98 protein-coding genes, 4 pseudogenes and 1 riboswitch (2 of these 103 cut by a window edge) are annotated in these 115,343 nt (G+C 53.4%); of the genes and pseudogenes, 60 read left to right on the top strand and 42 right to left on the bottom strand.

The window, feature by feature from the left end; translation table 11 throughout:
- The 28 genes from ACFO1S_RS23980 to ACFO1S_RS24120 form a co-directional block, all read left to right on the top strand.
- Window positions 1-515 carry the final stretch of an ABC transporter permease gene (locus ACFO1S_RS23980; RefSeq protein ID WP_204602519.1) on the top strand. The gene continues 661 nt to the left of window position 1, outside the view, so the window shows 515 of its 1,176 coding nt (coding positions 662-1,176); its start codon lies beyond the left edge, outside the window; it ends in the stop codon at window positions 513-515.
- A 35-nt stretch (window positions 516-550) separates the two neighbouring features.
- Window positions 551-1,147, top strand: a complete 597-nt coding sequence (locus ACFO1S_RS28740; protein ID WP_465251305.1) for an RNA polymerase sigma factor — start codon at window positions 551-553, stop codon at window positions 1,145-1,147.
- A gap of 46 nt (window positions 1,148-1,193) precedes the next feature.
- Complete coding sequence (locus tag ACFO1S_RS23995; protein WP_204602517.1) at window positions 1,194-1,874, top strand: response regulator transcription factor; 681 nt, start codon at window positions 1,194-1,196, stop codon at window positions 1,872-1,874.
- Window positions 1,871-3,244 carry a sensor histidine kinase gene (locus ACFO1S_RS24000; protein WP_204602516.1) on the top strand — a complete coding sequence of 458 codons (1,374 nt, stop codon included), beginning with the start codon at window positions 1,871-1,873 and terminating at the stop codon, window positions 3,242-3,244. The genes ACFO1S_RS23995 and ACFO1S_RS24000 overlap by 4 nt, the downstream gene beginning before the upstream one ends.
- Before the next feature lie 308 nt (window positions 3,245-3,552).
- Window positions 3,553-6,651, top strand: coding sequence for an efflux RND transporter permease subunit (locus ACFO1S_RS24005; protein ID WP_204602515.1), 3,099 nt, complete (start codon window positions 3,553-3,555; stop codon window positions 6,649-6,651).
- Between the two features lie 26 nt (window positions 6,652-6,677).
- Window positions 6,678-7,871, top strand: a complete 1,194-nt coding sequence (locus ACFO1S_RS24010) for an efflux RND transporter periplasmic adaptor subunit (protein WP_204602514.1) — start codon at window positions 6,678-6,680, stop codon at window positions 7,869-7,871.
- A 35-nt stretch (window positions 7,872-7,906) separates the two neighbouring features.
- The gene (locus tag ACFO1S_RS24015; protein ID WP_204602513.1) at window positions 7,907-8,473 is read left to right on the top strand and encodes an RNA polymerase sigma factor; all 567 of its coding nucleotides are present in this window, start codon (window positions 7,907-7,909) and stop codon (window positions 8,471-8,473) included.
- Between the two features lie 106 nt (window positions 8,474-8,579).
- Window positions 8,580-9,725, top strand: a complete 1,146-nt coding sequence (locus tag ACFO1S_RS24020; protein ID WP_204602512.1) for a metallophosphoesterase — start codon at window positions 8,580-8,582, stop codon at window positions 9,723-9,725.
- A 178-nt stretch (window positions 9,726-9,903) separates the two neighbouring features.
- Entirely contained in the window at window positions 9,904-10,863 is a 960-nt protein-coding gene (glpX, locus tag ACFO1S_RS24025; RefSeq protein ID WP_204602511.1) for a class II fructose-bisphosphatase, read from the top strand.
- A 133-nt stretch (window positions 10,864-10,996) separates the two neighbouring features.
- Window positions 10,997-13,066 (top strand): bifunctional aldolase/short-chain dehydrogenase, encoded by a 2,070-nt coding sequence (locus ACFO1S_RS24030; protein ID WP_204602510.1) that lies wholly within the window; start codon window positions 10,997-10,999, stop codon window positions 13,064-13,066.
- 17 nt (window positions 13,067-13,083) lie between these two features.
- Window positions 13,084-13,455: a sensory rhodopsin transducer gene (locus tag ACFO1S_RS24035; RefSeq protein ID WP_204602509.1), complete on the top strand. Its 372-nt coding sequence runs from the start codon at window positions 13,084-13,086 to the stop codon at window positions 13,453-13,455.
- Window positions 13,456-13,478: 23 nt separating this feature from the next.
- Window positions 13,479-14,741: an L-rhamnose isomerase gene (gene rhaA / locus ACFO1S_RS24040; RefSeq protein ID WP_204602508.1), complete on the top strand. Its 1,263-nt coding sequence runs from the start codon at window positions 13,479-13,481 to the stop codon at window positions 14,739-14,741.
- 22 nt (window positions 14,742-14,763) lie between these two features.
- Window positions 14,764-16,239 carry a rhamnulokinase gene (locus ACFO1S_RS24045; protein ID WP_204602507.1) on the top strand — a complete coding sequence of 492 codons (1,476 nt, stop codon included), beginning with the start codon at window positions 14,764-14,766 and terminating at the stop codon, window positions 16,237-16,239.
- Window positions 16,240-16,266: 27 nt separating this feature from the next.
- Complete coding sequence (locus tag ACFO1S_RS24050) at window positions 16,267-17,031, top strand: DeoR/GlpR family DNA-binding transcription regulator (RefSeq protein WP_204602594.1); 765 nt, start codon at window positions 16,267-16,269, stop codon at window positions 17,029-17,031.
- A 222-nt stretch (window positions 17,032-17,253) separates the two neighbouring features.
- The gene (locus tag ACFO1S_RS24055; protein ID WP_204602506.1) at window positions 17,254-17,982 is read left to right on the top strand and encodes a (Fe-S)-binding protein; all 729 of its coding nucleotides are present in this window, start codon (window positions 17,254-17,256) and stop codon (window positions 17,980-17,982) included.
- On the top strand, window positions 17,979-19,508 hold the full coding sequence (locus ACFO1S_RS24060) for a LutB/LldF family L-lactate oxidation iron-sulfur protein (protein WP_204602505.1): 1,530 nt from the start codon (window positions 17,979-17,981) through the stop codon (window positions 19,506-19,508). Before ACFO1S_RS24055 ends, ACFO1S_RS24060 begins: the two co-directional genes overlap by 4 nt.
- The gene (locus tag ACFO1S_RS24065) at window positions 19,495-20,226 is read left to right on the top strand and encodes a LutC/YkgG family protein (protein ID WP_204602504.1); all 732 of its coding nucleotides are present in this window, start codon (window positions 19,495-19,497) and stop codon (window positions 20,224-20,226) included. Before ACFO1S_RS24060 ends, ACFO1S_RS24065 begins: the two co-directional genes overlap by 14 nt.
- Before the next feature lie 21 nt (window positions 20,227-20,247).
- Complete coding sequence (locus tag ACFO1S_RS24070; RefSeq protein WP_204602503.1) at window positions 20,248-20,955, top strand: FadR/GntR family transcriptional regulator; 708 nt, start codon at window positions 20,248-20,250, stop codon at window positions 20,953-20,955.
- Between the two features lie 179 nt (window positions 20,956-21,134).
- On the top strand, window positions 21,135-23,366 hold the full coding sequence (locus ACFO1S_RS24075; protein ID WP_204602502.1) for a preprotein translocase subunit SecA: 2,232 nt from the start codon (window positions 21,135-21,137) through the stop codon (window positions 23,364-23,366).
- A gap of 27 nt (window positions 23,367-23,393) precedes the next feature.
- A complete protein-coding gene (locus ACFO1S_RS24080) occupies window positions 23,394-24,710 on the top strand; it encodes a deoxyguanosinetriphosphate triphosphohydrolase family protein (protein ID WP_204602501.1) in 1,317 nt (438 codons plus the stop codon).
- A gap of 72 nt (window positions 24,711-24,782) precedes the next feature.
- Window positions 24,783-25,175, top strand: coding sequence for a MerR family transcriptional regulator (locus ACFO1S_RS24085; protein WP_204602500.1), 393 nt, complete (start codon window positions 24,783-24,785; stop codon window positions 25,173-25,175).
- Window positions 25,156-25,491, top strand: a complete 336-nt coding sequence (locus tag ACFO1S_RS24090) for a thioredoxin family protein (protein WP_204602499.1) — start codon at window positions 25,156-25,158, stop codon at window positions 25,489-25,491. Before ACFO1S_RS24085 ends, ACFO1S_RS24090 begins: the two co-directional genes overlap by 20 nt.
- 71 nt (window positions 25,492-25,562) lie before the next feature.
- Complete coding sequence (locus tag ACFO1S_RS24095) at window positions 25,563-26,324, top strand: SDR family NAD(P)-dependent oxidoreductase (protein ID WP_204602498.1); 762 nt, start codon at window positions 25,563-25,565, stop codon at window positions 26,322-26,324.
- Between the two features lie 36 nt (window positions 26,325-26,360).
- A complete protein-coding gene (locus ACFO1S_RS24100; RefSeq protein ID WP_204602497.1) occupies window positions 26,361-27,071 on the top strand; it encodes an alpha/beta fold hydrolase in 711 nt (236 codons plus the stop codon).
- A gap of 137 nt (window positions 27,072-27,208) precedes the next feature.
- Complete coding sequence (locus ACFO1S_RS24105) at window positions 27,209-28,117, top strand: aldo/keto reductase (RefSeq protein WP_378127715.1); 909 nt, start codon at window positions 27,209-27,211, stop codon at window positions 28,115-28,117.
- A gap of 39 nt (window positions 28,118-28,156) precedes the next feature.
- Window positions 28,157-28,798 carry an HAD family hydrolase gene (locus tag ACFO1S_RS24110; RefSeq protein ID WP_204602496.1) on the top strand — a complete coding sequence of 214 codons (642 nt, stop codon included), beginning with the start codon at window positions 28,157-28,159 and terminating at the stop codon, window positions 28,796-28,798.
- Between the two features lie 17 nt (window positions 28,799-28,815).
- The gene (locus tag ACFO1S_RS24115; RefSeq protein ID WP_204602495.1) at window positions 28,816-29,334 is read left to right on the top strand and encodes a GNAT family N-acetyltransferase; all 519 of its coding nucleotides are present in this window, start codon (window positions 28,816-28,818) and stop codon (window positions 29,332-29,334) included.
- 17 nt (window positions 29,335-29,351) lie between these two features.
- Window positions 29,352-29,492, top strand: coding sequence for a hypothetical protein (locus ACFO1S_RS24120; protein ID WP_204602494.1), 141 nt, complete (start codon window positions 29,352-29,354; stop codon window positions 29,490-29,492).
- A gap of 91 nt (window positions 29,493-29,583) precedes the next feature.
- On the opposite strand, the gene ACFO1S_RS24125 is transcribed toward ACFO1S_RS24120, so the two are convergent.
- The 3 genes from ACFO1S_RS24125 to ACFO1S_RS24135 all read right to left on the bottom strand — a co-directional run bounded on the left by ACFO1S_RS24125 (window position 29,584) and on the right by ACFO1S_RS24135 (window position 32,395).
- A complete protein-coding gene (locus ACFO1S_RS24125) occupies window positions 29,584-31,140 on the bottom strand; it encodes an ABC-F family ATP-binding cassette domain-containing protein (RefSeq protein ID WP_204602493.1) in 1,557 nt (518 codons plus the stop codon).
- A 117-nt stretch (window positions 31,141-31,257) separates the two neighbouring features.
- On the bottom strand, window positions 31,258-31,620 hold the full coding sequence (locus ACFO1S_RS24130; protein WP_204602492.1) for a GIY-YIG nuclease family protein: 363 nt from the start codon (window positions 31,618-31,620) through the stop codon (window positions 31,258-31,260).
- Window positions 31,621-31,639: 19 nt separating this feature from the next.
- The gene (locus tag ACFO1S_RS24135) at window positions 31,640-32,395 is read right to left on the bottom strand and encodes a DUF2087 domain-containing protein (protein ID WP_204602491.1); all 756 of its coding nucleotides are present in this window, start codon (window positions 32,393-32,395) and stop codon (window positions 31,640-31,642) included.
- 146 nt (window positions 32,396-32,541) lie between these two features.
- On the opposite strand from ACFO1S_RS24135, the gene hisC reads away from it, so the two are divergent.
- A complete protein-coding gene (hisC, locus tag ACFO1S_RS24140; RefSeq protein ID WP_204602490.1) occupies window positions 32,542-33,606 on the top strand; it encodes a histidinol-phosphate transaminase in 1,065 nt (354 codons plus the stop codon).
- A 69-nt stretch (window positions 33,607-33,675) separates the two neighbouring features.
- Here the strand turns inward: hisC and ACFO1S_RS24145 are convergent, their stop codons facing one another.
- The 6 genes from ACFO1S_RS24145 to ACFO1S_RS24170 form a co-directional block, all read right to left on the bottom strand.
- Window positions 33,676-35,055 carry an EAL domain-containing protein gene (locus ACFO1S_RS24145; protein WP_204602489.1) on the bottom strand — a complete coding sequence of 460 codons (1,380 nt, stop codon included), beginning with the start codon at window positions 35,053-35,055 and terminating at the stop codon, window positions 33,676-33,678.
- Between the two features lie 156 nt (window positions 35,056-35,211).
- Window positions 35,212-35,928, bottom strand: a complete 717-nt coding sequence (locus ACFO1S_RS24150; RefSeq protein ID WP_204602592.1) for a response regulator transcription factor — start codon at window positions 35,926-35,928, stop codon at window positions 35,212-35,214.
- 95 nt (window positions 35,929-36,023) lie between these two features.
- On the bottom strand, window positions 36,024-39,830 hold the full coding sequence (locus ACFO1S_RS24155) for a response regulator (RefSeq protein WP_204602488.1): 3,807 nt from the start codon (window positions 39,828-39,830) through the stop codon (window positions 36,024-36,026).
- Window positions 39,831-40,111: 281 nt separating this feature from the next.
- Window positions 40,112-41,299 (bottom strand): HAMP domain-containing sensor histidine kinase, encoded by a 1,188-nt coding sequence (locus ACFO1S_RS24160; RefSeq protein WP_378127718.1) that lies wholly within the window; start codon window positions 41,297-41,299, stop codon window positions 40,112-40,114.
- Window positions 41,296-41,970, bottom strand: a complete 675-nt coding sequence (locus tag ACFO1S_RS24165) for a response regulator transcription factor (RefSeq protein ID WP_204602487.1) — start codon at window positions 41,968-41,970, stop codon at window positions 41,296-41,298. Before ACFO1S_RS24165 ends, ACFO1S_RS24160 begins: the two co-directional genes overlap by 4 nt.
- A 15-nt stretch (window positions 41,971-41,985) precedes the next feature.
- The gene (locus ACFO1S_RS24170; protein ID WP_204602486.1) at window positions 41,986-43,770 is read right to left on the bottom strand and encodes an ABC transporter ATP-binding protein; all 1,785 of its coding nucleotides are present in this window, start codon (window positions 43,768-43,770) and stop codon (window positions 41,986-41,988) included.
- Window positions 43,771-44,094: 324 nt separating this feature from the next.
- Between ACFO1S_RS24170 and ACFO1S_RS24175 the strand changes: the two are divergent.
- The 5 genes and pseudogenes from ACFO1S_RS24175 to ACFO1S_RS24195 all read left to right on the top strand — a co-directional run.
- Window positions 44,095-44,514 (top strand): annotated as a pseudogene (locus tag ACFO1S_RS24175) (HD domain-containing protein); the annotation flags it as partial.
- Window positions 44,515-44,672: 158 nt separating this feature from the next.
- Window positions 44,673-45,221, top strand: coding sequence for a GNAT family N-acetyltransferase (locus ACFO1S_RS24180; protein WP_204602485.1), 549 nt, complete (start codon window positions 44,673-44,675; stop codon window positions 45,219-45,221).
- Window positions 45,218-46,004 (top strand): annotated as a pseudogene (locus tag ACFO1S_RS24185) (VanW family protein). Before ACFO1S_RS24180 ends, ACFO1S_RS24185 begins: the two are co-directional and overlap by 4 nt.
- 46 nt (window positions 46,005-46,050) lie before the next feature.
- A complete protein-coding gene (locus ACFO1S_RS24190; protein ID WP_204602484.1) occupies window positions 46,051-47,055 on the top strand; it encodes a phosphotransferase in 1,005 nt (334 codons plus the stop codon).
- Window positions 47,056-47,214: 159 nt separating this feature from the next.
- Window positions 47,215-48,345: an NADH:flavin oxidoreductase gene (locus ACFO1S_RS24195; RefSeq protein ID WP_204602483.1), complete on the top strand. Its 1,131-nt coding sequence runs from the start codon at window positions 47,215-47,217 to the stop codon at window positions 48,343-48,345.
- A gap of 76 nt (window positions 48,346-48,421) precedes the next feature.
- Here the strand turns inward: ACFO1S_RS24195 and ACFO1S_RS24200 are convergent, their stop codons facing one another.
- Window positions 48,422-49,801 (bottom strand): MFS transporter, encoded by a 1,380-nt coding sequence (locus tag ACFO1S_RS24200; protein ID WP_204602482.1) that lies wholly within the window; start codon window positions 49,799-49,801, stop codon window positions 48,422-48,424.
- Between the two features lie 125 nt (window positions 49,802-49,926).
- Between ACFO1S_RS24200 and ACFO1S_RS24205 the strand changes: the two genes are divergently transcribed.
- From ACFO1S_RS24205 to ACFO1S_RS24220, 4 genes are all read left to right on the top strand, one after another.
- Window positions 49,927-50,262 (top strand): ArsR/SmtB family transcription factor, encoded by a 336-nt coding sequence (locus ACFO1S_RS24205; protein ID WP_204602481.1) that lies wholly within the window; start codon window positions 49,927-49,929, stop codon window positions 50,260-50,262.
- A 34-nt stretch (window positions 50,263-50,296) separates the two neighbouring features.
- Window positions 50,297-51,010, top strand: coding sequence for a metallophosphoesterase family protein (locus tag ACFO1S_RS24210; RefSeq protein ID WP_204602480.1), 714 nt, complete (start codon window positions 50,297-50,299; stop codon window positions 51,008-51,010).
- Window positions 51,011-51,100: 90 nt separating this feature from the next.
- Window positions 51,101-53,746: a winged helix-turn-helix domain-containing protein gene (locus tag ACFO1S_RS24215; protein ID WP_204602479.1), complete on the top strand. Its 2,646-nt coding sequence runs from the start codon at window positions 51,101-51,103 to the stop codon at window positions 53,744-53,746.
- Window positions 53,747-53,818: 72 nt separating this feature from the next.
- On the top strand, window positions 53,819-56,527 hold the full coding sequence (locus tag ACFO1S_RS24220) for an FG-GAP-like repeat-containing protein (RefSeq protein ID WP_204602478.1): 2,709 nt from the start codon (window positions 53,819-53,821) through the stop codon (window positions 56,525-56,527).
- A gap of 316 nt (window positions 56,528-56,843) precedes the next feature.
- Here the strand turns inward: ACFO1S_RS24220 and fumC are convergent, their stop codons facing one another.
- Both fumC and xerS read right to left on the bottom strand, forming a co-directional pair.
- A complete protein-coding gene (gene fumC / locus ACFO1S_RS24225) occupies window positions 56,844-58,250 on the bottom strand; it encodes a class II fumarate hydratase (RefSeq protein ID WP_204602477.1) in 1,407 nt (468 codons plus the stop codon).
- 314 nt (window positions 58,251-58,564) lie between these two features.
- On the bottom strand, window positions 58,565-59,650 hold the full coding sequence (gene xerS / locus ACFO1S_RS24230) for a tyrosine recombinase XerS (protein WP_204602476.1): 1,086 nt from the start codon (window positions 59,648-59,650) through the stop codon (window positions 58,565-58,567).
- Window positions 59,651-59,813: 163 nt separating this feature from the next.
- Here xerS and ACFO1S_RS24235 point away from each other — a divergent pair, with 163 nt between their 5' ends.
- Window positions 59,814-60,089: a hypothetical protein gene (locus ACFO1S_RS24235; protein WP_204602475.1), complete on the top strand. Its 276-nt coding sequence runs from the start codon at window positions 59,814-59,816 to the stop codon at window positions 60,087-60,089.
- 54 nt (window positions 60,090-60,143) lie between these two features.
- Complete coding sequence (locus ACFO1S_RS24240; RefSeq protein ID WP_204602474.1) at window positions 60,144-61,247, top strand: nitric oxide synthase oxygenase; 1,104 nt, start codon at window positions 60,144-60,146, stop codon at window positions 61,245-61,247.
- 67 nt (window positions 61,248-61,314) lie between these two features.
- Here ACFO1S_RS24240 and ACFO1S_RS24245 read toward each other — a convergent pair whose 3' ends face one another.
- Window positions 61,315-61,863 carry a hypothetical protein gene (locus ACFO1S_RS24245; RefSeq protein ID WP_204602473.1) on the bottom strand — a complete coding sequence of 183 codons (549 nt, stop codon included), beginning with the start codon at window positions 61,861-61,863 and terminating at the stop codon, window positions 61,315-61,317.
- Between the two features lie 168 nt (window positions 61,864-62,031).
- Here ACFO1S_RS24245 and ACFO1S_RS24250 point away from each other — a divergent pair, with 168 nt between their 5' ends.
- The 11 genes from ACFO1S_RS24250 to ACFO1S_RS24300 all read left to right on the top strand — a co-directional run bounded on the left by ACFO1S_RS24250 (window position 62,032) and on the right by ACFO1S_RS24300 (window position 73,969).
- Window positions 62,032-62,739, top strand: coding sequence for a response regulator transcription factor (locus tag ACFO1S_RS24250; protein ID WP_204602589.1), 708 nt, complete (start codon window positions 62,032-62,034; stop codon window positions 62,737-62,739).
- A complete protein-coding gene (locus tag ACFO1S_RS24255) occupies window positions 62,736-63,728 on the top strand; it encodes a sensor histidine kinase (RefSeq protein ID WP_204602472.1) in 993 nt (330 codons plus the stop codon). Before ACFO1S_RS24250 ends, ACFO1S_RS24255 begins: the two co-directional genes overlap by 4 nt.
- Window positions 63,729-63,829: 101 nt before the next feature.
- Window positions 63,830-64,600 carry an ABC transporter ATP-binding protein gene (locus ACFO1S_RS24260; RefSeq protein WP_204602471.1) on the top strand — a complete coding sequence of 257 codons (771 nt, stop codon included), beginning with the start codon at window positions 63,830-63,832 and terminating at the stop codon, window positions 64,598-64,600.
- Window positions 64,575-66,443 (top strand): FtsX-like permease family protein, encoded by a 1,869-nt coding sequence (locus ACFO1S_RS24265; protein ID WP_204602470.1) that lies wholly within the window; start codon window positions 64,575-64,577, stop codon window positions 66,441-66,443. Before ACFO1S_RS24260 ends, ACFO1S_RS24265 begins: the two co-directional genes overlap by 26 nt.
- Window positions 66,444-66,635: 192 nt before the next feature.
- Entirely contained in the window at window positions 66,636-67,646 is a 1,011-nt protein-coding gene (locus tag ACFO1S_RS24270; protein ID WP_204602469.1) for an ABC transporter ATP-binding protein, read from the top strand.
- A gap of 14 nt (window positions 67,647-67,660) precedes the next feature.
- The gene (locus tag ACFO1S_RS24275) at window positions 67,661-68,449 is read left to right on the top strand and encodes an ABC transporter permease (protein ID WP_204602468.1); all 789 of its coding nucleotides are present in this window, start codon (window positions 67,661-67,663) and stop codon (window positions 68,447-68,449) included.
- 21 nt (window positions 68,450-68,470) lie between these two features.
- On the top strand, window positions 68,471-69,265 hold the full coding sequence (locus ACFO1S_RS24280) for an ABC transporter permease (RefSeq protein WP_204602467.1): 795 nt from the start codon (window positions 68,471-68,473) through the stop codon (window positions 69,263-69,265).
- Window positions 69,266-69,591: 326 nt separating this feature from the next.
- Window positions 69,592-70,494 carry a class I SAM-dependent methyltransferase gene (locus tag ACFO1S_RS24285; protein ID WP_204602466.1) on the top strand — a complete coding sequence of 301 codons (903 nt, stop codon included), beginning with the start codon at window positions 69,592-69,594 and terminating at the stop codon, window positions 70,492-70,494.
- A gap of 234 nt (window positions 70,495-70,728) precedes the next feature.
- Window positions 70,729-70,899: riboswitch (cyclic di-AMP (ydaO/yuaA leader) on the top strand.
- A gap of 120 nt (window positions 70,900-71,019) precedes the next feature.
- Window positions 71,020-72,846 carry an APC family permease gene (locus ACFO1S_RS24290; RefSeq protein WP_204602465.1) on the top strand — a complete coding sequence of 609 codons (1,827 nt, stop codon included), beginning with the start codon at window positions 71,020-71,022 and terminating at the stop codon, window positions 72,844-72,846.
- A gap of 158 nt (window positions 72,847-73,004) precedes the next feature.
- Window positions 73,005-73,406, top strand: coding sequence for an Rrf2 family transcriptional regulator (locus tag ACFO1S_RS24295; RefSeq protein ID WP_204602464.1), 402 nt, complete (start codon window positions 73,005-73,007; stop codon window positions 73,404-73,406).
- An 89-nt stretch (window positions 73,407-73,495) separates the two neighbouring features.
- Window positions 73,496-73,969, top strand: coding sequence for a DinB family protein (locus tag ACFO1S_RS24300; protein ID WP_204602463.1), 474 nt, complete (start codon window positions 73,496-73,498; stop codon window positions 73,967-73,969).
- 66 nt (window positions 73,970-74,035) lie between these two features.
- Here ACFO1S_RS24300 and ACFO1S_RS24305 read toward each other — a convergent pair whose 3' ends face one another.
- Window positions 74,036-74,806 carry a TetR family transcriptional regulator gene (locus ACFO1S_RS24305; RefSeq protein WP_378127727.1) on the bottom strand — a complete coding sequence of 257 codons (771 nt, stop codon included), beginning with the start codon at window positions 74,804-74,806 and terminating at the stop codon, window positions 74,036-74,038.
- 67 nt (window positions 74,807-74,873) lie between these two features.
- Between ACFO1S_RS24305 and ACFO1S_RS24310 the strand changes: the two genes are divergently transcribed.
- Entirely contained in the window at window positions 74,874-75,056 is a 183-nt protein-coding gene (locus ACFO1S_RS24310; protein WP_378127728.1) for a hypothetical protein, read from the top strand.
- A gap of 994 nt (window positions 75,057-76,050) precedes the next feature.
- Here ACFO1S_RS24310 and ACFO1S_RS24315 read toward each other — a convergent pair.
- The 10 genes from ACFO1S_RS24315 to ACFO1S_RS24360 all read right to left on the bottom strand — a co-directional run bounded on the left by ACFO1S_RS24315 (window position 76,051) and on the right by ACFO1S_RS24360 (window position 85,127).
- On the bottom strand, window positions 76,051-76,950 hold the full coding sequence (locus ACFO1S_RS24315) for a dihydrodipicolinate synthase family protein (protein ID WP_204602461.1): 900 nt from the start codon (window positions 76,948-76,950) through the stop codon (window positions 76,051-76,053).
- Between the two features lie 127 nt (window positions 76,951-77,077).
- Entirely contained in the window at window positions 77,078-78,292 is a 1,215-nt protein-coding gene (locus ACFO1S_RS24320; RefSeq protein ID WP_204602460.1) for a pyridoxal phosphate-dependent aminotransferase, read from the bottom strand.
- 34 nt (window positions 78,293-78,326) lie between these two features.
- The gene (locus tag ACFO1S_RS24325) at window positions 78,327-79,553 is read right to left on the bottom strand and encodes a M20 family metallopeptidase (RefSeq protein WP_204602459.1); all 1,227 of its coding nucleotides are present in this window, start codon (window positions 79,551-79,553) and stop codon (window positions 78,327-78,329) included.
- Complete coding sequence (locus tag ACFO1S_RS24330; protein WP_204602458.1) at window positions 79,550-80,341, bottom strand: SDR family oxidoreductase; 792 nt, start codon at window positions 80,339-80,341, stop codon at window positions 79,550-79,552. Before ACFO1S_RS24330 ends, ACFO1S_RS24325 begins: the two co-directional genes overlap by 4 nt.
- Entirely contained in the window at window positions 80,338-81,510 is a 1,173-nt protein-coding gene (locus ACFO1S_RS24335; protein ID WP_204602457.1) for a M24 family metallopeptidase, read from the bottom strand. Before ACFO1S_RS24335 ends, ACFO1S_RS24330 begins: the two co-directional genes overlap by 4 nt.
- A gap of 136 nt (window positions 81,511-81,646) precedes the next feature.
- Window positions 81,647-81,967 carry a nitrilase-related carbon-nitrogen hydrolase gene (locus tag ACFO1S_RS24340; RefSeq protein ID WP_204602456.1) on the bottom strand — a complete coding sequence of 107 codons (321 nt, stop codon included), beginning with the start codon at window positions 81,965-81,967 and terminating at the stop codon, window positions 81,647-81,649.
- A 20-nt stretch (window positions 81,968-81,987) separates the two neighbouring features.
- Entirely contained in the window at window positions 81,988-82,704 is a 717-nt protein-coding gene (locus ACFO1S_RS24345) for an amino acid ABC transporter ATP-binding protein (RefSeq protein ID WP_204602455.1), read from the bottom strand.
- Window positions 82,705-82,725: 21 nt separating this feature from the next.
- On the bottom strand, window positions 82,726-83,460 hold the full coding sequence (locus ACFO1S_RS24350; protein WP_204602454.1) for an amino acid ABC transporter permease: 735 nt from the start codon (window positions 83,458-83,460) through the stop codon (window positions 82,726-82,728).
- 92 nt (window positions 83,461-83,552) lie between these two features.
- Window positions 83,553-84,440, bottom strand: a complete 888-nt coding sequence (locus ACFO1S_RS24355; RefSeq protein WP_204602453.1) for an ABC transporter substrate-binding protein — start codon at window positions 84,438-84,440, stop codon at window positions 83,553-83,555.
- Between the two features lie 15 nt (window positions 84,441-84,455).
- A complete protein-coding gene (locus ACFO1S_RS24360; protein WP_204602452.1) occupies window positions 84,456-85,127 on the bottom strand; it encodes a GntR family transcriptional regulator in 672 nt (223 codons plus the stop codon).
- A 320-nt stretch (window positions 85,128-85,447) separates the two neighbouring features.
- Between ACFO1S_RS24360 and ACFO1S_RS24365 the strand changes: the two genes are divergently transcribed.
- Both ACFO1S_RS24365 and ACFO1S_RS24370 read left to right on the top strand, forming a co-directional pair.
- On the top strand, window positions 85,448-86,590 hold the full coding sequence (locus ACFO1S_RS24365; protein ID WP_204602451.1) for a mandelate racemase/muconate lactonizing enzyme family protein: 1,143 nt from the start codon (window positions 85,448-85,450) through the stop codon (window positions 86,588-86,590).
- Between the two features lie 19 nt (window positions 86,591-86,609).
- Window positions 86,610-87,428, top strand: coding sequence for a carbon-nitrogen hydrolase family protein (locus ACFO1S_RS24370; protein WP_204602450.1), 819 nt, complete (start codon window positions 86,610-86,612; stop codon window positions 87,426-87,428).
- Between the two features lie 1,180 nt (window positions 87,429-88,608).
- Here ACFO1S_RS24370 and ACFO1S_RS24375 read toward each other — a convergent pair.
- Window positions 88,609-88,869: a dihydrofolate reductase family protein gene (locus tag ACFO1S_RS24375; protein ID WP_204602449.1), complete on the bottom strand. Its 261-nt coding sequence runs from the start codon at window positions 88,867-88,869 to the stop codon at window positions 88,609-88,611.
- 232 nt (window positions 88,870-89,101) lie between these two features.
- Here ACFO1S_RS24375 and yjcZ point away from each other — a divergent pair, with 232 nt between their 5' ends.
- From yjcZ to ACFO1S_RS24390, 3 genes and pseudogenes are all read left to right on the top strand, one after another.
- Window positions 89,102-89,206: a sporulation protein YjcZ gene (gene yjcZ / locus ACFO1S_RS24380; RefSeq protein ID WP_204602448.1), complete on the top strand. Its 105-nt coding sequence runs from the start codon at window positions 89,102-89,104 to the stop codon at window positions 89,204-89,206.
- Between the two features lie 1,380 nt (window positions 89,207-90,586).
- Window positions 90,587-90,967, top strand: a complete 381-nt coding sequence (locus ACFO1S_RS24385; protein ID WP_204602447.1) for a LysM peptidoglycan-binding domain-containing protein — start codon at window positions 90,587-90,589, stop codon at window positions 90,965-90,967.
- A 461-nt stretch (window positions 90,968-91,428) separates the two neighbouring features.
- A pseudogene (locus tag ACFO1S_RS24390) lies at window positions 91,429-91,668 on the top strand (arsenate reductase/protein-tyrosine-phosphatase family protein); the annotation flags it as partial.
- Between the two features lie 43 nt (window positions 91,669-91,711).
- Here ACFO1S_RS24390 and serS read toward each other — a convergent pair.
- From serS to ACFO1S_RS24425, 7 genes are all read right to left on the bottom strand, one after another.
- Entirely contained in the window at window positions 91,712-92,992 is a 1,281-nt protein-coding gene (serS, locus tag ACFO1S_RS24395) for a serine--tRNA ligase (protein ID WP_204602588.1), read from the bottom strand.
- Window positions 92,993-93,340: 348 nt separating this feature from the next.
- A complete protein-coding gene (cydC, locus tag ACFO1S_RS24400; protein ID WP_204602445.1) occupies window positions 93,341-95,083 on the bottom strand; it encodes a thiol reductant ABC exporter subunit CydC in 1,743 nt (580 codons plus the stop codon).
- The gene (gene cydD, locus ACFO1S_RS24405; protein ID WP_204602444.1) at window positions 95,080-96,846 is read right to left on the bottom strand and encodes a thiol reductant ABC exporter subunit CydD; all 1,767 of its coding nucleotides are present in this window, start codon (window positions 96,844-96,846) and stop codon (window positions 95,080-95,082) included. The genes cydC and cydD overlap by 4 nt, the downstream gene beginning before the upstream one ends.
- The gene (locus ACFO1S_RS24410; RefSeq protein ID WP_204602443.1) at window positions 96,843-97,862 is read right to left on the bottom strand and encodes a cytochrome d ubiquinol oxidase subunit II; all 1,020 of its coding nucleotides are present in this window, start codon (window positions 97,860-97,862) and stop codon (window positions 96,843-96,845) included. The genes cydD and ACFO1S_RS24410 overlap by 4 nt, the downstream gene beginning before the upstream one ends.
- A complete protein-coding gene (locus tag ACFO1S_RS24415) occupies window positions 97,859-99,169 on the bottom strand; it encodes a cytochrome ubiquinol oxidase subunit I (protein WP_204602442.1) in 1,311 nt (436 codons plus the stop codon). The genes ACFO1S_RS24410 and ACFO1S_RS24415 overlap by 4 nt, the downstream gene beginning before the upstream one ends.
- 677 nt (window positions 99,170-99,846) lie before the next feature.
- The gene (locus ACFO1S_RS24420) at window positions 99,847-100,152 is read right to left on the bottom strand and encodes an NIPSNAP family protein (RefSeq protein ID WP_378127736.1); all 306 of its coding nucleotides are present in this window, start codon (window positions 100,150-100,152) and stop codon (window positions 99,847-99,849) included.
- A 178-nt stretch (window positions 100,153-100,330) separates the two neighbouring features.
- Window positions 100,331-105,079, bottom strand: a complete 4,749-nt coding sequence (locus tag ACFO1S_RS24425; RefSeq protein ID WP_378127737.1) for a LamG-like jellyroll fold domain-containing protein — start codon at window positions 105,077-105,079, stop codon at window positions 100,331-100,333.
- A 1,595-nt stretch (window positions 105,080-106,674) separates the two neighbouring features.
- On the opposite strand from ACFO1S_RS24425, the gene ACFO1S_RS24430 reads away from it, so the two are divergent.
- A complete protein-coding gene (locus ACFO1S_RS24430; protein WP_204602440.1) occupies window positions 106,675-107,091 on the top strand; it encodes a VOC family protein in 417 nt (138 codons plus the stop codon).
- Between the two features lie 173 nt (window positions 107,092-107,264).
- Here ACFO1S_RS24430 and tatA read toward each other — a convergent pair whose 3' ends face one another.
- The 5 genes and pseudogenes from tatA to ACFO1S_RS24455 all read right to left on the bottom strand — a co-directional run.
- Entirely contained in the window at window positions 107,265-107,453 is a 189-nt protein-coding gene (tatA, locus tag ACFO1S_RS24435) for a twin-arginine translocase TatA/TatE family subunit (protein WP_204602439.1), read from the bottom strand.
- A 24-nt stretch (window positions 107,454-107,477) separates the two neighbouring features.
- A complete protein-coding gene (locus ACFO1S_RS24440; protein ID WP_378127738.1) occupies window positions 107,478-108,599 on the bottom strand; it encodes a ZIP family metal transporter in 1,122 nt (373 codons plus the stop codon).
- A gap of 86 nt (window positions 108,600-108,685) precedes the next feature.
- Entirely contained in the window at window positions 108,686-109,732 is a 1,047-nt protein-coding gene (locus tag ACFO1S_RS24445) for a multicopper oxidase domain-containing protein (protein WP_204602437.1), read from the bottom strand.
- 226 nt (window positions 109,733-109,958) lie between these two features.
- A complete protein-coding gene (locus ACFO1S_RS24450; RefSeq protein WP_204602436.1) occupies window positions 109,959-111,026 on the bottom strand; it encodes a flavin-containing monooxygenase in 1,068 nt (355 codons plus the stop codon).
- A 106-nt stretch (window positions 111,027-111,132) separates the two neighbouring features.
- Window positions 111,133-111,355, bottom strand: a pseudogene (locus tag ACFO1S_RS24455) (ArsR/SmtB family transcription factor); the annotation flags it as partial.
- Window positions 111,356-111,689: 334 nt separating this feature from the next.
- Between ACFO1S_RS24455 and ACFO1S_RS24460 the strand changes: the two are divergent.
- Window positions 111,690-112,301, top strand: a complete 612-nt coding sequence (locus tag ACFO1S_RS24460) for a DUF2239 family protein (protein ID WP_204602435.1) — start codon at window positions 111,690-111,692, stop codon at window positions 112,299-112,301.
- A 55-nt stretch (window positions 112,302-112,356) separates the two neighbouring features.
- Window positions 112,357-112,797 carry a DUF1330 domain-containing protein gene (locus ACFO1S_RS24465; protein ID WP_204602434.1) on the top strand — a complete coding sequence of 147 codons (441 nt, stop codon included), beginning with the start codon at window positions 112,357-112,359 and terminating at the stop codon, window positions 112,795-112,797.
- A gap of 386 nt (window positions 112,798-113,183) precedes the next feature.
- Here ACFO1S_RS24465 and ACFO1S_RS24470 read toward each other — a convergent pair whose 3' ends face one another.
- The 5 genes from ACFO1S_RS24470 to ACFO1S_RS24490 all read right to left on the bottom strand — a co-directional run.
- Window positions 113,184-113,540 (bottom strand): DUF4190 domain-containing protein, encoded by a 357-nt coding sequence (locus ACFO1S_RS24470; protein WP_204602433.1) that lies wholly within the window; start codon window positions 113,538-113,540, stop codon window positions 113,184-113,186.
- Window positions 113,541-113,794: 254 nt separating this feature from the next.
- Complete coding sequence (locus tag ACFO1S_RS24475) at window positions 113,795-114,325, bottom strand: dihydrofolate reductase family protein (protein ID WP_204602432.1); 531 nt, start codon at window positions 114,323-114,325, stop codon at window positions 113,795-113,797.
- A gap of 89 nt (window positions 114,326-114,414) precedes the next feature.
- Window positions 114,415-114,663, bottom strand: a complete 249-nt coding sequence (locus ACFO1S_RS24480) for a hypothetical protein (protein WP_204602431.1) — start codon at window positions 114,661-114,663, stop codon at window positions 114,415-114,417.
- 53 nt (window positions 114,664-114,716) lie between these two features.
- Entirely contained in the window at window positions 114,717-115,157 is a 441-nt protein-coding gene (locus ACFO1S_RS24485; protein ID WP_204602430.1) for a hypothetical protein, read from the bottom strand.
- A 128-nt stretch (window positions 115,158-115,285) separates the two neighbouring features.
- Window positions 115,286-115,343 carry the 3' end of an ankyrin repeat domain-containing protein gene (locus ACFO1S_RS24490; RefSeq protein WP_378127740.1) on the bottom strand. 764 nt of this gene lie beyond the right edge of the window, so only the last 58 of its 822 coding nucleotides appear in the window; its start codon lies beyond the right edge, outside the window — the gene reads right to left on this strand; it ends in the stop codon at window positions 115,286-115,288.

Here is a 115,343-nt window from a genome sequence, read left to right on the forward strand (position 1 = left end):
CGGACTTGATCGATTCGGTGGCAGCGGGCCTGGAAACGACCTTAGGCGGACACTTCAGAGGCAGCACGGACAGCTACCGCGTCTTTAACCAAAGCGATGCCTTGTCCGCACTGTCCTCGGTATCCGACACGCTAACGCTCGCGCTTGCCGGCATTGCCGGAATCTCGCTGCTGGTCGGCGGGATCGGGATTATGAATATTATGCTTGTTTCCGTGACGGAGAGAACGCGGGAAATCGGCATCCGCAAAGCGATCGGCGCCAAGAAAAGGGACATTCTGATCCAGTTTCTAATCGAATCGATGGCGCTGAGCGGATTGGGCGGACTGCTGGGCATTGCCATCGGGGTTGGCGCGGCCAAGGGAGCTTCCACCGCGTTCGACATGGAGATTGTTTTCTCGGCGAACGTGATCGTCATCGCATTCGTATTTTCCGTGGCGATCGGCGTCGTGTTCGGGATGTTCCCGGCTAACAAAGCGGCCAAGCTTAAGCCGATCGAAGCGCTGCGGTTCGAATAATGCCGCCGGTGACGGCAGGGAAGGAGAGGAAGCGGATGGCGGCGTTTCCCGGCTATGAGGAACTGATGGCGCCTCATCTGGACGAGCTCAGAAAATACTGCTATTACTTGACACGGTCCAAGTGGGATGCCGAGGACTTGCTGCAGGAAACGCTGCTGAAGTCGCTGCTCTTCTTCCTTCACGAGGGGATGGCTTGTCCGGACTTAAAGCCGTTCATGGTCCGCGTAGCAAGAAATCTCTGGATTGACGATTGCCGCAAAAAGCAAAGAAGAAGCAAGGCGATTGAGCGCTGGCAGAAGGAAGCCAAATGGGAGGATTGCGACTATGCGGAGGTTCTGGGGAGCGATCGAATGGCTGGCCGAGCGGTTTCCTGGACGGAACATCAACGCATGGCTTCTCTTTCATTACTTCGGGTATTCGATGCAGGATATAGCCGAGCAAACGAACTGTACCGTATCCGCCGTCAAATCTCTGCTTCACCGAACGAGGGAAATGCTGCGCAACCGGAGTGCGCTGTCTCGCCGCAACAAGCATATCCGCTACGATGTGGAACGATGGTCCCGCGCCGTCATGCACGATTGTCCGAAGCGGCTGATATCCGACAGATGATGTCGGGAACCGATAGCCGGTGAATTCCGTATTAAGAAGAGGAATTCGCATACGGGAGGATCATCGGATATGGCAGCTAACATCCTGATCGTCGACGACGACCCGGATATCGTGGAACTCATTCGGTTTTATTTGCAAAGGGAAGGTCTGTCCGTCATTGCCGCAAGCAACGGGATTGAGGCCTTGGAAGCGGCTGGGGACGGCAAGTCCGATCTTGCGATCGTCGATGTGATGATGCCGCGGATGGACGGATGGGAGCTGTGCCAGAGCTTCAAGGAAGACTACCCGGACATGCCCGTGCTTATGGTGACGGCCAAGGGAGAAACAAACAACAAGCTGAAGGGCTTTCATCTGGGCGCGGACGACTATTTGGTGAAGCCGTTCGACCCGCTGGAGCTGGTTGCCCGCGTGAAATCGCTGCTGAGACGCTATCGCATCCAGTCTCTAATGAAGGTTCAGGTCGGCAACGCGATGCTCGACAAGCATCGCTACGAGGCGGTCGTCGATGCTTCGCCCATTCAGCTGCCGCTGCGGGAATTCGATCTCTTGTTCAAGCTGGCGAGCTTTCCCGGTCAAATCTTTACGAGGAACGACCTGATCGAGCAAGTGTGGGGAACGGATTTCGAAGGGGACGATCGCACGGTAGACGTACATATCAAAAGAATCCGGGATCGGTTCGCAGAGGTGGATTGCGGATTCTCGATCGAAACGAAGCGCGGGCTTGGCTATAAGCTTGAGGTGCTGGAATGATCAAATCTCTTTATGTGCGGGTCGTTCTGTCCTATATGCTCGCGGTCATCATCGGCTTGATCAGCACCTACTACCTGACGATATTCTTGCTGTCGTCCATCGGGGACAAGATAGCGGACAGGCTGCAGAACGAATTGCTCCAAGACGTCACGACGATCCAGACGTTGTTCAACGACAACGGGATTGTCAAGGCAAAGGAAGAAATGAAGGAGCGGAGTCTGCTGGACGATTACGACATTCGCCTGTACGACGCTTCCGGCAAGCTGACGGGAGAAGGCGACGAGCAGCCCTCCGACATCTACATCATTACGGATCAGGTTGTCCGCTCCGTATTGAACGGGGAAACGTACCGCGGCCTGGAGGTGTCCCCGACGGAGCTTGTCGTCGGGATTCCCTATGAGGAATCGGGCGAGCGGTATGCGCTGTTCATTCAAATCTCGCAGGACAAGGTGACAGCCTTTACCTCGCGTTTGATTATTGTCGCGCTCGCGATCAACCTTCTGGTCGGCGGTCTGATCATTCTGGTCGCTGCGAGGTATATCGTGAAGCCGCTGCTCGGAATGAAAGCAGCCGCGGTCAGGATGGCTAAGGGAGAATTCGATATCGAGCTGAAATGGGCGAAGCGCAAGGACGAGCTGGGACGGCTGGCTCAGAGCATCAACGATATGGCGAGCCAGCTTGGACAATTGGAGACGATGCGGCAAAACTTCGTGTCGAATGTCTCTCACGAAATTCAATCTCCGCTGACCTCCATCTCCGGCTTCTCCAAGGCTCTTCAGCAGAACGGGCTATCGGAGGAGGAGCGGATCCGCTATCTGTCCATCATTCAGAACGAAAGCGAACGATTGTCCCGTCTGAGCGACAATCTGCTTAAGCTGGCCTCGCTGGACAGTCAGCACCACCCGTTCGTTCCGCAGGTTTTCGATCTGGATGAGCAGCTTCGCAAGGCCGTCGTCGCCAGCGAGCCCCAATGGTCGGCCAAATCCTTGGAATGGAGCCTAGTGCTGCCCAAGACGAAAATCAGCGCAGACGAGGATCAGCTTAATCAGGTATGGGTCAATCTGATCGGCAACGCGATCAAGTTTACACCGGAGAACGGCCGGCTCGGAATTCGAATCGAGAAGCATACCGATCTTATTGAAGTCATTCTGTCGGACACGGGGGTCGGAATCCCGATCGAGGAACGGAACAAGGTGTTCGAGAGATTCTACAAGGTAGATCCCTCGCATAACAAAATGAAAGCCGGCAGCGGTCTCGGGCTCGCCATTGTCCAAAAAATCGTGATGCGCCATCGAGGCTCGATTCTCTTGAAGGGCAACTCGGATGGCGGAACCACTGTTGTGGTTACGCTGCCGCATCGGAATAGCTGATTCGGCCGTCCGAGGCATCGGAGGCCGAATCGAGGCGCTTCGCAGACACTGCGCGGCAGTCGGCGTCCCTCTCGGGCATCGCGATAGCGGCCGTCTTTCTTTTGCACCCGAAAGGGTGTTTTTTTATGCAGATACTGAAGCTGACGGATAACTTCTCCTGAGAGGGGCGGCTCGCCAAGATGGACGAACCGCGACTTGCCCGTCATGTCATAGTTTGTTCATATTGGCGAAGTAAAGTAGGATCAGGCCAGGAAGCTTTCCCAAGGCTGCGACATAGAAGCAATTCGATATCACGGGAGGTAAACCTGTTGAAAGGACTTATCAGCTTTTCTATGAACAAGGTGGCGGCGATGCTGATCCTGATCGCAATCGTGTTCGGGGCGGGCAGCTTCGCGGGCAGCTCGCTCAAGGTGGAGAATATGCCGGACGTTTCGTTCCCCGTCCTGATCATTTCGACGGCATATCAGGCATCGCCTCAGGATGTCATGAACCTCGTCACCAAACCGATTGAAGACAAGATCGCCAACGTCGAGGACCTGAACATGCTGAGCTCGACCTCAAGCGACGGCTCGTCGATGATCATCGCGCAATTCAAGGATCGCGTGAACATCGACAAGAAGAAGCAGGAGCTTGAAAGCTTGATTCAAGACGTGAGCGTGCCCCGCGAGGCTACGCGACCGAAAGTATCGACCTTTGGCTACGCTTCGATCCCCGCCTATTATTTGGCGGTATACGCGGACGAATCCATGAGCCAGACGGAGCTTGACCAGCTTTACGAGAAGGAATTTAAGCCGGGCTTCGAATCGATACCGGGCATCGATCATATCGATACGATCGGAGCGCGCACGACATCGCTCGATATCCGGCTCAACGCGAGCTCTCTCGCTACATACGGTATGAGCCCCGTTCAGGTGACCGCCGCCATACAGTCGGCAATGGCGAACGGCTCCGTCGGCGTCGTCAAGTTCGAAGGCAATGCCCAGATTGCCCGGGTGAAGGGCGAATTGAGCAGCCTGTACGAGCTGGAGCATCTGGAAATCGCGGCTCCCGGCGGACAGACGCTGCTGCTGAAGGATCTGGCCGAGATCGTGGCCGTTAACGATTCCAATTTCATCGCAAGAATGGACGGCATGCCCGCCATCGGCATTCATCTGTACAAATCGAGCGGGATGAACGCCGTAGAGTTCTCGAATGCGACCAAGGCGCTTATCGAACGTTGGGAGGCCGACATTCCCGGTATCACGTTCAACAACGTGTACGACAGCGCAGACGAGGTTAGGGAATCGATCAGCGGCTTGCTGCGCGAGGGCATGTTCGGCATCGTGCTGGCCTCTCTGATGATTTTGCTGTTCCTGAAGAACATCAGGATGACGCTGATCGTCATCGTCTCGATTCCGCTGTCCATCCTGATCACGCTGATTTTCATGAATTCGATGAACATCACGCTGAACATCATGTCTCTGGGCGGCATGTTTATCGCGGTCGGGCGTGTCGTGGACGACAGTATCGTCGTCATTGAAAGCATTTATGCCAATCTGCAGAAAGCGCAGAAGAGGAACGAGTCCGTTATTCTGATGGCCGTCAGGCAAGTGGCGATGGCGATTACCTCGTCCACCCTCGTTACGGTAGGCGTATTCCTGCCTATTGCGTTCGTCACTGGCGTCATCGGCGGATTTTTCCGGCCGTTTGCAGTGACGGTCGCGTGCGCCTTGCTTGCTTCCTTGCTCGTCTCGCTGACCGTCATACCGATGATGGCGAAGCTGATGGTGCTAAAGGATAAGAAGGGCGGGCATAGCGAGGAGCACCAGGAAGGCAAAACAATCAAATTGTACGAGAAAATTCTCGTATGGAGCCTGAACAACCGCTTCAAGACGCTGCTGTTCTCCGGGCTGCTCCTGATTATGACGGTCGTCGTCACGGTGCCGAGCTTGCCGAAGACGTTCATGCCTGACGGAGAGCCTGATCCGCAGATGAACTTTACGATCAAGCTGCCCTACGAGACCTCCTTCGATACGACGGATCTTCAGGCCAAGCAGATTGAATCGCTGATGAGGGAAGCAAAGGACGAATCGGGCGAACCGCTCTTTACGTTCGTGGAGGCGTTGGTCGGCTACAATTCGAGCGAGGATCGGTATCCGTACATCGTTGAGATTATAACCGAAGCGAATGCGAATGCCGATTCCGTGGCAGTGAAGGAAAAGTACACGAATCTGATTGCCGCCCAATTGCCGCAAGGCTCCGAAGTGTTCCCGGGCTCGCTCGCGGGCGGAGGCGGATATTCCTCGACGGACTTTACTTATGTGATCTACGGCGAGGACCAGACGACGCTGGAGCAAGCGGCGGCTGCGATCAAGAACAGGCTGAAGGATTTCCCGGAAATGCAGGAAGTGAAGGACAATCTGGGAGATGCGAAAAAAGAGCTGCAAATTACGGTTAATCCCGCCAAAGCCCGGCAGTTCGGACTGGATGTTGCGAGAGTCCAGGAGCTGACGGCGATGTGGATCGCCAAGCAGGAGCTGGGCAATATCCGCTTGGACAATACCGTATACAAGACCGCGATCGAGTTATCGCCGGAAGATAAAGGATCGCTCGTCCAATTGGGCCGGATGCCGATGCAAGCCGCGGACGGCTCCATCGTCTACCTGAACGAGGTGGCCAAGCTGGAGGAAGTGGATGCGCCGACTGCGCTTCAACGGGATTCCCAGAAGCTGATGGTGCAAATAACGGCGAAGATCAACTCGGCGGACAAGGCGACGATCAGCGCCCAGGTGACAGCCGAGCTGGAGAAGCTGGACATGCCTGCGGGCGTCACGACGACGACGCGCGGCGTTTCGGCGGAGATGGACGAAAGCTTCGGCCAGCTGTTCGCGGCAATGGGCGCGGCGATCGCCATCGTGTACTTGATCATGGTGCTGTGCTTCGGCAATGCGGGTACCCCGTTCGCGATTCTGTTCTCGCTGCCGCTCGCGATTATCGGAGGGCTGCTCGGCTTGTGGATTGCGCGGGATTCGATTAACGTGACGTCGTTGATCGGCTTCATGATGCTGATCGGTATCGTCGTGACGAATGCGATTGTCCTGCTCGACCGCACGCAGCAATTGCGCAAGGAAGGCTATCTGGTTCGCCATGCGCTGATCGAATCGGGCAAAGTGCGGTTAAGGCCGATCATCATGACGGCCGGGGCGACCATTGCGGCGATGATTCCGCTCGCACTGGGCTTCTCGCACGGGACGCTAATCTCCAAAGGCTTGGCCGTGGTGGTCATCGGCGGCCTGATCACGTCCACGCTGTTAACGCTTGTCGTCGTGCCGATCGCCTATGAAATGGTGGAATCGTTCAAGTCCAGAATGGGGCGTCTGTTCGGTATTCGCAAGCCTGTCGCGGATAAGCCGGAAATCGGGATATAAAATCGCACAAAAGGAGCAATTTGCACATGAAAACACGATTACAACGGCAAGCCGCTCGCGGAAGAACAATGACGGTTGCTCAACTGCTGCTGTGCGCAGCCCTGATCGCGGGATGCTCGGCAGCCAATACTCAGACAGGCGAGCCTGCGGAGCCGAGCAAGCCAACCCTCAAGATCGAAGAAGTCGGCAAAGCCAGCATGGGCAATCCGCGAGAGCAGATCGCCGAGATCGCCCCATCGATGAAATCAGACATCTATTCGGAATCAGGAGGTATTCTTCTGAAGCTGAACAAGCGCAACGGAGAGCGGGTTCAGGCCGGAGACGTGATCGCGGAATTCGAGAGCAAATCCGCGCGCATCGAACGGGAGCGGGCAGAGGCGACGCTGAAAAGCGCGCAATCTTCCCTTGCGGCCTCGTCGGCGGATTTAACCGCCAGCCGTCTGCAGCTGACGAATACGGTCAAAAAGCTGGAAGCGCAATTAAAGGCGCAAACGATGGAAGGCGCCGAGGAAGAGGCGCTGGAGGAGACCAAGCGCAACCTTCAGGCGGCGACGAAGCAATTAAGCGCGGCGAACGGCAACGCGGGAATCGCTGCGCTCGAAGCCCAGGTGGAAGCCGCGAGATTGTCGCTGGAGCAGGTGAATTCCGCCTGGAACGGAGGCAAGCTGATCGCTCCCGCGAATGGCGTGCTTACGGACGTGAAGGCGACCGAGGGCATGACCATTCAGGCGGGCAGCCCGTTCGGCATCGTGCAAAGCACGGCAAAGGTCAAGCTGAAGGCGTGGCTGTCGGAGACGGCGGTTGAACTGGTTCGCGGAAAGAAGGAGCTTGTATTTACCGCCTCGGACGACGGTGCGGCTCGCAAGGCGAAGGTGCTGCATCTGGCGGAGGTTCCGGACGCAGCCACGAGGCTGTATGCCCTAGAGCTGGAAAGCGACAATGCCGACCGGGCCTTGAAGCCGACCGAACGCGTCCAACTGCAGCTTACGACGAAGGAGGAGGAGAACGTCGTAGCCGTTCCTTCGCTGAGCATCATTCGCGAGGGACGCGCAACGTTCGTCTTCGTCGCGAGCGGAAGCAAAGCGGAGAAACGCGAGGTTAAGCTGGGGAGAGTAAACGGACCGTTCCAGGAAGTGATTCAAGGCGTCAGCGCGGGCGAGCGGTTAATCGTATCCGGCCAGCACTCGCTTGCGGACGGACAGACGATAGAAGCGGGTTGAGATCGTCAATGCCTGCGTGAAAGGGGGACGATCGCATGAATGCGAATGCGGCTTACGAAACATGGATGACGCCCCAATTGCCCGATCTGAAAAAGTACTGCTATTATTTGACGGGATCGAAATGGGATGCGGAGGACCTGCTGCAGGATACGCTGCTGAAATCATTCGTGTTTTTTCTTCAAACAGAACCATACGTGGAGATGAAGCCTTTTTTCTTCCGCATTGCCAAAAATCTGTGGATCGACGATTGCCGCAAGCGCAAGAGAAGGGGGCAAGCGGTCAGTGAAGCCCCTAATGCCACATACCGCGACAAGGATTACGCCGAAATCAGAGGCTCGCTGGAATGGCTGGCCGATCGGCTTCCCAGTCGCAGCATCGAGATCTGGCTGCTCTTCAATTATTTCGGCTACACGATGCAAGAGGTGGCGGATGATCTGGGCTGCACGGTTCCGGCTGTGAAGTCCGTACTCTTCCGTACGCGGGAGCTGTTGCGAGGACGGCGCGAATTGGGTATGAACCGCAGCGTCATTCGACTGGAGGTAGAGCGCTGGACGCGAGCGATCATGCTGGATCGCCCGCAGGCCGCTCTATCGGAAGGCTGAACAGGCGCATTCTTCTTCAGACAAGTCCCGACCGATTTCGGTTCGGGACTTGTTCTATGTTATAATTTTCTCGAATTTGATAGAGAAAGCAGGGAACAGGTCCCACATGAAGATCCAACCGCGTGTCGTCAGTTTTGTCGCTCTGTTGCTGCTCTTGTATACGGCAATCAATTTCTATCTCGGCTGGCGCTTAACCGAATGGCTGGCCGCAGCGGGGATTGGGTATTCGGTTCCGTGGTTCTGGATTTCTTACGCAATAATCGCCTTCGGTTATCTGGGAGGAAGACTTCCGCTGCCCGGAGCGCTGAAGCTGGCAGGACGTTTGCTGAAGGTGATCGGTTCCTATTATGTTTTCCTAATGGAAGCCGGGCTTATTCTGTTCCTGCTGACGGATCTCGTTCGCCTCCTGATCTGGACGACCGGCGGCCGTGTGGCCGATTACATCGTTTATGCAGGCGGCGCTGTGTTAGTTCTGCTGGCGGTGCTGCTGCTTGTCGGGTCCCGCAATGCCTGGAGCCCGGTCGTCAGGGAGCATTCCTTGCCAGTGGACAAGCCCGCGCCGGGGGAGCAGCGGGAATGGACGATTGCCGTCGCCTCGGATATTCATCTCGGCAATCTGGTCGGACGCAAGCATCTGCGTCGACTGGTCGACCGTGTGAATGCGATGAAGCCGGATCTGATTCTGCTTCCGGGCGACGTTATCGACGATTCCCTGGAGCCCTTCCTGCGCAATCGGATGGCGGACCTGCTGGCGGAATTGCGGGCCAAGCACGGCGTATTCGCCGTACTGGGCAATCATGAATACTACGGTGGCCACATCGAGCAATATGTGGCGGAGATGAGCAAGATCGGAATTCGCGTGCTGCGGGACGAATGCGCCGATATCGCTGGTCGGCTCTATGTCGCCGGACGCAAGGACAAGACTGCGGAGGCCGCCGGAGGCAGGCTGAGCGCCAAGCAGCTGACCGAGAATCTAGATCTCGGCAAGCCGGTGGTGCTCATGGATCATCAGCCGACCGGTTTCGCCCAGGCTGCGGAGGCTGGGGTCGACTTGTTGCTCAGCGGACATACTCATCGGGGCCAGTTCTGGCCGAATCACTTGTTCACGAAGCGGCTGTTCGAATTGGACTGGGGATATATGCGCAAAAGCGCGATGCATGTCGTCGTTTCCTCCGGCTTCGGAAGCTGGGGGCCGCCCATCCGCCTCGGGAGCCGCAGCGAGATTATCAAGCTTACCCTTAAGCTGCAATAACAGAATAAGCGAAAGCAAGCCTTGCCCTAATGCCAGAAGGCAGATAGGGCAAGGCTTTTTTGCATCCTCATTCGTTCAATGTAATGCACTATTTGAAAATATTCTCATTATATATTGTGTCATATATATTATTATGTTATACATTATATAAACATTGTCATCTTTTGGAGGGGTCTATATGGAAAGAGAATTGGCGCTGGAAATTGTGCGTGTGACGGAATTGGCCGCATTGGCTTCCGCTCCGTGGATGGGCAGAGGAGACAAAATCAATGCCGACGGCGCTGCGACTTCGGCTATGAGGGCGATGTTCGATTCGATCTCGGTCAAGGGAACGGTTGTGATCGGGGAGGGAGAGATGGATGAAGCTCCGATGCTCTACATCGGGGAGCAGGTCGGGAGCATGAACGGACCAGAGGTGGATGTCGCCGTAGATCCGCTGGAGGGGACCGAGATCGTGGCGAAGGGCTTGAACAACGCCATGTCGGTCATTGCGATTGCGAGCAAAGGCAACCTTCTGCATGCACCGGATATGTATATGGAGAAGCTGGCAGTCGGTCCGCAGCTCGCGGGCAGGCTCCACTTAACGGACCCGATCGGAATTACTCTGAAGAAGGCGGCTGATATTCTGAGCAAGAACGTGTCGGAGCTTACGGTTATGATCTTGGACCGGGTACGTCATGAATCGACGATCAAGACGCTGCGAGAGGTCGGAGTGCGCATCAAGTTCCTGAGCGCAGGAGATGTCGCAGGAGCAATGGCTCCGGCATTCCCGGAGGCGGGCATCGATCTGTATGTCGGCTCCGGCGGGGCGCCGGAAGGCGTGCTGGCGGCGGCCGCGCTTAAGTGCCTAGGAGGGGAAATCCAGGGCCGATTGATGCCGTCGGATGCCAACGAGTATGCGCGCTGCGTCCAAATGGGCATAGAGGACCCTTACAAAGTGCTGTCGATGGACGATATGATCGGGTCGGACGACGTCATTTTCGCCGCTACGGGCGTCACTCCTGGCGAATTTCTGGGAGGCGTTCGTTACCTGCCCGATGATCGTGCGGAAACGCACTCGATTGTCATGCGCGCGAAAACAAAAACGGTCCGGTTTATCAAAGCGCTGCACTATTTGCCTAATAAAAGGTTCATCTAAATGGAAAGGAGGAGCAAGAAACCCGTTTCGCTGGGTTTCTTTTTGTTTGTGTTTGAATTTGGTGTATTCAAACACAAACGGATATGATAATATGAGTTCAAACCTAAACAAACCAATATCCGGAGGTAATCTCATGGTACAAAGCTTGTGGCAAGCATCGAAAGCGGCAGAAATGCAAACCGGTCTGGACCAGCTCGTCTATCGTTCGAACATCATCGGAGCCGATCGTCGCGTCTGCAACTACGGCGGCGGCAACACATCCACGAAAACAACGGTTAAAGACTTCCGCGGACGCGACACCGAAGTCATGTTCGTGAAGGGCAGCGGTTCCGACCTGGCTTCGATGAAAGCCGGCAATTTCACGGGCTTACGCATGGATGACATCCGTCCCTTGTTCGAGAAATCGGAAATGTCCGATGAAGACATGGTGGCTTACCTTGCGAATTGCATGATCGACGCCAAGCATCCTCGGGCATCGATCGAGACGCTGCTTCACGCGTTTCTGCCTTTCAAGCATGTCGATCATACCCACCCGGATTCGATAATCAGCTTGTGCTGCGCCGATAACGGCAAAGCACTCGCACAAGAAATCTTCGGCGACCGCTTCGTATGGGTGCCATACATTCGTCCCGGCTTTACGCTGTCCAAGATGATTGCCGAAGGCGTGCTGAACAACCCGAAGGCGGAGCTCGTTCTGATGGAGAAGCACGGGCTTGTCACTTGGGGCGACACTTCCGAAGCGTGCTACGCCCAGACAATCAAAATTATTTCCGAAGCGGAAGCGTTCATCGAATCCCGCATTGAAGAAGCGAAGGTGTTCGGCGGCGTGAAGCACCCGACGCTGGAAGCTGAAGTGCGCAAGAGCATCGTATCGAAGGTTATGCCTACGATTCGCGGTGCCGTCAGCGATGCGAAGAAAATGATCCTGTCCTTCGACGACGCGGAAGACGTGCTGCAATTCGTAAGCGGTCAAGATTCCGCGAAGCTGTCCCAGGTTGGCGCGGCTTGCCCGGATCACCTCGTGCACACGAAGGTCGTTCCTCTCTTCATCGACTGGACGCCTAACGCAGACGACGTCGAGGGTCTGATCGCGAAGCTGAAGGAAGGCGTTGCCGCGTACAAGGAGATGTACAAAGCTTATTTCGACCGCAACAAGAACGAAGGCGACGTGATGTTCGAAGCGGCTCCGCGCGTCATCCTCATTCCGGGCGTCGGCATGATCAACACCGGCAAGAGCTGGGCGATGTCGCAAGTGAGCGGAGCGTTGTACCACCGCGCAATCGCTGTTATGAGAGGAGCGACCGCGCTCGGCAACTTCGTCTCGTTGTCCGAGAACGAATCCTACAACGTCGAATACTGGCCGCTGGAGCTCTACAAGCTGTCTCTTGCGCCAGCTGAAGCGGAATTCTCCCGCAAGATCGCCTTTATTACAGGCGGAGCTGGCGGCATCGGAAGCGAAACGGCTCGCCGTCTCGTATCCGAAGGCGCGCATGTCGTGCTGGCCGACCTGAATCTTGAAGGCGCGGAGAAGGTTGCGGCAGAAATCAATGCCAAGTGGGGCGAGAATCGCGCGTTGGCCGTGAAAATGGACGTGACGAGCGAGGAAGCGATTCAAGCGGCTTACGCTTTGACCGCTCTCACATACGGCGGCGTGGACATTATCGTCAACAATGCCGGCCTGGCGACTTCCAGCCCATTCGACGAGACGTCCCTGAAGGAATGGAACCTGAATATGAACGTGCTCGGAACGGGCTATTTCCTCGTTGCCCGCGAAGCGTTCAAGCTGATGAAGGCGCAAGCTATCGGCGGCAACATGGTGTTCATCGGCTCGAAGAACTCCGTATACGCCGGCAAGAACGCGTCGGCCTACAGCGCGGTCAAGGCGCTTGAAGCGCATCTGGCCCGCTGCATCGCAGCCGAAGGCGGCGAATTCGGCATTCGCGTGAACACGATTCTGCCGGATGCGATCCTGCAAGGCTCGGCGATCTGGAACGGCAGCTGGAGAAACGAGCGCGCTGCCGCATACGGAATCGAACCGGATCAACTGGAAGAATACTACCGCAAGCGCACGACGCTGCTGGTCAATATCTATCCGAAAGACATTGCCGAAGGCATCGCGTTCTTCGCATCGTCCAAGTCCGATAAGACAACGGGCTGCATGCTGACGATCGACGGCGGAGTTCCGGCTGCATTTACTCGATAATCGGAGGGATCGTTCTTATGCATAGGTCAAGAGGGGAGAAGCTCTGGTACATTCCGGACGGCTACATTCCCGAGAATAGCTCTGGTCAGCTGACAAGCCATGAATCCATCTGCGTGCTCAACACCGCTTCCGAGGACGCGCTGCTCAAAATTACGATCTTCTTCGAGGATCGCGAGCCGCTGGAGGATATTATGGTAGTTGTTGGCGCCAGACGGACGAAGCATATTCGAACGAGCTCGCTGCACAAGGAAGGAGCGCCGATTCCGGTCGGCGTTCCTTACGCGATTGAGGTTGAAAGCGATATCCCGATCATTGTGCAATACAGCAGGCTCGATTCCACGCAAGCTGAGAACGCATTGATGTCAGTTATAGCCTATCCCATTAAATAAGCTCACGAAGAGGAGAATCGCGCATGCAACAACAAGTCGCAAGCAACTACGAGGCCGCCAAGGAGCTGTACGCCAAGCATGGCATCGACGTCGATCAGGTTCTGGAGCGTCTGGCGCAAATTAAAATCTCCATGCATTGCTGGCAAGGAGACGACGTACGCGGATTCATGAACAAGGATCAGGATCTGACGGGAGGCATCTCCGTAACGGGCAATTATCCTGGCGCGGCATCGACTCCGGAAGAGCTGCGCGCCGATCTTGAGAAAGCGTTCTCTCTGATTCCCGGCAAGCACAAGGTGAATCTCCACGCCATCTATGCGGATACGGACGAGAAGGTTGAGCTGGACCAGCTGAAGCCCAAGCATTTTCAGAAGTGGGTGGATTGGGCGAAGGAGAACGGCCTGGGCATGGACTTCAACCCGACCTGCTTTTCGCATGAGAAATCCAAGGACGGCTTTACGTTAAGCCACCCGGATGCGGATATTCGCCGCTTCTGGATCGACCACTGCAAAGCCTCGCGCAAGATCGGCGCATACTTCGGAGAACAGCTCGGCCAAACCTGCGTCACGAACGTATGGGTGCCCGACGGCTTCAAGGACGTGCCTGCCGACCGCTTGGCTCCAAGACAGCGCTTGAAGGATGCGCTTGACGAGGTGTTCGCTGAGGAGCTCAATCCGGCTCATAACCTGGATGCGGTGGAAAGCAAGCTTTTCGGTCTTGGATCGGAAGCATATGTTGTCGGCTCTCACGAGTTCTATATGGGCTACGGCCTTCAGAACAATAAGCTGATCTGCCTGGACGCGGGGCACTTCCATCCGACGGAGGTCATCTCGAACAAGCTGAGCTCGCTGTCGCTGTTCGCCGACGGAATTCTGCTTCACGTCAGCCGTCCGATGCGCTGGGACAGCGACCATGTCGTGACGATGGACGACGAGCTGATCGAGATCGGCAAAGAGCTGGTACGCGGCGATCTGCTCGGCAAGACGCATATCGGCCTCGACTTCTTCGATGCGAGCATCAACCGTGTGGCGGCATGGGTTATCGGTACGCGCAATACGATCAAAGCGCTGCTGCGCGCGATGCTGGACCCGATCGAGGCGTTGAAGAAAGCCGAGCTTGAAGGGGACTACACGACTCGTCTGGCGCTGACGGAAGAGTTCAAATCGTATCCGTTCGGAGCGGTGTGGGACTACTATTGCGCGAAGAATGGCGTGCCTGTCCGCGAGGAATGGCTATCCGACGTGAAGGCTTATGAGAGTGAAGTCCTGCTGAAGCGCGGCGTTTAACCTAATATAAGGGTGATTGTAGATGTCAAACGTTCTCGCGTTCGATCTGGGCGCGAGCAGCGGAAGGGCGCTGCTCGGGCGGTTAACGGACGGCAAGATCGAGGTAGAGGAGCTGCATCGCTTTCCCAACGATCCGGTACAGGTGGGCGACCGTCTGCATTGGGACATTTTGCGGCTCTATCATGAGATCAAGCAAGGCTTGTTGAAGGCCAAGCATCAGGGCATCGAATTGCAAAGCATGGCTATCGATTCCTGGGCGGTCGACTTCGGCTTTATCGGCAAAAACGGGGAACTGGTCGGCAATCCTTATCATTATCGGGATCGCCACACGGAAGGAGCGATGGACAGCCTGTTCGCGCAAATTCCGCCCTCCGTCATCTTTGCCCGCACGGGCATTCAGTTTCTTCCGTTTAATACGATCTATCAGCTGTTTGCCTTGAAGCAGGCGAATTCGCCTTGGCTTCAGGAAGGCAACCGGTTCCTGATGATTCCGGACCTGCTGCGCTACTTCCTGACCGGGGAGATGCACAACGAATTCACGAACGCGACGACGACGCAGCTCTATAACCCGGTCGAAGGAAAATGGGATGCGGAGCTGCTGCGCATGCTTGATCTGCCGGCGTCCTGGTTCGGCAACGTACTGAAGCCGGGCGCCAAGGCCGGGAGCCTGAGCCATTCCGTATGCGAGGAGCTGGGCATTCCGTCCATTCCCGTATACGCCGTCGCCGAGCACGACACGGGCTCCGCCGTCGCCGCTGTTCCGGCAACCGAAAGCTCGTTCGCCTATCTTAGCTGCGGCACCTGGTCCTTGATGGGGACGGAAGTAGATAAGCCCGTGCTCCACGATCTGGCGAGAAAGCTTAATTTCACGAACGAAGGCGGAGTCGCCGATACGTACCGTTTGCTGAAAAACATAATGGGGCTGTGGATTTTGCAGGAGTGCCGCAGGGAATGGGAGCGAGAAGGAAAATCGTACTCCTTCCCCGAATTGGTACAATTGGCTTCGGAAGCGAAGCCGCTGCAAAGCTTCATCGACCCGGACGACGCGAGCTTCCTTCCGCCGGGCGACATGCCTTCGCGCATCGCGGAATATTGCGGACGCACGGGGCAGAAGGCGCCGGAGACGACAGGCGAAATCGCGCGTTGCATTCTGGAAAGTCTTGCTCTGAAGTACCGTTACGTGTTTGAGATGACCGAGAGGCTGTCCGCACAGCGCTTCCAAGGGCTGCATATGGTCGGAGGCGGCATTCAGAATACGCTTCTGTGCCAGTGGACGGCCAATGCGATCGGCAAGCCGGTATGGGCCGGGCCTTCCGAGGGGAGCGCAATCGGCAATCTGGTCGTACAGTGGATCGCGCAGGGCGCCTTCGCCAATATCGGAGAAGCCCGCAAAGCGATTCGGGACTCGTTCCCGGTTGCGGTCTACGAGCCGAGCGAGAGCGAGGCGTGGAGCGGCGCGTACGAACGGTTCCTGAACGTAACGGGATTCGCGGAATAAAATCGGTTGGCGAAAAGAGGGTACACATTGCTGGTTGCGGAGCGTTATGAGATGATCGTAAGCCTGGTCAACGAGAGAGGGAGCATACGGGTATCCGAGCTGAGCGAATTATGCCAAGTGACGGAGGAGACGATCCGCAGAGACCTGGATCGGCTTGAAACCGCCGGGCGCTTGCGCAGGTCCCATGGGGGAGCGGTCAGCGTCAAGGAAACGATGCTGCACCCGGAGATCCCGTATGCCGTTCGGGAGATTACGAACGCGGACGAGAAGAAGCGGATCGCGCTGGAGGCGATCAAGCTCATTGCGCCCAAGGACCGGATATTGCTGGATGCCAGCTCGACAGCTTGGTATATGGCCGCCGACGTGCCCGATATCGCGCTTACCGTGCTTACCAATTCGATTAAAGTCGCTACGGAGCTCAGCAGCAAGGAAAGAATCGAAGTCATCTCGACGGGCGGCATACTCGCGCAACGGTCGTTGTCATTCGTCGGCCCGTTGGCGGAGCGTTCACTGGATGCGTATCATGTCGATAAGGTGTTCCTGTCATGCAAAGGGGTGCATCTGGATCGGGGCATCAGCGAATCCAACGAATTGCAGGCGCGCATCAAAGAGCGGATGATCGGCATGGCGGACGAGGTTATCCTGCTGGCGGATTCCAGCAAGTTCGGCGTTCAAGCCTTTACTCACGTGGCCGATCTGTCCCAGGTGGATGTCATCATCACCGATCGGCGGATGCCCAAATCCACGATAGAAGAGCTGGAAAGCCGGAATATTAAGGTGATTACGGTATAGCATGCAACGCAGGGTTTAATTGTACGCGTGCAAGCGGAAGAAGCGTTCAACTCCCGGCCGCCGGGCAACTTGCATGGAGGAAGCTCCGTTTCGGAAGAAGCGGAGCTTCCGACGCAGGCTGTTCTGGGACGGGGGCCGCGGTGCGGAAGGAACGCTTTTTCCATTGTCAACTTGTCTGATAACCTGATAATATGAACTGAGAAATGAAAGGGGTGCGGCAGCATGAAAGTGTCCTTGTTCATCACGTGCTTAAGCGATGCCATCTATCCGCGAGTGGGAGAAGCCATGGTTCGCCTGCTGGCGAGATACGGCGTGACGCTCGAATTTCCGACCGTGCAAACCTGCTGCGGACAGCCGGCTTTCAACAGCGGCTACTGGAAGGAAGCGCGCGCGACAGCCACTACGATTATTCATGCATTCGAGGACAGCGACTTCGTCATCTCTCCGTCAGGCTCCTGTACGGGAATGATCCATCATTATCCGAAGCTGTTCGAGGACGATCCTGTCATGCTGGAAAAAGCGCTCGCGCTGCAGAGCAAATCCTATGAATTCACGCAATTTCTGGTGAATGTTCTCGGGATTACGGATCTGGGCGCGACGTTCCGTCATAAAGTCACTTACCATCCGTCTTGTCACGGCTCGCGGCTGCTCGGCGTGAAGGATGAGCCGATGGCGCTCATGAGCAAGGTGCGCGGACTTGAGTTCGTGCCGCTTCCGCATGCGGAGGATTGCTGCGGATTCGGGGGAACGTTTGCGGTCAAGATGTCGGACATTTCCGGGGCGATGGTGACCGAGAAGACCGATCACGTCAAGGAAACTGAAGCGGAAGTGCTGGTTGGCCTGGATATGGCTTGCCTGATGAACATTGCGGGCAATCTTCACTACCGGAATGAACCGGTGCGGGTCATGCACCTCGCCGAATTGCTATACGAAGGGGTGAAAGGAGCATGAGCCACGCATCGGCACCCAAGGGCGGAGCGACGGTCAAGGAGCGCGCCGGGCTTGCGCTGAACAACGAGTTTCTGCGCAAAGCGGTGAAATTTACGACGGAGCGGCTGAAAAACGGCAAGCTCAAGGCGATGGAGGAGCACGGCAACTGGGAGGAGTGGCGCGAGCGGGGCCGGCAGATTCGGCTTCACACGATCGCTCACCTGGACTATTACCTGAATCTGTTCGTCAACAATGCGCGGGCGAACGGCGTCCACGTGCATTTTGCCGAGACGGCGCAAGAGGCCGTAGAAATCTCGCTGTCGATCGCCGAGAGGAAGAGCGCCAAATCCGTCGTGAAATCGAAATCGATGGTATCGGAGGAATTGCATCTTAACCATGCGCTGGAGTCCATCGGCGTGGAAGCCATCGAAACCGACCTCGGCGAGTACATTATCCAGTTGGCCGGCGAAGCGCCGTCGCACATCATTATTCCGGCAATCCACAAAAATCGCTTTCAGATCGCCGATCTGCTCTCCGAGGACGCGGGCGAGCCGCTGGAGGCGGATACGAAGGTGCTGGCCGGATACGTTCGCCGCAGGCTGCGCGCCAAATTCCTCGAAGCCGACATCGGCATGACGGGCTGCAACTTCGCGATCGCCGAGACGGGATCGATGGTGCTGTTCGAGAATGAAGGCAACGCCCGCATGGTTACGACGCTGCCGAAGACGCAGATTACGCTGATGGGGATGGAGCGGATCATTCCTTCGTGGGCGGATCTGGAGGTCATGGCGACCTTGCTTCCGAGATCGGCGACCGGACAGAAGCTGACGATGTACATGTCAGGCATTACGGGGCCGCGCCGCGATGCGGATGCGGACGGACCGGACGAAATGCATATCATCATCGTGGACAACGGCCGTTCGCTGCAGCTTGGCGATCCCGAGTTCCAGGAGCTTCTGAATTGCATCCGCTGCGGCGCGTGCCTGAACGCTTGTCCCGTGTACCGTCACATCGGCGGACACGCATACGGCGGCACTTACAGCGGACCGATCGGCGCAGTGCTGACGCCTTCCTTGAAGAAAAATATCGCCGAGTGGGACGATATCGCCAACGCCTCCAGCCTGTGCGGAGCTTGCTACGAGGCTTGTCCGGTCAAAATTCCGCTGCACGAGATGCTGATCTACCTTCGCAGGCGCAAGGTTGAAGCCGGTCACGGCAATGCGATCGAAGGCGTCGGAATGAAGGGCTTCGCCACGCTGATGTCCAAATCGGGACGTTTCAATACCGTCCTGAAGCTGGGCAAGCTGGGACAGCGCTTCGTGACCCGCGACGGCGGAATCCGGCTTAAGGTCGGACCGCTGAAAGGCTGGAATACGTATCGCGTCACGCCGAATCTGCCGAAGAAAACGTTCCGCCAGCAGTGGGGAACCCTCGAAGCCGAGATCCGCGGCGGCTTGCAGGAGATGTCGCCGGACATTAAACAAAGGATGCAACAGGCGGTAGCCAATCGCAAGAAAGGCGGGGGACACGGACATGGACACAGCTAAGACGCACGAGCAGTGGCTTCAGGAGATGGAAGCCAAGTCCCGAGCCAAGCAAACCGGCTTCATCGGCGGCATCTCCGCCAAGCTCAAGCGGCCGATGGTCACCGAAGCGCCGCGCCACCCTTATCGCGGTTCGCCGGACTTCTGGAATGCTTACGAATGGGACGAAGAGGAACGGATAGCCCGATTTACGGAAAACTTCCGCAGTGTAGGCGGACACGTGGAGCGCTTCCCGACGATGGAGGGCGCGCAGCGTTTCATTGCCGACATCGGGAAGGCTCTGAGCGCCAAATACGTCATCCGGCAAAACCAGCCCGAGCTGGCCGCGTTAAAGCTGGAGGAAGAGCTGCCGGAGGCCCGCGTATCCGTATGGAACAGCGATACCGAGGAGAACTGGAAGGCGAGGGCGGCTGAAGCCGATCTCGGAGTCGTCCTGGTCGATCATGCGGCTGCGTATACGAGCTCGATGGTTGTTCTCTCCTCTCCGGACAAGGGGAGATCGGTGAGCCTGCTGCCGACGGTCCTCATGGCGATCTTGCCGGTTGAGCGTCTGCAAACGCGGCTTGGAGAGGTGATGACCCGCTTTGATGCGAGCGGGCGAGAGAACTTGCCGGCGGGGATTCATTTTATCTCCGGTCCAAGCCGTTCCTCGGACATCGAGAACGATCTGACGATCGGCGTACACGGCCCCGGCGTCGTCTATGCGCTGCTCGTCGGCTAAAGGCTGGAGGTCGACAGAACAATGGAAATGACGCGGCTAACGAAGCGCAACCATTACGAGGCAATCAAAGATCAGCTCCTGCAGATGATCCTGGACGGCAAGCTGAAGGTGGGAGACAAGCTTCCTTCGACGAAGGAAATGTCCGAAAGCTTCGGCGTCGGTCGCTCCACGACCCGGGAAGCGCTGAGCGCGCTGAAGGCGATGGGCCTGATCGAAATTCGTCAGGGCGGCGGGTGCCGCGTCATCCACAATACGCCGGCGGAGATTGCCGTTCCGGAGCTGGATTCCCTGCGGATGAACCGCAGCGTGCTGCTTGAGCTTCTGGAAGCGCGGCAATCGCTGGAGGTGTCCAATGCGGCCATCGCCGCCGTGAAGAGCACGGACGCCGATCTTGCGGAGCTTCGGACGCTTATTGAATCGATGGAGCATTCCATCGGGCATGAGGCCGAGGGAGAGCGCACGGACCTGCTGTTTCATCTCGGCTTGGCTAAAGCGACGCATAACTCGATCATGGTTCGCCTGTTCGAGTCCATTATCGGACAGCTTGAAACGGCCATTCGCGAAATTCGCAGGGTGGAGCTGTATTCGAACCAGAAGGTCGCCGAGCGCCTCTATCGCGAGCACTCCGCCATCTACGACGCGGTTCGGCTGCGCAAGCCGGAGCTTGCGGCCCTGACGATGAAGCGGCACCTGGAGCACGTGGAGAATATCTTGACCAAGTATATCTAGTCCGCAACGAGGCTGTCCCTCGGCAGGTGATGACTGCCGGCGGACAGCCTTCCGTTCTTGTCGGACCGTATGCCGCTTAAGGTCCAATCGACGCCTTTCGCGGCCGAAAGCTATGATTTCGGCCGGACAGTCCCTATAATAAGAAAAGAGTCGATTTTCGATGGGAGAGGGATTATTCGATGAATTTCGCCAGCCGGCTTGTTCAGAAGGTCAAGGATCGCTTTGTTCAACATAAGCTTAAAAATTACGCGGACAAGCTAAGAGCCATCGGGCAGTTGGATTTGACGTCTTGGGACGACGTACGGCTGAAGGCCGAGTCGGCGCAGCTTATGAAAAAAGCACGGGCGGGAACGCCGCTGGACGAGCTTGCTATAGAAGCTTATGCGATTGCCGGAGAAGCTGCCAGCCGAGTTCTCGGAATGCGCCCGTTCGACGTGCAATATATGGCCGGAGCCGCGCTGCATGAAGGCCACATGGTGGAGATGCAGACCGGCGAAGGGAAGACGCTTGCCGCCGTTATGCCCGCTTATTTGAACGCGCTTGGCGGCCAAGGCGTGCACGTGCTTACGTTCAACGATTATTTGGCCGGTCGGGACGCCGAGTGGATGGGGCCTGTGTATCGTTTTCTGGGACTCAGCGTGGGCGCGGTACGGGAGAATATGACGACAGAGGAAAGAAGGCTCGCCTATGCCGCCGACATCACCTACGTCACGGCTAAGCAAGCGGGCTTCGACTACTTGCGGGATACGATTGCGATGAAGGCGTCAGATATCGTTCACCGCCCGTTCCACTATGCGATTGTGGACGAGGCCGATTCGCTGCTCATTGACGAAGCTCGGGTGCCGCTTGTCATCGCAGGAGAGGTGGCTTCCTCCGGCAAGGACGGGAGCCGCATGGCGCAGCTTGCGAGAGAGCTGTCGATCGGCGTGGATTACGACTTCGACGAGAACAAGCGCAACGTCTATTTGACCGAGGCCGGTTCGGAGAAGGCGGAGGGCCGGCTTCGGACGGGCAATCTGTATGAGGCGCATAACAGCCATTTGTTAACGGCATTAAATTGCGCGCTGCACGCAGAATCCCTGTTGAGAAGAGACGTCGATTACGTGATCCGCGAGGGCAAGGTCGAGATTATCGATCCGCATACGGGAAGAATCGCCCAGAACCGTCACTGGCCCGATGGCCTGCAAGCGGCCGTCGAGGCGAAGGAAGGGATTGAATCGGCCGCGTCGGGCAAAATTCTGGGTACGATTACGTTGCAGCATTTTCTGAGCCTGTATCGCAGGATCAGCGGCATGACAGCGACGGCTCAGGATTCTGCCGATGAGTTCGAGGAAACCTACGGCTTGCAGGTCGTAGAGATTCCGCCCAACCGTCCGAAAATCCGCATCGATCACGACAGCCGGATCTATACTCATAAGGAAGCGAAGCTGAAGGCGCTCGTGAAGGAGATTGCGTCCGTTCACGCAACGGGCCGTCCGATCCTGATCGGGACAAGCAGCGTAGAGGAGTCCGATGATCTGGCGGAGAAGCTGAAGCAGGCAAACGTGCCTTGTCATGTGCTGAATGCGAAGAACGACGAGAAGGAAGCCGAGATCATTGCCCGCGCGGGCGAGCTGGGAGCGGTTACCGTCTCGACGAATATGGCCGGACGCGGCGTCGACATCCGTCTTGGCGCCGGAGATGCCGACCAGGCCGAAGCCGTTGCCAAGCTGGGCGGATTGTACGTTATTGGCACGCATATGAACGAGAGCGCCCGCATCGACAATCAGCTAAGAGGACGAGCGGGGCGTCAAGGAGACCCGGGCTCATCCCGCTTCTACGTCTGTCTGGAGGACGAGCTGATCCACCGCTTCGGCATCGAGAAGGCGATTCCTGCCGCCCGTCGGCCGGAGAAGCAGGAAGAGGAGCTTTCCGCTTCGCTGTTCAGCAAGAAAATGGAGCATATCCAAAGAGTCGTGATGGGGCAAAACTTCGAGATGCGCCAGACGCTGAACAAGTATTCCGATATGGTCGAGCAGCAGCGTCGAATCCACCAAAGCCAGCGGGAAGCGGTGCTGGAGGACGAGTCGGGCATGAGCGAGGCGGAGAAGCACATACGCCTGTATTTGATGGACCGGGCATGGGCCGATCATCTGGCATATGTGTCCTATATTCGCGAGGGAATTCATCTGGAAAGCTTGGCTAACCGCAATCCGGTGGATGAATTTCATCATCGCATCATTCACGCTTTCGAGCAGCTGCCGGATAAACTGGAGAAGGATACGGCCAAGGCGCTGGCCAAGCTGAACAACGCAGGGTCAGCCGCAGACCTTGACTTGGAGCAGGCGGGCTTCAAAGCGCCTTCGAGGACGTGGACCTACCTCATCCAGGATCAGTTTCTGGAGAAAAAAACAAGCTTGTTCAACTTCTAGGAAGCACGGAAGGAAAGAGGGCGTGTTATGAACGTTAGAAAAATGAGGCTTTACGACACGGAGAACGTGTATTCCGGCGAAGACCGGGACGAATACGAGAAGGATTACGCCCGCTTGATTCAATCGCCCGCATTCCGCAGACTGCAAGGCAAGTCGCAAGTATTCGGCGCGGGCTCCGGCGATTATTACCGGACTAGGCTGACCCACTCGCTGGAGGTCTCCCAGATCGCGCGCGAGGTGGCGAGAAGGCTGGGGAAGCAATGCGCCTTATTGTCCCGCAAAGAGCATCCGGGCCTAATGATCGATCCGGACGTCGTCGAGTGCGCTTCGCTTGCCCACGATCTGGGGCACCCGCCGTTCGGACATAAGGGTGAAGAGGTGCTGAACCAGCTTCTCCAGAAGGAGCACGGTCTCAAGTACGAGGGCAATGCGCAGAACTTTCGCATTCTGATGTTTCTGGAGAAGCGCGCGGGCAGCGACAGCGGGCTTGATCTAACGGCCTCGGTGCTGCTGGCGATCAATAAGTATCCCGCCTGTATCGATGAACCGGGCAAGCAGAAGGGGGTCTACCGCAAGGAATGGGAAGGCATCGACTTCCTGCGGCAAACCTGGGGCATGCCGGAGGGCTGCGCGACGCTTGAAGCCCAGTTGATGGACTTGTGCGACGATATTGCCTATTCCACGCACGATCTGGAGGACGGAATCCGCGCGGGCAAAATCCAGATGGACCGGGCCTTCTTCGAGGACGACCGTTTGGTCGCTCACGTCATTCAGGAAATCACGGAGGACCCGAGCTATTCCGCCGCCAATTGGGACAATATCGATCAGGCGGAGATGGTCAAGCGGGTGCTCATCGAATACTTCGAGCAGTGGGAGACGATCTATGCGGAGTGCGATCGCGAGCCTTCGCGCACACGACGGGAAATGAAAGCCCGCTGGGTAAGAAGGTTCGCCAACGATGTCGGCATTATCGACGATGCGGCGAGGGGCTGGAAGAAGGTTACGCTCGTTCGCGACAATCGGCAAAACTCCGAGCTGCTGCGGACGATGGAAATTTTGAAGAAGCTTGCCTGGGTGACGCTGATCAAGGATTTTCGCGTACAGCGCCTGCACAAGCGGAGCGAGGTCATGATCGAGCGGCTGTGGGGCAGCTTCAAGAATTACGACACGGGCAAGCTGATCATTCCGCCGGACTGGCTGGCCAGCTATGAAGCGCAGAAGGACAGATGGGCATGGGAGCGTCTTGCCGCAGACTATATATCGGGCATGACGGACGCTTATGCAGAGAAGGTATACGCAGAGTTTTTCGCAAGCCGTTCCGGATCGATCTACGAAAGAGATTAAACATTTCTCCTTGACCCTGACAGTGATGTCAGGGTTTATACTGGCTCCATCGATCGGAAAGGAGGAGCAGGCTTGAAAATCGGCGAGTTATCCGCGAAGACCGGCGTCAGCATCCGTTCGCTGCGTTATTACGAGAAGCAGAAGCTGCTAAGCTCGCATCGAGGCGGCAACGGTTATCGGGAGTATTCCCCCTTGGCTGTGGAGCAAGTGGGGACAATCCGGCTGTATTTGGCGCTCGGGTTGTCGACCGTGCAGATTGCCAGCTTCATGCAATGCGTGCTGATGAACAAGGAAGCCTTCTGTGAAGAGGTGCTGCCGATCTATGAGAGCAAGCTGCGGGAGATCGACGAACAGCTTCGCGAGCTTAACCAGATCCGTACGAACTTGCTGGACCGGATCCGATCGATACAGGAGGACAAACAACCGGGTATCGGAGGAGAAAAGAATGAGTCTGACTTTAGTTAATGACGTTAATTTCAGAATGAGCCTGCGCCCGCAAGGGGTCACGCTGGTCGAATTCGGAGCGTCGTGGTGTCCGCCCTGCAAAGTACTGAAGCCTCTGCTTGACGAGCTTGAGGAAAGCTATGGGGAGAGGGTGACGATGCTGGAGGTGGATTGCGACGCCTCGCCGGAGACTGCTTCCGAATTCGGAGTCATGTCCATGCCGACCGTGCTGGTGTTCCGGCATGGAGAACCGGTCGAGAAGCTGGTCGGACTGCGTCCGAAGGCGGTATATTCAAGTTTGCTCGAGAAATATATCGGAATCGAAAAGCCGCGCTGATGCGGCTTTTTGTTGTTTTTAGGTAAAAAGTTGCCTATCATGAAGAGAACAGAGGAAAGGAGTTTATTCGCATGCTTATCGATCTGAAGAATAGAACCGCGTTGGTCACCGGGGCGACAGGCGAGCTTGGGCGCGTCATGGCGAGAACGCTGGCGAAGTGCGGGGCGAATATCGCCATCCATTACCGAAGCAACGAGGCGCAGGCCGTCGCGCTGCAGCAAGAGCTCCAGAGCTTCGGCTCCCGGACGGCTATCATGAAGGCGGATGTCACCCGCCTGGAGTCGATCCTCGACATGAAGACAGTCATCGAGGAGCAGCTTGGCGCCGTCGATATCGTTGTGGCGAACGCGGTTGTTCAATACGAATGGAAAAGCATTCTGGAGCAGCCGATTGAGGATTACGCCAGTCAGTTCGATTCCTGCGTAATGCAGAGCGTTTATCTGGCGAAAGCGTTCGCCCCGGCTATGATCGACCGGAGATGGGGAAGGTTCATCGGGATTAATACGGAGTGCGCGATGCAGAATTTCGTCAACCAATCGGCCTACGTCTCCGGCAAACGGGGCATGGACGGCGTTTATCGCGTTCTCGCCAAGGAAATCGGAGAGCACCAAATTACGGTGAACCAGGTAGCGCCGGGTTGGACGATCAGCGAACGGGACCGCTTGAACAAGACGGAGCGCAGCGAGTCGTACGAGCAATCCGTGCCGCTGAAGCGGAGGGGAACGGATCAAGAGATCGCCAATGCGGTCGCGTTCCTCGCTTCGGATCTGGCGAGCTTTATTACGGGCGCTTATATTCCGGTCAGCGGCGGCAATGTGATGCCGGCCATCTAGCGATAATCGGACAAAGGAACGTCGGGAGGAGAACGGATGATCCGCTCGCATTTCATCAGTCATGACGGAGTTACGATACATTATTTGACCTCGAACGAGGACTCGACATCGGTTCCCCTCCTCATCTGCCCAGGCTTATCCGAAACAGCCGAGGAGTATATTGAACTGATGGAATACCTGGCTCCGAGGAAATGCATCGCGTTGTCCTTCAGAGGGCGGGGACTCAGCGATACGCCGGATCGGGGCTATGGTCTGGACGAGCACGTAGCGGATATCGAAGCCGTAATCGCCGACGCCAAGCCGAGCCGCTTTCATCTGTTCGCCAATTCCCGCGGCGTGTCATACGCGCTTGGATACTGCGACAAGCATCCGTCCAATATCATTCAATCCCTCATCCTGCAAGATTATCCGGCGGAGCATAAGGCGATGCCGGAAGGCTGGGCGGACGAATACATCCACCATTATCTGGTGCCCTTCTCGCGGCAGCGGAATATTCGGCAGGAGGCGGTGCGCGGCATCGCCGAGGAGTCGATCGCCAAGCGCTTCTCCAGAGGAATCCACAAGCGGCTGCTCGTTCTGCGCGGGAAGCTGGAGGGAAGCCTGCTATCCGACGAGGACTGCAGACGTTACGAACGGTTGTGCGTCGAGGCTTCTTTTGCGGCCTTCGAGCATTCCGGCCACGATATCCGCAACACGGAGAAGGATCGCTTATATCGAACGATCTACGAGTTCATTCATCCGGCATGAAGCCTGCGGCTTCTGGCCTTTTGTTCTGCCGACGCGCACGATGGCCACATCATTTGTTTTCCGGGTATGCCAATCGAAATCGTTTTCAAGTACAATGGGATAGGCGGTACATTCAGGTAGGGAGAGGGAGAGAACGGATGTTGAAACAGACAACTTTGGGAAGAACGGGCTTGAAGGTCACCAAGCTAGGTTACGGAGCAATGGAAATCCGCGGCCCTCGGGTATGGAACGGTCGACCGGTGACCGATGCCGAGTCGGAACGGATTCTGAACGCCGTCTTGGACTCCGGCATTAATTTCATCGATACTTCATACGACTACGGCCGGAGCGAGGAATTGATCGGGCGGTACATCAGCCATCGCAGAGCCGAATACGTTCTCGCCACCAAATGCGGCTGTACGCTGGTGGATTGCGGGGATCATGACGAGACGCCGCACGTCTGGACGCGGGACAATCTGCTTCATAACATCGAGACCAGCCTAAGCCGGATGAAGACGGATTACATCGATCTGCTGCAGCTTCACGGACCGACCGTTCAACAGACGGAGGAAGGCGGTCTTGTAGAAGTGCTTAAGGAGATTCAGGCGACCGGCAAGGTCCGCTGGATCGGCATATCGAGCTACCTGCCCCATATTCCTTCCTACATCGAGAACGGGGATTACGACACGTTCCAGATTCCGTATTCCGCACTGGAAAGGGAGCATGAAACGCTTGTGCAGGCTGCCGGAGAGCAAGGCGCGGGCGTCATCATCCGCGGAGGCGTCGGACAGGGAGAGCCTGGAGCCGGACGAGGTCTGGCCGATCGCTGGGCGTACTGGGACAAGGCCAATCTTGACGAGCTGCTGGAGGAAGGCGAAACCCGTACCGGATTTCTGTTAAGGTTCACGCTTTCTCATCCGCAGATGTCCACGACGATTGTAGGGACGAAAAATCCCGTTCATCTGGAGGAAAATTTGCGTTACGCCCGCAAGGGGGAATTGTCTGCCGAGGTGTACGAGGAAGCCAAGCGCCGACTTGACGAGGCAGGCTGTTCTCCGGTCGCTTAGGGCGCCGAATCCAGAAATCGCTGCGGAGGAGCTTACATCATGGCACAAGCTTTCATTTTCGATATGGACGGCGTGATCATCGACAGCGAGCCGCTTCATTTCGAAATCGACATTCATACGATGCGGCACTTCGGCGCCGAGATCACCAAGGAACGGCTGGAGAGGTACGTCGGTATGACGAACCCCGATATGTGGACGTTGATCAAGGACGAGCATGCGCTTGCCCCGCCTGTAGCGGAAATTATCGAATATCAATTGTCGGCCAAAATCCGCACGCTGCGCGAGCAGTCCTACACGCCTATCGAAGGCATTGCAGAGCTGTTGGGCGAATTGAAGGCTCAAGGCATCCCTTGCGGACTCGCTTCTTCATCTCCAAGAGCTTTCATCATGGAAGTGCTGAACAAGTTCGAGATTGCCGACTGCTTCTCTGTCGTGGTCAGCGGCGAAGAAGTAGCCCGGGGGAAGCCGGCTCCCGATGTTTTCCTTGAGGCGGCGAGAATGCTCGGCGCCGATCCCGGTCAGTGCGTCGTTATCGAAGATTCCAGAAACGGAGTCGCAGCCGCCAAAGCGGCGGGAATGCGCTGCTACGGCTATGTCAACGTGAATTCGGGCAACCAGGATTTATCTGCGGCCGATCGGATCGTGCATTCGATCAGAGACATTCGCATCGAAGAGCTGTAAGAGCGGAGGCAATCAGCATGAAGAGAGAAGCGCATCAATACGACATCGTGCATGCCGTCAGAGAAGACCTTGCAGGCATTGTGGACATCTACAATACGACGATCGCCAGCCGTATGGTGACGGCCGATCTGGAGCCGGCTACGCCGGAGAGCCGGATCGGTTGGTTCGAGGAGCATTCGGAGGATCGCAGACCTCTATGGGTAATGAAGAATGAAGGAGAGCTGGTGGCCTGGCTGAGCTTCTCCACCTTCAACAGCAGAGCCGCCTACGACGCCACCGCGGAGATCAGCATCTATATCGCGCCGAAATACCGCTCCAAGGGCATCGGGAGCCTGTTTTTGGAGAAGGCGCTAGAAGCGTGTCCCGGTTTGGGCATCCGCAGCATCGTAGCGCTCGTATTCGGTCACAACGCTCCAAGCCTGACATTGCTCAGGAAGTTCGGCTTCGAGCAATGGGGAAGGCTACCGGGCGTGGCCACGCTGGATGGAATCGATCGTGATCTTGTTCTGATGGGGCGCAAAGTCGAAACGAATTGACGAAAGGGGTGAATTCGGTGACTTTGTTCATTGCGGTCATCCTGATCATCGGGTTTGCGGGCGTTATCGGCAATCAATATTCCGGCTTGCAGCGAATGAGCCAAATGCAGAAGACGCTGGACGATATCCGCAGCGCTTTGCGCGAGCCGACCAAATAAAGCATAAAGCCCCGCTTGGCGCGAAAAGGCGGTCGTTCTCCTTTGCGCCAGGCGGGGCTTTATTATGCTTACACGTCCACGCGCCGGACGACTAGAATACTTTGGTCGTCCAGGATTCGCAATTCCACACCTCGGTGGCGATCTCGCGGTAAAATTCAGGCTCGTGGCTGATGAGCAGAATGCTGCCTTTGTAAGCCTTCAATGCGCGCTTAAGCTCGTCCTTCGCATCGACGTCGAGATGGTTCGTCGGTTCGTCAAGCACGAGAAGATTGGTCTGCTTGTTGATCAGATTGCATAAGCGGACCTTCGCTTTCTCGCCTCCGCTGAGCACGGCGACCTTGCTCTCGATATGCTTTGTCGTCAAGCCGCACTTGGCTAACGCCGCTCGCACTTCGAATTGCGTCATGGCAGGGAAGTTCTTCCATACAGCGTCGATACAGGTCTCATCCGCCGTTTCTTTCACTTCCTGCTCGAAATAACCGGTAAACAGGTTGTCTCCTTGTTTGGCTTCGCCGGAGAGAGGAGGGAGCTGGCCCAGCAGGCTGCGGAGCAAAGTCGTCTTGCCGATGCCGTTGGCGCCGACAATCGCGATCTTCTGGCCGCGCTCCATCAGCAAGTCGATCGGACGGCACAGAGGCTCCTCATATCCGATGACCAGACTTTTCGCCTCGAAGATCATGCGGCCGGATGTCCGCGCCTCCTTGAAGTTGAATTCAGGCTTGGGCTTCTCCCTGGCCAGCTCGATAATGTCCATGTTATCCAGCTTCTTCTGACGGGACATCGCCATATTGCGGGTGGACACGCGCGCCTTGTTGCGGGCGACGAAGTCTTTCAGATCCTCGATTTCTTGCTGCTGGCGCTTGTAGGCGGATTCCAGCTGTTGCTTCTTTGCTTCATGCAGCTGGACGAAATTATCGTAGTCCCCCACGTAGCGGTTCAGTTCTTGATTGCCCATATGATAGATCAGATTGATGACGCTGTTCAGGAAAGGAATATCGTGGGATACGAGAATAAACGCATTCTCGTATTCCTGCAAGTAGCGCTTGAGCCATTCGATATGCTGCTCGTCCAGATAGTTGGTCGGTTCGTCCAAGATCAGAATGTCGGGTTTTTCGAGCAGCAGCTTGGCCAGCAGCACCTTCGTGCGTTGACCGCCGCTAAGATCGTGTACGTCCCGATCAAGTCCGATATCGCCTAGACCCAGTCCGCGCGCGATTTCCTCGACCTTGGCGTCGATCAAATAGAAATCGTTGTTCGTCAGAATATCCTGAATCGTACCGACTTCGTCCAGCAGTTGCTCCAGCTCTTCGGGCGTAACGGAGCCCATCTTCTCGTACATGGCATTCATCTCGGTCTCGAGGTCGACGAGATAGCGGAACGCTCCACGAAGAACGTCCCGAATCGTCATTCCTTTCTGGAGAACCGAGTGCTGATCCAGATATCCGACACGAACCTTCTTCGCCCATTCCACCTTGCCGGCATCGGGCTCCAGATGCCCGGTAATAATATTCATGAAAGTCGATTTGCCTTCGCCGTTCGCGCCGACGAGGCCTACGTGCTCGCCCTTCAGCAAACGGAAGGATACATCGTTGAAGATGGCTCGATCGCCGAAGCCGTGAGATAAATTCGTTACCGTCAAAATACTCATGAGCAGACACCTTTTTCTTTTCCGGTTATAGACACACTAGTGTATATTATAAGCGCTTGAACGCGCAAAACTCAACGCTTTCGCGTTGAGTTTTACAAAGGTTCGGCAGGGAAGAGGTTATTTCAGCACGTGATAGCCTCGATCTCCATAAGGCTGAAGCTTGTTCATCCATTGCTCTTCCAGCTTCTTGAGCTCGTCTTTCACGCTGAAATAAGGGTTGTCGTTCGGCTTTAACACTTCCAATATTTCCATCGCGAACGAATCGGCGCCGAATTCGTTCCATTCTCTCTGCAGCGCGGCATTGCGGTCGCTGCCTAGCTGCAGGCTCGTGCTTCTCCCGTTGAGGGACTTCAAATTCGGGGTGCTGTCCACGAGCAGCTTGCCGTTCACTTTGTTCCTAATCTGATATACGCCAGCCTGGATCGGAATATCCTGGAATTTCTCCACCAGCTGCGCGCGTTTTTCTTTGTCCGGTTTCATCGGGAAATCACTCCAACCTTTAATCTTTCAGCCAATATTGGCTGCCGTCCGGTTGACGGCCCATAAAGCCATATTCAATTAAGTACCTTCTCAAGCTGGCATAATCCTCATACGCCGAAGCGAGAATTTCGTTCACTTCCTTCTCCGTATAGATTCGCTGGGGCTCGAACCGCTTCGCCAGCTCGCGGAGCAGGATCAGCTTCTGCTTTTCCTTCACGTCAAAGGTAGTCATTGGACCCTTCGGGCCTTCAGGGAAATACTTGCTCAGCGTCTTCGCCGTTTCTTCCGCGGTAATATGATAACGCTCGTCGACCATTCTGGCGGTCTTGTGGACGTTGACGATTTCCGGCGCATGCCGATCCCGTTCCTTCAGCAGCTCCATCAGGACGAGAAATACGCGAGATTGCCGTTCCTTCTCCTTAAGCACGAAGCGATGATTGCGTATCGTCGAGGCGCTGCCGATGCCAAGCTCCTTGCGAATGCCGTCATCGGATGTCCCTTCATAGAATAGCCGCAGCAGGCTGTTCTGATGATCGGTCAAGCCGGTCAGCTTCTTGTCCAGCGAGATTAGGTAGTCAAACACGGAGCCGTGCTTGCTCTCGATGTGCTTGCCCATGAACTTCCTCGCATCATAATAACGTCCGTCTTCCGGGTAGATGATTCCTTCCTCTGTGCTTATGCCGCAGAGCAAGCAGATATACCGGTCGGCCTCTTGCACGTAGCCTTGCTTCAATTCCTCCAACGAACAACCCCAGAAAGCATCATTCACATCCAATTATCAAACACACCCTTATTTCGTTTGTTACTATGATAGACAATATACAATATTGTTTGATAATCGTCAACATGAGCACCGGCAGCATAGACCTGAAAGGGGCAGGGGGGTATAATCAAAAGAAAAACTTCCTGGAGGTTCCTCTCTTGAGTCGATTTTGGAGCGAGCTAACTGCATCCCTAGTTCCCTATGTGCCTGGCGAACAACCGAAAGACCAACGTTATATTAAGCTGAATACGAACGAAAATCCTTATCCGCCTTCGCCCAAGGTGATCGAAGCGCTGCGTCATGCAGCTAACGCGGATCTCCGGCTATACCCCGATCCTTCTTGCGATGCCCTCAGGGAAACAGTCGCTTCCTACTATGGTCTGGGCAAGGAGCAAATCTTCGTCGGGAACGGCTCGGACGAAATTCTGGCGTTTGCCTTCCCGGCATTCTTCACCGCGGCTAAACCGATCCTTTTCCCGGATGTTACTTACACTTTCTATCCCGTGTACGCCCAACTGTACGGCTTGAGTTACGAAACCGTACCGACGGATGAACGCTTCGTGATCGATCCACAGCGGTACGGAGCGCATAACGGGGGCGTCGTCCTGCCGAATCCAAATGCGCCTACGGCCAGATTGCTATCTATTCATGGCATTAAACAAATTCTTGACGCCAATTCCGATCAAGTGGTCATTATCGATGAGGCTTATATCGACTTCGGCGGGCAATCCGCAATTCCGCTGATCGCCGACTATCCGAATTTGCTCGTCGTTCAGACGTTGTCGAAGTCACGGTCCTTGGCCGGGCTGCGGGTCGGATTGGCCATGGGCCATCCCGACTTAATCGAAGGACTGAACCGGATCAAAAATTCCTTCAATTCTTACACGCTGGATCGTCTTGCCTTGGCTGGGGCGATCGCCTCGTTCGAGGATCAGGCCTACTTCGAAGAAACGAATCGTAAAATTCAAGCGACGCGGGAGAGAACGACCGAGGCGTTGGCGGGAATAGGCTTTGAGGTGATTGAATCGCAGGCGAACTTCGTCTTTGCGACCTGCCCGAGAAGGTCGGCTCAGGAGCTGTTCGCAGAGCTGAAGAAGAGGGGGATACTCGTTCGATACTTCAACAAGCCTAGAATCGATCAATATCTTCGCATCAGCATCGGCACGGACGAAGAAATGGACGCCCTGCTGGATGCCCTCGGCCAGATTCTGGCTGAAGCATGATCGAGCGGACGCCTCTGTTCGTTGAGAGCGAAGGGAAATTCCTGTCGGAAGACGGGGAGAAATCGCTTGCTATACCGAATGAATGAGAGGGGGAAGCTCCTCGCAGGATAACGGGTGGCTCAGCAGAAAGCCTTGCCCGTAATCGCACTGGCACTTCTTCAAGTACGCAAGCTGCTCGTAGGTTTCCAGCCCCTTGGCGATAATTCCGTATTCATGCTTCTTCATGAAGCGGATCATAGGTCCCCATACCTCGGACTGCTCCTCGTATTGGGTCGCGGGCTTGGCTTTATGATCGATCTTGATGATCTGAAACGGCAGCTTGCGTACATACAGCATGGAGGAGGAGCAAGCGCCGAAGTCGTCCAGCGCCAGACGGACGCCTAATGCGCGCAGCTTCATCAGCTGCTTCTCCGCCGTCTCGATCCGGCCGCTTAAAGCGGCTTCCTTTACCTCAAGCTCCAGCCGCTCGGGGGAGATGCCGGTATCGCGCAGGATCGCTTGCAGCCTCTCGGGAAAGCTCTCATCCATCATCTGCATGCCGGAGATATTCACCGATATCGTCAGACGGGACGGGGAGGGAGCGACCTGAAGCAGCGTACGGCAAGACTGGAGCAGAACCCACTCCCCAAGCTGCGCAACGATGCCCAGTTGTTCGGCAATCGGGATCACCTCAAGCGGCATCACTTTTCCCAATTCGGGGTGATTCCATCGCAGCAGGGCTTCGAAGCCTCTGAGCTTGCCGCTATTCAGCTCATATTGAGGCTGATAGTGCAGCCCAAGCTGATTGTCGGCAAGCGCTGCGCGGAGATCGATTTGAATGCGCTGTTGCCGGAGCATCGCGACCGCTTGTTGGTTCTCTTGCTCCGTATCGTTCTGGACATCGTCTTCGCCTCCATGCTGAAGCGCGGTGCGGGCGTCGGCAATCAATTGATCGATGTCGTGGCGTTTACCTTGGCCGGTGACTCTGCTCGTCCGAAGAGTGACGGGGTATCGCTGACCTTCCACCCGATAAGGCGCGGACAGCTGTTCCTTCATGTCCTCCCACATCGAGGCAGAGGTTGTCCGCTGGCCTGCGGATTCCGGGATGCAAACCAGGAAATGTCGATGGTCCAATTGGCAGAGGAGGCTGTCCTCAGGAGCCCAGTTCGTCAGCCTTCGACTGAATTGCTTGCGCATCTCAAGGGCGGAATGATCCTCGTTCAAGGAACTCATCGGCCTGTATCCGTTTACATACAACAGTGTTAAAGAGAACGGGATGCCTTCTCGGACTTTATGCCGAAGCAGCTTCTTGAAGCGCTTGAGGGAGTGCAGCCCCGGGTCTTGACCGGGCTCGGTTTTAGGGGCGGCAAAACGCCTAAGGTTAAGCCAGTACCGGCGGCCCATGCCCAGACTGACGGCGACGAATGCGGCAAGCAGACCGACAATGGCCGAAAGCTTCCAATCCTGCATTGTAACCCCTCCCCCCGATAATCGTATTCTCAAGTATGGGAAGAAAACGTTTGGAAAGTTACCGGAAAACTATTAGGAAGAAAATGAAAAAGCTCCCCAGGCAGGGAGCTTTTTCGGTTATGTATGTCGTCCCGTGTACAGGGAAGAGGGGATGCATCAAGGATTCATGAATTTATACCCGACCCCCCAGACGGTTTTGATGTACTGGGGCTCCTTCGGATTTTTCTCCAGCTTGCGCCTCAGATTGGTCACATGCACGTCAATCGCTCTGTCGTTAATGAAGGAATCGATTCCCCGGACGGCATTGATCAGTTCTTCCCGGCTGAATACCCGGTTGGGATGATGGAAAAAGAGCTTCATGATCTCGTACTCGGAAAAGGTTGTTTCGATATGCTCTCCGTTCAGCACGATCGTACGCCGCTCCAGATCCAGACTCAGTCCTTGATCGATGTCCGGCATGGCTTCTCCGTGCGCGTGCAGGGCCTTGGCCGGCTTGGCCGCAGGGCTAAGGCTGGTGGCCCGGCGCAAGACGGCCTCCATGCGGACCTTCAGCTCCTGCATGCTGAACGGCTTGACCAGAAAGTCATCGGCTCCGTTGCTGATCGCCTGTATGCGCACGGTTACAGACGGCTTCATGGAGATCACGATAATCGGTACCGCAGTCAGCTGTCTAAATTCGGCGCAAAGCTCGGTTCCGTTAGCATCAGGAAGCATTAAGTCGAGCAACAAAATGTCCGGGTTGTAGATGCCGAGCGCCAGCTTGCCTTCTCGAGCGGTCTCCACGCGCTGCACGTCGAAATTTTCTTCGGTGAGGTACAGGGTGAGCATTTCTCCGATGATGGGATCATCTTCAACAACAAGCACTCTCGTCAACTTCATGTCACACCCTTTGCGATTTGTTAGGATTGCTCATATTTTGCTAACATTTAGCACCGTAAATCTATTATATATTGTCGAATCGTGTTCGTCTAACTCCTTTTTCGGCGAAGTAGAGTCGCAATGGAATCCATGCCTTCCTCTAAATAGTGATAAAATTCCTGCTCGTATTCCTCCACCGGAGCATTGCTTTGAAGCATCTTTTCCATCGTCGCCGCGGCTTCCTGAATGACGACCGCGCCGAGGTGTCCGGCTGCGCCTCGCAAGGAGTGCACGAGCCGGACGGCGTCCATGCGGTCGCCCTGCCTGAGCAGCGCGGCAAGACGCTGCCGGACATCGGAATACTCTTGCGAGAACTTGTACAGCAGCTTAAGGTACAATTCTCCCTTCCCGTTAAGCCTTTGCAGCGCGGCGGCCGGGCGAAGGCCGGGAAGATCGGGCCACAGCTCCGTTTCGACGGGCCGAACAGAAGGGACTGACGGCCTTGAGGGAAGCCATTTGCCGATCACTTCCAGGAGAATGTCGGGCTCAATCGGCTTCGTGATAATGTCGTTCATTCCGGCTTCCTTGCATCGCATATGCATTTCCATCGTCACATCGGCCGTCAGGGCAATGATGGGCAGCTTATCGGAGCTATGCCGTCTGCGGATCAGAGCGGTTGCTTCGATACCGTCCATCTCCGGCATGTGCAAGTCCATGAGAATCAAATCCACTTGCGCTTCGCCTTCCCCGAGCAGCTCGACCGCTTCCCGGCCGCTTTCCAGCAGGTCGGCTGAGTAGCCGTAGGAGCTTAGCAGCTGCTGTACGACCAATCGATTGATGATTTGGTCGTCCACGACCCAGAGACGAACGTTTTCGGTCCTTTCCTTGTCAGCTACGGGCAGGACGGCTGCTGTCTGAGCCTTGTCGATATCGCGAATCGGAAGCCCCTTCATCGATCGGCTGATGACGTGCAGCGCTTGCTGCACGAGCAGGAGGGAGGACGGCTTGACGAGAACCGCATCCGGCTTGTAATCGGCCGGCAATAGCTGCAACGCGTCCCGACCCAGCAACGTCGTGGACGAGATAACCTTGACGCCGCTTTGATTCAGCTTGGACTTCCAATCCATCCACGTTTCTTCCCCGTGCATGTCGCCGGCTTCCATATCTACGATCATCGCGTCCCATCGGGATTGCTGAAGCAGCAGCTCCGCCTCCTGCCAGGACGACAAGGCGACCGCTTCGCAGCCGAAGGAGGAGAGCATGATCCGCCAGTGCTCCGCGACTTGGTTCTGATCCTCCAGCACGATAATCTTCATGCCAGGGAATTGCGCCCTGTCGGTCAAGGTGCGATTGTCGGACAGGGGGAGCGTAAGATCGAAAGCAAAGGTGCTGCCCACGTGATAAGCGCTTTGAACGGATATGGAGCCGCCCATTCTTTCCACGAGCGTATGGGAGATGACAAGTCCCAGCCCGGTTCCGCCGTATTTGCGGCTCGTCTTCTCGTCGGCTTGCACGAAAGGCATGAACAAGCGCTCGCGCTGCTCGTCCGTCATTCCGATACCGCTGTCCTTGACGGTGAACTTAAGATGAACATTCCGCTGCGTAAGCTCGACCGCTTCAATCGAAAGCTCAATAAGCCCATGATTGGTGAATTTAATCGCGTTGCTGCCCAGGTTAAGCAGCACTTGCTCCAGACGGACCGGATCGCCGTCAAGCCAATCCGGTATACGCGGATCGGAATGGATGATAAAATCGACCGGCTTAGGGCCGAGCAGAACGGAGAAGAGGCCGCTAAGCCTTTCAAGCAGCTCCTCCAGACGGAACGGCACGCATTCCAGCGACAGCTTGTCCGCCTCCAGCTTGGAGAAATCCAGAATATCGTTCAGAATTCCCAGCAGATTATAAGAGGAAACCGAAACCTGACGCAGGTAGTCGCTCTGAATATCCGTAAGCTCGGACCGCTGCAGCAAATGGGTCAGTCCGATAATACCGTTCAACGGCGTACGGATTTCGTGGCTCATCCGCGCGAAAAACGAGCTTTTCGCCTCATTAGCCCTGTCCGCCTCTTCCTTGGCTTCCAGCAACTGCCGCTGAACTTCTTTCTGGTCGGAAATGTCCCTTACGATGGTCGAATAGAAGATATCCCGGTCATCCTTTGTCTGGTGGGCGACGACTGTAATCGAAGTGATTTGCGCCGCTCCTCCCGCCGTGATGAACTCGATCTCGCTTTGCCAATAGCCATGCTTGCGAGCTTCGGACAAGCCTTCCGCAAAGCGGACCGTGGTCGGGATCGGCATGTACTGGTTCAAGCGCTGCGTGTGCTCGTTCAGCGTGTCGATGCCGAGGAAGGCGTGTCCGGCTTTGTTCAGGTAAAAGATCTGTCCCCGCATGTCGAAGGAAGCGATCATATCGTGCGCGCTCTCCATAATTTCCAGCAATCGGGTGTTGGTGGCGACCGCTTGCTTAATCTCGCTAATATCTCTGGCGATCAACACGTAGCCTTTGGTCGTGCCGTCAGGATGACGGATGATGCTCGTATTCAAGGAAACGAGCATCCGCATGCCTCTGCGGGAAACCCAGGTCCATTCCCAATTGGGCAGAAAGCCCTTGCGGGATACCAGGAACAGCACGGATTCATCCGGTTGAATGGGGCTTTGCAGCTTGTCCGAATAAAACTTCGCGCGCTCGCGAAGCTGATCCTGATCGTGCCAGAGCAGCAGCGTCTTGCGGCCAAGAACTTCGCGCTCGTCGTAGCCCAGCATTTCTTCGGCGCGCTTGTTGAAAGAGGTGATCACGAACTGGGCATCCGTAACGATCATGGCGTAGTGATTGTGGCGGATAAACGCCTGGAACGGCTCGAACAGCTCCTGCAGATTGTCGATCATCCCGTTGACCGAGGTCGCCAAGATGCCCATCTCGTCCTGGCTTCTGATCTCCAGAGGCTTGGGATAGAAATTGCCGGTAGCCACGTTTCGGGTAACGTTAACGACTTGCATCAATCGGCTAATGATCGAACGTTGGGTTATGAGATACAGCAGAGTGCCCAAGCAAACTTCCGTGATCGCGATCAGGGTCATGTTCATCCATAGCGACTTCCGCAGCGGCGCCTCGAACTCGCTCTTGGCGATCGAATAGACCGCATACCAGTTTCTCTCCGGCATTTTTACGTAAAAGATTTTCACCATGCGTCCGAAGATATGGGCTTCGCCGTGCCCTTCGATGCTGCTTTTCATCTGTTCGAAGATGTTATGGGAGCCCGGCTCGTCCCGGAAATAATTCCGTTTAAGCACAAGCGATTTGTCCGCATGGTAGAGCAGATTCGTGTCCTGATCGATGAGAATCATGAGACTGTCCTCGTAATCGCCGCCAATAGAATCGAGCTGCTTGTCCAGGAGGCGATTCGAGTCGAGCGCGATGCCGATCACGCCGAGCAGCGTGTAATCTATATCGTAGAAGGGGATCATCATCCACATTACGGGATAACCTTCCTCGTCCAGCATCATATTCGAATAATTGTAGTTGCCGGTCAACGCCATCTTGAAGGCGGGCATCTCGGCTACGGATATCGTGCGCCCGTTCGTCAACAGCATGTTGCCCGCGCGATTGGCAATGCCGACGTGACGAGCAGGCAGATTCGTCAGGGGAACGGCCGTCTTTAGGAAATCCAGCCTTTCCTCGGTCGTGCGAAGTCGAACCGGGATCGAATGGCCTATCAGCTCCGCTTCTTTAATTCGCAGGGACAGCATCGTGCTTAAATTCGTGGTCAAGCTTTTCAGGCTCGACAGACTGTACCGCAGAAGCTCCTTGTTCATCTGCCTGTTCGAGGTTTCGTAATTAATGAGGCTCATTGCCACGAAGGAGAGCGTATTGATCACTATGAGCGCCAAGGCAATCTTGAAGCGCAGGGAACGAAACATGCCGACGATCACCCCTTAACCGGATAGAACAAACGTTGCAGATTTGCCGTGATATCCAAAGCATTGACGCGCTGTATAAATCTTCTAAATTTTCTTTCTCTATCATATCGAATCACCGCATAATTCGACAGAGCTAACTTACGCTAATATCGACAATTTTGTTAGGGAAGTTTATCGCCGTTTCAGAATTTAAGCCCGGCTCACAATAAAATAAGCTTCCGACGACAGGGCCGGAAGCTTACGAAGGGGCGGAGAAGCGCAACGCGTGCACCCGAAAGCGATCAGGAGAGGGGGAGCAGAACCGTGAACCGGGCTCCGCCGTGAGAGGCGTTATCCGCGAAGACTTCTCCTCCGTGCATTTCGACAATTTTTTTGACGATCGACAAACCCAGCCCGCTGCCGCCGCTCGATCTGTCCCGTGCGGGATCCGCCTTGAAGAAGCGTTCGAAGACATGGGGGAGTGCTTGCTGCGACAAGCCTGGACCGGAGTCCGTCACAACGAGTCTGACCCTTCCCGCCTCTCCCGCCAGAGCGATTCCGATCGTCCCTCCGGCCGGCGTGAACTTGATGCTGTTATGGAGCAGATTCAACCAAACCTGGCTCATCAGATCCTCGTCGGCTGCAATCGTCACCTCGGATAAGTCCACATCCATTTCGAGCTCCTTGGCTTGCCAGAGAGGCTCGCAGGACAGAATGAGATGACGAAGCTGCCGATCCAGCCGATAGGCTTTCTTGTCGAAAGGATGATGATTGGATTCCAGCGAGGTCAGCTTGAGCAGATTGTCGCTCATGCGGGACAGCCGTTTGCTCTCGGTTTCGATGATTTGCACATACCGCTTGCGCGTCTCCGGGGCCAGATCGTCCTGCTGCAGAGCGCGAGCAAAGCCGCCAATGGAAGTGAGCGGGGATTGAATCTCGTGCGAGACGTTCGAGATGAACTCTTGCCGCATCTCCTCCATCCGGCTTAACTCGGAGGCCATCTCGTTAAAGCTGTCGACGAGCGGGGAGAACTGTCCCATAAACCGGGGATTGGTCTGCAGATTTACGTTAAAATTGCCCCGGGACAATTGCTTCATGGCATTAATCATTTCCAGAAACCAATCCATCTGGCGCCTCACCGGCGCGAAAAAGAGACGGATAAGCTTCATTGCGTAAAAAAGCAAGCTGAAGGTGAGCACGACGACCAAATACTGCCTAAGCGGAGTATGGCCATACTGGGGGAGCCAATAGCGGAACACCAGATCCATAACGGAATAGGCAACCGCCCAGCTGGCAGCGATGCCGATATGGAAGGAGAGGATCAGGAGCGCCAGCACCTTCCTCCGGGGCTTGAACGGCTGGCTGAGCTCCCGCATCCGGCGCCGATGCTCCTTGTTCTCCCGATAGAAATTGCCCCAGCATCGTCGCATTCCGGACGTCGAATTGCCGTGTCGCCGCCGGTGCTGGCGAGGGTGCCCCTCGCGTTTCATCGGGCGACCTCCAGACGGTAGCCCAAGCCCCGGACGGTCGCAATCGAGAAGCCGTACTGTCCGTCCGGAAATTTCTCGCGCAGCCTCTTGATGTGAACGTCCACGGTTCTTTCGTCTCCCTCGTAATCGTAGCCCCAGAGTTGCTCGATCAGCTGCTCGCGGGAGAAGGTCTTGCCGGGATAGCTGGCCAGCTTGAACAGAAGCTCGAACTCCTTAAGCGGAATAGTCAGCGTCTGTCCCGCGGCCTCCAGGGTATAGGTGTGCCGATTGAGCGTGACGCTGCCTACGGTGACATTCTGCGATACGGAAATGCGGTAGCGCTTCAGCAGCGCCTTCACGCGCGCGACGAGCTCGACCGGTTCAAAGGGCTTGACCATATAATCGTCCGTGCCCAATTGGAAGCCTTTTAGCTTCTGGGAGGTATCGCCCTTGGCCGTCAGCATGAGCAAGGGCATGTCGTAATGCTCGCGCAGCTCCCGACACAGCTCCCAGCCGTCCATATAGGGCATCATAATATCCAGCACGACGAGATCGACCCGAGTCGATTCGAGAAGCTTAAGGGCCTCCAGCCCATGCTCGGCCGTCACCACTTGAAAGCCCTCCTGCGCAAGAAACAAAGCGATCAGCTCGCGGATATGCGGATCGTCATCGACAACAAGTATTCCGGACATGGCGTTCGACTCCTTTCAGTTCGCTAGCTGCGGATAGCGCAGCTGCTGCTCTGCGAATTCCCGATACAGATCATGGCTGGCGACCAATTGCTCGTGGGTTCCGATTCCGGTTACCTTGCCCTTCTCCAGAAAGACGATCTGATCCGCATCGACGACGGTGGATAGCCGGTGGGCGATCACCAAGGTCGTGCGACCCCTCATCAGATTGTTAAGCGCCTCCTGAACGACGCGCTCCGAGGTGCTGTCGAGAGCCGACGTGGCTTCGTCCAGCATCAGAATGCGCGGGTTGCGCAGCAGGGCTCTGGCGATGGCAATTCGCTGCCGCTGGCCCCCGGACAGCTTCATGCCGCGTTCCCCGACCTCCGTCTCGAAGCCGTCGGGCAATTCATCGATAAAGCCGTCCGCGTAAGCCATTCGGGAGACGGACCGCAGTTCCTCCTCGGACACTTCCCGATCCAGCCCGTATACGATATTCTCGCGAATCGTGCCGGACATGAGCGGACTTTCCTGCGAGACGTAACCGATCTGACTGCGCCAGGAGGATAGGGAGAATTGTCCGATGTCCCGCTCCCCGTACGCGATATGGCCGGATTGCGGGTCGTAATAGCGTTCGAGCAGGGAGAACAGAGTTGTTTTGCCGCTGCCGCTCGGGCCGACGAGAGCGGTAACGCGGCTGTGCGGTATTGTAAAATTAATGTCGTTAAGGATTACTTCTCCTTGGTCGTAATGAAAGGAGAGATTGCGCAGTTCAATCGCATGATCCACAGCCGGCACGCGTTCGCCGCTGGCGTGATCCTCTTCGACCTCAGCCAGAATGCCGACCATCCGCTCCGTCGCTCCGATGGCCTTCTGCAGCTGCGTGAAGAAGGCGGTGATCTGGCCGAGAGGCATTACGATCTGAATTAAATAAAGAATGAAAGCGACCAGCTCGCCTGCGGTGATCGAACCGTTCGATACGCGCAAGCCGCCGTAGCCGATAATGGCCACCATCAGCATCATGATGACGATTCCCATTAACGGGGCGATGAAGGCCTGAATTTTGCCCTCGCGGACCCCAAGCTCGAACAGCTTTGCAATGCCGGATTTGCCGCGTTTATATTCGATCGGCTCCGCATTCGAGGATTTGACCAATCGGACCTCGGACAGCACCTGGGTCAGCACGGAGGTCAAGCTTGCCGTCTCGTTCTGCATATTGCGGGAGATTCGGTGCATCTTGCGGCCAAGCGGCATCATGATGGCAAGCGTCAGCGGAACGGCCAGCAAGAGAACCATCGTCATCTGCCAATCCATCATCAGCAAAATTACGATGGAACCGACGATAGAAATAATGCCGTTGACGAATCCGGACATATGCTCGGAGACGACCTGCTTGACGACATTCGTATCATTGGTGACCCGGCTGATTAGTCCGCCGGTTTCTTCCCGGTCGTAATGACCGAGAGGCAGATACAGCAGCTTGCGCCACAAAATGTCGCGCAGTCCGGACAGAATCTGCTGTCCGAACTTGTTCAGCAGGAAGATGGATAACCCGCTGGCGAGCATCTGCGCCACGAAGACGCCTGCAAGCAGCAGAATTTGGACTCCGCTTAACGAATCGAAGGAAAATCCGTCGACCAGATTTTTCGTAAACAAAGGGACGAACAAGCCGACGACGGTAGCGACCAGGCTGAAAGAAAGCGCAGCGATCAGCATCGGCTTGGACGGTTTGGCGCTGTTGACCAACGAGAAGAACGTCTTCCAGTTGTTAGCAGGCCTGTCCTTCGCGGGCTGAGTGCTGCCGGAGTTGGGACGATTGCTCATATTCATAGGGAAAGCGATCCTCATTTCCTTAAAGTAATGCCCCGGAGCTTGCCGGGGCTGACCGTGAATGCGCGTAGCTACATTATGCTTGTAACAGCGGGCGAATGCCACTTCCATCGGCCAGAGACAGACGATGAGGAGCGGTTCGCTTCGCGCTGTTCAGTGAGGCTATTCTAGCTCGAATATATGAACTGCATATGAACGATGGACATGTCCATCGGGTGTCTGCCATGTTACAATAGTCGGATACAGGAACGGAGGGAATGCAAGATGAGCAATTCGGCAATGGGCAGCGAGCGGCTGACGGGACAGCTGTCATTCTTGATGGAGATCGATCAGTTGAAGTCGGTGCTGCGCAAAACGTATTTGATCGATGGAAGCCGACTTGAAAATTCCGCAGAACATAGCTGGCACGTCTCGTTGATGGCGATTCTGCTGCTGGAGCATGCGAATGAAACGGCTTTGGACTTGAATCGCATCGTGCGGCTGCTGCTGATCCATGATCTCGTAGAGATCGATGCCGGCGATACGTTCGCATACGATACGCAGGGGTATTCGGATAAGGAAGCACGCGAGCTGGCTGCGGCAGAACGGTTGTTCGGCATGCTGCCTCGGGATCAGCGGGACGAATGGATGAGCCTCTGGCGGGAATTCGAGGACGGGCACACGGCAGAAGCGAAGTATGCGGCCGCGCTCGACCGTCTTCAGCCGGTCATTCATAATCGCCGCACCGGAGGCTTGAGCTGGAAGCAGAACGGCATTACCCGTTCGCAGGTGCTTAAGAGGCTCGAACCAGTGAAGGACGTCTCGGATACGCTTTGGGCGTTCGCGCAGAATATTTTGCAGCAGGCAGTAGAAGAGGGATTATTGAGGGATGACTTTGTGACCAAGGAGGGCTGAAGATGCCGAGAATATTGGGAACGCAAGTGATGCTTCGGGAATACCGCCAAGACGATCTGCCCTGGATGCGTCAGTGGGCGAACGATCCGGAGGTGGTCGTTCACCTGTCGGATATTTTCCTGTACCCGCATACGCTGGAGTCGACAGAGGCTTTTCTCCATATGATGATTGACGGGAGCCCGGACTGCAAGGGGTTCGTCATAGCCGACCGGAACGACGGCGCTTATATCGGTCAGATCAGTCTGGACACCATCGATTGGAAAAATCGCGTCGGACGCATCGGCATCGTTATCGGCTCGGCGGAGCATATGGGCAGAGGCTACGGAACGGAAGCGATGAAGCTGCTTATCGGATTTGCATTCCGCGAGATGAATCTGAATCGGCTGGAGCTTGAGGTGTTCGATTTCAACGATCGGGCGATTCGCTGCTACGCCAGCTGCGGCTTCGTCCAGGAGGGCCGGCTTCGCGAAAGGCAGTACAAGAAGGGCCAATACTGGGACGTGCTGCAGATGGGACTTCTGAAGTCGGAATGGAAGGACGATACGCCATGAATCCGGAGCTGCGCCCGATTCCGCGTTCCTCCTTGCGCATTCAAGCCGGCAAATGGGCATATACCTCCCGTCGCTATGCGGAATGGATGTTCGGCGACGCCAGGTTCGCCCGGAGCCGAAGCTCCGATACGCTTCCTCATACGATAATGGAGCATCGCACACCGCTTCTGCGCAAGCTCGCCAACTCGGAGATGTGGCTGCAGCACAACAAAATCCTGAATTTGCAAGCCGCGCTGCCCCGCTTGAACGGCATCGTGGTGCGCCCCGGCGAAACGCTGTCGTATTGGCGAACGCTCGGCAAGCCGACCCGGCGCAAGGGCTATGTGGACGGGATGGTGCTGTTCTGCGGCGAGGTACGGACCGGCATCGGAGGCGGCCTCTGCCAGCTGTCGAATCTCATCTATTGGATGACGCTCCATACGGAGCTTACCGTGACCGAACGGCATCGGCACAGCTACGACGTGTTTCCCGACGCGAATCGCAGCCAGCCCTTCGGCAGCGGGGCTACCTGCGCTTACAATTATCGGGATTTGCGCATCCTGAATCGTACCCCCGTCGCTTATCAGCTCAAGCTTCGCATGGACGGGGAGTATTTGCTACCACTACGAGGTTAGGGAGAAAGAGCACCGCATAACGCTTGAGCCGTGGGGCGGTTACGTTCGTCACAATTTGCTTTGCCGCGACGTCTATGCTGAGGACGGAGAATGGCTGAAGGAAGAAGAGATTACAGAAAATCATGCGCTTATGATGTATTCGCCGCTTCTGAACGAGCCTTCCAGCTAAAATAACGATCAAGAACGCCATCAGGCAAGAAGAGAGGGAGCCGGGTTTGCCATTCGATACGATTCTAGAGTGCTACTTCCCGGATGGACAATGGGAGATCGAGCAGGGACATACGGGCTGGAACAATACTACCCGATACATAAATGCGGAGGGCAGGAGGTGGGTGCTGCGGATTTACGAGACGCACAAGGACGAGCGGAAAGTCCGCTACGAGCATCTGCTGCTTACGGCATTGAACGAGATGCCCCTGTCTTTTCGCGTGCCCTGTCCTGCAAGACTTCCCGCTGGCGATACCTTCATCCGGCTGACCGACGGCTCGGAGCGGCTGGCTTGTCTGTTCGCTTACATCGAAGGGGTGCGACCGGAAGAGGATGTCTTCAACGTCGTGCAATTGGGAACGGCCGCAGGCGAGCTGATGCAGGCGCTAGCCGGGCTGAGCCTGCCGGAGTCTCCGGTGTATCCGCCCTATTATGAGATGGATTCCGCTTACCCGCTGTGCACCCCGGACAGCCTGGCCGCGTTCTGCGGCGATCCCCCTGCCGAATTGCAAGGGGAGAAACCTGAATTAAAGCTGATCGAAGCGGAAATCCGCAGCTTCCGCACGCTGCTGCCGCGTTTTCGCTCGTTGCCGCATCAGCTGGTCCATGGAGATATTAATGCTTCGAACGCTCTGTCCACCCGCGAAACCGGGGGAAGAATCGCCGCGATTCTGGACTTTGAGTTCTGCACCTGGGACTTGCGGGCGATGGAGGTCGCCGTGCTGCTGTCCGGCTTTCTGAACGGCGAGAGCGCGATGGAGAAGATCGAGAGCTTCCTTCAAGGCGCGGGACAGCGGGTGCGAATGAGTCCCGCCGAGCTGGAAGCGATCCCTGCGCTGATTCGTCTTCGCGCCCTCGATGTCTTTCTTCATTTCCTGAATCGCTATCTGGAGGGGATCGACGGAGCGGCGGTCATTCGGGAGCAAACTCTTTCGGTGGCCGAGGGAATTCGCAAGCTGGATGAGCTGAGAGAACCGTTGGAGCAAGCCGTGCAGAGATATTTAACGTCCTAAATGAATGTCGCGGGAACGCGGGAAGGTCGTAGTTGGAATAATGCGGCGATTTCGAGAAAAATGCAGCAAGCGGTCTTGCCGTAAGCTCTCTGTGGACGTATGATCGGGGTAACGAAGAAGGCATTCGGTTACAGAATATACAGGAGTGGAGGAATTCGCATGAATCCGAAGAAAACCGAGGACCTGCAAGCGAATGTAGAGAACACGCTGTTTAAGCCCTTTGAACTGGGCGGCCTGAAGCTTCCCAATCGTATCGTGATGGCACCGATGACACGAGGCTTCTCCCCGAACGGGGTTCCGGGAGCCGATGTCGCCGCTTATTACAAGCGGCGGGCGGAGAATGGCGTCGGACTGATCGTGACGGAAGGGACCGTGATTGACCATCCCGCCGCTACGGGTGATCCGAACGTACCGAATTTTCACGGGGAGGAAGCGTTGAAGGGCTGGGCGAATGTGGCTGACGCCGTGCATGAGGCGGGCGGCAAAATCGTGCCGCAGCTTTGGCATGTCGGCATGACTAGACGCAACGGCTCGCTGCCTCACCCCGAAGCGTTGTCCGTCGGACCATCGGGACTTGCGCTTAACGGGAAGAAGTTCTCCGAGCCCTTGACAAAAGCCGAGATCGATTCTATCGTGAGTGCCTTCGCCAGCGCCGCAGCTGACGCCAAGCGGATCGGCTTCGACGGAATCGAGCTGCATGGGGCGCACGGCTACTTGATCGACCAGTTTTTCTGGGAACAGACGAATCGGCGCGAAGATGAATATGGGGGAGATATCGTCTCCAGGACGCGGTTCGCCGCCGACATTGTGAGAGCCTGCCGCTTGGCTGTCGGTCCGGATTTTCCTATTATTCTGCGCATCTCGCAATGGAAAGCCGGGCTTTATGATGCGAAGCTGGCGGAAACGCCGGAGCAGCTGGAGCAGTTCCTCGCACCGCTCTCCGAAGCAGGCGTGGACATTTTCCATTGCTCTACGCGACGCTTCTGGGAGCCTGAATTTCCGGGATCGGATCTGAATCTGGCAGGCTGGGTGAAGCGAATCACCGGCAAGCCGACGATTACGGTCGGCTCGGTCGGTTTGGAAGTCGAATTCACAAGCGCATATCGGGATCAGGATTCCAAGGTAGCCGACGTCGGCGAGCTGTTATCTCGACTGGAGAACCAGGAATTCGACCTTGTCGCCGTAGGCCGCGCTCTAATTGCCGATCCTGCCTGGGCCGTCAAGATGCGCGAAGGCCGATACGGGGAATTGCTTCCGTTCCAATCGGACAAATTAAACCAGCTCTTGTAAGCGGGGCCTCCAGGCTCTAGACAAAGAACCTTCAATTCTCGCCGAGAAAGCGAAAATGAAGGTTCTTTTTACGAAGCTATGCAGCGTCTGCTCTCAGTCGGTTCGATCTAAGATAGGCAAAAGCACAAAGGATGGACACGAGTACGACCAGCGCCATTCCCCAATAGATGTTGCTGTAGGCATGTTCTACGGCGAGCTGCTTCTGCCAGCCGAGGGCGCTTGCGGTCAGGGCTACCCCGAAGGCACCGCTGAAAAATTGCAGCAGCTGGAACAAGCCCATGCCGGAGCCGATCTGCGTCGGCTTCAATATTCGGGACATCTCGTTGGAGATGCTGCTCGACAAGAACGTAAATCCGATGCTCAATAGAATGTAGATGAACAAGAGCGCGAGATACCCCGTTCCGACGAACAAGGCGAACAGTATGGCGGATGCCAGCATAAGCAAGGGGACGTAGCGGATAATCGCGTCATTGCCTCGCAGATCGATGACGCTCCCCACCTTCCTGGAGACAAGCATGGAGAGCAACGATCCCGGAAAGATCACAAGGCCTGCCCCGATGGCGCTTAGTCCATAATGGCCTACCAGAATCTGCGGCAGCAGGAACAAGGTTGCAAAGCTGCAAAGGTAAGCCGCGATCCCGACAACGCCCAGCAGAAGATATGTGCGGTTGCGGAACAAGCTCGGTAGCACGAAAGGCTCGGAAGCCGTTCGAATGCGCAAGGCGAACAGCAGCAACGCCGCTGCTCCGGCGAGGAGCGCGATCCAGGATTGGCTTGTCAGGAAGAGCAGCAATCCGGTCGTGCCGAGCCCGGCCAGCAAGGCGCCGAGGCCATCGAAGGACCCTTTGGCGGGGTTCTCCTTCGGAATGAGCGTCGCATAGAACGGAATAAGAGCCAGCATGACGGCCGTAACCAAAAACAAAAAGTGCCAGCCCAAATATTCGACGATTACGCCTCCGATTACAGGACCCAACCCGAGACCAAGCGAAGCCGCCGACATAATCGTGGCCATTGCTCTTCCCCGGCGGGCCATCGGCACGTATCTGGCAATGAGCACCAAGGACAGGGCGGGAATCGAACCTGCGCCTGAGGCTTGCACCAGCCGGACAAGCAGCACGGACAGGAAACTGTTGCTGAAATAGCCGGCTACGGCCGCAACGCTCAGGGAAAGAATCCCGATCAGGAACAGCCGCCGCAGCGGTACAAAGTCGGAAAGCCGGCTATACGTGATGGAAGAAATGGCGAAGACGATGGAGTAGCCCGTCACGATCCATGAGGCTGAGGAAGCCGTCAATCCGAAGGCGGCTGTGACGTCCGGCAATGCCAGATTAAACATCATCGTATTCATGATGACCAGCACCACGGATACGCTAAGGATGAGGGAGACGAGACCTTCTTTCATGACAGAAGCGCCGTCGGGGCTGCCTGGAACTGTTTCTTTGGAATGGACGGTCATCTCGGTTTCCTTCTTTCTTGATTTGTTGCATTTCTAAAGTTCGATTATCTTCGAACATTAGAAATATAGCATGGCGTATGGTAAAATGCAATCATATGCGCATAAGAGGGAGGAGAATAGACGAGATGAAGAGACTTCACCATCCGGACCGCTCCGACATTCATTTATCCTCGGTGCTCTATGCCTTGAGCGATCCGGTTCGCCTATACATCGTTGCGGAAATCCGTAGGAACGGCGAACAGACTTGCGGAGACATTCCGGTGCCCGTCGTCAAATCCACGTTCTCGCACCATGCGAGGACGCTTCGCGAAGCCGGCGTCATTCAGGTGAGGGCGCAGGGAACCCAGCGCTATCTTTCTTTAAGATCGGAAGATCTTGAGGCCAGATTCCCGGGACTGCTGGACTCCATTCTGGAGGCGTACGAAAGCTCGGGGGAACAGAAGGCGTTATTCGCCGAGTGATGGAAGAGCAGCCTGGGAGTGAGGAGTGGAAAAAATGAGCAGAACGTTGATGGTCAGCGATGTTCACGGCTGCTTGGAGCCGTTGGAGCGTCTGTTAATTGAAGTGGACTACGATTCGTCAAGGGATCGGCTAATTCTACTTGGCGATTATGTGGATAAAGGGCCCCGAAGCAAGGAAGTGGTAGAGCGAGTCATGAATCTCGTCGAGCACCATGGAGCCGTAGCGCTGAAGGGAAACCATGATCAAAGGCTAGTGGAGCTTATTCGGACGCCTCATGCAGAGGTCCGGACTAAGTTTGTGGAGCATGGGGGCGTGCAGACGCTGAACAGCTATTTGAATCGCACGGACGAAGAGTTGAGCGGGGATATGCTGCGAGAAGCTATCGCCGTTATCGATGCGACCTATCCGTCACATATTCGTTTTCTTGCAAGCTTGCCCTACTATTATGAGGACGATCGTCAGATTTGCGTGCATGCGGGATTAAATCCGCGATTTGCCGATTGGAAAAGCCAGCCTGCCCACGACTTTATGTACATCAAGAAAGAGTTTCACGAAGCTCCGACAAGGGTAGCCAAGAAAGTCGTATTCGGCCACACAAGGGCGCAGGAGCTGCACGGTTCCTCAGAGATTTGGTTCGGGGGGGATAAGATCGGAATAGACGGCGGCTGCGCTTACGGCCTTCAGCTTAACTGTCTGATCGAGGAATCCGGCTCGTATTCTACGCATGCCGTGCGGAATCCTCTTTAGTCGCCATAAATACGGAGCGGAAACCGCGGTATTTCGAATTAACTTACGGGGTTCGAAACGATAGAGTTAAGGGAGCGGCCAATTATCGTTATGTTTATTCCGACCGGCAAGTTCCATATTCCCCAACCGAATAAGGGAAATCAGGCCCGTCCGCGGTTGATCAAGCTGCTCGACGCCGGTTCCGCATGCCGGTTAACGATCGTCGCGGCTCCTTCCGGATACGGGAAGACGACCGCTGTCGCCGATTGGGCCCGCCAAACCTCGATCCTCGCAAGCTGGTTATCTCTCGATTCGGAGGATAACGACCCGATTCGATTCTGGAACGGAATCGTCGCATCCATTCAGGCCGCGAACGCGTTCCCGGACGACTCGCTCCGGCAGGCGATGAACGCGTTTCCCCATCAACCGATCGAGGTCGGCTTGGATCGGGTTGCGGAACAATTACATCGACTGGAAGGCACACTGTCCGTCGTACTGGACGATTACCATCTGATCCGTAACCCGGACATCCATCTTCAGCTTTCGGCGTGGCTCGACCGGTTGCCTCCGCTCGTTCGCATGCTGATCGTCAGCCGCGCCGAACCCGGGTTTCCGTTGGCTCGGCTGCGCGCGAGCGGTCGGTTGCTCGAACTGGGCATCTCCGATCTGCGTTTCGATGACGATGAAGCGGACAGTTACTTGAATGATGGCCTTGAGCTAGGACTCCTTCCCGCCGATATGACCGGATTGATCGAGAAGACGGAAGGCTGGATCGCGGGAATCAAGCTGATGGCCATGGCGATGGACGTCCGGGGCGACCGCTCGGCGTTCATCGATTCCGTGAACGGCAGCGAGCGTTTCATTATGGACTACTTGACGGAAGAGGTGCTGTCGCGCCAACCGGAACAGGTACAGCATTTTCTGCTGAGCACTTCGGTCTTGGACAGAATGAGCGCTTCCTTATGCAACCAACTAACCGGCCGGACCGATTCGGGAGAAATATTGGCGGGGTTGGAGAAAGCGAATCTATTCATTGTCCCGCTGGATAGTCAAGGAAGCTGGTATAGGTATCATCACCTTTTCGCCGAATTTCTGCGTGACAAGCTTCGCCGGTTGGACGAGAAGCTCGCCTCGGAATTAATCCGGCAGGCGGCGATCTGGCTGCAAGAAAACGCTCGCGCCCGCGAAGCGATTCCGTACTGGCTTGAAGCTGCCGAATATGCGCGAGCAGGGGAATTGATCGGCGAACTTGCCCCTTATCTGCTCAAGGAAGGCTCTTGGAGTCTGCTCAAGAGCTGGCTCGACGCCATGCCGTCCTCCATGACGCACGAATCGGAACGCCTTTCCATCACATATGCTTGGTCGGCCTTGCTGTCCGGTCAAAGCGGCGAAGCCGAGAACGCGCTGCGCAAATCCGGGCGAGCTTTGCTTAAATCCGCTTCCTGGACCGGCTCTCCCGAGGCGCAAAGCGATTGGCTCGGGGAAGCTTCTCTCGTGCGGATGATGGCAGCCTTTTACCGCAACGACCTTCGCTCCGCCCTGATTTATGCCAAAGAATCCGTCGAACGCAAGACCGTCATCAGCGATTTCATCCGGATCGGAATCGACTTCAACGCGCACGAGACCCGGCTGTGCAGAGGCGCGCTCGGCATGAGCGGCCATCTTCGCAAAGCCGCTTCTTACCTTAAACAGATGGAGCCGGACGTCGCGGCCGATCCGGCCGACACGCTGGCTACGGGCTATAGCTACGCCGTATTCGGCGAAATCATGTACGAGTGGAATCGTCTGCCCGCGGCCGAGGAAAATTTGCTCAAGGGCGTGCGAATCGGCGAAACGTCCCGCAATCCCGGGCTTTGGGTTCCCGCCATGAAGGCCCTGATCGGACTTAAGGATTCGCTCGGCCATCGAGGGCAAGCCGACGAGCTTCTAGTCGAGCTGGTCCGCAGTCCGATACCGGCCGCTTCTCCCTTATGGGCCGACGTCGTCGAAGCGTTCCGAATAGTGCGGCGGCTGTCGATTGGCGAGTATGAAGAGGCGGCCGAGTGGCTGGAGCGAACAGGGGCTCATCTGGGCGATAGTACCCTGGTTATCCGCGAGTACGAGCATTTGGTGCGGATTCGCATACTGCGGGCTTTGGGCAAAACGTCGGAAGCGATAGATGGAGCCGAAAGGCTGTGGCTGTCCGCGGAAAAAAAGGGACGGAAGCTCACGCTCGTCGAGCTCGTCAACCTTCAAGCGCTGATCCATCGCGACGAAGGGCGACCGGAACAGGCGACGGCTCGCCTGCGCGACGGACTTCGCATCGCCGAGCGCGAAGGATATGTCCGCTCGTATGCCGACGAAGGCGAACCGATGGCGGAACTGCTGCGGCATACGCTGGACCGGGTCGTATCGGGCGAGCTGCGGAACGTATCGGCAAGATATATCCGCATGCTTTTGTCCGCCTTCGGCTCGCCGAAGGCGAACGACGGCAAAGGACCTCGCCCTCGTAAGTCCGCGGCCGAACCCTTCGCCGAATCGGAAGAGCTGTCCGCCCGGCAATGGGAAATTCTCGATCGCGTTTTGACGGGGGCTACGAACCAGCGAATCGCCGACGACCTGTTCATTAGCGTCGGCACGCTCAAAATCCATTTGAACCGCATTTACAAGAAGCTGAACGTGGACAACCGCGAACAGGCGATCCGTTGGGCCGAGCGAGAGAAGCAACTGCGCGAATCGTCGGTCGGGATCGGCTTTCCGCTAGAATATAACCCCTAATATAACTATTGCGCCGATATGTTGTCCGATATACTTATCCCTATCAAAAATATTAGGAGATGAGCGGAGATCATGTCGAATGGGATTCCTAAACGCCGATGGCGGTCGCTTGCGCTAGTCGTTAGCCTGATGCTGGGTATCGTCGGCCTTCAGGCAGGCGCCTCCGCGGCGGGACTGCTGCGTGAAGCGGAAGATTATCAACTGTCCAGCGTTGCTTACAAAATGACCGCCGGAGACTTCAACCGAGACGGCATTTCCGATTTGGCCGTCAGCGTCTACGGGATGAATACGATACAAATCTGGTTAGGCAACGGAGACGGTACCTTTCGGGTCGGGGAATCGTACGTGGCCACCTTTCCCTCCAATCTCGCAACGGACGATTTCAACGGGGACGGGAACCTAGATCTCGTTACCTTTGATATGGAGTCGAGCATCCCGCTTCAATTCTCATGGTTCCTGTCGGGAAATGGCGACGGGACTTTTGCGCACCCGAGTATGTTGCTGAACGTCAGCACGTTCGGTCCGTACTCCAACCCCGGCTTTATCGTCGGCGATTTTAACGGCGACGGAAAACCCGACCTATCGGTCACGCTCGGCTATGCAGCCGCCGTCGCTCTCGGGGACGGAACCGGCTCATTTCTGCCCTACGTTGAAACGCCGGTCGGATCGCCGATCAAAAAATGTCAGCCGGCGGACTTGGACGGAGACGGCAAGACGGATTTGGGCTGCTTAAACGGCAACGGCATGCTTACGGCCCTATTCAGCGAGGGGGACGGTACTTTCTCCGTCGCTTCGGACATCTGGGTCGGAGGAAGCCCGGTCGCCTTGGATAGCCACGACGTTAACGGAGACGGTCTGTCCGATATCGTCGTCTCCGGCTCCGCCGCGCCTGGAATTTATATCGTGTTCGGCAGTCGGGACAGGCACTTGAATCATTCCGATTCTTTTCTAACCTCCCGCGATGCCTCCGGATTGAACCATGGCGACTATGACGGAGACGGCAGAACCGATATCGCCCTTATCCGAGCGGATCGGATTTCTATTCTGCTCAAAAACGAAGACGGCACCTATTCGCCCGAAGGAGAATACGAGGCGGAACCGGGCCACTATATCTGGTCCGGTTCATCGGTCGGCGGGAAATTTAACGGCGATAACAGAACCGATATTGCCGTCTTGACGGTCTTGAACAATTCAACCGCTCATCTTCTCGTCTTTAATTCGGGCAACCCGGGAACGTTCCGGCTCGCTTCTTCCGCTTATTCCGCATCCGAGGGGGACAGCTCGATAACCGTCGCGGTTTATCGCGACGGAGGCAGCTACGACCAGGAGACGGTAGATTACGCGACGTCGGACGGGACGGCGCGGGCGGGAAGCGACTACGCGGCTACAAGCGGCACGCTGGTCTTCGGTCCCGGAGAAACGTATCGAACAATCTCGATTCCGATTCTCGACGACTCCGAAGACGAGGAGGACGAAACGTTTACGTTCGCGTTATCCAATCCGTCGGGGGGAGCGTCGATCGCTTCGCCTGCTGCAGCCGTGGTGACGATCGTGGACGACGACCCGCCAGGCCCTATACCGGATACCGACGCTCCGACATGGCCAGCAGACGCCTTGCTCGGCGCGACCGCCATTACGCAAACGAGCCTCGTGCTCGATTGGCCGGCCGCATCGGATAACGTTGGCGTCGACGCCTACGAAATCTATGAAGCGAGCGCGCCGGCTCCGATCGCGACGGTCTCCGAGTCCGTTTACTCGTATTCCGTCAAGGGTTTAACGGCGGGAACGGGGTACGCCTTCACCGTCGTCGCCAAGGACGCCGCGAGCAACGAGAGCGCCGGACTAAGCCGCGCTCTCTCGACGGGCGCGATCCCGCCGTCCGTTCCGAAGACTTCGTCGGGCCCGGCTTCTCCCTTGTCCGGCAACGCCAACGTGAAGGAACTGGTCCTGCTCGCGAACGGCTTGAAGCTACAGCTTACACCACGATTCGCAAACGGCATTACGGAGTATACGGCGACGACGGAAGCGGACGAGATCGAAATCCGCATCACGCCCGAAGATGCCTTAGCCGTCGTTACGCAAGGCGAAGAGACTCTAAAAGGCTCGAAAAAATTCCCTCTCCGGATCGGAAAAAATACGATGGTGTTCGCCTTAAAGGCTCAAGACGGCACGGTGAATAAGATCACGATCGCGATCGAGCGAATCCCGCATCGAACGGAGGAGATGGCATGCTCCTTTGCCGACTTGGACGGCCATTGGGCGAGGGCTCAGCTCTGCGAAGCCTTGCAGAACGGCATCGTTCAGGGCGCCTCAGCCGCGTCGTTCGAGCCCGACCGTTCCGTCACGAGGGCGGAATTCGCGGTCATGCTTCTGCGGGCGTTAGGCGCTTCCTCCGACGACGAACCGTCAGGGTATGTCCCGTTCGGCGACGCCGGGGACATACCGGCATGGGCCGTACCCGCGATCCGTTATGCTACGGCGAACGGGATCTTGACGGGTTACCCCGGCGGCGACCTCCGGCCCGGCGCTCCGATCTCGCGGGCCGAGATGGCCGTCATGCTCGGGAGGGCGATGAAGTGGCCTTCGGCATCGACGCCGGCTCGGACGTCTTTCTCGGACGATAGTCTGATTCCGTCGTGGGCACAACCCTATGCCCGCGAGGCGCTCAATCGCGGTCTGATGCAAGGCAAGGGAAGCAACCGATTTGCCCCGGAAGCGGCCGCTTCGCGTGCCGAAAGCGCGGTCGTGGTGCTTCGGATGCTTCAGAACTCGAACGAATAATAAGAAAAGGCTCTCCCGCTAAGTCGATAGACTGAATGGAAAACGAAGGTACAAAACCTAGGAAGCTGGTCTTACCGGAGTAGCAAACCTACCAGTGGGGAAACTCCCGACAGGGCTACTGGCGCACTGTCGGGAGCGTGGTAATGCAACGCTCCATTACAAACGAAAAGCTCGCACAACCAGGGTATTATGACTTCCCTGCACAGTACGAGCAACTTCGTCAATTGAACTTTAACAGTTGAATCGCTTTATACCGAATGGTACATACGGGGTGTCAGAGGTCGGCTACTCAACTTATGGGTAGCGTCCTATTCGATTATTCGGCCTTCTCGGCCGACCGGGGCCTGATCATCAATTCGGGACGAACAATCTCGTCGAATTGCGCTTCGGTGAGCAGCCCGCTATTGAGGGCCGCTTGCTTCAGCGTCAGCCCTTCGCGATGCGCGGTTTTAGCGATCGTCGCAGCATTCTCGTAGCCGATATACGTATTGAGCGCCGTGACGAGCATAAGAGAGCGTTCGAGATGCGAGCGAATGACGGCGTCGTTGGCCTCGATTCCGACCGCGCAGCGATCGTTCCAGGAATGCAGGGCATCCGAGAGCAGCCTTGCCGACTGCAGAAAATTATAAATGATCACCGGCTTGAACACATTGAGCTCAAAATTGCCCTGACTGGCGGCAAAGCCGATGGTAAGGTCATTGCCCATCACCTGGGCGACGACCATCGTCAAGGCCTCGGACTGCGTAGGATTGACCTTGCCCGGCATGATCGAGCTTCCCGGTTCGTTCGCCGGAATCGTAATTTCGCCGATGCCGCTGCGCGGGCCGCTGGCGAGCCATCGGACGTCGTTGGCGATCTTCATCAGATCGGCGGCCAGCGCCTTAAAAGCCCCGTGCACGTAGACCAGCTCGTCGTGACTCGTTAGCGCGTGGAATTTGTTGACCGCCGTGCGAAACGTTTTCCCGGTAAGCTCGCTGATTTTGTTCGCTGTCCTGGCGCCGAACGCCGGGTCGGCATTAATTCCCGTACCCACGGCCGTTCCGCCGATGGCCAGCTCCCGAAGATGCTCCGCGCTGTCCCGAATCATGGCTTCCGTCTTGTCCAGCATTCGGACCCAACCGCTGATTTCTTGCCCGAACGTGAGCGGAGTCGCGTCCTGCAGATGGGTTCTTCCGATCTTGATGACGTCTGCGAATTGCTCGCTCTTTTGCAGCAACGTGGACCTAAGCTTGGCGATTGCCGGAAGCACGTTGTCTTCTACGGCGAGAAGCGCCACAATGTGCATCGCGGCAGGAAACGTGTCGTTGGAGCTTTGCGAACGGTTCACGTCATCGTTCGGATGAATTCGCTCGCTGCTGCCCTTATCGGCCAGTCTTTCATTAGCCAGATGGGCAATGACCTCGTTCAAGTTCATGTTGGTTTGCGTGCCGCTTCCCGTCTGCCAGACGACAAGAGGGAAGTGCTCGTCCTTCAACCCTAGCGCAATGTCGTCCGCGGCGCTCGCAATGGCCTGAGCTTTTTCCTCGGACAGTCCCCCGAGCTCCGCATTGACGAGAGCTGCGCTTTTTTTGAGCAGGGCGAAGGAATGGATGAGCTCTATGGGCATTTTCTCCGTGCCAATGCGGAAGTTGTCCATGCTTCGCTGAGTTTGTGCGCCCCACAGCTTATCCGTAGCTACGCGAACCTCGCCCAGAGAATCCTTTTCTATGCGATAATCCTCCATTACGACACCTCGATTTCATAAGAAGTGATTAGACCTATGCGCGATGCGCAGCAGCATGGAAGGGAAGACGCCATCGCCATTGCCATTCTGAATTCAACTGATATAGCTTACCTAGTTTACTTAAACGTATGCGCGGATGTTGAATAATCGTTATCGCAGTGTCGGGATTATATTTCATGTCATTAAATATAATAAGAGACATAATTATAATTATGTTAACTAATGATCAAAAAAACCGTCGACTGCTCGATAAGACCGAGCTGCCGACGGGTGTCGAATGAGGGAGCTGCTTTTGCACTAAGCTTCGGCTCGGATCAATTGTCTTCCTTGCGGCGATCGATCGCTTCCGCCATCGTCTTGTCCGTAAGATGAGCGTAAATCTGGGTCGTCTCCGGAGACGCATGGCCGAGCTGCTCCTGGGTTTTGTACAGATCGTTGCTTAAGTAGTAGTCCGTTGCAAACGAGTGTCGCAGCTTGTGCACCGAGAGATAAGGCTTGCCGAAGCGTTTGGCGTATTTGATCACCATCTCCTGAATGGCCCGTTTCGTCATTCGGGAGCCTTCCTTTTTCCCGTTGGCAATCGCCAGGAACATCGCTTTCTCTTTCCTCGGCGCCTTGTACCGGGTATCCCGCTGTCCGAAATATTGCTCCAGATCGGGGATGGCGTCCTGACGAAAGTAGACGGGGGTCTTAAACGTGTCGTCGTTTTTCCCTTTGCGATAGACGTATACGAGCCGTTTCTTCAAATCGATATCTTCCAGATTCAGATTCACAAGCTCGGATACCCGCAGGCCCGAATTGAGGATCAGGCTGACGATGCAGCAATCCCGGATGCGGTTGAGCTCATGCGCGTAAATCGCTTGCTTGTTGGCGGCCACATCATGGGCGTAATCTTCTTTAATGTAGTTAATGAATTCGAGAATCTCTTGCTCCTGAAGCAGCTTGCCTTCCAGCTTGGCGGCGGTATCCTTGGGCTTGTGGGTTCGCTTGACGGACACCTTGGCCATCACGTTGCGCTTGAGCAGCGGATAGAAGTGCTCGTCTTCGGCAATCTGGCTTAAGTAGTGAAACAACGATCTCAGCGATGAAAGCTTCCGGGAGATTGTCGTCTTCGTATTGGCATTCTCCTTCTTGGTCGCAAGGAACATTCGAAATTGATCCACGCTGTCCATGTGCAGACGCTCTAAATCCGTAATAGGCACATCGTTCATTCGAGCGGCTTCAGTCAATCCTTCCGCCATTAGCCAGGAAAGGAACGTTTCATAGTCTCTGACGTATTCGAGCAGGGAGGATGGGGAAAGGTCGGGCAATTTATAATGGATGAATTTGTCGATATACCAAGGCATCGTCGGGATGCGTCTGTCGAGTTCTTCGCGATCTTTGCGTTTTTGCAGGTTCATGCGCTCACCTCGTTCGGGATAGCTTTACTGTAATCCGCGAGGCCTGCGAAAACAAGTGCAAACCGATATAAAAAAGTTGCGAGAAGTGTCATTTCGCACGGTTCGAGGTTTCTGATACAATACAGGCAAAGGCGAGAATTTGCCTGGAGAGAGGAGAGAGAACATGCACGGACCGGCATATGTGCTGACTTGGGTCGTGATGCTTCTGCTGCTGGCCTTCGCGATAGGAAAGAGAAGGATCTGGCCGGCCATCATCTATACGATTGGCTGCCTCATCCTGCTCAACGCCGTGCTGAGAGACACGGGAGAATGGGATGACCTGGCCGATTTTGCGACATTGGCGGTCATTGTCGTTCCGATCTACTTAATCGGTTCCGTTATATGGGTTTCCATGCATCTATACGAACGCCGCAAACGCAAGGATCATCCGAGAGACTGAATTCGACAAGTTAACGTAAAATAAATTATGTAAACTACATGGGAGTGCCGCATAATGATTAATGCCATTAACCAAAGTAAGGACGTCGCACAAGCAGCCGAGCAATTCGTACGCCAATTCTATGAGGAAACGGGACGCTCCTTGTCCGAGCTTGAGAAGAGACTGGCCGAGATCGAGCGCGCGATTGCGGAGGAGGGGACGTATGTCCATACGCCGGACGAGCTTAGCTTCGGAGCCAAAGTCGCCTGGCGCAACAATAGCAAGTGTATCGGCAGGCTGTTCTGGGAATCTCTCGAAGTGTTCGACGAGAGAAGCCTCCGAACCGAAGAGGATATTGCGGAGGCGTTGTTTCGCCATATCCGATACGCGACGAACGACGGACGAATCCGTCCCTCGCTTACGGCATTCGCATCGCGTCGTCCGGACGGCGGAGAGATTCGGATCTGGAACCATCAGCTTATCCGCTATGCCGGCTATCGCACATCCGAAGGGATCGTCGGCGATCCCGCTTCTCTGGCGTTCACCGAACAGGCGCTGCGGCTGGGTTGGGAAGGAAAAGGCACGAAATACGATGTGCTGCCTCTGGTTGTCCAGATCGACGGACGCACCCCTAAGTGGTTCCCTATTCCGGAGACTCTGGTCAAGGAGGTTCCTCTCGTCCATCCGAGCATTGAATCGTTCTCCGAGCTGGGGCTTAAATGGTATGCGGTGCCCATTCTGTCGGATCTGGCCCTTGAAATCGGAGGCATCCGGTATACGGCTGCGCCCTTTAACGGCTGGTACATGGGGACGGAGATCGGCGCGCGGAATTTAGCAGATTCGGATCGCTACAACGAGCTGCCCGGCATTGCCGACAAGCTGGGGATCGATAGAACCTCGAATACGACGCTGTGGAAGGATCGGGCGCTGGTAGAGCTCAACGCTTCGGTCATTCATTCTTTCAAGGCGAACGGCGTAAGCATCGTCGATCATCATAGCGCCGCAGAGCAGTTCATGCGGTTCATGAAACGGGAGGAGCAGCAGGGGCGCGAAGTCAATGCCCGCTGGTCGTGGCTGATTCCGCCGATGTCTCCTGCGGCTACGCCGATCTGGCATGAGAGCAAGCTGCAGGAACGAGAGGTCAGCCCCGACTATCGCGCGCAGGAGTGTCCCTATTAGGAAGGCGCATGGAGGGATCGATGCTGCGCATATCGCGACGAAGCCGAAACGTTAGGCGTTCTTCCTATTAAGCAGACAATTCGTTTTGCAGGCTGCATATGTAACCGGACATCGTCCCGCGATAAATCTCGCAATCGCTCAAGCAAAGCGCGAAATCCTCCGGCGTAACGAGATGAGAAGGCTTATCTAGCGGCGGATTGCCCTCTTGCTCCAATACCGACGCGACGAAATGAGAGCAGAAGAAGGCGTTCTCGCGAGGGATTTTCTTTCGGATAAGCACACCGATCAAGCCTAGCAAGTGGTACTTATACCGCTCCGGGCTTGTTTTCATGTCATTCAAGCGACGGCGCATCCGAAGATAGCTGATTTCGCCAACCGGAATGCGGTAGACCGCGCAAGGAGCGGATTGATAGAAGGGGTCCCGAAAGTTCTCCTGGATGAATCCGGCGGAGAACGGGTTGTTCAGCTTTTTTCTCCCGAAGCTATACACTTCCCTAAGTCCTCTGTCGAAGGAAAGAGAAGCGTGGTTTAGCGGCGCTTTCGTAAACCATTTGATCGTCTGGCTGAACCATGTCCCCGTTGCGGTCAATACGACGTACACTTCATCGGATTTCATTGCAGCACGGCTCCTTGCCTTCAAAAAATAGGGATACCTTGATGGTAAGGCATGGAGGAGAATGGAGACACGCCCGCAGGTTGGGTTTGTCGATAAGACGTTAGTCCGTATTTCCCCCGACTTGCGTCGGTGAGTATTCGCCAATCAGGCAGGAAAGGAATGAGCGCTTTGCATCGTATCATGATCTGCGAGGACGATCCGAAGCTTTCGTCGCTCTTGCAGGCCAACATCGAGAAGTACGGCTATGAAACGGGCGTCGTCGAGGATTTCGACCGCGTGCTCGATTTTTTTACGGCTTACGACCCTCATCTGGTGCTGATGGATGTCAATCTGCCGAAGTTCGACGGCTTCTATTGGTGCAGGCAGATTCGCGCGGTGTCCAAATGCCGAATATTGTTTATATCCGCACGTTCGGGAGAAATGGATCAGGTGATGGCGCTTGAATACGGGGGAGACGATTACATTACAAAGCCGTTTCATCTTGAGGTTGTCATGGCCAAAATCCGCAGCCAGCTTCGCCGCGCCTTCGGGGAATACGCCTCCGGGACAGAGGAAAGGATCGTCAAGCTGGGCGGATTGCAGCTGTATCCCGAGCGAATGGAGCTGGAGCTGGACGAGACTGTCAGTCCGTTAACGAAGAAGGAGGCCGCTCTTCTGGAAACGCTCCTGCAGCATTCCCCCCGGGTGGTCAGCCGGGAGCTGCTCCTGGAGAAGCTATGGGACGATCAGGCGTTCGTAGACGAAAATACGCTTAACGTAAATATGACGCGTCTGCGCAAGAAGCTCCAGGAATTCGGAATCGACGGCGGCTTGGAAACGGTAAGGGGAGCTGGCTATCGGCTGGTGCCCGTGTGGGAGGCGGAGAGAGGAATATGAAGCTCTTCCTGCGCGAGCATCTGCCGCTCTTCCTGCTTAGCGTCGTACAATTGTTCGCGGTGCTGCTCGTCTACTGGCTGGACGGCTACCGCAATCTGCTTACCGGCCTCTATTCCGTATTCTTGGGCATTCTATGCCTGGGCGGTTATTTGCTGTATCGCTACTACTCTCATCAATCGCTCTATCAAAGGCTATCCGAACCGTTGAAAACGTTGGATGATTCCCTGCAAGAGGTAGAGAGGACTCCGTTGTCCGCGGCAGTCAGCCATCTGCTTCAGTCTCAATACGGTCACTATCAGAGCCAGCTCAAAGCGGCGGAGAAATCCCGCAATGACCATCTTGCCTTCATCAACCAATGGGTTCATCAGATGAAAACGCCATTGTCAGTCATCCGGCTTACGATGGAAGCCCAGGGCGACAATCGCTCTTCCAGCGTGCTGGAGGAGACGGACCGGATGGAGAAAGGGCTGGATACAGTGCTGTATGCGGCCCGTTTGGAAACGTTCGAACGGGATTTCCAGGTGGAATCCGTCTCGTTGAGGACGGTTGTCGAGAGTGCGATCCATGAGAACAAACGGCTGTTCATCGGAAGCAAGGTGTATCCGGAGCTGCAGGTGGATGCCTCGTTCTATGTGGAAAGCGATGCGAAATGGCTGGGGTTCCTGATCAGCCAGCTGGTCACTAATGCCATTAAATATTCAGCGGATGCCCACCAGAAGGTTACCTTTAACGCCTTTGCCCGCAACGACGAAGCGGTTCTGGAAATTCAAGACCGAGGCATCGGAATTCCGCAAACGGATCGCAAGCGGGTGTTCCAGAGATTCTACACCGGGGATAACGGACGCAAGTACCGGGAGTCGACGGGCATGGGGCTGTACTTCGTGCAGGAGATCGCCAGCCGTCTAGGACATAGGGTAGAACTGGAGTCGGAGGTCGGCGTCGGCACTTGCGTTCGCCTCGTTTTTTCGTCCTACCTTACAAAGATGTAAGGAAGCTGAAAGGCAAATCGATGGGATGCGGCTCGCTCGCTTGTTACACTTGGACTCAGATAGCGGGAATCGTCCCGCAGAGCAAGAGGGGAGAGAGCGGCATGGAGATGCTGAGCGTGCGTCAACTGAACAAAATATACGGAGGAAAGGTGCCTTCGCGAGCCCTGGTCGATATTAACCTGAGTATTGAACAGGGGGAATTCGTAGGGATCATGGGGCCTTCGGGAAGCGGCAAAACGACGCTGCTGAATCTGGTCGCCGCGATCGATTCGCCGACTACCGGCGAGGTATGGATCAATGGCAAAAATCCGCACAAGCTGAATAAGCGGGAGCTTGCCCGCTTTCGCCGGAAGGAGCTAGGCTTCGTCTTCCAGGACTTTAATCTGCTGCCTACGCTTACGGTGGAGGAGAACATTGTTCTGCCGCTGACGCTGGAGGGCGAACGGGTCAAGGTGATGGAAGAGAAGGTCGGCGCGATTGCGGCGAAGCTGGGCATCCAGTCGATTCTGAAGAAGCGCACGTATGAAATCTCCGGCGGACAGGCGCAGAGAACGGCAATCGCGCGGGCGATGATTCACTCGCCGAAGTTTCTATTCGCGGACGAGCCCACCGGCAACCTTGACTCCAAGTCCGCGAAAGACGTGATGGACATCCTTACGGCGATTAATCGTTCCGAAAGAACGGCGATGATGCTGGTCACTCACGACGCAGTCGCAGCTAGCTACTGTCATCGCGTCATCTTCATCAAGGACGGGCAGCTCTTCAACGAGATCCATTGCGGGGAGAGCAGACAAGCATTCTTCCAGAAAATCATCGACGTGCTGTCGCTGCTGGGAGGGAACGCGCATGACCTTTCGACAATTCGCGTTTAACAACGTCCTGCGCAACAAGCGAACCTATGCCGCTTATTTTCTGAGCAGCGCATTCTCGGTCATGGTATTTTTCGTCTACGCCGTGTTCGCCTTTCACCCGGATCTGGCTAACGGAAAAGTAAATAACAACGTCTCTACGGGTATGCATTTCGCCGAAGGGCTGATCTATGTTTTCTCGTTCTTCTTCGTGCTTTTCTCCATGAGCTCCTTCTTGAAAACGCGGAAGAAGGAATTCGGTTTAATGGTGATGCTGGGGATGACCAATACCCAGCTTCGTGCGATGGTGTTTCTGGAGAACGTGCTGATCGGCCTGTTCGCTACGCTAAGCGGCATCGGCATGGGGCTTGTTTTCTCCAAGCTGATGCTGCTGTCGGCGGGCAACCTGCTGGAGCTGGAGGAGACGCTGCCCTTCTATATTCCGGTGAAGGCGCTGTTGCTAACGTTCCTCGCATTCTTGATCCTGTTTGTCGTAATCAGTCTGTTTACCGTGTCTATACTGCGGGGCAACAAGCTGATCGATCTGATTAAAGGCAGCAGTATGCCGAAGCCGGAGCCCAAAGCCTCGACCCTGCTGTCTTTGACCGCCGCCTTACTGATCGGGGCGGGTTACGCGATTGCGTTAGTAGTGAAAGGCATGGCTGTCGTGGCAGCCATGATTCCCGTCACGTTAATGGTTATTGTGGGCACGTATTTCCTGTTTACGCAGCTCAGCGTGTACCTGATTAACAAGAGCCGAAGCAATCGTAGCTTTTTCTGGCGCAAGACGAATCTGCTGTTTCTGTCCGATCTGTCCTATCGGATGAAGGATAATGCAAGAACCTTCTTCATGGTATCCATTCTGTCGACGTTGGCATTCTCGGCGATCGGTTCACTGGTCGGCTTTAAAACAATGGCGACGAATCTGCTGTTCGAACAAAGTCCTTTTGCCATGGAATACGTCTCTGAGCGCGGAATGACCAAGGAAGCCGCAACGGATGTCCGGCTGATCGAAAGCACGCTGACAAATGCCGCCATGTCGTATCGGGCTTATCAGGCGTTCATGTCCGAGCAGCGGCTTGCCGGTTCGGAGGATACGGTTTACGTCGTTAAAGCTTCGGATTTCAACCCGATTGCGGCGGCGGCGGGCGAGAAGACCGTTGAGATCGATAACAATGAAGCGGTTATGATCTACAATGAAAACCTGCAGATCAAGAGGACGCCTCCATCCCAACAAGGAAGCATCTCCCTTCAGGACCTCAAGCTTAATCAGGTAGGAGCTCAGCCTTCCAATACAATGCCTCTATTCCAAGATTATTATATCGTGTCGGATGCCGCGTACGATAAACTGTATCACAAGAAAGGGCGAGCCTTCTATGCCTTCGATTTGAAAAGCTGGAGGGCGACCAAAGACATCAGCCTGGAGCTGGAAGAGAAGCTTGCCGGCGATGGCAAAAGCTTCATGTCTCTCGCCTACGAATATGCCTTGATCAACCAGAGCTTCGGCATCGTTCTCTTCATTGGCTTGTTCATCGGAGCGGTGTTCTTCGTCGCATCCGGCAGCTTCCTTTATTTCCGGTTATATGCCGACATGCCGGAGGATAAGGCGAAATTCAAGTCGATCACAAAGCTGGGCCTAACCGACCGCGAGCTGTCCGGCATCGTGACGAAGCAGTTGATGATTCTCTTTTTTGTCCCGATCGTGGTTGCCTTCATCCATGGCACCGTAGCGCTTATTGCTCTGCAAAACATGTTCGAATACAGCCTGATCCAGACCTCGATGACCGTGCTTGGAACGTTCATGCTCATCCAGCTTATCTACTTCCTGCTCATCCGCGCCAAGTATGTCAAGCAAGTCATGGTCTGATTGCACTTCGCACACGCAGTGCGCAACTGCATTCCCGAATCGGGAGTGCCTGCGCACTGCGTGTTTTTGTATTTGTGCCGAGTTTTTCGCGATGCTGTTGCAGGGGTTCAATAGCGCACCGATTCGTTTTTTTAGGTTGAAAATGGAAGGAGCAACGATATAATAGAAAAAAACAACCAAATGGAGGGCGCCATGTCTATTATCGATGTGGAAGGGGTAACGAAGATCTACCGGCAATACAAGCGCTTTCCCGGCTTTGCGGGAGCTGTCCGAAGCTTGTTCACCAGACAATATACTGAGGAAACGGCTGTCCGCAACATCAGCTTTTCCATCAAGGAGGGCGAAGCCGTCGGCTACCTGGGACCGAACGGCGCGGGAAAGTCGACGATGATCAAGATGATGACGGGCATCCTCGTCCCTACCTCCGGCTCATTGCACGTTTTGGGAAATGTTCCGCATCAGGCAAGAAAGCCGAACGCCCGCCAGCTTGGAGTCGTCTTCGGGCAACGGAGCCAGTTATGGTGGGACTTGCCGGTGATGGACTCTTTCGATCTGCACCAATCGATCTACCGGATTGATGAACGACGGTTTCGCGATAATGTGCAGCTGTGTACGGAGCTGCTCGCGCTCTCCGACTTTCTGGACAAGCCAGTGCGTCAGCTCAGCCTGGGCCAGCGGATGCGCGTGGAGATCGCTATGTCGCTGCTGCATGAGCCGCGAGTGCTGTTCCTCGACGAACCGACGATCGGACTGGACATTGTCGCCAAGGATCATATCCGCGAGTTCCTACGCACAGTGAACCGGGAGAAGAAGGTGACGATCATCCTCACGACTCACGATATGAAGGACATTGAAGCGATCTGTCCGCGCATCCTCGTCGTCAATAAAGGCAATCTAGTCTATGACGGGACCGTGGCCAGCTTGCGCCAGAAACTAGGCAACGAGCAGCGGGTGACCATCGACTTCCGTTACGATCCAGGAGAGGTCGATGTCGAAGGCCTCAGCCTGCTAGAGGATAATGGCCCGCGCAAGACGTTCCTCGCGGCGCGGGGCGGAACCGTCGTCTTCGAGCTGGTGAGCCGGATGGCGAAGCGGTATCCCGTGGAAGACGTATCGCTAGAGGGCGCGGATATCGATAGCGTCATCCGCCGCCTGTATCAACAGTTGGCCGAACAAGACAAGAGCAAGATACAGATCAGTTAACGGGGGAGCTTATCGTGATCGTCTATGCCAAGTTCGGAATGAAAGCCTTCGCTAACCAACTGAGCTATCGAGCCGAAGTGTGGCTGCGGTTGCTCGGCAATCTGGTCGCCATCCTGATCCAGTCCGAGATCTGGCGCGCGGTCCTCTCAGCCGGTCGGATGGACGGCATCTCGTTGGAGCAGATGATCACCTACAGCATTCTCAACACACTGCTTCTGACTCTCATGCTGCACCACATCAGCGGTAAGGTAGACGAAAGCCTCAAGTCGGGAGCCATTGCCTCCGAGCTTATACGTCCGTTATCTTATCCATACTACCTGTTGGCCGATGGCTTGGGCAGAGCCGCTTATCAATTCGTGTTCACCGTTGTGCCGTCGCTGCTGATCGCAGTGCTTTGGTTCGGCTTTCTGCCGCCGGCGACGGCGACGCATTTTCTTGCTTTTCTTTTCTGTTTGCTGCTCGCTGTCATGCTTTCATTTTTACTGGGGTATCTGGTTTCGCTATTGGCCTTCTGGCTGATGAATCATTTCTCGCTCAGCTGGATTCTGGGAGGCTTCAGACTTGTTTTTGCAGGGTCGTTTATTCCGCTTTGGTTTTTTCCGGACGACTGGCGCACACTTGCCGAATGGCTGCCCTTCCAATACCTCGGCTTCATCCCGGCGGCCATGTATCTGGGCGAGATCGCTCCCGCTCAGATCCCGGCCGTGTTGGGGATCGGCGTGGGGTGGGGGGCTGCGCTGATCGTATTAACGGGCTGGCTATGGCATCGCGCCGTTCGACGGCTGGTCGTGCAAGGAGGATAACGCAAGAGAGGCTGAGGTTATATGAGTATTCAATTGTTGGGTACGCTTATGCGGTTGCTGGTGAAGGAGCGGATGATCTATCGGGGCGATTTCTTGCTCGGCGTGATCGCCCAGCTCATCTCCTACGCGGCGGAGTATGTCGTCCTCTGGATCTTCATCAATAAATTCCAATCGCTCGCCGGCTGGTCGTGGCCGGAGGTTGCACTGTTATATAGCTTCGGGCTGTTTACGTACGCGCTCGGCGCTTCCATCTCGTTCTTGCAGATGCAGTCGCTGGAAGCGCAGGTACAAGAGGGGACGCTTGACTCGCTGCTCGTCAAGCCGCTCAACCCATATCTGTATCACATCTGCAGAGGATTCAACCTAGCTTACATTGCCCATCTGCTAATCTCGGGTTCCGTACTCGTATGGGCGCTGTCCGTGCTGCAGCTGTCCTGGACCTGGTGGAGCGTGCTCTACGTGGCACTGGCTGTGCTCGGCGGGGCGATGATCCAGGCGGGTCTGATGTCGGCCATCGGCGCAGCCGCATTCGTCTGGGTACGGACGGGGTTTTTGTTCCAGCTGTTCTTCCGGCTCAAAGAATTCATCTCGTATCCGCTGCCGATCTTTGGCAGCCTCATCCAGATTGTGCTCACGTTTATCATTCCGTTCGCCTTCGTCAACTATTATCCTGCCGCTTACCTGCTGGGCAAAGACAGTCTGCTGATGCCGGTCTGGGGGATGTGGATCGTCCCAGCGGTCGGTCCGCTCGTCTACTGGCTCGGCTATGTCGTCTGGATGCGAGGTGTCAACAAGTACCAGGGAGCCGGGGGATAAGAGCAGCAAGAGGCCTCCCACGACGTGAGGCCTCTTGCGCATGGTTGCAGATAATACGGAGTAAGCTTGCGTGCATTATCAATAAATATTTTCGTTAAAATGCTGATGGGACACCCTTTGTGCTTGAGAAGGGAATTAGTTAATGATATTAATCTTCCGTTATAGTTAACATAATTATACTTATGTTAATTTTGAAAAACGATGGTTGACCAGAAAATAGAATGACGGTTATTATAGATGAATAAAGTCTATGAATCAGTTTAATCCAATTAAGGATATGAGATATCCTTAAAAGCTTTTTATTAGACGAAAAGGAGCGAATAGAAATGACTTCGGAGTTTTTTAATGAGAAGATTTGGGAAGACGCCTGGAGGAATGATCAATCGACCACGATCCACAAGATGAAATTGGCGGGGATCGACAGCACGCATGCTTTCGACGATAAGGCGGAGGCCTTTAATGCCGAGGCGTTCAGCGAAGAGGGACGGCGGAGAGCGAAACGAATCATGAACTGGATAGAAGGACAAGGCGTAGATTTCAAGGATTCGACTATTCTTGATATCGGTGCCGCTTCTGGCGGATTTTCGGTCCCGTTCGCGGAAAGAGGCGCCGCCGTGACTGCCGTAGAGCCTTGCCTTCCTCTGGTCCGACTGCTTGAGAGCAATACGAAAGAGCTTAACAACCGAAGTGTTGATATTGTGCCTGAAGATTTCGAGGACATTGAGATCGAGGCTAAGGGCTGGAAAAACGCTTTCGACCTCGTATTCGTATCCATGTGTCCGGTTATTGCCGACTGGGAGAGCGTAGAGAAGGTGCTGAGCTGCGCTCGTCAATATTGTTACATGAGCTTGTCGGCAGGCTTCAGGGAGAACAGCCTGGCGAACGAGATATTGCCGCTTATCAGCGATCAGCCTCTGCAGACGACCGGGCAGCTGGAAATGGCTTACCTGCTCCACTTGCTGTACATCAAGGGTTATGCTTACGAGTCGCTGATTACCAAGGAAATGAAAACGATGGAGCTTACCAAAGAAGCGGCGACCGCAAATGTGTTGAATTGGTTTAAGCAGCACGGGCTTCCCGCAGATTCGCAGCATCGGGATATTATCGCCGCGTATCTGGATCGGACCTACCCGACGGATAAGGTAACCTTTCAACAGGGAGGGCGCTTCGGCAAGGTGCTGGTGCGCCTGCAAGATCAGAGCATGTATTCCGGAGAACGGCGAACCTAATAAGAACTATTCAGTTGACGAAGAAGAGCCCTTAACGTTAGGGCTCTTCTTCGTATTGCAGCAGGGCGTATGTATCGAAGAAACGCAGAGCGACAATGAAATTCGAATAGAAAACAAGAGACGAGTTCATGTAAGCGTTATTTCGAACTGAATTGTTCATTAAAGCGTTTAATGGCTTCGCTTTTGCCGTTTGGCAATCCGACATGGATGCAGTATGATCATTCCGTAAGTGATATTCACTGTACGCTGAGCTTCCGAAACAGGAAGGCGGGGGAACCAAAGCGACGATCGATCTTGAGCGTCGCAAGGGGTGAATCGGGAAATGCAGGCTGCTTGCATCCCGTAGGGCGACTCTAAACGCCCGAATCCGACAGCTAACCTCGTAAGCGTCGTTAGAGAGGGTGAAAAACTTCGGTGCTTGACGGCCGCGGGGGGATCCTCTGCGGTCTTTTTTTCTATGCACAAAACGCGGCTTGCGCGGATATTGGCCTATCAATTATGACACATTAAGGAACGGTGATTTCTTTGAGATCAAAAGTGAAAAGATGGCTGTTGGGCCGGCCGCTCAAGTCGAATGAACTGGGAGAGCAGCGACTTAGAAAAACGAAAGCATTAGCGATACTTTCATCGGATGCCTTGTCCTCGGTCGCCTATGGTCCGGAACAGATTCTGCTCGTGCTGATGACGGCGGGCGCGGCCGCTTTCTGGTACTCCATCCCGATTGGGATTGGCGTTCTTATTCTGTTGATGGCGCTGATCTTGTCGTATCGTCAAATCATTTTCGCTTATCCCCACGGCGGGGGTGCATATGTCGTCTCCAAGGAAAATCTCGGGATATCCGCCGGTCTAATTGCGGGCGGCTCCTTGTTGGTCGATTACATTCTTACGGTTGCTGTTAGTGTATCTGCAGGAACAGATGCCCTCACCTCGGCGTTCCCAAGCCTTCATGAGCACAAGGTCGCCATTGCGGTGATGTTTGTCATCCTAATTACGTTATTGAACCTGCGAGGGGTGACGGAGTCTGCTTCGCTGATGGCTTATCCGGTTTATTTGTTCGTGCTGGCGCTTTTTATTCTGATCGGGGTGGGCTTGTACAATATCCTCAGCGGTCACGCTTCGCCTGATCTGCACACTTCGATCGGCACGCCGGTAGCCGGAATCAGCCTGTTTCTTCTCCTTCGCGCTTTCGCTTCGGGGAGTTCTGCCTTAACCGGCGTAGAGGCCATATCCAATGCAATTCCGAACTTTAAGACTCCTGCTTCGCATAATGCAGCCAAAACGCTCATGGCTATGGGAGCTCTGCTGGCGCTCTTATTTTCGGGCATCGTGTTGCTGGCTTATTACTACGGGATCGTTCCGAAGGCGGAAGTCACGGTCGTATCGCAAATCGCCGAGCATACGTTCGGTCGCCATTTCATGTACTTCTTCATTCAAGGAACGACGGCTATGATTCTGATTCTCGCGGCGAATACGGGATATTCGGCCTTTCCGCTGCTTGCCGTCAATCTGGCCAAAGACAAATTTATCCCTCGAATGTTCAAGGTAAGAGGGGACAGATTGGGCTACTCCAACGGCATTATTATGCTCGGTGTGCTTTCGATTCTCCTGATCGTCGTGTTCAGCGGGGATACGGAGCAATTGATTCCGCTATATGCCGTCGGCGTATTTATTCCGTTTACGTTATCTCAGACGGGAATGAGCCTGAAGTGGATTCGGCAGAAGCCTGATGGATGGGTTCCCAAGCTGATCGTGAATCTGATCGGAGCGCTCATTAGCTTCACGGTCACGCTGGTCTTCTTCATCACCAAGTTTTCGCAGGTCTGGTCCGTTCTCCTGTTCCTGCCACTAATCATATTCCTGTTCATACGGATAAGAAAGCACTACGAAGCCGTCGGGGAGCAATTGAGACTAGCCACTTGCGAGCCGGCGCTGCCGATCGAGGGGAATATCGTCCTAGTGCCCGTATCGGGAATTACACATGTTGTAGAGCATTCGCTTAACTACGCCCAATCCCTCGCTGCGGACCAGATTATCGCGGTGTACGTTCCGTTCGAGAGGGAGGAGGAGCAGCGCTTTCAAGAGAAGTGGCGGGACTGGAAGCCGGATATTAGGTTAGTTACGCTGCATTCGCCGTATCGGAGCATCATTCAACCGTTAACCCGATTTATCGACTCGATTCAGCGCAAGGCCAGCGAGTCAAATTATCAGGTTACCGTCATCATTCCGCAATTTATTCCCAAGAAAGGCTGGCACAACATTCTTCATAACCAGACGAGCTTCATGATTCGCACGCATCTGTTGTATCGCAAGGATGTCATAGTGACGACCGTTCCTTATCATCTAAAGAAATAACAAGTGCGCGTGCGCTGGCGAAAACCCATCCGCCAAGCTGCTTTGATAATAGTGGCTTGGCGGATTTGCTCCAAGAAAAGCGCAGGTTTAATCCTTGACGCAAGGTAACATAATAGTTATTGTAGATATGTAGAGTCTTTTTTTCGAGGTGATTATGAATGAAGTACTCAAAGGCTACCGATTATGCTCTCCATACCATGCTCTTTCTTACTGTAGCCACCCCGCAAAAACCAATGGGCGTACAGCAGCTGGCGAAGCGGCAAAATGTGTCTCCAACCTACTTGTCCAAAATACTGACCAAGTTGGTAAAGGCGGGCATGATTGAATCGATAACAGGTGTGAATGGCGGCTATCGACTCAAACTAAATTGGGAGAATATTTCGTTCCTAGATATTATCCATGCGATAGAAGGCTCGGCCTCCTTGTTCGATTGCAGCTTCGAGCATGGACCAGATTGCCCGATTCAAAAGGTGGTTTTAGCGGCAGAAGAGAAGATGGAAGAACAGCTGAGGAATCAGAAAATGTCGGATCTTGTGCGGGAACTGAATATCGTTATGTAGCCATTCTTTATTTCGAGTTAATTAAGGACATCTAATGTCTTTAAAATCTATAATATAAAATTCATAATTGGGGAGCGGAGAAAGAGAAGATGGATGTATTCAAAAGCCAGTATGAATTGATTCAACGCACAAGGGAATCATTATTTCGTTATTGCGAAACGATGTCCCCAACAGATTATGTTAAAGAGGTTGAATCCTTAGGCGGAGCTTCTATTCGCAATCTGCATGCTCATGTAGCCGATTGTTATCGGGTATGGTTGGGGAGTCGCGCTCTGGGTAAATCATTTCCCAAAGCAAAACCGGAATCCGTTAACACGGTACAGAAAATGCGCGAGGTTTTTCAGAATACGGATGCCCTGGTTTATGAATTTCTGAATGATTATAAAAACAAATGGGATCCTACCATAAAAGCATCCTGGCAGAGCGGCAGCGTAGAGTTAACCGAACTATGGTTATTTACGCACACCATCACGCACGAATTTCATCATAGAGGACAAATTGTAAAAATAGGCAGGCAGCTAGGGTATATCCCGCCGAAAATGAATCTTGCCAAACCTCAGTGATTTCATGGAGATACTTTCAGCATATTGACGTGCATAGATATTGACGTGCATAGACTTCATTACTCCTTAAAACTCCTCATTTGAATTATGCAGATCAAGCGTACGCAAGTTCGACATTAAGAAGGGCAGCACATGCTCGATGAATTGTTCCACAGGCTCTTCCTGCGATTGACACCACTTCACAACCACCCCATAAATCGACCAACTGATCATCGTTGCAACACATTCCATTCTCCTGCGCGCTTCCGTCGGGAGGTCTTTAGCACGCGCCATGCATGAGATGATGACATTGTATAATTGTTGCTTGGCATTGTCCTCCATCGCCTGCGACAGAGTCCGCCTAGCATTCAGCTTCTTCGTCGTTTCAATCTGCCACTCACAGACAGCCAGCATTAGACTGCGGAAAAGCTCTGTGCCCTGCATTCGCGTACTGGGAGGAATTCTTGCAGATAGAATCTCCGTAAAAGCGCCGCTCATAGTCAACTCAAGCAATTCATATTTATCTTGATAATGGTTATAAAAGGTTGCCCGGTTCAGTTCAGCCCGATCCATAATATCTTGAATCGAGAGGTCTTCGAAATTGCGCTCTATTATGTCAGCCGATTTATTCTGAGTTATGGTTTGACAGAATTGTTGGAGAGGGGGGCCGACCCGGTCATTGTAAGCATCGGAGGCACCGGAATGACGAAGGGAGTCGTACAGTACGATGATCTTACACTTCAACAGGAGTATGGTCTGCTGAAGGCGACTCTGCAGGCAGGACGAGCGAATGATCTGCTCGGGGTTGCGTATGCCGAGAACCACAAGAGCGGGAAGATACGTTTCATTCTTAACCATCCCGGATATACTCACTCATAGCGGGACGAATCATTTGGCCCAGCCTTTCAAGGGAATACTGCGCGTAATGGGCAAGCTCTTCGCACAGCCGGTGGAGAAGAGTATTCAACCGATCATTAAGCTGATGGACAATCCGCCGCCGCAGCCACTAATTGCTTGGGACCGGACGAAAGCGGTTGACCTCAATCTCCCCACGCTTAGTAAGAAGGACGCACTGAAGCTATATCAGCTGACTAAGCATATTCTTTAACATCCGGTGGGAATCGATGTCCGGGCACTGCGCTTGCAAATGAAATGGACTTATGGAATAATTTGGTATGTAGAAATATTTGGAGTGCCTATCCGTCCAGCGCTGATGATTCAAATGATGCCCTTGTCACTGAAACCAAAAGCAAGTTAAATGGTGGGTTAATGAAATACATTAAGAAGGGGGTGCTAGTTTGGACAAATGCTTAAAACATTTGTAGTAACATTGGTGCTAGTACTTACTTATTTGTTTGCTTCTTGGATGGTTGATGTTACTAGCAGAACAATTGTCATGAAAGCTTCCGGACGTTCTTACAATATTGAATATCATTTGTTGTACAACAAATATATTTTTTATAATGAAAACAATGGCGAAAGCAATACCGAGATAAACCTCAAACTAGAAAGAATATTTTTGCTCTGTACGAGTGTTGCCTACTTAGTTTTTAACCTTATGAAACGATCAAAGCAAACTATGTAATAAAACTGCACCTCCGATTGCTAGATAACACCTGGCATGGGGGTGCAGTTTTATTATAAAATCTTGAAGGACAAATCTGGGATGTGCGTGATCGTAGCTTAAACGTCTACACATAATCACAAAACCCGTATTTTATACATATGTCAATAAATCTATATATGACCTTGTATTGACCGTTCATTAATTTGTTGTTATCACTTTCTGCTGTTTCTCTCTTTCTGTTCCCAAACATTCAAAAGGTAACTTAGCGTAACGCGGCCTTCAACGCACTATTCTGTCGGGAATCGGCTCAAGTTCTTGACATTGCAATTTGATAAGAACTTGAGCCTACAAATAAAAGTCCGCATTTATTACGCACCAAAAGATGATCTTATCGCCCCACAGTTACTGTCACCGTTGGTCGCCGTTCGTTCTCATAGATTTCTAAGTCCTGTTGTAGTGTTTTAATAGACGAATAACTGCTGAAGCATCTCGCTAGGTGTTAGCAGCACGATCCCTCGGAGGCATCATCCGACTCTTACTCCAGAATACCTGCCGTTCTCAGCGAATGCTCGATATCGCGCTTTGCTTCCATATCCAACGTCTGGAACGGTGCGCGTACCGGCCCGGCGGACAAGCCGACAAGTTCCATCGCGGCCTTGACCATCGCCGGCTGGCCATACTTCCGAGCGAGCTCGCGGACCGGCTGCCAGCGGTAATACCGCTCCAGCGCCTTCATGTTCTGGCCGCGTCCGAACTCCTCGTACAGCGCGACGAATTCCGCTGCCATGAAGTTCGAGTTCGTCGAGGTGACTCCGTCCAGCCCGCTCGCCAAGGCACCGAGAGCCAGGCCGTCGGAGCCACACATAACGGAGATATCCCCGGACGCGTAAGCAACCGTACGTACCAATGCGTGCAGGTCGACCGCACCCTGCTTAACTCCCGCTACATTTGGCAGCTTGCCGAGTTCCGCCAGCTCTTCCGGCGTCAAGTGCACGCCGATGCTCGCACTATTGTAGATAAGAATCGGAATCTCGGCCGCCTCGTCGAGCTTCTGGAAGTGGTAGGCGATGTCCTTCGGCCGAACTTCCGACACGTAAGGAGGCGTCACCATCACGCCGTCGGCGCCGGCTTCCTTCGCCGCTCGCGCCAGCTCAATCGCCTCGTAGGTTCCGCTCGCGGCGGTGCAGCAGAGCAGCGGCACGCGCCCCGCCGTCGCTTCCGCGGCCGCTTGGAACAGTTCCTTGCGCTCCTCGATCGTAAGGCTCGGGTATTCCGCGTACGTTCCGCCGACGACGATCCCGTGGACTCCGGAGGCGATGAAGCTGTCTATGTTGTTCTTGAGCGCGGCCGGGTTAAACGACAAGTCCTCGTTCATGGGGGTGACGGCGAGCACGTAGATGCCCTTTAATCGGCTTTTTAGTTCGGATGGGGTCATGATGATAGCCTCCTTGGATGACTTGGATGGATGTCTTGAATAGATGGTTCGAATTAATGGCTTCACTATTAAATTCGCTTCTATTCGCTTCTATTGAACGAATTAGATGCGCGTTATGGCAACGGTGTTACTTGCTTCCGAGCAATGCCTCCATCGCCGCCAACCCTCCCTGCATCTCGGGCAGAGCCACGGAATAGGAGAGTCGCAGATGGCGAGGGCTGCCGAAGCCGGTTCCCGGCATGACGGCCACTCCCGCTTCCTCCAGCAGAATGGCGGCTAGATCGTCGACCGTCGCGACCGGGCGGCCGGCTACCGGGCGGCCGAGCCAATCGGAAGCGTCCGCCCAAACGTAGAACGCCCCTTCCGGCACGAGGCATTCCAGCCCGCGGATGCGGCGGACGCCTTCGACGAGCAAATCCCTCCGGGCCATGTATTGCTCGCGGATGACCGTCTGGTCGTCCTGCGGCCCTTCGATGGCCGCTAGTGCCGCCTTCTGGGCAACGGACGAAGGGTTGCTCGTCGTGTGCGATTGCAGGCGAAGCATTGCTTCGGACACTTCCGCCGGAGCCGCGGAATAGCCGATCCGCCAGCCCGTCATTCCGTATGCCTTGGACACCGCGTTGATGACGACAGCGCGTTCCCGCATGCCCGGGAAGGAAGCGATGCTCGTGAACCCTTCCGGCTGGAAGACGAAGGAGGAATAGACCTCGTCGCTGATGACCCACAGGTCGCGCTCGCGGATGAAGTCGGCGAGCTCCGCCAGCTCCTTCTTCGAGTAGACGGCGCCGGACGGATTGTTCGGCTGGTTCAGGATAAGGAGGCGCGTAGAGCCGTTAACGTACGGAGCGAGCGTTCTTGGAGTGACCTTGAACCCGTCCGCCTCGTCGGTCTGCACGAACACCGGCTTCGCGCCGGCGAATTTGACCTGCTCGGGGAAGGAGACCCAGTACGGCACCGGAATGAGCACCTCGTCCCCCGGATGGCAGAGCGTGTTGATCGTATTGAACAAGGCATGCTTGCCGCCGACGGTCACGACGATCTCGTCAGGGCCGTACTCGAGACCTATGTCCCGGCGAAGCGCCTTGGAGATCGCTTGCCGAAGCGGCAGGATGCCCGCCGTGTCGGTATAGCCGGTGAAGTCGTCGTGTATGGCTTGAATCGCGGACTGCTTCGCGCGGTCCGGCGTCGGGAAGTCCGGTTGTCCGAGACCGAGCCGGAAGACCGGCCGCCCCTCGCGCTGGTACCTCGCCACGGTGGATTCGAGCAAGGCGGTCGGAGAAGGCAGCACGCGATCCGTCCATTCCGCGAGCCGGGTTCTAAGTTGAGTATTGGAATTCGTCATGGCCATCCCCTCGATGTCGTATGTCATAGGTGGTTCAAGAACTTGCTACGTCCAACGAGATGGTTGCGTAAACTCTCGTCGCCTTCTCCAATTCGGAGAGCGGCACCCATTCGTCGGCGGTATGCGCCACGCTGAAGTCGCCGGGGCCATAGATGATCGAAGGGATTCCCCGCGCGACGAAGTGGGTCATGTCGCAATTGGCCGTCAGCCCGACCAGCTCCGGCGGCCTGCCGTACGCTTCCTCGATGGCCCGGCTGGCCAAGCTGACCATCGGATGGTCAGGCGCCGTCTCCGAAGCGACGCCGGTCGTCGGGACGAGCCGGTCGATCCGAACCCGGCCATCCAGCTCCGGAACGCCCGCGATTAGCTGTTCGATCTCGCGCAGCGCGGCCGCCTCGTCTTCGCCCGGAATGAGACGGCGGTCGATAAGCGCCTCGCAGCGGTCCGGAATCATCGACTCCTTGATCCCGCCCTTCATGACCGTAACGGAGAGCGTCGATTGACCCGTGAGCGGATGAAGGCGGCCCGGCAGCGCCTTCTCCGCGAAGTCGTCCAGCGCGACGAGAGCGCGGGCCATCAGCATGACGGCGTTGACGCCCAGGTGCGGCGTCGACGAATGCGCCGAGACTCCCTCGGCCACGAGAACCGGCCGGACGCTGCCGCGATGGGCAATCGCGATCTGGCCGTTCGTCGCTTCGCCGACAACCGCCAGATCCCCGGTCAGCCCCTCCGGTAGGCGGCGAGCGCCGATGCTCGCCGCTTCCTCGTCGATGACCGCGGCCAGAACGATGTCGCCCGGCAGCTTGATGCCGGTGGAAGCGACGGCTTCGATCGCCGCCATCATCGCGGCTAACGACCCCTTGGCGTCCATGACGCCTCGTCCGTATGCCCGGTCTCCCTTGACGACCATCTCGAACGGGTCCTCGCTCCAGCCGACGCCGGCGGGAACGACGTCCATGTGCGTGTTCAGAATGACGGCGCGTCCGCCCCCAGTCCCCTTGAGCCTCGCCAGGACGTTAGGGCGTCCCGGCTCGATCTCTTGCAGCTCGACCGAACAGCCGGCGACTTCCATCACTCTCGCGATATATGCCGCCGCCTCTCCCTCCACCCCGCCGGGATTTACGCTCTTGAAGCGGATGAGATCACCCAGAATCTCCAGCGTCCTCTCGGGACGGATCGAATCTTGAAGCAGCCGCAGGACGGTCTCGCGCTCCGTTGCCGATGACGATGAAGGAGTCGCCGAATGGACGGTTTCGTTCATAGCGACCTCACCATTCCTCCATCGACGAGAAGCGTCTGGCCCGTCACGTAGCTCGCGCCCTCGGAGCAAAGGAACGCGACGACCTGGCCGAGCTCGTCGGGACGGCCGTAGCGCCCGAGCGGGATAGCCGCTTCCGTCTTCGCTTTGTATTCGTCAGCCGTGACGCCGGCCTTCCCCGCTCTCATCTGGTCCAAGGAACGGACGCGGTCGGTATCGATCCGGCCCGGGGCGACGGTATTGACCCGGACGCCATAACCAGCCAGCTCCTCAGCCAGCGTCTTGCTGAGCCCGGCGACTCCCGCCCGCATGACGTTGGACAAGGTAAGGCCGGGAATCGGCTGCTTCACCGAAGAGGATGCCAGGTTGATAATGACTCCCCCTTGCTCCTTGAGATGCGGAAGCGTATAGCCCGCCAGCCGAACGATGCTCATCAGGTTCAGCTCGAACGCGAACTGCCAATCTTCTTCCTTCAGGGTCTCGAACGTTCCCGCCGGAGGCCCTCCCGCGTTCGTCACCACGAACTGCAGTCCGCCGAACGCGGCGACCGTCTGCTCGACGCACCGCTTCAAGTCCTCGGCGGAACGAACATCCGCCGCGAGGCCCAGCGTTCTCGCGCCCGTCTCGTCGGCGATCTCCGCCGCGGCCGTCATCGCCGAGGCCGCGTCCCGGCTGAAGAGCGCCACGTTCGCCCCGCCCTTCGCGAGCTCCAGCGCGACCGCCCTTCCCAATCCCTTGCTCGCCGCGGCTACCAACGCGGTCTTGCCCTTGAAGTCGAACGTTCCGCTCATGCCGTTACCCCCTTCGAAATCGTCAATTCACGAGGCAGCGTCGTCAGCACTTCGCAGCCCGTCTCGGTTACCAGGATCGTCTCGCTGAAGCCGACGCCGTATCGGTTCGGCATGCGAAGCGCCGGCGGGATGTGGAAGACCATCCCCGGAAGAAGCACCCGCTCGTCGTCGCGCTGAAGGCTCATGATATGCCCTTCGCCCCAGTCCGGCGCGAACGCGGCGCCGATCGAATAGCCCGTGCGCTTGCGGAATTGCTCGTACATGCCGGCGCGCTCGATCGTGCCGCGGCAAGCCTCGTCCACCTCGCCCGCCGTAACGCCGGGTTTGATCGCGTCCAGCGCCGCGTTCAGCGAAGCGATGCACACCTCCGTCGCCCGCTTGATCTCGTCCGTCGGAGTCCCCGTATAGGCGGCTCTCATCAAGGCGCCGTGGTATCTATTGCGCGAGCCCGCCACTTCCAGCAGCAGCGTCTCCCCTTCGCCGATCACCTTGTGCCCCCAAGCCGAGTGCATGTTGCCCGAGCGGTAGCCGGACGAGATGAACGGCTCCATGCCGAGGTATTCCCCACCGGCCAGGATCATCGCCGAGAACATCGCGGCGGCCGCTTCGTCCTCGTTTACCCCCGCCCGGATCGCGTCAAGCCCCGCCTGCATCGACTTGTCGGCAACCGCGCAAGCCTCTCGGATATAGCCGACCTCCGCCGCGGACTTGACGACCCGCAGGCTCTCCACAGTCCCTTGGGCGTCGATCAGGCGATAATCCCCGAGCAGGACCTCCAGCTTCTTATAGTTGCGAACCGGCAGGAACCACGATCCGGTCTCCAAGCCCAGGTTGCCGCCGGGCACGTCCATCTCGCTTACCGTGTCTGCCGTCAGCGCGACAGGGTCGTTCGTGTCGTCGTACGTACGGACCAGATCACCCGGAAGCCAGCTGTATGTCTGCACGTTGGACAGCTCGCCGCGCCGAAGCACGAGCACCGGGTTACCAGAAATCGGCACGACAAGGCATTGGTACATATAGTAGCCCGGGCTCTGATAGCCGGTCAGGTAGAATATATTCTCGGGAGTATGGATAAGCATGCCGCCCAGCTCTTGCTTGACCAGCTCGGCTTGAAGCCGATTGAGGCGGCTCCGAAATTCATCCTGCGTGAATACCAAAGTTGTCTGCATGCTAAGTCCCTCTTTCATGGATGGATTATCAAGCCCGATAGGCATAAGCGTCTATTCGAATGTCCCTTAAATAAGGGATCAACTTGACCGCGTTAACGTTCTATTCCAGATTGATCTCAACGATCTGCATCTCTTCTTAGTGCATGGCGCCGTCCAGGAGCAACTTGCCTTGGGGACCCGCGAACTTGTTATTTCCGCAAAGCTCGAACGCCCCATGTCCGCCGACGCCGTTGACCGCCGCTACGTCCCAACGGTGCTTGTCCGACAAAGAGAACGCGGAAGGCACGACGAGCAGCTCAGCTCCTTGAAGCGCCAGCGTGCGGGACGATTCCGGGAAGCTGGCGTCGTAGCAGATCTGAACGCCCAGTTTGACGAAGTCAATCGAGATGACAGGTAACCTTTCCTGAGCGATAATGAATGCCCCGTTCCCGACCCAAGCTTCCAAGTTCAGCCGCATCGAATGAAGTTCGCAACGTATCAGTAATGGGTGATCTGGTTCAAAAACTGCTTAAGCCGAGGATGCTTGGCCGCTTCGGAGAGCTGGGACGACGGAAGGTCTTCGACGACTTTGCCTTGATCCATGAAGATGATGCGGTCGCCGACCCGGCGCGCGAATTCCATCTCGTGCGTGACGATAACGACGGTCATGCCGTCCTGCACCAGATCGACGATCACGTCGAGCACCTCGCTCGTCATCTCGGGATCGAGCGCCGAGGTCGGCTCGTCGAACAGCATCAGCTTCGGGTTCATCGCGAGCGCCCTGGCGATCGCGATGCGCTGTTGCTGTCCGCCAGACAGCTGCTCGGGATAGTGGTTGGCGCGCTCCCGCAGCCGAACCCGCTCCAGCAGGGAGGTCGCCTTCGAGCGCGCTTCCTGGTCGCTTGAGCGCCGAACGACCTTGGGCGCCAGCATGATGTTGTCGATGGCGCTCAGGTGCTGGAACAGATCGAATGATTGGAACACCATCCCGATCTCCGAACGGGCTTCCTTCGATTGGTAGATGTCATGGTCTTCGAAGAGGATATGGCCCCCTTCAATCGTCTCCAGGCCCGCCATGCAGCGCAGCAAAGTCGATTTACCGGAGCCCGACGGCCCGATGATGACGACCCTCTCCCCTTCCTTGATCTCCAGCGACACGTCCTTCAGGATTTTCTCGCCATGATAAGATTTGGATACTTCTTCGACTCGCAGCATTCGTTGTCAGCTCCTTCGCCCTTAGGCGGCGTTGTGGGATTCCCGGCTGCGCCGCTTCCAGAGTCGGATCGGCGATCGTCTCGCCTTGCGGCTGATATCCATCTTTCTCTCCAAATATGTTTGCAATAGGGTGAATATGGCGGTAAAGGCCAAGTAGTAGATTACGGCTGCGACCAAAGTGTCGACATAATTGAAGTTCGCGCTCGCCGTCTGCTGGGCCGTCATGAGCAGATCCGTGTACCCGACGACGGAAGCCATGGCTGACGTCTTAAGCATTCCGATGAATTGATTGGCCGTCGGGGGAATAATAATCCGGAATGCCTGCGGCAGCACGATATGGCGCATCCGCTGCCAGCTGTTCATGCCGAGCGCCCGGCCAGCGCGCTGCTGGCCTTTGCCCACGGAAGACAAGCCAGAGCGGACGATCTCCGCCATATAAGCCGCCTCGTTCAAGGCCAGAGCGAGCAGAGCCGATTGGAAGCCGGTTAGCTTAATTCCGAATTGAGGGAGTGCGTTAAACACGAAGATCAACTGCACGAGGACGGGGATACCCCGGAAAATCCAGATATAAGAGCTCGCCATCCCGCTAAGCGCCTTCCAGCGCGACATCTTGGCTAGAGCGAGCACGAATCCGAGCACGACGGCAACAGCCTGCGCCGCCAGCGTCAGCTTGATCGTATTGAGAGCTCCGACTAGGAAGGAATGGGAGACGAGGTATTCTCCGACGTTAGAGATCAATTCCTGTAAACCGGCCATAATAAACCTCCTTCTCTGATTCCGCCGGACTCGTCCCTTCTCGTTGTGCAGTAGGACGAACCGGCGGCCGCGCTATTCTTGGTTGCCGACTTCTAGTTGAACAAGCTCATCTCTACGGGAAGGTTGTATTTCTCCATCAATTGCGTGTAGGTGCCGTCAGCCACGAGATTGTTCAGCGCCTTTTCGATCGCGACCTTCAATTCGGCATTGGAATCACCCTTCTGGATTGCGATGCCGATCTGCGTTTCCGAATTCATCGAATTTACGATTTCGAATTCACCAGGCATCTCTTCCATCAGGTAGGCCGCCCCTGGCGTTGAATGAAGGAATGCGTCTGCCCGACCTTGCTGGGTAGCGAGTACCGCATCGTTACCCGTAGGAAGCGAAAGGATTTTGATCAACGTTTTGTTGTCTTTTTTGAACTGTTCGTTCTGTTCGTTAATATAGATTTCTTCAATCGCGCCACGTGTTACGGCAACCGTCTTGCCCGACAGATCCTCCATATTGTGAATCTCTTTTTCGTTGCCCTTTTTGACGACGATCGAGCGTCCGATATGCATATAAGGCACGAAGTCGACTTGCTTCTCCCGCTCCGGCTTGATGTACATCGCTGAGTTGATAATATCGATGCGCTTGCCTAGGAGAGCGGGAATGAGGCCTTCGAAGTTCATCGCTTCGATCTTGACGGTAAGCCCCATCTGGGCGGCGATCGCTTCTCCGAGCTCGATGTCGAAGCCGGTGTATTTCTCGTCTTTCATATATTCGTAAGGAGGGAACGTCGCGGCCGTCCCATACGTCAACACGCCCGAGGTGACGAGGTTGGCCGGAGGAGCGACCGCCGCCGCGGGCGCAGTGCTTGCCGAAGGCGAAGCGGAGGAGGTGCTTCCGGCGGAATTTTCGTTGTTGGAACCGCAGGCGCTAAGCAATAGAATCGCCGTTGCCGCTACCATACCGATAAGTGCTCGCTTGTTCTTCTTCATGTTGATGAATCCCCCTTAGTTGTTGGTTTGACTCCTCATGACTTCAAGAACGACCCTTTGCGTTTTGCGATTGTGCTCGATCAGGAATCGGCTGGCTTCTTCCGACTCCCCGCGTTCCATGAGTTCCACCAGATGGCGATGCTCATTCAGCGAGCCATCGACCATGCCGGGCTGCACGAGCAAGGTTCGCCGGTAGCGTTCGCTTTGTTCCCACAGCCGCTCGATCGTACCCTGCAGCACCGGACGGTCCGCCAGACGGTAGATGTACATGTGGAACTCCTTGTTCGTCTTCAGGATCCGATCCGTGTCGGCGTTCGCTTGGTGCGCGAGAGCATCCTGCTCCCGAAGCATCTCCCGCAGGACGACGAGATGGTCGGGCGTCAACCGCTCGGTCGCCAGCTTGACCGCGAGCCCCTCCAGATTGCACCGTACGAGGTAGATATCGTCCAGATGTTCCTCGGACAACGGCCTTACGGTCACTCCGCGATGAGAGCGCAGCGTAACCAGGTCTTGTGCCGCAAGCTTATCCAGCGCGCTCCGGACGGGCATCTTGCTCACCCCGAGCCGCGCGGCGACCGCATCCTGGTCGATCTTCTCTCCCGGAGCCAATTCTCCGTTCAATACCCATTGCTTCAATACGGCATAAACGTGCTCGGCCGCGGTTACGATGACGGGTACCTTGCTCACCTCCTTCTCACCCCTCCTTAAACGTCTCTCTTTCCCTATCTCAAGATTTGATCAAATATCATCGATCAAATTGTGAGGATGTTTCACATTTTAGGGCCAAACCTATATTAATGTCAATATATCTATCATATATTGTTCGATAATTTTGTTTTATGCTGAATTTCGTCACTTAATGTCATATTATCTATTGTAATTTTCCGATAGAAAGCTATATAATGACAAGTGTATTTGATCAAATATCAAATATCACGTATGTAAATAGTCTCCATTTCAATATTATGTAAGCTTATATGACGCGGTAGAAAAAGGGAGACTATATCATGTTGCTATCGAAAATAGAAATTTATCGTAAGGATCTGCCCCTCTCCCCTCCCTTCACCCATTCTTCCTCCGGAACGGTTACCCATCTTAAAGAGGTTTACCTCAAGCTGACGACCGATACCGGGATCAGCGGATGGAGTGAAGTGCGCGGCAATTGCGAATACGTAACAGGAGATACGCCCGAGCGCATCGTCGCGATCCTGCGCCACAAGTTCGCCCCCGTGCTCCTCGGCATGCCAGCGCTTAACCGTAACGCGGTCAATGCCGTGCTCGACCGGCTCATTACGGGCAACAGCGCGGCGCGGGCAGCTGTGGACATCGCCCTCCTCGATCTGGCGGGACAAGTCTTGCGCGTTCCGGTATCGGAACTGCTCGGCGGCAGGCTTCGCACGGAGCTCCCCAGCGACGCGACGATCGCCTTCGGGACGGCCGACCAAGCCGAAGACGAGTCTCGACGGTATCTGGAGGCCGGCTTCCGTACGATCAAACTGCGCGTCGGGCCGGATCGGGAAGGAGACCGTGAGCGGGTTCGCCGCGCCCGCGCGGTTATTGACGGTGCCGGGTTGGCCGGCAGCGTTCTGCTCGGGGTCGATGCCAACCAAGGCTGGACGGCCAAGCAAGCTATCGTCCGGCTCCGTGAATTCGAAGCTCTCGGCGTCGAATGGGCCGAACAGCCCGTTCCGGCCGACGACTTCGCCGGCCTTAAGCACGTCAAGGGAATGACGACTCCGACGGTCGTCGCTGACGAGAGCTGCCGGACGATCTCGGATGTAGCTCGTATCGCTGCCGAAGGCGCGGCCGATGCCGTTCACCTCAAGCTTGTCAAGGCCGGCTCCGTTGCCAACCTACTAAAAATGATGGCCGTCGCGGAATCGTTCCACCTCCCCCATATGCTTGGGCAGATGGATGAGGGGAGATTGGCGACAGCCGCTCTTGTTCAGATAGCGGCTGCCTCAACAGCTGGAAATTTCGAGGTTTGGGGATTTCAGCGAGTACTTCCTGAAGACGATCCCGTATCAGGCCTGGAGCTCGTGAACGGTTCCATCATCGTTCCGGAAGGACACGGATTTGGCGTCACCGTAGACGAAGCTAGGTTAGAAAAGGTCAATGAACTTTCTACACAGACGGGCATGATACCGTAAATAAGAGGAGGACTACACAATGCGTCCAGTTAAATTGGCTTTGGTTCAATTCGAGAGTGCCGTCGCAGACGTCGCCGCGAACGTGGAGAAAGGTTTGCGTTATATTCGGGACGCCGCAGCGCAAAAAGCTGATCTCATCGTTTTTCCGGAATTGTTCTTGACAGGCTGCGATACTGATTCAATTGGCAAAGAATACTTCGAGCTCGCGCAATCAATTGACGGTCCCGCGGTCAGCGCATTCGCGGAAGCGGCGCGTCTACACAGCATCAACATCGCTGTTCCCCTTCCGCTTAAACAGGCCGGCAACATGCTTCCCACTAACAGCGTCGTTATTTTGGATCGGGAGGGGCTTGTGGCTGGCGTCTACAGTAAAGTGCATTTGTGGGAAGGAGAACAGGACTACTTTTCGCCAGGAGACGGATATATCGTGCTGGAAATGGACTTCGGCAAGCTGGGTCTTCTGATCTGCTATGACGCAGGCTTTCCCGAAGCAGCTCGGGCCGTGGCGATGCAAGGGGCTGAGTTGATCATCGTCCCCGCAGCCTTCTCGACGGAGCTCCAATATAGATGGGATATTTATTTCCAAGCAAGGGCACTGGAAAACACTTGTTTCGTAGCCGCTGTCAACGGCTCGGGAGCGATCGGCCAGCTACATCTTTATGGCAATAACAGAGTAGCCGACCCGTCGGGGAAAATCGTGCTTGAAGGAGGCTTGCATCAAGAGGAAATGCAACTGTGCGTCATCGATCTAGACGAGATTGCTCGTTATCCTCACCCTTACTTCAAAGACTTGCGAATGGACACCTACTCGAGTACTTACGGTTTGCCACACGCTTAATATGCGATGACGCGTTCGCCTGTACGATACAGCTTTTCAAACTAAAAACTGCATAATTACAAGTTCGTTACCTTCAACTTTATTTCCATACCGGCCAGCACTCTCTATCACCAAAATATCTGCTTCACACTGACGGTTTCCTTAACCACTTGCGCAATAGATGCAACCCTTTCCCCTTCCGTGAGCACATAATTGCCAGCCTGGACAATAATAAACTATGTCCATGACTGGCAATTTATCATTCGTATGTCCTCCCAGCAATCCAAGGTGGTCGACAAAAATCGGCCATGGTAATATTCGCCTTGGCCGATCACAATCTCGTTAGATTACTTCAGATTACTTCAATAGCCACTGAAGCACCCTACTCCGGCGCGGATCATGTATACTTTTGGTGCAAGCGCAGTTGCACATCTGCCGGATACGATACAGGCTTGCACGGTCTCCGCAACACTGTTCTTCGCCCATGCCTCTACCGCTGACGCATCTATGAACGGACGCAGCGCTTCTTCCGCGGATTGAGAAAATCCCATCGTTATACCCGTCGATCAGAACTTACACATGAGCTGTATGAATTATTGGATCACTTCGTCCTCGGTTGTTATCGTAAATCCTCTAAATAATATTCAGGATGAACTATTCTTAATTCATTCCATTAATGGCTTGAAACAACTGAAAATCGATACGCTGCATGGTTTTGTCTCTTTCTCTGGGTTTTCATAAATGAATGAAAAGACTGCAGTTTTGCAAAAATTGTTCATTTCAGTTAAAAAATGTTTTTACGTAGAGATCTCACAGTGTAATCTGACTTTTGAAATAACGGTCAATACGGCACGGTCAAAACGGGCATACTCTACGAACGACAAACATACGGGGAGAACAGGAATGGATGAAATAAAAATGGAGCGTCCACGCCTAAAAGCGCTTGAGCTCCTCTCTTCTTTGTATCGCTTGAAATTGTTCAAATCTTGATTCCTGTCGTTATCATTGCGCTGATCATATGGGAGGGCCAAGCCGAGTTTCGCTGTATTAACTCGACATCCACGCTACATATCGTGCGGCATTTGGAACCGTCAGGTTCCGAGGAATAAGTATTAGACTGACACAAGAATCAAAAAGCAGCAGCCATGGACGAGAAAATAAAGTCCAAGACTGCTGCTTTTTGATTGAACAAACGTTCCCATTAGAGCTGAAAACCTTGAACGGCGCGACTATTTCTCCAACTCATAGCGGGTAGCGATAATGCCCGACTTGAACGTTCGGCTGGACAGCAGCTTGAGTCTGATTTTCTCGCGCCGCCGTCGAATACCGATTTTCCACCGCCCAGGACGATCGGACAAATTGTAAGCAGGAATTCGTCGATCAGGCCGAGCTTAAGCAGCGTTTTCCCCGCACCCGGGCTGCCGAAAATAACGAGATTTTTGGCGGGCTGCTCCTTGAGCACCTTGATTAGCCTCATTTATTAATTGCGTATCTGCTTGGGCAAATACCTAATACCTCTATTATTATGTGAGTCCAACTATCCGGCCAGATTGAGCCGGAGACCAAGTCCCTTCGTATTCCAGTGACAGATGCTGAATTATTTTCATCCTGTGCAAATGCACTGACCGTATACTTATCCCGACATATGCTATCCGTGTGATGAACATCACAATAATCAGCAGGTGGTGAAATCCATGAGCGGAGTAGTAGGTGGATACGGCGGCATGCAAGCAGCAGCATTTGTACTTGTTCTCTTTATCTTGTTGGTTATCATTCTTAAAGCAGGACATGGCTACTAAGCAATTTTTCTTTTATGGTGAGTATTGCCCCTTCAAGTTTTCTTGGAGGGGTTCAGCTACAAGGGTGGTGAATACGTGGGTATTTCCATTGCCGCATTAATAGTCCTTGTTATTTTTATCCTCATGGTCTTCATACTTTTGGGGGCCGTTTTTTCCGGGAGCATCTTGTAATCCCCGCTCATCCTCTCCAAATATTAATTAGCCCGAGGACCTATGCCCCCGGGCTTGCTACAATTATGGCTGAATAATCTTCAGTTCAATCGTCTTAAATCCCTTTTGGATCATTGGTCTTCGTCCCACTAGCGACAAAGTACCAAAAGACTTCGTACTATCCTCAAGGATTGAGGCTTGGTTACTTTTTCCACCGTTCAAGCCAAATTATTACAGGTAAAATCAGTGCAGGTTACAACAACTGGAAGAATTTTTACTGGAACTCTCTTATCGGTTGGTACAGACTTTCTTGTTCTGAGTGCCATTATTAGAGGGCGTAGGAGACGACTCATCATGCGATTGGCTGAAATAATTCTGCTCTCGAGATTGCTCGGCTAAAAACTTGTTGGGCATTATAAAAGAAAACAAGTAATGATCAATATGAGTACAAGCATTGGTCATGGCGGCGGAATAGCTGCAGCCGCATTCGCCCTTGTTCTTTTTGTTCCGTTAGTTATTGTCTTGCGAGCCGGAATCGGTTCCTACTAAGTTTGATTGGCTCCAACACCTCACTACCCATGAACTCCCCGCTTAGCTAGTTGGCCCGACGGGGAATTCTTTTTATTTATATCCCCCCTTTCCATGTCCTGCTTCCTTGCCAGTTTCCTGATTCAGGTAGGTTCTATAATACCCGGTATGCTTCCCTGACTGCATTTGGGTGAAGGCACAACTCTGGTTTCGTCTAATAATAGAACATGTGGTCGCGGAGTGAAAAACTACATATGTCTGTAATGATTAATGGATCCCTTTACATCAAGCTTTTTGTATGATGTATAACATAATATCGCCATTTCCCCTATCTCTTCATCCCTTACAGACATAAGGACGACGCTATGTCGTACCAGTACCGGAGTTTGTACCGACCTACATAAGAGTTCCGGTAATTAGTGCTGCCGGTAGTTGTAACTGTTCAAATCATAATTCGAAAAACGATACAAGTTCTTATCCCTAAGAATGGACAAGAACTTATATCGTTAACATGAAGAAGCCGTAGGCTCGGATCATAATCATTGTAATTACATTTCTTAATACATGAGTTAAGGCGGTTGGTACTTACCTTTAGCTTGTAAGTCGTCATTACCGCCGTTCTGAATTAATATCCACAGTAACCAAAGTCTACACGTGACAATATTCTATAGACGAATGACTAATTATACGGAGGTAAAAAAAATGGATCGCGGATTTTTTCCAGGAGGTATTACCGGAGGATTCGGCAGACAATTTTTCCGTCCGTTCCCTCATCCATTCTTCCCTAATCGGTTCTTGTTTCCGTCTTTTTTCTTTTCCCCTTTCTTCCCTTTCTTTAGGAACGGCAACGGAGACGACATGGTATTCGCGCAGCATCAAGTACAACCCGGTGATACATTAATGAGTATTTGTCATGTCTATAACATCCCTTACGCAATCGTGGAGGAAGCGAATTCTCACTTGAGTAACTCTCAGCAATTGAAGCCAGGGGAATCCGTCTATATTCCTCGTATCTCCAATATGATGTGCCAAAAGACTTATTCGGAGATGCCTGTTGCAGTTCAAGGTGCACAATCTATGTAGTAGATTGGCAATTCGTTAAGTAGATGCAACATCCCCTCATGCTCCGCTCAGGTTTGAATAAGACGATTAACAATAAAGGTGGAACGCTGATAATGGACGTCCCACCTTTATATTGTTGTGCAATTTAACCCGGTTTCTGAATTTGAAAATCGTCAGTTTTTAAGAAATAGGTTAAAGGCTGACCCACATGAACGAGAAAATAAAGTCATAGACTGCTGCTGTTCCCCATTAGCGCAGTGAGGGAGTCGTTCGTCCTTACAGTCTATTCGATTTAGCTCTATACTACTTCGTCTTGGCTATATAAAAATAACTTGTGATAAATTGCAATTCCCACACTCCACTTCTTTTATTTCTTAGTGTGGATTTTTGCTTAAAATATTAAAAAGACCGTTCTAGTTAGAATTGAGATTCTGTCTTTGAGATCTTCATGTTTATGGCTTAAACGCTTTAATGACTGATGATTCTTGGATTCGATCGGCGGCCATCTCAACGAAGTGAAAAGCCCGGGACTTGAAGCACATGGACTGAACCCACGCGCAGTTGAAGTAATGGCAGACGTCGGCATCGACATCTCTTCTAATACCTCCAATGTCATTGATCCGGAGACTTTGAATCGAGCAACTTACGTCATCACACTTTGCGGACATGCCGATGAGCATTGCCCCGTCATCTCCAATCCGAACGTCATCAAATGGCACTGGGCTCGGCTAAAAAGATGAAATTCACTGTGATAACTGTCGATTGTTAGATTGGCAGAATCTCCTCTATCCCGTTCAAATACGGGCGTAGCGCCTTCGGCACGTACACTGAGCCGTCTTCCTTTTGATGGTTCTCCAACAACGGAATCAGAATCCTCGGCGATGCAACCGCCGTGTTATTGAGAGTGTGGCAGTATCGCAGTTTTCCATTCGAATCCCGATATCGGATATTGGCCCGACGTGCTTGAAAATCAAGCAAGTTGGAAGCAGAATGCGTTTCTCCGTAAGATTGACGGCTTGGCATCCACGTCTCGATATCAAATTGCTTATGCGTTTTTTGGGACATATCGCCGATACATACCGCGACCACCCGATATGGTAATTCAAGCATCCGTAGAATTTCCTCGGCATGCTGAGTCATCTCCTGTAGCAACTGCTCCGATAAAACAGGATCGTTCTCACATAAAACCACCTGTTCCACCTTGGCGAATTGATGGACCCGGTAAAGCCCCTGGACATCTCGGCCGGACGACCCGATTTCTTTTCGAAAACAAGAAGTCGCCGCCGCAAGACGGATAGGGCCATTCATTTCAACGACTTCATTTCCGAAATACGACACTAGGCTCGCTTCGGAAGTACCGACCAGGTATTTGTCCTCCTCTGCAAGCGCGAAGATCTGGTCTTCGCCCGTCGGAAAAAAGCCGGTATTTAACAGCGTTTCGCCGCGTACGATCGTTGGAACTTCTAATGGCGTAAAGCCCTTGTGCTCCAGCACATCCATAGCGAGTTGCTGAACGGCTCGATGGAGACGATACCCTAATCCCTTGAGCACATAATGACGGCTACCTGCGATTTTCACCCCGCGAGGAATATCGAGAATACCCAGGCGCTCTCCGAGTTCGACATGGTTCATTGGAGAAAAATCAAATCGAGGAACCTCGCCTACTCTTCTAATCTCCACGTTGTCTTCATCCGATGCTCCATTTGGCGTGTCCAACGATACGATGTTTGGTACAAGCAGCATCCACTCCCTATAAGTATTATCTACAGTCGTCAGGCTAATTTCCAAACTTCCAAGCGATCCGTTTATTTCCTTGACCTGCTTTTTGGCTTCCTCGGCTTCGATAGGTTTACCTTGTTTCATGAGCTCGCCGATAATCTCGGACAAGCGATTTCGTTCGTACCGCAAACGTTCAACTTCGACCAACAGCCGCCTTCTTTGTTCGTCTTGCGCGAGCAAGTCCGCAATCGAAAGCGGGATTCCTTTTTGATCTGCAGTTTGCTGCAGTACTTCGCGATTTTTCCGAATAAACGCAATTTCCAGCATCTTGATCACCTCTGTCTCCTTTTTTGGTAACAAAAAGACGCCCTTCGTCCGAATTGGGACGAGGAGCGTCTGCTCGCGGTGCCACCCAACTTGATCAAACCTTGATTTATCGCAGTTCAATCCTCTTGGTTCCGCGGTAACGGGCGGTGCCGGTAAGCTTAGGATACAACCCGAAGGGGTTGCACTTGACGAGAACGCCTCCGAGTTGGATGCTCTTCATAGGCATGATCCGAATTTGTAATTATCAACATTTTAGAGCTCAATTTCGCAGATGTCAAGGGCCGAAGCAAGATCCGAACTGTCCGAATTAACCGCTGCCGTTATAAAATGGTAGCTTCGATTTTTAGGTTACTGACTGTGCCACTGCTCCCCACCCTCTCCAATCAATTGCAGCTCGATTTGTTTCATATGATAAAAATAGCCTTTTTGCTCCATTAACTCCGAATACGAGCCCGTTTCCACCACTTTGCCTTGCTCCATAACCACAATCCGATCCATTACTTCCAAGCCGGTAAGCCTATGACAAATGAGAAGAAGCGTATCTTCGGCCGCCTGTTCATAGAGATGCTTCAGAACGCGTTGCTCCGTCACGTAATCCAAGGAGGACGTCGGTTCATCCAGCAGCCAAAGCCGTCCTCTACGGAGCATGGCTCGAGCCATGGCCAAGCGCTGCTTCTCACCATCCGATAAATTCTCCCCTTTCTCGTACACGGCATCGGTTAGCGACGTATTCGGCAGCTGCACCTTGGCGAGAATATCCAATAATTGCTCGTCAGAATTTTCTTTTTCATTAAGCAGCAGGTTATCCCGGATCGTTCCCCGGAAAAAATGGCTTTGCTGGAACACCACGTTAGTCGCTGCCCAAATGCTTGTCTCTTCTATCTCTCTCACCGGTACGCCGTTTAATCGCATTTCGCCAGCCGTTGGCGTACGCAGCTTTAGCAGCAATTCTATCAACGTGGACTTTCCTGATCCGCTCGGCCCGACAATCGCCGTTTTGGAGCCTGAAGGAATCTGCAACGTGAAGTCCTTTATCGCCAGCCTCCTCTCCCCTTCATGTTGAAAGGACACGCCGGATAAATCGATTGAAACGGCAAGATCGGCAGACAACAAGCAGCTGGGGTTCAATGACGGTATAGCCGAATCCAGTACCGTTTCCGTCAGCCGCTGGGCGGCATATTCGCTATCTTGCTTGTACGCGGGTAATGTAGCCATTGCCGTTGCTTCTTCGAATACCGTCAGCGTGGCCATGACTAACATGGCTAGGAAGACTCCGGCAAGCGCTCCATCCATAATCAAATAAGCGCCAAGCGCCAGTACCCCCCAGGAAACAAGAAAGGTAATGAATGCGTGCATGGACTGTCCAAGCAACAGTTGTCCGGCTGCCCGTTGCTGATCGGCTGCCAATGCAACGGAAGCCTGCTGGAGCTGTTGCTCTCGCCGGGACAATTGCCCATATACTTTCAGATCTCTGAACCCATACAATACCTCTGTTAACTCCGTGGACAGAAGCGCCCGCTGTTGGCGGACACGACCCTGCATCTTCCGCCGTACTAGTAATGCAATTCCCGGCACAATCCATGTTGTTGCTAGCATTCCTAGTACAAGCAAGCAGGCAATCCACAGCGAGAATGAAGCGGTAAACAACATGGTAGCTAAAAAAACGGTGACGACAATGACAGGCGGATAAGCGACGCGCAGAAAATAATGCTGCAAACTTTCCACATCGCCAACGATCCGCGCAAGCAAATCTCCGCTACGATTCTTGTTCCATATCCCAGGCGATAAAGGGATAAGCTTCGCAAAAAAAGAGGTGCGCAAACGGCTTAGCATAGAGAATGTGGCCCTGTGGGAATACAAACGCTCTCCGTAACGACTCGCTGCCCGAAGGATACCAAGCAGCTTGACCAGCGACGTAAGAACGATCAAAGTGTACAGCGGTGGCGCAAAAACCGATTGCGATATCAGGTACCCGCTCGCGGCAAAGAGGGCGACGCCTGCTAGTCCTGCAATAAATCCTCCTAATATCGAAAGGATAATATCCTTGCGCTCTCGAATCATAGCTTTGGACAAAATAGCCCATTCGTTCATGCTAACCCTCCTTTAAGTTGGACATCGACCATCTCCGCATAAGAAGGCAAGCGTTTCATAAGCTCATCATGATTTCCCGAACTCACTAAAGTTCCATGGTCCATAAACAAAATGTTGTCCGCATGTCGAATTGTATATAAACGATGAGCCACCGTAATCATCGTCGCCGTTGATGCTAAAGCGGCAATGGAGCGTTGAAGAACGCGCTCGGTGCGCAGATCGAGTCCCACCGTAGGCTCGTCAAACAAGATAAGAGTAGGACGCTTCAGAAAAGCCCGCGCTAAGGAAAGTCGTTGCTTTTCCCCACCGGATAATCCTCTGCCGCCTTCACCAACGAAGGTATCCAATCCCTGCTCCAATTTGGCTGCAACCCCAGAAAGTCCGGCCTCTTCCGCCGCCTTTTCGATTTCCTCTCTCGTGACGTTCCGACCGGCGCCGATCGCGATGTTATCGGCGAAAGTACCTGCAAAAATATAAGGATGCTGCGTAATGTAACTAATATGTTCGAACCATATCGTCTCATCCTTTTGCGAGAGGGGGGTTCCGTTTACCAGGATCGCCCCCGATTTCGGTTTCAGCAGCCCAGAAATGAGATGGAGTAAGGTCGTTTTACCGGATCCGCTTCTACCGACTATGGCAATATTCTGTCCGGTTCCAACTTTGATCGGTCCTACTTTAAGCTCAAATGAACCAGGAGCATACTGAAACCTCACATTGTCCAGTTCAATGGAAGGCGGCAATGTAAGTAGTTCCTTAGCGGATGCACGCCCCTCTTCCGTTAGCTCCATTTGATCGTTCCTATCGTTTGTTTCTTCAAGAATGATTTCAACCTTGCGAATCGCCCCCATACTTGTTCGACCGCTGTGAAATGCTGTCCCCGTATTCTTTAACAGGCTGTAAAACTCGGGAACGAGCAGGAGAACGAGAAAAGCGGTGTGGAACGACATCGACTTTAAGACAAGCAATTGAATGGCCAATTCGAGAGCCACGATACCTATGCTTAACATCACAATCGATTCCAGCATGAAGGTATTCGTAAACGCGATTCTCAAAATAGTCATCGTGGCATCACGGTAACCCAGGCTGCTGCGTTCGATTTCTTGCTCTTGTCGGTTGGCTCGTCCGAATATTTTCAAGGTAACGAGTCCTTGAAGAGAATCGAGAAACGTTCCGGCAAACTCGGCCAATTGCGAATATTTTTCTTCGGATTTCTTTTTCGTCTTCAATCCCACCAGAATCATGAATATCAGGATAAATGGAGCCGTAAACAGCATAATGAAGCCTGAGTTGGCATGCAGGGTAAAGGTAACGATCAATAGCAGAATCGGGATAACCGCTGCTTCCACCATTCGAGGCATGTACTGGCTAAAATAACCGTCAGACTCATCCACAGCATCCAGAGCAATACTAACCTTCCCTCCTGTATGGCCGCGAAGAGTTACAGGCATGGACGATTGGAAAAAGTTCTTCAAAACGGCTGTACGCATATTCGTTTTGGCGGTAGTAGCCATACGCAATCCAATTACGCCGTTCCCGTATGACAACAGAGTGCGTGTGGCCATAACGGCCAGCAGAATTCCGAGTAAACCGGCAACCGATGGGAAGGAAGCACTCTCCACGAATATCCGCTGGACGGCTTCCGCCAACAAGGCGGCCTGACCCGCAATGGCAATGCCAAGCGCAAGGGAAATGAACGCTAAGTAAACGAGACGATTGCGTTGAGCAGACAGTTGCTGAGCAGTCAGGCTTGTTTTCTTCTTCATGTTTTCTTTCCTTTCACATAATCTGCGTCAAACAGGAAGAGCTTGAAGACCAGGATAAGGGATGGGATCAACAAGCACATACCGCCGACAAACACGACAACCAGTGCAAAGCCCATAGAGGGGGAAGTCACGCTGCTCTGAATCGTGATGTAGGGATCAAGAAGGTAAGGATATTGTCCAATCCCGTAAGCGAAGAAGGCACAGAAAAATTGCAGCATGATGCATATGAAAGCTAATCCGTATCGACGTCCGCGGTACAACAGCCACATGGCGATCGCGAAGAAAGCAATGGAAAGAGCAAGCAGCCACCATAAATCCATCATATTTTGATAATGCCGCTCATTGTGTTGGCCCAAATAGATAAAGGCAGTTAGCGCGATAATTATCGTCGGCGTACTCCAAAACAGCGAATAGGTCCGCATCAGCTTGAGCGCGGAGTTATCCTCTGCCCGAGAAGCGTAAAAGGCCAGGAAGGAAGCGCTAATGAACAAGACGGATACGATTGCCAATCCAACGATGCTCCAAGATAACGGATCGGTGAGCAACGCCCAGTAATCCAGAGAAACCGTCTCCTCCTGCTTCAAGATAAAACCACCTTCGGACAGGGTCAGCGCTACGGACAACGAAGCCGGAATAAGTAACCCCGAAGCTCCGTACAAGAACAGATACACGATGTGATTCTTGGAACCATAATTCTCGAATGCATAGAATGAACCGCGAACGGCGAGCAGAATAATAGCTAGGCTTCCTGGGACAAGTAGCGCCGAGCCATAGTAATAGGCGGTATCCGGAAAGAAACCGACAATACCAATGTAGAAAAAGACAAAAAACACATTGGTGATCTCCCACACGGGCGATAAATAACGGGAAATCAGGCGATTGATCAGATGATCCTGCTTCGTCAAGCGGGCATAGAAGGCAAAGAAACCGGCTCCGAAATCAATGGAGGCTATAATTAAATATCCGTACAAAAACAGCCAGAGCACTGAAATTCCAATCAACTCGTAATTCATCATACGTGCTCTCCTTCCCCTGTCGTCTTGAACATGCGCCGAAGAACGAAAATGCTAACAGCACCGAGTACGATGTACAGAAGCAAAAAGAGGAAGAATAGAATGATCACGCTAGGCGATGTCGTAGCCGCTTCTTCGACACGCATATATCCTCGAATAATCCACGGTTGCCGGCCCAACTCGGCGTAAAACCAGCCAAGCTCAACCCCTATCAAAGCGAGCGGCGCGCCTAAAGCAATAACGCGAAGCAGCCACTTGTTGAGTTCATTGCGCTTACGCCAGAATACGAATACGAAATACAGAACGGATATGCCCAACAACAGGAATCCGACCCCTGCCATCAAATCGAACAAATAGTGCACGAGAAGCGGCGGCTGGTCTTCGGGCGGAAATTCGTTTAAACCCGTCACTTCCGCCTTGAAATCTCCGAAAGCAAGGAAGCTCAGTAATTTCGGCAGGTGAATCGCACCTATTATTTTATGCTCGGCATTAAGCCACCCCAATAGAATCAAATCCGCGCCGCTTTCGGTCTCGAAATGCCATTCTGCAGCGGCTAACTTCTCCGGCTGGTGCTCGGCCAAAAATTTGGCAGATACGTCTCCGGCTAACGTGTTTAGCAACCCGAATAAAAGAGCAACGGCCATCATAAGCTTCAGGGCTTTTCGGTGATAACCGGTAACGCCCTTTCTAAGCATCGTAAAGGCGGCTATTCCTGCTAATAAAGCAGCACCTGTTAAATAGGCCGAGCTTAGTACATGGAACACCTTGGAGAACGTCGCCGTATTCAGCATTGCTTGAACCGGGTCGACGGCTGTGAATTGGCCTCCCTCCATCGTAAATCCACCTGGCTGATTCATGAATCCGTTAACTGTCGTGATAAAAACAGCAGACATCCCTGCCCCGATTACAATAGGAATCGTGAGCAACCAATGAATGTATGGATTCTTGAACCGCTCCCACGTATACAGGTATATGCCCAGGAAGATGGCTTCGAAGAAGAATGCGAATACTTCCATGAACAACGGAAGCGCAATAACGTTCCCCGCCAGCTTCATAAAATTCGGCCACACCAAGGCCAGTTGTAGAGAGATCGCCGTGCCTGTCACGACGCCGACCGCAACGGAAATGACAAATCCCCGCGCCCACCTCTTTGCCATCTGCGTGTAATGCGGATCTTGCTTGCGGATGCCGATGAACTCGGCTATCGCGATCATAAGCGGGATACCGACGCCAAGCGTCGCGAATATAGCGTGGAACCCCAGCGTCATTCCTGTCACCAGCTTACTCCACAGAACCGTATCAATCCCCATTCCGTACTCCCTCCGTTACAAAGCGGTGTGGTAATTCGAAATGATTATATCTTTTACTCTAATGTAAAAAAATCAAGGTCACATCTTCGCCCCTAAAAGTTCAAGACGAGATCAATTCTTTCCGACAACTCGGTGAAAAACGCAAAAAAGGCCCAATCGGGCCATTGATTTTATCGAGCTTATCATAGTAACGTTATTCATTGCTTTACTGAACTCTAGGACATTAAGACGTGAGTTCTTCCAGCTAGCTACGACTGACCTTAATGAACTATCGTTCTCCGTTCAATGCTGTCGACCAGACCGGCGCGATCGGTCCATGGACAACACGGCTACCGCTAATTGCAGATTTTCGTACTGGATATTGTTTTAGAATTCGATGTTTTGGCAACTTCGGGGCGTCGAAGGGTAAATTAATGCTCCCCTTTTCCATCCGACCACGCCTCTGGTGAGTTTAACTCGCGTTTTCCAGTGCAGTCGCGACTCCAGGTCAACACCTGATTTACGGTCCCATCTCTATTCAAGTTCTTGTCTCCGGCAATGGACAAGAACGTGCATCTATAAAACAAAAAACTCCGCGCAACGCGCGGAGTCTAATCAATTTATGTTCTTGTCCTTAATTTGCATTCTGCCGTTCAAGCAGGTTTCATCGTCCTTCTCTTAAGTATGAAACGTTCCTCTTATCCTTTAAAAAAATCGGCGCGATTCATATAGATGACATCCATCTTCTCCAGAATCGGCCCGCTCTCCTCGGATTTGCGTTTTACTTCGTTCCATTCCGGATCATTCCTAAAGGTATCCCACTGCTGCTGCCCTTCCTCCATATCCTTGTATTCCATCACGTAATACAACTTCGGGATCCCGGTCTGATCGATCCAGAGATCAGTTACCTTCATTTCCAGCCGCTCGAAAATACCAAGAGTATGCTTGCTGAAACGTTCCAGAATCGCATCCATTCTTCCGTCATGCATCGTATAAATACGCAACTCGATTCCCTCGCTTTCTGAGAATCGCAAAGTCTTTTTTGCCGGCTTTGCTTACGATTTTACCAGTATTTCTCGATCGTGTAACCGACAAACTTCGCATGGTTCTCAAACGTCTTGAAAAAAATTGCGCTCGCCAGGACGGTCCAAAGGACCGGCCCGGCGAGCGCAACCGACTGCTTTAATTTCCGTAAACTTTCCAGGATTCGATGCCTGTAGATGTGGTAGATTTAGCCGTTATGCTAAGCCGGATTTGATTCGTCGTAACCGGTGTGAACGTCGTCGTGTTGTACTGGTTCGCCAGCAAGCCGAGACCCGACGGGCTAGCCACGTTCGTCCAGGCGCTGCCGTTCCAGTATTGAATCGTATACGAAGCCGGCAGGTCGATGCCCCCATCGTCGTCGAACCAATAAACGTCGACGGAGGAAATCGTTTTGTTCGCGCTAAACGTATACTGTACCCATTGCGTCGAACCTGGATTATCCCAGTTGCCGTACACCGAATGGCCGCGATCGTTCGAGCTCGTCGGCGTATAGCCGTCGTTCAAGCCCGCCAAGCTTTCCCACGAGGAGACGAAGGAAGTCGACGCCGTCGCTTGCGGCGCGATGTCCGTAGGAGCCGTGCCTCCGCCCATGAGCGCGCTGATTTCCGAAGCGCTAAGCGCTCTGCTGTAAATGCGGAAGTCGTCTACCGAACCGTTGAAGTAAGCATCGCCGGAGAATTGCGATCTGCCGATCCAGTTGTTCGTCGTCGTGCCGAGGCTGGACGGATTCAGCGTCATGCTCGTGTTCGTCGCTACCTGCACGCCGTCCACGTACAATCTGCCCGTCGAACCGGAAATCGTGACCGCGACGTGTTTCCATACGCCCGTCGGGAACGCGGTCGTCGAGCTGATTTGCTGCTCGGAACCGTTGCCGCTGTTCGTGATGGCGAAGCGGAGACCCGCGCCGCCTGGTTGAGGCGTCAAGAACATATAGTTCGTCGTGCTGGAGCCGATATCGAAAATGCGCGCCCAGTTGCTTAAGCTATTCGCATTTACCCACGCGGCGATCGTCACGCTAGTCGCGCCGCTGGCGATACCGCTCGGCATGCTAACGTAGCCGTTGGAACCATTCAAGGTAACCGCGTTTCCAGTCTGCCCGGCAGAGAACGTCGCGCCGCCGTTTAGCGTGCCCGTCTTATTATTGCCTGACGAGTCCGCTGCCGATGTTCCGCTCGTCTCGCTGAACTGATAGCGAACGAGCTGGTCCGGTAGCGAAGCTTGAACCGTCTTCGTTACCGTATCCGTCGATTGCAACGCGGTATCGTTCGCGGTAAGCAAGAACACATAAGTGCCCGGAACGGTTACCGTCGCCGTCGTATTCAGCGAGTTCGGACTTGCGATCGTCGCGCTTCCAGGACCGCTTTGCAGACTCCATGTCGTCGTGACGGTCGCGCCCGTAGGCAGGCCGTCATCGCTTACCGTTCCCGATAGCGCGATCGTCGAAGGAAGCGCGATCGTCGCGTTGGAGCCGGCATCTACGATCGGCGCGCTGTTTACCGATGTGCCACCACCCAACACAAAGGTCAGTAAGCTAGAGGTGCTCAATGCACCATCATTAGCGGTGAGCCTTGCCGTATAGGAGCCTGCTTGGGTACCTACAGCTTTTGTGATTGCTGATTTAGAATTGGTAAAGCTTAGTTGGCCACCTGACGGAGTGCTGACAACTTCCCATAGGTAGGTCATAGCGCCATTCGGTGCGCCGTCGTCGGTCACAATTCCGTTCAACAAAATCGGAAGATTTACCGGCGGGCTTAGTGTCACCGCCTCTGTAGTAACCTGTGGAGCTTGATTTGCTCCAGTAAGTGACTTTTCAATGAGCACTTCAGCAGTAGTTAGCGCACTGCTCATTTGAAACATAGCAACACCTTTATTGTTTTGCACATAGAACTGTCCGACATTTGCACCATTCAGCTTGATTGTATAATAGCCATTCTCTAATCCTGACCCATCGAGAGTAATCCTTGATGCGTGCGTTTTTTGAGCAAGATTCGAGATTTGCAGAGTAATTGCCTTACCGTCTTTTTGAATCAACGCACTTTGAATTTTATCGCTTTCCGAAACTAGGTAAATTTTCTCTTTGATTAGGTTGATACGTTTGCCAAAACCGTCTTTTGGTGTGATATTGTATTTGTTGCTTACGTCAGTGACTGTAGCTCCATACCCGAAAAGCCCAAATACCGGATCGGTGACAATATCAGAACTGATACGCAATAGTGAGCCATAGAGTCCTTCCTCTGATTCTCCAGAAAAGTCCTGCCAGCCGTTGTTCATAACGCGTGTACCACCATCGTATACGTCTTTGGTTCCTGTTCCGCCCTTATGAGCATTAAATCTCCAAGCGGTACTTCCTACAGACTGAGCTGATATCTGCCCCATATTAATAGCGTTGAAGTTTGAAATCTTCGCAGCATAGTTGCGCTGCTGTGCGACAGCCGTCTGATCTGCAGTCCTGCCATCAGCCTGATAGCGAAGCATATCATCCATAATGGATCCTGCCAAAGACGTGGTATATTGGAAATTCCACCAGCTTTCGCCGGCGCGGAATGCCGGTACGGAATAGAAGTACCAAGCAGGCTGGATACCACGCATTGCACGAGTCTTCAAGTCATCTGCTTTCATGCTTTCCAAGGCTTTGGCTACCTTCGAGTCTTGTGGGTAGTAAGTGCGCAATGCCTTTGCTGCTGCATAGGCTCCTTCTTCACCAGTATTGTCATATTCAAATTCTGACCCGTAAGGATAAGGAGCGTTTAACACGCTCGTTGCTTTATTTTGAGCAAACTTCGTTTTTAGATTATTATACTCAGTTAGCATTCCTTCTTCTTTAAGTGCTTCAATTAAATCTGGAATTTGTTGTTCACCGTAGAATCCGGTTGCTCCGGTGCCGACACGGTTATAGTAAATGCCATAGGCCTTTTCCAGATAGAATTGTGGAGATTCGCGATACTCTATCATATTGGGATATGCCTTTTGGATCCGATACATGTTGAAGAAGCCACTCACTTCCATCGCTTCAGAAAATGTCCGTACATAGGGCGCATTTGAAGTTGAGTAAATACCTGAAGCATTGAGATAGTTCGCAACCCTAAAAGTTGATTGCGTATATTTCATATAATTTTTCCACATGAAGTCGATCAGGTAGTTTTCAATAGATCGAATTTCACTAGCTTTAGGATCGAGATAATTCTTCATAGTCATGAAGTTGATGTTATCGTGGCTCCAGTCATCTCCCCAATGGCTGGTCGTCGTATCAAGACCGGTTGTAAGGTACCAGTCACGGTAGATACCGAAGGTAGGACTAGTCGTGACCTTATCCTGAGTATTATCTACCATAAATTGGCTGTGGGCTTGCGATGTTTGGTCAAGCTCAGCTAGAATATTGAATTCAAATTGGGTAAATTTATTCACCCCTACAGGATCAGATTTTAGCTTATAATTCACACGAACGCTGTTATTGCCGATATTGTCAAAAGTAAGAGCATAGATATGATGCTGTTCCCCGTTTATTATCTTAGTTTCCACAAACGTTGCGGATTTTGTATATCCCGGGTTCCCGGAAGGTAAACCACGTCCGGTACGAGTATTGTTGACCATAGCGGCTCTGTTCGTACCTTTAATAACCGGGATATGTGCTGCATCATATGGATCATTCTGGAGGATATTCTGAATCTCTATCGACTGAAAATCTATTTTAGTGTTGTCGAAATGCAGATCCAGCTTGACAGGCATATTGATTGCAGCCTGGAAGCCAGGCAACGCCACTGCGTCAATCATCCCTGATTTGTATAGAATGGAACGAAGGTTTTTCTCACGGTCTTCCATAGAAGTAGAAGCATTATTTGAACTTGCGGCATTTGCTTGCGGTGTGTTGTCGCCTGCGCGTACCGCTGAAAACTTAAACTTATATGTTTTTTCCGCTTGAGGCGCCAAAACCAAGCTAGTGGCATCAGTAAAATATCCACGACCTGTTTTCGATATATCCTTGGAGTGAATATATAGAACACTCAGTCCCGGGAACCAGCCGCCACTGTCACCGACCCAGTTTGAGTACAGAGATCCAGCACGAACTTCACCCGCGTCACCCAACCAATAATCAACATATTCGATGCGTGCGCCGCTTTCCGGCACTGGGGAGAACATCATGAAATTCCCTTCGCCGCTCGTGCGGATGGCATAGGAATAACCACTATCAGCACCGGCAAAATTATGCACAGTAACTCGGTTGTCATAGGTATCTGATGTACTTAAATATTTGTTATTCCATGGCATCGGCAAACCGATATCACCGAATTCAATATATTTGGTGCTTTTGTTTTTCAAGGTGATTTCCCACTGCAATGAACCGTCACTAGTATCCATATTAAATACAGATTTCACGTCAAAACCTTTCATCACGCGAGCAGTTGTAGAAGTAAGGGCCTGTCCGATAAAATTGACTTCTACTTTCTTGCCGTCTGAAGCAGCCACCTTCGTAAAATATTGGTTACTAGCATTGATGGTTGTATATTTAGTCGATCCACCAGCCGCCAGTGTTTTATTTGTATCAACTTCTACAAAGCCAACCCTGTCGTTAGGGAATACTGCCGTGTCACCGGTACGGTAAGAAAAAAGCATTTCGCCCATCCATTGGTGCTGGACGTCGTTCTGTGGTGACGTAGAGTTTGGCAAAACAAAATTGACAACAGCATTTTTTTTGTTTAATGGGTTATTCTTGATATTTAGTACTTCAATCTGCCCTAAATCCCCGATCGTAGCAGAAAGACTATCATTAGCGATAACATTCGCTGCAGCGGATACCGAAGGCGCCTCGTTAATCCCAACCGGCAATAATTCGAAAAACAGTGCAAATCCAGTAATCAATGATATCAATCTTTTATTAACCGTTTTCATAATATCCTCCTGTTCACATTTCAAAATTAGTTTTTTAAAGATTCAATCCATTGCTTGTCCTCTCATTGACCCTCTGTAACGTTCCTATACCTAGTAATTGGCCTTTATCAGAAAGCGCTTTCAATTTTTACCCGAGTAATTCTTTCAATTAATCGCTAGAAGCTTTTCATCAATTCCACCTTGCGTAGCTATATACTGGCTTGACACCGTCCGGGTAGAAGTCTCCTCCCTTCAAAATAGCTATAGTTGATACGTCTAGCCATTTAATTCAAACACTCAAAACCTTTAAGCTCTCCAGAAAAATTCAGCATCAATTTCGTGAATTTGCCCAATACAGCTGCTTTATGAGCTGCTGCATATCTTCGCTTCTTCACCATGACACTGTAACAGAAAGAACTTTATTCAAGTGTACTAGATTCACATGTGAAAGAATATCAAATTTCCACCCTGTTTTTTTACATTTACAACCTTTATATTACAGTTTATCTCTGGTGAATTCATCAGATTTTCGTCTATTTATTTATGTATATCCATGAGTGCCACACCAGATATATGGTTCTTGATCTGATTTTGATTGAACGGTTTACCGTTTCCTTTTGATGTTATTATCGTCTCCTCTGTTCAACAACAAATGCTTCCTAACATTACCATTAAGATTTTTTATTTCCATTATTATTCCTCAATAAGTGAAAAAGAAATACAAAGTCGACCGGCGCGATCGGTACACAAATAACATGGCTGCCCTATTGCAGATTTTCTACTTGGATATTGTTCGGAATTCGATGTTTTGGCAACTTCGGCTTCAGCGTCGAAGGAAAAAATCAATGTCCCCTCCTTTCTCCATCAGGCAGGAGGACCACGTCTCTGGCGAGCCGTGCCAGCGCAAACCATACCATACCATACCATACCCCCTTCCTTTCTATGACTGTAAAATTTCGCTTTTACCACCAACCTTGCGAATATAGAATACCCGCGCCGGCCAAGCGCTTCGGGTGATCCCATTCGACGTCGCTCCACTCTGACTTCGCGAACTGTTTCTGGCGCAGCTGTCGGCTTCGCTTCCCAATCATCATTAAATTGAAAGCGCAGGCTAGTCAATGATTGTTCGCGACAAACAATGTAAGTTCTTGTCCATAGTCAAGAAACGATGTAAGTTCTTGTCCTAAACTTTGGACAAGAACTTACATTGCCAAAACAAAAAAGCCGCGATATTAACGGCTTCTAATCGATATATGTTTGTCCTTCGACAGGAGTGTCAACTTATAGAAGCTAGTATTATCAAAAATAGAATAACTTCATTATTAGTCCCCCCCTGCTCTAATGACAGGAACACTCCCTTGTAAAGCCGTGTTTTTCACAAAGAGTTGTAAACAATTGCTGCTTTTCCTTATCAGTGAAATTGTCATGAACCGATTGCGTCACTTGGACTCTTTCCCGCACAGCTTTCCTTGATAAATTGTGATCGACAAACAGAATCTGGCTTACGTGTAACTCTGGTATGTTGAGAAGTTCGTTGATATACTGGGTTTGCATCTGCTTATTCCTTTTGAAGGCATCAATGACAACAAACCAATCTGACGATGAGGTGTTTGTAAATGGCATTAATGTCCACATTCACGAGCTTCAATCTGCCTGTAAACAACGTAGAACAATCGAAGGCGTTCTTCACCGGACTCGGATTCGAGCTCAACCCGCAATTCCCCGAGAATGAGAAGTCGGTAGCCATCGTGATCGGCGACAACCTGCAGGTCATGCTGCTCACCAAAGAACTTTTAAAGTCGCTCACGCAGAAGGAAACCGTTGATACGGAAAAGTATGCGCAAATGACGATCGCATTGGCCTTCGAGAGCCGAGAAAAGGTGGATGAAATCGTGAATGCTGCGGTCTCCTTGGGCGGGAAATCGTACGAAGAACCTGAGGATTATGGATTCATGTATCATTGGGCCTTCGAGGACTTGGACGGCCATATGTGGGCAATCAACTACATGAACACGGATGCAGCTCAAGGTTAAAAGCTACTTAAGTTTTCAATAATTGTGGAGGAGGTCCCTTTATTTCCTCTTCCGTCCGATATTCATTCTACACGCACATTAAACTGCTTATCATAGTATTAATTGTCGTTATCTTGACAATCGCCTAAAACAAGAGCAATCGCTGGGATACCCCAAATGCGATTGCTCTTAGCTTAGGAACCGGCGTTCCCCTTTTTCTCGGTGTTCTCTTCCCCGTCTATGAGTTCTTTAGTTCCCGATCTAAACTCCCTTATCGTGGTACCGATCGCTTTGCCGAGTTGCGGCAGTTTTGAAGGTCCGAATATGAGCAAGGCAATAAGGACTAATAATATTATTCCCGTCCATCCTATATTTAATGGCATTAATCCCTCCTCCTCTCTTCCTGTTTACGCACTTACGAATAGAGCCGTAACGTACATTAACAACAGGCCAAGCGTCAATCCGACTAAATTCGTCCATGAGACGGCAGCTATGTTTTTCTTTTCGGCTTCTTTAAGAATCATTCGGCCGATCGAATAGATCACTTGAGCGATTGCGCCGGCGCCTATTCCGAAGAACAGAGAAGCGAACGTGGGATTATATATAAAACCGCCTATCCAAGTGCCGATAATCGCAGGGGCTCCGCCCACGATCGCTAACGCCAAAAAGGTTTTCCAAGAAGGCTGCTCCTTCAACAGAGGCGAAGCAATGCCCACTCCCTCCGTGACGTTGTGAAGCGTAAATCCGATAATCAGGAACGTACCGAGTGCGGCTTCGCCGGCAGCGAATGCAGCTCCGATCGCCAGCCCTTCCCCGAGATTGTGGAGACCGATGCCGCCGGCGATTTTATAAGCGATTTGTTTCCCGGATGTTTTCCCTTTTAGTTGATTCCCTTGATCAAGCGCCAATAAGAATAAAAAGCTCAAGAGAGCTCCGAACCAAACAAGTCCCGTTCCTTGAAATAGGCTTGGTGCGGTTGCGCCGATTTCCAATCCTTCATTAAAGGTATCGATAACGAGAAAAAACAATAACCCTATCGTCAAAGCCAGTATCCCCTGCACGCCTTTGTCCGAAAACCTCCGCAAAAAGGGAAACCATAGTAATCCCAGTCCTACAGGGACTACGCCGACATAAAAGCCGATCAATGCGTACTGAGCGAAACGGCTAGCATCGGCGACGGGCGTTTTAGCGGCAATAGGTACCTCTCCCGAAAAGATCAGGCCGTTTGTCGTAATCAGGTTGATCGTATACGGATCGCCTTCTACCCAACCGTACGGAATGTCTATCACGGTTTGATCAAGTCGATTAAGCGTCTGGCTCGGCCGAAAGGTCGCGTTCCAGAAGGCGTCGTTTACGATGACTTGCGCTATGGATACGGAATCCGGCCCTGTATTTAGAACTTTAACCGTAAAGCCTTCGTCCGTAAGCGTAATTTTCTCGATATCCAATACTTCTAGCGGTGCAACGGGCTCATCCTTGACCCCAGTCCCGAAGTGGAATAGGGCGTAAATGATTATTGCAAGTAACATTAGCGGCAAGATTCCCCATATCCAGATTGCTTTACGAGGTTTCGATTGAAGAGTTTCGACTTCGCTCTGCATCTTGTTTACCCTCCCTATGCTTTGGCTTCAAAAAAGCCCATCCACCCGAGCTCCGCGAATTCGCTCTGATGCGCGTGGAACATATACTTCCCAGGTTCGGGGAACACCACTTCCAATATTCCCCTTTGCCCTTGGCATTGCATGATCGTATCCGTATACACGGGCCTCGCATCGGGGTCCGCCCCGACCTCGTAATAATGAAAGAAGTTCGCATGAAGATGGAAAGAATTGAGGAGATCGAATTCGGTCAAGTTACTTAAATAGATTCGAACCAATTCCCCGACCTTGACTTCGATTGGCCAGGCTTGAAAGGCGAATGCATAGCCGTTAACGGTGTAAACTTCGTTTGCTCCGTCAAGGTCCAAATCGAATCCGTTCATCACCATATTGAATTCGCTAGCCGGTTTTCTTGCTTTCTTCGGGTCAACGATGAAATTTCCGTACAAGCCTTTGTGAATGTGCTTGGCAAGGGGCGGAATATGGCAATGGTAGACGTGCATGCCTGCCGGTTTGGCTTCAAACTCGTAAATAAACTCCGTTCCGGATTGCACGGGTTCGATTCCGTCCATTCGCGTCGGATGAATGCCGTGAAAATGAATGGAATGCGGGTGTGTCGATCCGTTCCAAAATTTGATTCGGACAATATCCCCCTCTGTGCATCGGATCGTGGGTCCGGGAATCGAATCGTTATAGGCCCATCCTGAAAATTTGATTCCATCAGCGATTTCCAATTCGGTGTCAACGGCCACAAGCTCGTATTCCCTGACCGTACGTCCGTCGGATCTGGTACTGGTTTTGCCGTAATCGAATTCGGTTAGCGACTTAATCGCCGCTTGCAGCCCGTTGGTCATTTCCGTTCCAGGATCGTAACCATGGGTCATGGTCTGATGCTTTTGATTCTGCAGCGCGGAATGAAGCTCATGTTTATCCATGGCTTTAACGGTTTTGCCAAACCATGAACTCGGGTTAAACAAGGATCCCCCGATCACGCCTAACGTTCCAATCGCTCCCCACTTCAGTACTTCTCTTCGTGATACCGGTTTTTTCGGATCGAATACCATCCCATCACCCTCCGATTTTTCTTTGCCAAAGGAAATTAAATTTCTTAAACGCAAAAAATATGTTTAAATATAATATTTATGGTCGCAAGACAAAATGTTTACCTAGCGCAAATTGTCTTCATGCCTAATATATGATGTTCTTAAGAAATTGTAAATAAGAAATTTTGATTTCGCTGGGGTTGATTGAGGCGGTTTTAGCAGAGGAAAAATAAAGAAAACCCGCGATTTACGCGGGCGAAGAAGAAGTGATTTGAATGGATTGCATGTGCTGTACAACATATTCAGCATCTTGACCGACTCCGCCGATCAAGGCGGAGCCACGCCGATGCAGCCAGGGCATTCCGACAAAATATAGTCCGGAAATCGTACTTACTCCTCTTCGATGAAGGGGTTTCCCTTCCTCGTTCAGACTATGAGGGATTTGTATCCACTTGTAATCCGGATAAAAACCAGTCGCCCAAACGATATTATTGACTTTTAACGAGGTTTGGTCTGAAAAGAAAATGACATCGCGAACAATTCGCTCCGTTCGCGGTTTTAATCGAACTGTCCCATTGCGTATGGCTTCTTTCAATTCAAAACCAAATATCGGATCAGGTTGTCTGCTCAACAACTTGCCAAATGCGGAGTAGATATCGGCTTTCAGAATTCCGATCTTAGCAAACCACCAGAAAATGCTCTTATTCATCAATTGCAGCGGCATAAACCTCATTCGATGGCCGACCGAAAGATAGACTTCTCTATCTTTGGCGAGCTCAACGGCAATCTGCGCCCCGGAGTTCCCGGCACCGACGACTAAAACCGGGCCATCCTGCAGCGAAGACGGATTCCGATATAAAGCGGTGTGAACCTGAACAATATTCGGGTTCGCTTGCTCCGCAAGTCGAGGAATCAAAGGTTGTTGAAACGGGCCTGTCGCTACGATTACGTTGTTCGCCTTATACATCCCTTGGTTCGTTTCAAGCTCAAATTCATTTGCCGATTTCCTAAGTGCGGTCACCTCAACACCCGATTGAATCGGAAGTTCGAAATAGTTCGCGTAAGCTTCCAAATAACACGCGATTTCGTCTTTCGTAGCATACCCGTTCGGATCTCCATCTATTGGCTTTCCGGGCAAGGAACTATAGAATCGGGGGGTAAAGAGCACCAAACTGTCATATCGGCTCTTCCATATGTGCCCCACTTCCGAACCTTTGTCTAGCAGAACGAATGATTTCCCCGTTTTCAATAAATAGTATCCCACGGCAAGTCCTGCTTGTCCTGCGCCGATCACAATAACGTCATAATGGGTCATAAGTTAGATCTCCAATCGCTACTTTGACATAAGCCTCATACTGTTCAAAATCACGATCAAGGCAGCCCCCGTGTCACTCATGGCGGCGGTCCATAATGTAAGCACGGCTGTAATGCATATATTTCCATTTGTTGTCTGCCGACTATAATGCCGCCCCCCTTCAGACAAGCTAAATGCTGCGAGATGTTGGACTGATTGCCTTTCAGGTCATCGACGATCTGAGAAACCGTTTTTTCTTGGTTTTTGATGCTTTCCAGGATTTGCAGTCTTGTTTTATCGCTAAAACCGCGTAAAAATTTGGCTTTAACATCCATATCGACATTAGACATGCGAGGACCCTCCACAAACAAATTAGTCAATGCTAATTTGATATCAAATTAGCATTGACCAATCTATGTGTCAAACCAAAAAATCCCTTACGTCCTTTAGGCATTACCTATAAGGACACAAGGGAACCTCTAGTTTCGGGCAGTTTTGCGACAAACACAGCATGTACAAAATAAAGCAAACTCTAGCCCTCAACAGCGCGGTTCCCCTTAGGCCGCGTCTTTTGCATTTATTCCCTCCATAACGAATGACATATTTAATTTTACCCGGGTAATATTGAGTTTTTATTTTTATCCGGGTATAATTAGGGAGACAATCAGAGAGGAGGCCGTCAGCATGAGCAACTCCCTAACGCGTTTTCACTGCACGGCATTTCTGGGTGTGGGAGTCGTCGCCAGTGGTTCGCTACAGCACGTTGTTACTACAGTAAAGGAGGCTCTGGATGACAGAGACCTCACACAGTTGCTTATATTTGACGATTTCACGGGTAAGCCTGTAGATGTTGATTTTCGTGGGAAGACAGATGATGTGCTCAAACGATTAGGAGAACAGTTTGGTGACTTACCTGATACGGAAGCGAATCATCAGCCTACACGGCGGGTCGGTCGACCCAAGCTGGGGGTTGTTTCCAGCGAGGTTACTTTGTTGCCACGGCATTGGGAATGGCTCAGGAGTCAACCTGGAGGGGCGTCGGTAACATTACGAAAACTCATTGATGAGGCTCGCCATGCCGGAGAAAAACAGAGCAATATCCGCGAGTCACAAGAAGCAACTTATTACTTTATGACAGCTATGGCCGGGAACTTCCCTCAATACGAAGAAGCTCTGCGGGCACTGTATGCTGGTGATTTGGATCGTTTTTACCACTTCATCGATGACTGGGCACCTGATATCAGAAACCATGTCAAAAGATTAGCCGCTAATGCATTCCCTGAAGAGAACTTGTGAATGAAAGCATTGGGGGCGTAAAGAATTAAAAATAGGAACTACGAAAGGAGCCGCTATGACAGACTTTGAATCTATTCGTTACATCGAACCATCGCAACGCGCTGGCATGAGGTTCATGCAACGAGGCATTGAGGGCAGCATCGTCATGTTGAACCTGCTGCGTTTTCGTGATGTTGCCGATTACACAACCAATCCTGAACTAGCACCGGAGTACCCAATCAGCGGTGCCGAAGCTTTCAACCGCTATATTGAGCACACCCTCCCATTTCTCCGTGAAAGCGGAGGTGAAATCATGTTTCTTGGCGATGGCGGAGAGTTTCTTATTGGACCCGAAGACGAAAGATGGGATTTTGTTATGCTGATCCGCCAGAGCAGCGCGCAGTCGTTTCTTGCTTTTTCAAGTCATCAAGACTACCTGGCCGGTATCGGGCATCGGACTGCAGCGATCGAAGATTCACGCCTTCTGCCTATGGCAGAACTTCCGATACCGAATTAATTGGAGGTGAACGTGTTCATGAATATTCTGAAAGTCAACGGCGTTGATTGGGCTATAACAGTTTCGGTAACGAAAATGACGAGGCTATTATCCTAATCGCCGGACTTGGAACCCGGATGATTCGATGGGCGGGATGATCGCCCAGATTGCAGCCAGTGAGTACCCTGAACGGATTTTATCACTCACCTCCATTATGTCTAGTTCCGGGGAGAACAGCAAGGAATGCAACGATGCGGAACATAAAGAAGATCGCCCTTCACCTGGCCAAGAAGGCCAAGTAAAAGGCGATTGTTGTTTTTCTATGTGCTGCCCCAGCCAAGTCCCAAAAGTAGCTTTCTAAACAGTCTGACCGCTTTCCCGAGACTGGGAAAGCGGTTTTGTTGTGTCTACACATTATTAATAGCACTCGTGAACCCAATCACAAACGAGATAATAAAGGCAAGCACATTAAGACTCGTCGCGACGATTCCGCATACCAATCCTGCAATTGCCATACCGCGACCTCGCACCTGTACTCGTTTGATTTCTTTAAACGATAAAGACGCCAACACAATCGCAACGATACCGCTGAAGAAGCCAATGATTCCAAGGACTAGGATTCCTCCTATTGGCAAAGTAATTAAGGATATTATACCTAGTACTAAAGAGGCAATTGCTTTGCCACTCGTCTTCGCCTGTGGCGGAACGTAAGATTGGGTTAGCGGAGAAAACCCGTATTGTGGCTCTTTGTGATTGTTATCCAAGGAATATCCTCCTATTAATGAGTCATTCTTCTATTATACTTCGCGTAGTAAATTACTGTAAATCTATCTCGTAAATTAAAAATTTTGTCGAACCGTATACAGCTCTCCTCTAACCCACCCTAACAAGGTACGTTACAAGCTGATTCTGGCCTTATCAGTTGCCTCAATGAATAAGGGATCCTCTGACTGCCGCTACAGCCGGAGAATCCCTATTAAAGTAACGTGCCCTCTAGGCCGCTGGGTCAACCACACATCTAAGCTGGAACGTAAGTTAACCTGATCACCTGCTCGCCAATTCGATCGCTTGCCACGAGGCGCAGCGGCGGCCGCGGACCGGCGAAGAACGGCTTGCCGTGACCCAGCACGACTGGATGGAGATAGAGTCGATACTCATCAACGAGACCGAGCTCCGTTAGACTGTGCGCCAACTCCGGCCCGGCTACTTCAATCTCCCCTTCATGCTGAGCCTTTAGCCCACGAATAGCCGCCGCGAGGTCGCCCTCGATCAGAAAAGCGTTCGGACCGACAGACTTTAACGTCCTCGACACCACCCACTTCGGTTTGCTTTGCCACGCCGCTGCGTATTCCCGTTCCGACGCATCCCATTCATCATGCTCTTCGTCCCAATACCGCATGGTCTCGTACATGCGGCGCCCATACAGGCTACCCGCCACGCCGCGCACGTCGTCGATGAAATGACGGAACAGCACGGGGTCGGGCTGGAATGCTGTGTGGTCGACGAACCCGTCCAGAGACTGGTTCAATGCGAAAACGATCTTGGCCATATAACTGACTCTCCTCCCTGGTTTTCACGCATATTCATCCAAGAGCAAGTAAAACAATTCTGCCCAGTTGAAAAATTTGAAGCTGGGGTTTAGTAAATAATATCGTGTTGCTCTCCATTTTTTGGATCGTTTATAATAACCCACCGACCCTCGTTTATGTTGAGCTCCTCAATGCAATAGTCCATTGCATCTTCTATTACTTTAAACCAATGATCCGCATAGCAACCTATATTTTCATGGGTATCATATAAAAATACATAAACACCATTCTTAGATTCATATATCATTACCTTTCTTATCTTCCCAATTGGCTCTGTAAGAAGAGCAAACATTCTCATTTCAGTACCTCATTCGAGTTTTCTTTTATCTTTCCCGTAAACTTAACAACGAACTATCGATGAAATCTCTTTTTCATGTAGTAGCCAGCGAGTAATACGAGGAGAACAATGAAAACATAAGGCAAATAATCCGATCCATTTTTCTTGCCGCCTGCATATTCACCGCTATAACTTGCTTTTACATATACCCCTTCATTTTCTTTAACAGCGATTGCATCATTGATTCCAACACCAATGATTTCGTAATATTTAGTACCCTTTGGATATCGATTCGAGAAATTTCCAGAGTAAGTGCCTTCCGAATCCGAATATTTAGTAACCCTGCCAATACTCGATCCAATTTGATTTGGTTCTACTCGCTCCTCTGTAATGACATATATTTTTCCGTCGTTGACTACAAACATATATGCCCAGCTCGCGGAGGCTGACCCAATAAAGAATGTACATGCAATACATAGAGCCGAGAATAGACGCAAGCTTTTTTCAAATCGCATTCAATCCCCCCTCTCCTTACTTCTCTGACGCTTAACAAGTGATTATGTTTCACTAAACTGCCAGTTTGCTTAATGTTTCGTTTCAGTCCTGCAATTACTCGAAGGCTGAAATCGGGGGAAACGGCTCTCTATCTCTTAAAAGAATTAATCATCTCTACAATTTCATATTGGTTTGTTTCAATAGCT

The sequence above is a fragment of the Cohnella boryungensis genome (genome assembly GCF_042651945.1).
GTDB classification, from domain to species: Bacteria; Bacillota; Bacilli; order Paenibacillales; family Paenibacillaceae; genus Cohnella; species Cohnella boryungensis.

Coding starts and splice junctions, on each gene's coding strand:
- ACFO1S_RS28740 (WP_465251305.1), top strand. CDS start 551: ATGGCGGCGTTTCCCGGCTATGAGGAACTGATGGCGCCTCATCTGGAC.
- ACFO1S_RS23995 (WP_204602517.1), top strand. CDS start 1,194: ATGGCAGCTAACATCCTGATCGTCGACGACGACCCGGATATCGTGGAA.
- ACFO1S_RS24000 (WP_204602516.1), top strand. CDS start 1,871: ATGATCAAATCTCTTTATGTGCGGGTCGTTCTGTCCTATATGCTCGCG.
- ACFO1S_RS24010 (WP_204602514.1), top strand. CDS start 6,678: ATGAAAACACGATTACAACGGCAAGCCGCTCGCGGAAGAACAATGACG.
- ACFO1S_RS24015 (WP_204602513.1), top strand. CDS start 7,907: ATGAATGCGAATGCGGCTTACGAAACATGGATGACGCCCCAATTGCCC.
- ACFO1S_RS24020 (WP_204602512.1), top strand. CDS start 8,580: ATGAAGATCCAACCGCGTGTCGTCAGTTTTGTCGCTCTGTTGCTGCTC.
- glpX (WP_204602511.1), top strand. CDS start 9,904: ATGGAAAGAGAATTGGCGCTGGAAATTGTGCGTGTGACGGAATTGGCC.
- ACFO1S_RS24030 (WP_204602510.1), top strand. CDS start 10,997: ATGGTACAAAGCTTGTGGCAAGCATCGAAAGCGGCAGAAATGCAAACC.
- ACFO1S_RS24035 (WP_204602509.1), top strand. CDS start 13,084: ATGCATAGGTCAAGAGGGGAGAAGCTCTGGTACATTCCGGACGGCTAC.
- rhaA (WP_204602508.1), top strand. CDS start 13,479: ATGCAACAACAAGTCGCAAGCAACTACGAGGCCGCCAAGGAGCTGTAC.
- ACFO1S_RS24045 (WP_204602507.1), top strand. CDS start 14,764: ATGTCAAACGTTCTCGCGTTCGATCTGGGCGCGAGCAGCGGAAGGGCG.
- ACFO1S_RS24055 (WP_204602506.1), top strand. CDS start 17,254: ATGAAAGTGTCCTTGTTCATCACGTGCTTAAGCGATGCCATCTATCCG.
- ACFO1S_RS24060 (WP_204602505.1), top strand. CDS start 17,979: ATGAGCCACGCATCGGCACCCAAGGGCGGAGCGACGGTCAAGGAGCGC.
- ACFO1S_RS24065 (WP_204602504.1), top strand. CDS start 19,495: ATGGACACAGCTAAGACGCACGAGCAGTGGCTTCAGGAGATGGAAGCC.
- ACFO1S_RS24070 (WP_204602503.1), top strand. CDS start 20,248: ATGGAAATGACGCGGCTAACGAAGCGCAACCATTACGAGGCAATCAAA.
- ACFO1S_RS24075 (WP_204602502.1), top strand. CDS start 21,135: ATGAATTTCGCCAGCCGGCTTGTTCAGAAGGTCAAGGATCGCTTTGTT.
- ACFO1S_RS24080 (WP_204602501.1), top strand. CDS start 23,394: ATGAACGTTAGAAAAATGAGGCTTTACGACACGGAGAACGTGTATTCC.
- ACFO1S_RS24090 (WP_204602499.1), top strand. CDS start 25,156: ATGAGTCTGACTTTAGTTAATGACGTTAATTTCAGAATGAGCCTGCGC.
- ACFO1S_RS24095 (WP_204602498.1), top strand. CDS start 25,563: ATGCTTATCGATCTGAAGAATAGAACCGCGTTGGTCACCGGGGCGACA.
- ACFO1S_RS24100 (WP_204602497.1), top strand. CDS start 26,361: ATGATCCGCTCGCATTTCATCAGTCATGACGGAGTTACGATACATTAT.
- ACFO1S_RS24105 (WP_378127715.1), top strand. CDS start 27,209: ATGTTGAAACAGACAACTTTGGGAAGAACGGGCTTGAAGGTCACCAAG.
- ACFO1S_RS24110 (WP_204602496.1), top strand. CDS start 28,157: ATGGCACAAGCTTTCATTTTCGATATGGACGGCGTGATCATCGACAGC.
- ACFO1S_RS24115 (WP_204602495.1), top strand. CDS start 28,816: ATGAAGAGAGAAGCGCATCAATACGACATCGTGCATGCCGTCAGAGAA.
- ACFO1S_RS24125 (WP_204602493.1), bottom strand. CDS start 31,140: ATGAGTATTTTGACGGTAACGAATTTATCTCACGGCTTCGGCGATCGA.
- ACFO1S_RS24130 (WP_204602492.1), bottom strand. CDS start 31,620: ATGAAACCGGACAAAGAAAAACGCGCGCAGCTGGTGGAGAAATTCCAG.
- ACFO1S_RS24145 (WP_204602489.1), bottom strand. CDS start 35,055: ATGCAGGATTGGAAGCTTTCGGCCATTGTCGGTCTGCTTGCCGCATTC.
- ACFO1S_RS24155 (WP_204602488.1), bottom strand. CDS start 39,830: ATGTTTCGTTCCCTGCGCTTCAAGATTGCCTTGGCGCTCATAGTGATC.
- ACFO1S_RS24160 (WP_378127718.1), bottom strand. CDS start 41,299: ATGAAACGCGAGGGGCACCCTCGCCAGCACCGGCGGCGACACGGCAAT.
- ACFO1S_RS24165 (WP_204602487.1), bottom strand. CDS start 41,970: ATGTCCGGAATACTTGTTGTCGATGACGATCCGCATATCCGCGAGCTG.
- ACFO1S_RS24170 (WP_204602486.1), bottom strand. CDS start 43,770: ATGAGCAATCGTCCCAACTCCGGCAGCACTCAGCCCGCGAAGGACAGG.
- ACFO1S_RS24180 (WP_204602485.1), top strand. CDS start 44,673: ATGCCGAGAATATTGGGAACGCAAGTGATGCTTCGGGAATACCGCCAA.
- ACFO1S_RS24195 (WP_204602483.1), top strand. CDS start 47,215: ATGAATCCGAAGAAAACCGAGGACCTGCAAGCGAATGTAGAGAACACG.
- ACFO1S_RS24200 (WP_204602482.1), bottom strand. CDS start 49,801: ATGACCGTCCATTCCAAAGAAACAGTTCCAGGCAGCCCCGACGGCGCT.
- ACFO1S_RS24205 (WP_204602481.1), top strand. CDS start 49,927: ATGAAGAGACTTCACCATCCGGACCGCTCCGACATTCATTTATCCTCG.
- ACFO1S_RS24210 (WP_204602480.1), top strand. CDS start 50,297: ATGAGCAGAACGTTGATGGTCAGCGATGTTCACGGCTGCTTGGAGCCG.
- ACFO1S_RS24215 (WP_204602479.1), top strand. CDS start 51,101: ATGTTTATTCCGACCGGCAAGTTCCATATTCCCCAACCGAATAAGGGA.
- ACFO1S_RS24220 (WP_204602478.1), top strand. CDS start 53,819: ATGTCGAATGGGATTCCTAAACGCCGATGGCGGTCGCTTGCGCTAGTC.
- fumC (WP_204602477.1), bottom strand. CDS start 58,250: ATGGAGGATTATCGCATAGAAAAGGATTCTCTGGGCGAGGTTCGCGTA.
- xerS (WP_204602476.1), bottom strand. CDS start 59,650: ATGAACCTGCAAAAACGCAAAGATCGCGAAGAACTCGACAGACGCATC.
- ACFO1S_RS24235 (WP_204602475.1), top strand. CDS start 59,814: ATGCACGGACCGGCATATGTGCTGACTTGGGTCGTGATGCTTCTGCTG.
- ACFO1S_RS24240 (WP_204602474.1), top strand. CDS start 60,144: ATGATTAATGCCATTAACCAAAGTAAGGACGTCGCACAAGCAGCCGAG.
- ACFO1S_RS24245 (WP_204602473.1), bottom strand. CDS start 61,863: ATGAAATCCGATGAAGTGTACGTCGTATTGACCGCAACGGGGACATGG.
- ACFO1S_RS24255 (WP_204602472.1), top strand. CDS start 62,736: ATGAAGCTCTTCCTGCGCGAGCATCTGCCGCTCTTCCTGCTTAGCGTC.
- ACFO1S_RS24260 (WP_204602471.1), top strand. CDS start 63,830: ATGGAGATGCTGAGCGTGCGTCAACTGAACAAAATATACGGAGGAAAG.
- ACFO1S_RS24265 (WP_204602470.1), top strand. CDS start 64,575: ATGACCTTTCGACAATTCGCGTTTAACAACGTCCTGCGCAACAAGCGA.
- ACFO1S_RS24270 (WP_204602469.1), top strand. CDS start 66,636: ATGTCTATTATCGATGTGGAAGGGGTAACGAAGATCTACCGGCAATAC.
- ACFO1S_RS24280 (WP_204602467.1), top strand. CDS start 68,471: ATGAGTATTCAATTGTTGGGTACGCTTATGCGGTTGCTGGTGAAGGAG.
- ACFO1S_RS24285 (WP_204602466.1), top strand. CDS start 69,592: ATGACTTCGGAGTTTTTTAATGAGAAGATTTGGGAAGACGCCTGGAGG.
- ACFO1S_RS24295 (WP_204602464.1), top strand. CDS start 73,005: ATGAAGTACTCAAAGGCTACCGATTATGCTCTCCATACCATGCTCTTT.
- ACFO1S_RS24300 (WP_204602463.1), top strand. CDS start 73,496: ATGGATGTATTCAAAAGCCAGTATGAATTGATTCAACGCACAAGGGAA.
- ACFO1S_RS24305 (WP_378127727.1), bottom strand. CDS start 74,806: ATGGTTAAGAATGAAACGTATCTTCCCGCTCTTGTGGTTCTCGGCATA.
- ACFO1S_RS24310 (WP_378127728.1), top strand. CDS start 74,874: ATGGGCAAGCTCTTCGCACAGCCGGTGGAGAAGAGTATTCAACCGATC.
- ACFO1S_RS24315 (WP_204602461.1), bottom strand. CDS start 76,950: ATGACCCCATCCGAACTAAAAAGCCGATTAAAGGGCATCTACGTGCTC.
- ACFO1S_RS24320 (WP_204602460.1), bottom strand. CDS start 78,292: ATGACGAATTCCAATACTCAACTTAGAACCCGGCTCGCGGAATGGACG.
- ACFO1S_RS24325 (WP_204602459.1), bottom strand. CDS start 79,553: ATGAACGAAACCGTCCATTCGGCGACTCCTTCATCGTCATCGGCAACG.
- ACFO1S_RS24330 (WP_204602458.1), bottom strand. CDS start 80,341: ATGAGCGGAACGTTCGACTTCAAGGGCAAGACCGCGTTGGTAGCCGCG.
- ACFO1S_RS24335 (WP_204602457.1), bottom strand. CDS start 81,510: ATGCAGACAACTTTGGTATTCACGCAGGATGAATTTCGGAGCCGCCTC.
- ACFO1S_RS24340 (WP_204602456.1), bottom strand. CDS start 81,967: ATGCGGCTGAACTTGGAAGCTTGGGTCGGGAACGGGGCATTCATTATC.
- ACFO1S_RS24345 (WP_204602455.1), bottom strand. CDS start 82,704: ATGCTGCGAGTCGAAGAAGTATCCAAATCTTATCATGGCGAGAAAATC.
- ACFO1S_RS24350 (WP_204602454.1), bottom strand. CDS start 83,460: ATGGCCGGTTTACAGGAATTGATCTCTAACGTCGGAGAATACCTCGTC.
- ACFO1S_RS24355 (WP_204602453.1), bottom strand. CDS start 84,440: ATGAAGAAGAACAAGCGAGCACTTATCGGTATGGTAGCGGCAACGGCG.
- ACFO1S_RS24365 (WP_204602451.1), top strand. CDS start 85,448: ATGTTGCTATCGAAAATAGAAATTTATCGTAAGGATCTGCCCCTCTCC.
- ACFO1S_RS24370 (WP_204602450.1), top strand. CDS start 86,610: ATGCGTCCAGTTAAATTGGCTTTGGTTCAATTCGAGAGTGCCGTCGCA.
- yjcZ (WP_204602448.1), top strand. CDS start 89,102: ATGAGCGGAGTAGTAGGTGGATACGGCGGCATGCAAGCAGCAGCATTT.
- ACFO1S_RS24385 (WP_204602447.1), top strand. CDS start 90,587: ATGGATCGCGGATTTTTTCCAGGAGGTATTACCGGAGGATTCGGCAGA.
- serS (WP_204602588.1), bottom strand. CDS start 92,992: ATGCTGGAAATTGCGTTTATTCGGAAAAATCGCGAAGTACTGCAGCAA.
- cydC (WP_204602445.1), bottom strand. CDS start 95,083: ATGAACGAATGGGCTATTTTGTCCAAAGCTATGATTCGAGAGCGCAAG.
- cydD (WP_204602444.1), bottom strand. CDS start 96,846: ATGAAGAAGAAAACAAGCCTGACTGCTCAGCAACTGTCTGCTCAACGC.
- ACFO1S_RS24410 (WP_204602443.1), bottom strand. CDS start 97,862: ATGATGAATTACGAGTTGATTGGAATTTCAGTGCTCTGGCTGTTTTTG.
- ACFO1S_RS24415 (WP_204602442.1), bottom strand. CDS start 99,169: ATGGGGATTGATACGGTTCTGTGGAGTAAGCTGGTGACAGGAATGACG.
- ACFO1S_RS24425 (WP_378127737.1), bottom strand. CDS start 105,079: ATGAAAACGGTTAATAAAAGATTGATATCATTGATTACTGGATTTGCA.
- ACFO1S_RS24430 (WP_204602440.1), top strand. CDS start 106,675: ATGGCATTAATGTCCACATTCACGAGCTTCAATCTGCCTGTAAACAAC.
- tatA (WP_204602439.1), bottom strand. CDS start 107,453: ATGCCATTAAATATAGGATGGACGGGAATAATATTATTAGTCCTTATT.
- ACFO1S_RS24440 (WP_378127738.1), bottom strand. CDS start 108,599: ATGTTACTTGCAATAATCATTTACGCCCTATTCCACTTCGGGACTGGG.
- ACFO1S_RS24445 (WP_204602437.1), bottom strand. CDS start 109,732: ATGGTATTCGATCCGAAAAAACCGGTATCACGAAGAGAAGTACTGAAG.
- ACFO1S_RS24450 (WP_204602436.1), bottom strand. CDS start 111,026: ATGACCCATTATGACGTTATTGTGATCGGCGCAGGACAAGCAGGACTT.
- ACFO1S_RS24460 (WP_204602435.1), top strand. CDS start 111,690: ATGAGCAACTCCCTAACGCGTTTTCACTGCACGGCATTTCTGGGTGTG.
- ACFO1S_RS24465 (WP_204602434.1), top strand. CDS start 112,357: ATGACAGACTTTGAATCTATTCGTTACATCGAACCATCGCAACGCGCT.
- ACFO1S_RS24475 (WP_204602432.1), bottom strand. CDS start 114,325: ATGGCCAAGATCGTTTTCGCATTGAACCAGTCTCTGGACGGGTTCGTC.
- ACFO1S_RS24480 (WP_204602431.1), bottom strand. CDS start 114,663: ATGAGAATGTTTGCTCTTCTTACAGAGCCAATTGGGAAGATAAGAAAG.
- ACFO1S_RS24485 (WP_204602430.1), bottom strand. CDS start 115,157: ATGCGATTTGAAAAAAGCTTGCGTCTATTCTCGGCTCTATGTATTGCA.